This is a genomic window from Algimonas porphyrae (assembly GCF_041429795.1).
GTDB classification, from domain to species: domain Bacteria; phylum Pseudomonadota; class Alphaproteobacteria; order Caulobacterales; family Maricaulaceae; genus Litorimonas; species Litorimonas porphyrae.
Genome location: NZ_CP163424.1, coordinates 172,537 through 286,342, shown reverse-complemented (window position 1 = coordinate 286,342; position 113,806 = coordinate 172,537). Strand labels below are relative to the sequence as shown.

The 113,806-nt window shown below is 58.8% G+C and carries 108 protein-coding genes and 1 pseudogene (2 of these 109 running past the window's edge); 61 read left to right on the top strand and 48 right to left on the bottom strand.

Features of this window, described 5'->3' with window-relative positions; all coding sequences use genetic code 11:
* Together AB6B39_RS01360 and AB6B39_RS01355 are read right to left on the bottom strand one after the other, a co-directional pair.
* A protein-coding gene (locus AB6B39_RS01360; protein ID WP_284371081.1) for a Crp/Fnr family transcriptional regulator crosses the window boundary here: on the bottom strand, positions 1–357 show its 5' end (the start). The gene continues 387 nt to the left of window position 1, outside the view; the window shows 357 of its 744 coding nt (coding positions 1–357); the start codon lies at positions 355–357; its stop codon lies off the left edge, out of view.
* A gap of 153 nt (positions 358–510) precedes the next feature.
* Positions 511–948, bottom strand: a complete 438-nt coding sequence (locus AB6B39_RS01355; protein ID WP_371398677.1) for a response regulator — start codon at positions 946–948, stop codon at positions 511–513.
* 167 nt (positions 949–1,115) lie between these two features.
* Between AB6B39_RS01355 and AB6B39_RS01350 the strand changes: the two genes are divergently transcribed.
* From AB6B39_RS01350 to AB6B39_RS01340, 3 genes are all read left to right on the top strand, one after another.
* Positions 1,116–1,397 (top strand): DUF5710 domain-containing protein, encoded by a 282-nt coding sequence (locus AB6B39_RS01350; RefSeq protein WP_284371077.1) that lies wholly within the window; start codon positions 1,116–1,118, stop codon positions 1,395–1,397.
* 112 nt (positions 1,398–1,509) lie between these two features.
* Positions 1,510–1,704: a hypothetical protein gene (locus AB6B39_RS01345; protein WP_284371075.1), complete on the top strand. Its 195-nt coding sequence runs from the start codon at positions 1,510–1,512 to the stop codon at positions 1,702–1,704.
* Between the two features lie 210 nt (positions 1,705–1,914).
* Entirely contained in the window at positions 1,915–2,628 is a 714-nt protein-coding gene (locus AB6B39_RS01340; RefSeq protein WP_284371073.1) for a Crp/Fnr family transcriptional regulator, read from the top strand.
* Between the two features lie 39 nt (positions 2,629–2,667).
* On the opposite strand, the gene AB6B39_RS01335 is transcribed toward AB6B39_RS01340, so the two are convergent.
* From AB6B39_RS01335 to AB6B39_RS01320, 4 genes are all read right to left on the bottom strand, one after another.
* On the bottom strand, positions 2,668–3,711 hold the full coding sequence (locus AB6B39_RS01335; RefSeq protein WP_284371071.1) for a PAS domain-containing protein: 1,044 nt from the start codon (positions 3,709–3,711) through the stop codon (positions 2,668–2,670).
* Positions 3,712–3,720: 9 nt separating this feature from the next.
* The gene (locus tag AB6B39_RS01330; protein WP_284371069.1) at positions 3,721–4,488 is read right to left on the bottom strand and encodes a Crp/Fnr family transcriptional regulator; all 768 of its coding nucleotides are present in this window, start codon (positions 4,486–4,488) and stop codon (positions 3,721–3,723) included.
* 213 nt (positions 4,489–4,701) lie between these two features.
* Positions 4,702–5,475, bottom strand: a complete 774-nt coding sequence (locus AB6B39_RS01325) for a Crp/Fnr family transcriptional regulator (RefSeq protein ID WP_284371067.1) — start codon at positions 5,473–5,475, stop codon at positions 4,702–4,704.
* A 471-nt stretch (positions 5,476–5,946) separates the two neighbouring features.
* Entirely contained in the window at positions 5,947–6,711 is a 765-nt protein-coding gene (locus AB6B39_RS01320) for an endonuclease/exonuclease/phosphatase family protein (protein ID WP_284371065.1), read from the bottom strand.
* A gap of 135 nt (positions 6,712–6,846) precedes the next feature.
* Here AB6B39_RS01320 and cls point away from each other — a divergent pair, with 135 nt between their 5' ends.
* From cls to AB6B39_RS01305, 3 genes are read left to right on the top strand one after another with little or no spacing between them, the layout of a single operon-like run.
* On the top strand, positions 6,847–8,310 hold the full coding sequence (gene cls, locus AB6B39_RS01315; RefSeq protein WP_284371063.1) for a cardiolipin synthase: 1,464 nt from the start codon (positions 6,847–6,849) through the stop codon (positions 8,308–8,310).
* Complete coding sequence (locus AB6B39_RS01310; RefSeq protein WP_284371061.1) at positions 8,307–9,230, top strand: diacylglycerol/lipid kinase family protein; 924 nt, start codon at positions 8,307–8,309, stop codon at positions 9,228–9,230. The genes cls and AB6B39_RS01310 overlap by 4 nt, the downstream gene beginning before the upstream one ends.
* Positions 9,231–9,253: 23 nt before the next feature.
* Positions 9,254–10,117: a metallophosphoesterase family protein gene (locus AB6B39_RS01305; RefSeq protein ID WP_284371058.1), complete on the top strand. Its 864-nt coding sequence runs from the start codon at positions 9,254–9,256 to the stop codon at positions 10,115–10,117.
* A 118-nt stretch (positions 10,118–10,235) separates the two neighbouring features.
* On the opposite strand, the gene rpmE is transcribed toward AB6B39_RS01305, so the two are convergent.
* The gene (gene rpmE / locus AB6B39_RS01300) at positions 10,236–10,451 is read right to left on the bottom strand and encodes a 50S ribosomal protein L31 (protein ID WP_284371056.1); all 216 of its coding nucleotides are present in this window, start codon (positions 10,449–10,451) and stop codon (positions 10,236–10,238) included.
* 146 nt (positions 10,452–10,597) lie between these two features.
* Here rpmE and AB6B39_RS01295 point away from each other — a divergent pair, with 146 nt between their 5' ends.
* Positions 10,598–11,125 carry a GNAT family N-acetyltransferase gene (locus AB6B39_RS01295; RefSeq protein ID WP_284371054.1) on the top strand — a complete coding sequence of 176 codons (528 nt, stop codon included), beginning with the start codon at positions 10,598–10,600 and terminating at the stop codon, positions 11,123–11,125.
* A gap of 7 nt (positions 11,126–11,132) precedes the next feature.
* Here AB6B39_RS01295 and AB6B39_RS01290 read toward each other — a convergent pair whose 3' ends face one another.
* From AB6B39_RS01290 to AB6B39_RS01265, 6 genes are all read right to left on the bottom strand, one after another.
* On the bottom strand, positions 11,133–11,951 hold the full coding sequence (locus AB6B39_RS01290) for an inositol monophosphatase family protein (RefSeq protein ID WP_284371051.1): 819 nt from the start codon (positions 11,949–11,951) through the stop codon (positions 11,133–11,135).
* A gap of 98 nt (positions 11,952–12,049) precedes the next feature.
* Entirely contained in the window at positions 12,050–12,235 is a 186-nt protein-coding gene (locus AB6B39_RS01285; RefSeq protein WP_284371049.1) for a hypothetical protein, read from the bottom strand.
* 12 nt (positions 12,236–12,247) lie between these two features.
* Complete coding sequence (locus tag AB6B39_RS01280; protein ID WP_284371047.1) at positions 12,248–12,424, bottom strand: hypothetical protein; 177 nt, start codon at positions 12,422–12,424, stop codon at positions 12,248–12,250.
* An 8-nt stretch (positions 12,425–12,432) separates the two neighbouring features.
* Positions 12,433–12,999, bottom strand: a complete 567-nt coding sequence (gene efp, locus AB6B39_RS01275; RefSeq protein ID WP_284371045.1) for an elongation factor P — start codon at positions 12,997–12,999, stop codon at positions 12,433–12,435.
* A gap of 90 nt (positions 13,000–13,089) precedes the next feature.
* On the bottom strand, positions 13,090–14,262 hold the full coding sequence (locus AB6B39_RS01270) for a low temperature requirement protein A (RefSeq protein ID WP_284371043.1): 1,173 nt from the start codon (positions 14,260–14,262) through the stop codon (positions 13,090–13,092).
* A 73-nt stretch (positions 14,263–14,335) separates the two neighbouring features.
* Complete coding sequence (locus AB6B39_RS01265) at positions 14,336–15,109, bottom strand: SDR family oxidoreductase (RefSeq protein ID WP_348520172.1); 774 nt, start codon at positions 15,107–15,109, stop codon at positions 14,336–14,338.
* Positions 15,110–15,225: 116 nt separating this feature from the next.
* On the opposite strand from AB6B39_RS01265, the gene AB6B39_RS01260 reads away from it, so the two are divergent.
* The gene (locus AB6B39_RS01260; RefSeq protein WP_284371039.1) at positions 15,226–15,933 is read left to right on the top strand and encodes a helix-turn-helix domain-containing protein; all 708 of its coding nucleotides are present in this window, start codon (positions 15,226–15,228) and stop codon (positions 15,931–15,933) included.
* Positions 15,934–15,947: 14 nt separating this feature from the next.
* Here AB6B39_RS01260 and AB6B39_RS01255 read toward each other — a convergent pair whose 3' ends face one another.
* Positions 15,948–17,711 carry an acyclic terpene utilization AtuA family protein gene (locus AB6B39_RS01255; RefSeq protein WP_284371037.1) on the bottom strand — a complete coding sequence of 588 codons (1,764 nt, stop codon included), beginning with the start codon at positions 17,709–17,711 and terminating at the stop codon, positions 15,948–15,950.
* 127 nt (positions 17,712–17,838) lie between these two features.
* On the opposite strand from AB6B39_RS01255, the gene AB6B39_RS01250 reads away from it, so the two are divergent.
* The 3 genes from AB6B39_RS01250 to AB6B39_RS01240 all read left to right on the top strand — a co-directional run bounded on the left by AB6B39_RS01250 (position 17,839) and on the right by AB6B39_RS01240 (position 21,213).
* Positions 17,839–19,209, top strand: a complete 1,371-nt coding sequence (locus AB6B39_RS01250) for an O-antigen ligase family protein (protein WP_284371035.1) — start codon at positions 17,839–17,841, stop codon at positions 19,207–19,209.
* 70 nt (positions 19,210–19,279) lie between these two features.
* Positions 19,280–20,365 (top strand): DUF2855 family protein, encoded by a 1,086-nt coding sequence (locus AB6B39_RS01245; protein WP_284371033.1) that lies wholly within the window; start codon positions 19,280–19,282, stop codon positions 20,363–20,365.
* Between the two features lie 2 nt (positions 20,366–20,367).
* Positions 20,368–21,213 carry an enoyl-CoA hydratase-related protein gene (locus AB6B39_RS01240; RefSeq protein WP_284371031.1) on the top strand — a complete coding sequence of 282 codons (846 nt, stop codon included), beginning with the start codon at positions 20,368–20,370 and terminating at the stop codon, positions 21,211–21,213.
* On the opposite strand, the gene AB6B39_RS01235 is transcribed toward AB6B39_RS01240, so the two are convergent.
* From AB6B39_RS01235 to AB6B39_RS01210, 6 genes are all read right to left on the bottom strand, one after another.
* Entirely contained in the window at positions 21,210–21,692 is a 483-nt protein-coding gene (locus tag AB6B39_RS01235; protein WP_284371029.1) for a hypothetical protein, read from the bottom strand. The two genes, AB6B39_RS01240 and AB6B39_RS01235, sit on opposite strands and share 4 nt — an antisense overlap.
* A 76-nt stretch (positions 21,693–21,768) precedes the next feature.
* The gene (locus tag AB6B39_RS01230) at positions 21,769–22,266 is read right to left on the bottom strand and encodes a hypothetical protein (RefSeq protein ID WP_284371027.1); all 498 of its coding nucleotides are present in this window, start codon (positions 22,264–22,266) and stop codon (positions 21,769–21,771) included.
* The gene (locus AB6B39_RS01225) at positions 22,263–22,883 is read right to left on the bottom strand and encodes a class I SAM-dependent methyltransferase (RefSeq protein ID WP_284371024.1); all 621 of its coding nucleotides are present in this window, start codon (positions 22,881–22,883) and stop codon (positions 22,263–22,265) included. Before AB6B39_RS01225 ends, AB6B39_RS01230 begins: the two co-directional genes overlap by 4 nt.
* Positions 22,884–22,996: 113 nt before the next feature.
* Positions 22,997–24,394 carry a vWA domain-containing protein gene (locus AB6B39_RS01220; RefSeq protein ID WP_284371022.1) on the bottom strand — a complete coding sequence of 466 codons (1,398 nt, stop codon included), beginning with the start codon at positions 24,392–24,394 and terminating at the stop codon, positions 22,997–22,999.
* 37 nt (positions 24,395–24,431) lie between these two features.
* Positions 24,432–25,847: a TadE/TadG family type IV pilus assembly protein gene (locus tag AB6B39_RS01215; protein WP_284371020.1), complete on the bottom strand. Its 1,416-nt coding sequence runs from the start codon at positions 25,845–25,847 to the stop codon at positions 24,432–24,434.
* 121 nt (positions 25,848–25,968) lie between these two features.
* Entirely contained in the window at positions 25,969–27,270 is a 1,302-nt protein-coding gene (locus tag AB6B39_RS01210; protein ID WP_284371018.1) for a vWA domain-containing protein, read from the bottom strand.
* Between the two features lie 69 nt (positions 27,271–27,339).
* Between AB6B39_RS01210 and AB6B39_RS01205 the strand changes: the two genes are divergently transcribed.
* Entirely contained in the window at positions 27,340–28,344 is a 1,005-nt protein-coding gene (locus AB6B39_RS01205; RefSeq protein WP_284371016.1) for a carbon-nitrogen hydrolase family protein, read from the top strand.
* A gap of 112 nt (positions 28,345–28,456) precedes the next feature.
* The gene (locus AB6B39_RS01200) at positions 28,457–28,801 is read left to right on the top strand and encodes a DUF2853 family protein (RefSeq protein ID WP_284371014.1); all 345 of its coding nucleotides are present in this window, start codon (positions 28,457–28,459) and stop codon (positions 28,799–28,801) included.
* On the opposite strand, the gene AB6B39_RS01195 is transcribed toward AB6B39_RS01200, so the two are convergent.
* A complete protein-coding gene (locus AB6B39_RS01195; RefSeq protein ID WP_284371012.1) occupies positions 28,798–30,477 on the bottom strand; it encodes a carboxylesterase/lipase family protein in 1,680 nt (559 codons plus the stop codon). The two genes, AB6B39_RS01200 and AB6B39_RS01195, sit on opposite strands and share 4 nt — an antisense overlap.
* Before the next feature lie 64 nt (positions 30,478–30,541).
* Positions 30,542–30,991: an Lrp/AsnC family transcriptional regulator gene (locus tag AB6B39_RS01190; protein ID WP_284371008.1), complete on the bottom strand. Its 450-nt coding sequence runs from the start codon at positions 30,989–30,991 to the stop codon at positions 30,542–30,544.
* Positions 30,992–31,111: 120 nt separating this feature from the next.
* On the opposite strand from AB6B39_RS01190, the gene AB6B39_RS01185 reads away from it, so the two are divergent.
* Positions 31,112–31,750, top strand: a complete 639-nt coding sequence (locus AB6B39_RS01185; RefSeq protein ID WP_284371006.1) for a hypothetical protein — start codon at positions 31,112–31,114, stop codon at positions 31,748–31,750.
* 62 nt (positions 31,751–31,812) lie between these two features.
* Here the strand turns inward: AB6B39_RS01185 and AB6B39_RS01180 are convergent, their stop codons facing one another.
* Positions 31,813–32,451, bottom strand: a complete 639-nt coding sequence (locus AB6B39_RS01180; protein WP_284371004.1) for a MarC family protein — start codon at positions 32,449–32,451, stop codon at positions 31,813–31,815.
* 91 nt (positions 32,452–32,542) lie between these two features.
* On the opposite strand from AB6B39_RS01180, the gene AB6B39_RS01175 reads away from it, so the two are divergent.
* From AB6B39_RS01175 to AB6B39_RS01145, 7 genes and pseudogenes are all read left to right on the top strand, one after another.
* Positions 32,543–34,474 (top strand): alpha/beta fold hydrolase, encoded by a 1,932-nt coding sequence (locus AB6B39_RS01175; RefSeq protein ID WP_284371001.1) that lies wholly within the window; start codon positions 32,543–32,545, stop codon positions 34,472–34,474.
* Positions 34,475–34,754: 280 nt separating this feature from the next.
* A pseudogene (locus AB6B39_RS01170) lies at positions 34,755–35,462 on the top strand (SPFH domain-containing protein); the annotation flags it as partial.
* A gap of 6 nt (positions 35,463–35,468) precedes the next feature.
* Positions 35,469–35,645 (top strand): hypothetical protein, encoded by a 177-nt coding sequence (locus AB6B39_RS01165; protein WP_284370995.1) that lies wholly within the window; start codon positions 35,469–35,471, stop codon positions 35,643–35,645.
* Entirely contained in the window at positions 35,642–35,815 is a 174-nt protein-coding gene (locus AB6B39_RS01160; protein ID WP_284370993.1) for a DUF4177 domain-containing protein, read from the top strand. Before AB6B39_RS01165 ends, AB6B39_RS01160 begins: the two co-directional genes overlap by 4 nt.
* A gap of 9 nt (positions 35,816–35,824) precedes the next feature.
* Positions 35,825–36,001: a hypothetical protein gene (locus AB6B39_RS01155; protein ID WP_284370991.1), complete on the top strand. Its 177-nt coding sequence runs from the start codon at positions 35,825–35,827 to the stop codon at positions 35,999–36,001.
* A 78-nt stretch (positions 36,002–36,079) separates the two neighbouring features.
* Positions 36,080–37,015, top strand: coding sequence for an ABC transporter ATP-binding protein (locus AB6B39_RS01150; RefSeq protein WP_284370989.1), 936 nt, complete (start codon positions 36,080–36,082; stop codon positions 37,013–37,015).
* On the top strand, positions 37,012–37,749 hold the full coding sequence (locus AB6B39_RS01145) for an ABC transporter permease (protein WP_284370987.1): 738 nt from the start codon (positions 37,012–37,014) through the stop codon (positions 37,747–37,749). Before AB6B39_RS01150 ends, AB6B39_RS01145 begins: the two co-directional genes overlap by 4 nt.
* 33 nt (positions 37,750–37,782) lie before the next feature.
* On the opposite strand, the gene AB6B39_RS01140 is transcribed toward AB6B39_RS01145, so the two are convergent.
* Both AB6B39_RS01140 and AB6B39_RS01135 read right to left on the bottom strand, forming a co-directional pair.
* Complete coding sequence (locus tag AB6B39_RS01140; protein ID WP_284370985.1) at positions 37,783–39,000, bottom strand: glycosyltransferase family 4 protein; 1,218 nt, start codon at positions 38,998–39,000, stop codon at positions 37,783–37,785.
* Between the two features lie 65 nt (positions 39,001–39,065).
* On the bottom strand, positions 39,066–40,682 hold the full coding sequence (locus tag AB6B39_RS01135) for a tetratricopeptide repeat-containing sulfotransferase family protein (protein ID WP_284370983.1): 1,617 nt from the start codon (positions 40,680–40,682) through the stop codon (positions 39,066–39,068).
* A 224-nt stretch (positions 40,683–40,906) separates the two neighbouring features.
* On the opposite strand from AB6B39_RS01135, the gene AB6B39_RS01130 reads away from it, so the two are divergent.
* From AB6B39_RS01130 to AB6B39_RS01120, 3 genes are all read left to right on the top strand, one after another.
* Positions 40,907–43,414: a TonB-dependent receptor gene (locus AB6B39_RS01130; protein ID WP_284370981.1), complete on the top strand. Its 2,508-nt coding sequence runs from the start codon at positions 40,907–40,909 to the stop codon at positions 43,412–43,414.
* A 172-nt stretch (positions 43,415–43,586) separates the two neighbouring features.
* Positions 43,587–44,084: a Panacea domain-containing protein gene (locus tag AB6B39_RS01125; RefSeq protein ID WP_284374438.1), complete on the top strand. Its 498-nt coding sequence runs from the start codon at positions 43,587–43,589 to the stop codon at positions 44,082–44,084.
* Entirely contained in the window at positions 44,081–44,470 is a 390-nt protein-coding gene (locus AB6B39_RS01120; protein ID WP_371398676.1) for a hypothetical protein, read from the top strand. Before AB6B39_RS01125 ends, AB6B39_RS01120 begins: the two co-directional genes overlap by 4 nt.
* Before the next feature lie 13 nt (positions 44,471–44,483).
* Here AB6B39_RS01120 and AB6B39_RS01115 read toward each other — a convergent pair whose 3' ends face one another.
* Both AB6B39_RS01115 and AB6B39_RS01110 read right to left on the bottom strand, forming a co-directional pair.
* The gene (locus tag AB6B39_RS01115; protein ID WP_284374166.1) at positions 44,484–45,503 is read right to left on the bottom strand and encodes a P63C domain-containing protein; all 1,020 of its coding nucleotides are present in this window, start codon (positions 45,501–45,503) and stop codon (positions 44,484–44,486) included.
* Positions 45,496–46,416, bottom strand: a complete 921-nt coding sequence (locus tag AB6B39_RS01110) for an IS1595 family transposase (RefSeq protein WP_284374164.1) — start codon at positions 46,414–46,416, stop codon at positions 45,496–45,498. Before AB6B39_RS01110 ends, AB6B39_RS01115 begins: the two co-directional genes overlap by 8 nt.
* 650 nt (positions 46,417–47,066) lie before the next feature.
* Here AB6B39_RS01110 and AB6B39_RS01105 point away from each other — a divergent pair.
* The 4 genes from AB6B39_RS01105 (at position 47,067) to AB6B39_RS01090 (ending at position 52,041) form a co-directional block, all read left to right on the top strand.
* Positions 47,067–48,950, top strand: a complete 1,884-nt coding sequence (locus AB6B39_RS01105) for a ribonucleoside-diphosphate reductase subunit alpha (protein ID WP_348520208.1) — start codon at positions 47,067–47,069, stop codon at positions 48,948–48,950.
* Between the two features lie 294 nt (positions 48,951–49,244).
* Complete coding sequence (locus AB6B39_RS01100) at positions 49,245–50,024, top strand: hypothetical protein (RefSeq protein WP_284374161.1); 780 nt, start codon at positions 49,245–49,247, stop codon at positions 50,022–50,024.
* Positions 50,025–50,926: 902 nt separating this feature from the next.
* Positions 50,927–51,724, top strand: a complete 798-nt coding sequence (locus tag AB6B39_RS01095) for a cation:dicarboxylate symporter family transporter (protein ID WP_284374159.1) — start codon at positions 50,927–50,929, stop codon at positions 51,722–51,724.
* Between the two features lie 80 nt (positions 51,725–51,804).
* Positions 51,805–52,041: a hypothetical protein gene (locus tag AB6B39_RS01090; RefSeq protein WP_284374157.1), complete on the top strand. Its 237-nt coding sequence runs from the start codon at positions 51,805–51,807 to the stop codon at positions 52,039–52,041.
* A gap of 49 nt (positions 52,042–52,090) precedes the next feature.
* On the opposite strand, the gene pheT is transcribed toward AB6B39_RS01090, so the two are convergent.
* From pheT to AB6B39_RS01035, 11 genes are all read right to left on the bottom strand, one after another.
* Entirely contained in the window at positions 52,091–54,490 is a 2,400-nt protein-coding gene (pheT, locus tag AB6B39_RS01085) for a phenylalanine--tRNA ligase subunit beta (protein WP_284374155.1), read from the bottom strand.
* A complete protein-coding gene (locus tag AB6B39_RS01080; protein WP_284374153.1) occupies positions 54,487–55,134 on the bottom strand; it encodes a hypothetical protein in 648 nt (215 codons plus the stop codon). Before AB6B39_RS01080 ends, pheT begins: the two co-directional genes overlap by 4 nt.
* Positions 55,131–56,231 (bottom strand): phenylalanine--tRNA ligase subunit alpha, encoded by a 1,101-nt coding sequence (gene pheS, locus AB6B39_RS01075; RefSeq protein ID WP_348520207.1) that lies wholly within the window; start codon positions 56,229–56,231, stop codon positions 55,131–55,133. The genes AB6B39_RS01080 and pheS overlap by 4 nt, the downstream gene beginning before the upstream one ends.
* 198 nt (positions 56,232–56,429) lie before the next feature.
* Positions 56,430–57,353 (bottom strand): CheR family methyltransferase, encoded by a 924-nt coding sequence (locus tag AB6B39_RS01070; protein ID WP_284374151.1) that lies wholly within the window; start codon positions 57,351–57,353, stop codon positions 56,430–56,432.
* A 4-nt stretch (positions 57,354–57,357) separates the two neighbouring features.
* Positions 57,358–57,744 carry a response regulator gene (locus tag AB6B39_RS01065; RefSeq protein WP_284374149.1) on the bottom strand — a complete coding sequence of 129 codons (387 nt, stop codon included), beginning with the start codon at positions 57,742–57,744 and terminating at the stop codon, positions 57,358–57,360.
* Positions 57,741–58,841, bottom strand: a complete 1,101-nt coding sequence (locus tag AB6B39_RS01060; RefSeq protein ID WP_284374148.1) for a hypothetical protein — start codon at positions 58,839–58,841, stop codon at positions 57,741–57,743. Before AB6B39_RS01060 ends, AB6B39_RS01065 begins: the two co-directional genes overlap by 4 nt.
* Before the next feature lie 164 nt (positions 58,842–59,005).
* Positions 59,006–59,641 carry a histidine phosphotransferase family protein gene (locus AB6B39_RS01055; RefSeq protein WP_284374145.1) on the bottom strand — a complete coding sequence of 212 codons (636 nt, stop codon included), beginning with the start codon at positions 59,639–59,641 and terminating at the stop codon, positions 59,006–59,008.
* Between the two features lie 105 nt (positions 59,642–59,746).
* Positions 59,747–61,297, bottom strand: a complete 1,551-nt coding sequence (locus AB6B39_RS01050) for a S41 family peptidase (protein WP_284374144.1) — start codon at positions 61,295–61,297, stop codon at positions 59,747–59,749.
* 102 nt (positions 61,298–61,399) lie between these two features.
* Entirely contained in the window at positions 61,400–62,569 is a 1,170-nt protein-coding gene (locus tag AB6B39_RS01045; protein WP_284374142.1) for a helix-turn-helix domain-containing protein, read from the bottom strand.
* Positions 62,570–62,655: 86 nt separating this feature from the next.
* Positions 62,656–63,033 carry a YdbL family protein gene (locus tag AB6B39_RS01040; RefSeq protein ID WP_284374140.1) on the bottom strand — a complete coding sequence of 126 codons (378 nt, stop codon included), beginning with the start codon at positions 63,031–63,033 and terminating at the stop codon, positions 62,656–62,658.
* Between the two features lie 27 nt (positions 63,034–63,060).
* On the bottom strand, positions 63,061–63,267 hold the full coding sequence (locus AB6B39_RS01035) for a YnbE family lipoprotein (RefSeq protein WP_284374139.1): 207 nt from the start codon (positions 63,265–63,267) through the stop codon (positions 63,061–63,063).
* A 179-nt stretch (positions 63,268–63,446) separates the two neighbouring features.
* Between AB6B39_RS01035 and AB6B39_RS01030 the strand changes: the two genes are divergently transcribed.
* Complete coding sequence (locus tag AB6B39_RS01030) at positions 63,447–64,448, top strand: TerC family protein (RefSeq protein WP_284374138.1); 1,002 nt, start codon at positions 63,447–63,449, stop codon at positions 64,446–64,448.
* 75 nt (positions 64,449–64,523) lie between these two features.
* Here AB6B39_RS01030 and AB6B39_RS01025 read toward each other — a convergent pair whose 3' ends face one another.
* The 4 genes from AB6B39_RS01025 to ald form a co-directional block, all read right to left on the bottom strand.
* Positions 64,524–65,606, bottom strand: a complete 1,083-nt coding sequence (locus AB6B39_RS01025; protein WP_284374137.1) for an energy transducer TonB — start codon at positions 65,604–65,606, stop codon at positions 64,524–64,526.
* Positions 65,607–65,695: 89 nt separating this feature from the next.
* Positions 65,696–66,550 (bottom strand): DMT family transporter, encoded by an 855-nt coding sequence (locus AB6B39_RS01020; protein ID WP_284374136.1) that lies wholly within the window; start codon positions 66,548–66,550, stop codon positions 65,696–65,698.
* A complete protein-coding gene (locus AB6B39_RS01015; RefSeq protein WP_371398675.1) occupies positions 66,547–67,638 on the bottom strand; it encodes a dihydrofolate reductase family protein in 1,092 nt (363 codons plus the stop codon). Before AB6B39_RS01015 ends, AB6B39_RS01020 begins: the two co-directional genes overlap by 4 nt.
* A 6-nt stretch (positions 67,639–67,644) precedes the next feature.
* Complete coding sequence (gene ald, locus AB6B39_RS01010) at positions 67,645–68,757, bottom strand: alanine dehydrogenase (RefSeq protein WP_284374134.1); 1,113 nt, start codon at positions 68,755–68,757, stop codon at positions 67,645–67,647.
* Between the two features lie 136 nt (positions 68,758–68,893).
* Here ald and AB6B39_RS01005 point away from each other — a divergent pair, with 136 nt between their 5' ends.
* Both AB6B39_RS01005 and AB6B39_RS01000 read left to right on the top strand, forming a co-directional pair.
* Positions 68,894–69,352, top strand: coding sequence for an Lrp/AsnC family transcriptional regulator (locus AB6B39_RS01005; RefSeq protein ID WP_284374133.1), 459 nt, complete (start codon positions 68,894–68,896; stop codon positions 69,350–69,352).
* Between the two features lie 76 nt (positions 69,353–69,428).
* The gene (locus tag AB6B39_RS01000) at positions 69,429–70,316 is read left to right on the top strand and encodes a hypothetical protein (protein ID WP_284374132.1); all 888 of its coding nucleotides are present in this window, start codon (positions 69,429–69,431) and stop codon (positions 70,314–70,316) included.
* Here the strand turns inward: AB6B39_RS01000 and AB6B39_RS00995 are convergent.
* Positions 70,287–72,896, bottom strand: coding sequence for an ATP-binding protein (locus tag AB6B39_RS00995; protein WP_284374131.1), 2,610 nt, complete (start codon positions 72,894–72,896; stop codon positions 70,287–70,289). The two genes, AB6B39_RS01000 and AB6B39_RS00995, sit on opposite strands and share 30 nt — an antisense overlap.
* Positions 72,893–74,050, bottom strand: coding sequence for a metallophosphoesterase family protein (locus AB6B39_RS00990; RefSeq protein ID WP_284374130.1), 1,158 nt, complete (start codon positions 74,048–74,050; stop codon positions 72,893–72,895). The genes AB6B39_RS00995 and AB6B39_RS00990 overlap by 4 nt, the downstream gene beginning before the upstream one ends.
* A 200-nt stretch (positions 74,051–74,250) precedes the next feature.
* On the opposite strand from AB6B39_RS00990, the gene AB6B39_RS00985 reads away from it, so the two are divergent.
* The 9 genes from AB6B39_RS00985 (at position 74,251) to AB6B39_RS00945 (ending at position 84,329) form a co-directional block, all read left to right on the top strand.
* Positions 74,251–74,688, top strand: a complete 438-nt coding sequence (locus AB6B39_RS00985; RefSeq protein ID WP_371398674.1) for a hypothetical protein — start codon at positions 74,251–74,253, stop codon at positions 74,686–74,688.
* A 109-nt stretch (positions 74,689–74,797) separates the two neighbouring features.
* Complete coding sequence (locus tag AB6B39_RS00980; RefSeq protein ID WP_371398673.1) at positions 74,798–76,258, top strand: sensor histidine kinase; 1,461 nt, start codon at positions 74,798–74,800, stop codon at positions 76,256–76,258.
* Positions 76,255–76,662, top strand: a complete 408-nt coding sequence (locus AB6B39_RS00975) for a response regulator (protein WP_284374127.1) — start codon at positions 76,255–76,257, stop codon at positions 76,660–76,662. Before AB6B39_RS00980 ends, AB6B39_RS00975 begins: the two co-directional genes overlap by 4 nt.
* A 688-nt stretch (positions 76,663–77,350) precedes the next feature.
* Positions 77,351–78,304: a Gfo/Idh/MocA family protein gene (locus AB6B39_RS00970; protein ID WP_284374125.1), complete on the top strand. Its 954-nt coding sequence runs from the start codon at positions 77,351–77,353 to the stop codon at positions 78,302–78,304.
* Between the two features lie 129 nt (positions 78,305–78,433).
* A complete protein-coding gene (locus tag AB6B39_RS00965; RefSeq protein ID WP_284374124.1) occupies positions 78,434–79,552 on the top strand; it encodes a DegT/DnrJ/EryC1/StrS family aminotransferase in 1,119 nt (372 codons plus the stop codon).
* 64 nt (positions 79,553–79,616) lie between these two features.
* A complete protein-coding gene (locus AB6B39_RS00960; protein WP_284374123.1) occupies positions 79,617–80,219 on the top strand; it encodes a YqaA family protein in 603 nt (200 codons plus the stop codon).
* 154 nt (positions 80,220–80,373) lie between these two features.
* The gene (locus tag AB6B39_RS00955; RefSeq protein ID WP_371398672.1) at positions 80,374–81,687 is read left to right on the top strand and encodes a nucleotide sugar dehydrogenase; all 1,314 of its coding nucleotides are present in this window, start codon (positions 80,374–80,376) and stop codon (positions 81,685–81,687) included.
* Between the two features lie 10 nt (positions 81,688–81,697).
* The gene (locus tag AB6B39_RS00950; RefSeq protein ID WP_284374119.1) at positions 81,698–82,291 is read left to right on the top strand and encodes an acyltransferase; all 594 of its coding nucleotides are present in this window, start codon (positions 81,698–81,700) and stop codon (positions 82,289–82,291) included.
* Between the two features lie 79 nt (positions 82,292–82,370).
* On the top strand, positions 82,371–84,329 hold the full coding sequence (locus tag AB6B39_RS00945; RefSeq protein ID WP_284374118.1) for an acyltransferase family protein: 1,959 nt from the start codon (positions 82,371–82,373) through the stop codon (positions 84,327–84,329).
* 63 nt (positions 84,330–84,392) lie between these two features.
* Here AB6B39_RS00945 and AB6B39_RS00940 read toward each other — a convergent pair whose 3' ends face one another.
* Positions 84,393–84,515 (bottom strand): hypothetical protein, encoded by a 123-nt coding sequence (locus AB6B39_RS00940; RefSeq protein ID WP_284374117.1) that lies wholly within the window; start codon positions 84,513–84,515, stop codon positions 84,393–84,395.
* An 11-nt stretch (positions 84,516–84,526) separates the two neighbouring features.
* On the opposite strand from AB6B39_RS00940, the gene AB6B39_RS00935 reads away from it, so the two are divergent.
* The 3 genes from AB6B39_RS00935 (at position 84,527) to AB6B39_RS00925 (ending at position 88,032) form a co-directional block, all read left to right on the top strand.
* Positions 84,527–86,257: a hypothetical protein gene (locus tag AB6B39_RS00935; protein ID WP_284374114.1), complete on the top strand. Its 1,731-nt coding sequence runs from the start codon at positions 84,527–84,529 to the stop codon at positions 86,255–86,257.
* A gap of 155 nt (positions 86,258–86,412) precedes the next feature.
* A complete protein-coding gene (locus AB6B39_RS00930) occupies positions 86,413–87,279 on the top strand; it encodes an ABC transporter permease (protein ID WP_284374112.1) in 867 nt (288 codons plus the stop codon).
* A gap of 66 nt (positions 87,280–87,345) precedes the next feature.
* Positions 87,346–88,032, top strand: coding sequence for an ABC transporter ATP-binding protein (locus tag AB6B39_RS00925; protein ID WP_371398671.1), 687 nt, complete (start codon positions 87,346–87,348; stop codon positions 88,030–88,032).
* A gap of 18 nt (positions 88,033–88,050) precedes the next feature.
* Here AB6B39_RS00925 and AB6B39_RS00920 read toward each other — a convergent pair whose 3' ends face one another.
* Positions 88,051–89,337, bottom strand: coding sequence for a DUF2793 domain-containing protein (locus tag AB6B39_RS00920; protein WP_284374109.1), 1,287 nt, complete (start codon positions 89,335–89,337; stop codon positions 88,051–88,053).
* A 261-nt stretch (positions 89,338–89,598) separates the two neighbouring features.
* Here AB6B39_RS00920 and AB6B39_RS00915 point away from each other — a divergent pair, with 261 nt between their 5' ends.
* From AB6B39_RS00915 to AB6B39_RS00840, 16 genes are all read left to right on the top strand, one after another.
* Entirely contained in the window at positions 89,599–89,859 is a 261-nt protein-coding gene (locus tag AB6B39_RS00915) for an acyl carrier protein (RefSeq protein WP_284374106.1), read from the top strand.
* Between the two features lie 18 nt (positions 89,860–89,877).
* Positions 89,878–90,033, top strand: a complete 156-nt coding sequence (locus AB6B39_RS00910) for a hypothetical protein (RefSeq protein WP_284374105.1) — start codon at positions 89,878–89,880, stop codon at positions 90,031–90,033.
* The gene (locus tag AB6B39_RS00905; RefSeq protein WP_284374104.1) at positions 90,033–91,205 is read left to right on the top strand and encodes an MBOAT family O-acyltransferase; all 1,173 of its coding nucleotides are present in this window, start codon (positions 90,033–90,035) and stop codon (positions 91,203–91,205) included. The genes AB6B39_RS00910 and AB6B39_RS00905 overlap by 1 nt, the downstream gene beginning before the upstream one ends.
* Positions 91,206–91,339: 134 nt before the next feature.
* Positions 91,340–92,512: a hypothetical protein gene (locus tag AB6B39_RS00900; protein ID WP_284374103.1), complete on the top strand. Its 1,173-nt coding sequence runs from the start codon at positions 91,340–91,342 to the stop codon at positions 92,510–92,512.
* Between the two features lie 10 nt (positions 92,513–92,522).
* On the top strand, positions 92,523–93,107 hold the full coding sequence (locus AB6B39_RS00895) for a GNAT family N-acetyltransferase (protein ID WP_284374101.1): 585 nt from the start codon (positions 92,523–92,525) through the stop codon (positions 93,105–93,107).
* On the top strand, positions 93,104–94,618 hold the full coding sequence (locus AB6B39_RS00890; protein ID WP_371398670.1) for a hypothetical protein: 1,515 nt from the start codon (positions 93,104–93,106) through the stop codon (positions 94,616–94,618). The genes AB6B39_RS00895 and AB6B39_RS00890 overlap by 4 nt, the downstream gene beginning before the upstream one ends.
* A gap of 8 nt (positions 94,619–94,626) precedes the next feature.
* Positions 94,627–95,244 (top strand): hypothetical protein, encoded by a 618-nt coding sequence (locus tag AB6B39_RS00885; protein WP_284374097.1) that lies wholly within the window; start codon positions 94,627–94,629, stop codon positions 95,242–95,244.
* Between the two features lie 9 nt (positions 95,245–95,253).
* Complete coding sequence (locus tag AB6B39_RS00880) at positions 95,254–97,671, top strand: N,N-dimethylformamidase beta subunit family domain-containing protein (protein ID WP_284374095.1); 2,418 nt, start codon at positions 95,254–95,256, stop codon at positions 97,669–97,671.
* Positions 97,672–97,733: 62 nt separating this feature from the next.
* Positions 97,734–98,951: an LL-diaminopimelate aminotransferase gene (locus AB6B39_RS00875; protein ID WP_284374093.1), complete on the top strand. Its 1,218-nt coding sequence runs from the start codon at positions 97,734–97,736 to the stop codon at positions 98,949–98,951.
* A gap of 120 nt (positions 98,952–99,071) precedes the next feature.
* Positions 99,072–99,692: an imidazole glycerol phosphate synthase subunit HisH gene (hisH, locus tag AB6B39_RS00870; protein WP_284374090.1), complete on the top strand. Its 621-nt coding sequence runs from the start codon at positions 99,072–99,074 to the stop codon at positions 99,690–99,692.
* Between the two features lie 4 nt (positions 99,693–99,696).
* Positions 99,697–100,500 carry a HisA/HisF-related TIM barrel protein gene (locus AB6B39_RS00865; protein WP_284374088.1) on the top strand — a complete coding sequence of 268 codons (804 nt, stop codon included), beginning with the start codon at positions 99,697–99,699 and terminating at the stop codon, positions 100,498–100,500.
* A 5-nt stretch (positions 100,501–100,505) separates the two neighbouring features.
* Entirely contained in the window at positions 100,506–101,657 is a 1,152-nt protein-coding gene (locus tag AB6B39_RS00860; RefSeq protein ID WP_284374086.1) for an N-acetyl sugar amidotransferase, read from the top strand.
* Positions 101,658–101,687: 30 nt separating this feature from the next.
* Positions 101,688–103,259, top strand: a complete 1,572-nt coding sequence (locus AB6B39_RS00855) for a hypothetical protein (RefSeq protein WP_284374084.1) — start codon at positions 101,688–101,690, stop codon at positions 103,257–103,259.
* Complete coding sequence (locus AB6B39_RS00850) at positions 103,201–105,123, top strand: hypothetical protein (RefSeq protein ID WP_371398669.1); 1,923 nt, start codon at positions 103,201–103,203, stop codon at positions 105,121–105,123. Before AB6B39_RS00855 ends, AB6B39_RS00850 begins: the two co-directional genes overlap by 59 nt.
* A complete protein-coding gene (locus tag AB6B39_RS00845) occupies positions 105,120–106,088 on the top strand; it encodes a lysylphosphatidylglycerol synthase transmembrane domain-containing protein (RefSeq protein WP_284374080.1) in 969 nt (322 codons plus the stop codon). Before AB6B39_RS00850 ends, AB6B39_RS00845 begins: the two co-directional genes overlap by 4 nt.
* Before the next feature lie 119 nt (positions 106,089–106,207).
* Complete coding sequence (locus AB6B39_RS00840; RefSeq protein WP_284374078.1) at positions 106,208–107,158, top strand: glycosyltransferase family 2 protein; 951 nt, start codon at positions 106,208–106,210, stop codon at positions 107,156–107,158.
* A gap of 354 nt (positions 107,159–107,512) precedes the next feature.
* Here the strand turns inward: AB6B39_RS00840 and AB6B39_RS00835 are convergent, their stop codons facing one another.
* Both AB6B39_RS00835 and AB6B39_RS00830 read right to left on the bottom strand, forming a co-directional pair.
* A complete protein-coding gene (locus tag AB6B39_RS00835; RefSeq protein WP_284374076.1) occupies positions 107,513–107,701 on the bottom strand; it encodes a hypothetical protein in 189 nt (62 codons plus the stop codon).
* 260 nt (positions 107,702–107,961) lie between these two features.
* The gene (locus AB6B39_RS00830) at positions 107,962–110,913 is read right to left on the bottom strand and encodes a TonB-dependent receptor plug domain-containing protein (protein ID WP_371398668.1); all 2,952 of its coding nucleotides are present in this window, start codon (positions 110,911–110,913) and stop codon (positions 107,962–107,964) included.
* A 215-nt stretch (positions 110,914–111,128) separates the two neighbouring features.
* Here AB6B39_RS00830 and AB6B39_RS00825 point away from each other — a divergent pair, with 215 nt between their 5' ends.
* Both AB6B39_RS00825 and AB6B39_RS00820 read left to right on the top strand, forming a co-directional pair.
* Entirely contained in the window at positions 111,129–112,046 is a 918-nt protein-coding gene (locus AB6B39_RS00825; RefSeq protein WP_284374072.1) for a LysR family transcriptional regulator, read from the top strand.
* 317 nt (positions 112,047–112,363) lie between these two features.
* Positions 112,364–113,806 carry the 5' portion of a tetratricopeptide repeat protein gene (locus AB6B39_RS00820; RefSeq protein WP_284374071.1) on the top strand. The gene runs 639 nt beyond the window's last position, so 1,443 of the gene's 2,082 nt are visible here — the first part of the coding sequence; its start codon is at positions 112,364–112,366; its stop codon lies off the right edge, out of view.

Genomic DNA, 113,806 nt, shown 5'->3' with positions numbered 1-113,806 from the left:
AAGAACGGTATCCCGGCTGAGCCAGTCACGGAATTCCGCCATCGGGACACTGATCAGTTCGGCGGGCGTCAGTGTCGAAACGTCTTCGACCGGATTAGGGGCGGACAGCCAGGTCAGGCCGATCGTGTCACCGCGAATATGCAGGCTGCTGATCGGACGGAGTTTTTGCGACAATAGGGTCGAGCCACTCAACCATCCCTTGGCGACGAAATAGAGCCTTTGTGGCGATCCACCAGCCCGGATCAGGGCCTGATGGCCATCAATTTCATGTGCGCGCAGGGAAACGGAATCGATCCAGGGCCGATGACGGATGGCTGTCGGCAAAAGAGCTTGCAGCTGTAATTTCGCATCGTCCATCTGGGCACACTCGCATTTTTGCGACCAGACGGTGATGTCTGGACCGTGTCAGTCTGCTCCCCTGAGACGCGCTAAATATTATCTGATGTTAAAATATCAAGCGGAATACGGCCGGTTTAGGCGATTCAGATCAAGATTTCACTGGAATCGCGCCTACCCCGTGACCGCCCGCGAAATCGCCTTGTCCAGAGCGTCATCGCGATAGGGTTTGCGAATAAGCGCAACGGGATCGATTTCATGCCACTGTTCGGGCGCGACGCGGTCCAGTGTCGCCGAAACGAAAATACAGCCAATGCCGAACCGTGTGCGAATTTCGCGAGCTGCATCCAGCCCGTCTGCCTGACCCATCAGGCCGATATCCATGACGATGATGTCGGGCTTGAGTGTCTCGGCCAGGGATATGGCCTTGGCCGCCGTCGCGCATTGGCCGACGACGTCGTGATTGCCGGATTCGATTTCCGATATCAGATCGAACGCGATCAGCGGTTCGTCTTCGACAACGAGAACCCGTATGCGTTTATTGCCTAAATCTGCCGCGTCTTCAGTCATGATGATATCGCCGGTGGCCAGTGGTGACCATACACGGGCCAAGGATCGATAGATAGCTGAATTATAAATAGATCAAAGACCGGAAGTGGTCTCGTCGCCCTTAGCTCAGCCAGTTTCAGGGGGTTCACATTGGCAGAGCTTAAGAATTTATTCCTTGTAACGGACAGATGTTCTTATTATGTTCTGTTCCTGTCTTGAAAGGAATGGCTGTGACAAAACGATATATCAATGTGGCCTATAAAGACCGCGAGATGGCAAAACGGCTCGGTGCGCGTTGGGACGCGTCTGTCAAACGCTGGTATTGTCCGCCCGGCTCGGCTCTGGCCAAGGTCTATAGCTGGCGTCAGGCCTCGACTGCATCGTCGCGAACGCTGGTTATGCCGTCGGCGCTGATGGCGGGATCGCACCCCGGATCACACACGGGTTCGCAGACTGGACCGCACATGGACGCGTCCCAGACGTCGCAGGGACAATTATCCCTGCTGGCCTAGACCCTTTTGGGCCGCAGGCGCGCACCGGAGTTGAGAGTATGCCTTGGGCTGACGGGAACAAGTTCTGCCGGGCAGGCGTAGAGTTGGAGACGTTCAACGAGAGGCTATGACCATGTGTGCCAGTAAGACCGACCCCGATCTGACGAAAAAGACGACGGACAAATCGACCGAAGCCGATGCCAAGGCGATGCGGGATGAAGCCAATGCCGCTGACATGACCAGCTCCCCCGCGCTCAACGACGATAGCGAAACCGATAGTGGTGGAGCCGGCGAACAGGACCTGCCCGAAGGGAACCGCTTCGCCTAAGGCTCTTTATCGACCGCAACCATCGATCGGACACTCTGTTTCCTGGCTTCAGGCGTCCTTGCAACTCGGTATGGTTGCCACCCCGCGTGTTCGGGGCTCAAGGCGCTCATGGAACGGAACCGGCGATTAGGACGTTGTGATCATGAAACAGACTTTTTACAAAAATCTGTCCGATCGATTTCGCAGCATTCTACCTGAGCGCTATTTTATATGACACTCGCATACGACACCCATCAAACGGACCCTGTTCTATCAACCCTGCCTGAAGAACTGGTCGCCGGCCTGCCCCTTTCGCGGCACAGACTGGCGACGATCGATCGCGGTCGGTCCATCATTGCGAGTGGCCAGACGCTGGATGCCGTCTATCTGATCGCCGAGGGTTGGGCCGTTTCGAAACTGTCGATCGAAACTGGCGATACGCAGATTCTGGATATACTCGGGCCGGGCAGCATCGCCGGAATCACGCGCCTGACAAGCTTGAACCAGGACGATTATGCAGCGATCGCACTCCAAAATGTGCGCGCCTATCGGATCGAGATCGACCAGCTACAAGCCCTGTGCGCGCAGGACGAAAAGCTCTCGCAATGGCTTAACCGTGCGCTCTCGCATCAGTCACAACGCATGCAGCGCCACATTACGGCCTTGGGCCAGCTACCTGCACGAGGCCGACTGGCCTTCGCCATGCTGCGCATCGTCGAAGTCGCGCGTCAGGCTGGTGTCAGCGGCGTGGACGAGACAATCCGCCTGCCTATGACGCAGGAAGAAATCGGCAATATGCTGGGACTAACGAATGTATCGATTTCCAAGCTGATGAGCGCATTCCGAAAGGAAGGTCTGATCGACTATGGCCGCAACCGCATCATTGTCAGAGATATCGACGCTTTGTCGGAGATTTGCGGCATGTCGCTGGATCCGGTCGACTAATCCGCTTTCGCGCAGGCCAAGGCCTGTCCCGCAATCTGCCTATGGCCGCATGTCACGCGGTCCGAGTGGAACGGAGACAATAATTTCGCGACCCTGATCAACGGCTGGCGCACGGATGGTGGCGTGCAAATCATCGAGAAGCCGCCGGATGACCCGCAACGTCAAGTCTCCGCTTTCAAGCCACTCAGAAGCACTCGGATCCCCGTGACCATCATCGAAAACGGTTAGTTCCAGCCGGTCATCGAGATTGGCGAGCGACACTTCCAGATTTCCGGAATCCATGCCTGAAAAGGAGGTTTCCAGAGACGATTCCAACAACTCGGCCAAGACGACCCCCAGACGTACGGCAATATCCAGTGGAACGATCGCGGGCTCGGTGGAGATATTGATACGGATGCCGGCCTGCGGTCTTTTGGCGACGAGTTTCGCCGCGATCTGGCTGACATAGGCCCCGGCATCGAGCAATTCCTTGCGCAGCGAACTCTCATTCAAATTGGCATAAAGAAGATCGAGGATTTCCAGTCGGCGCAGCAGGCTGACGAAATCAACTGGGCCATCGTCACGCTCGTCATCGGCATGAAGCCGGGATAACTCCATGACGACGGAGAGGTGGATCTGCACCTGCTGCCGGACAATATCGATCGTCTTGCTTCTCAATTCATCCTGAAGGCCATTATCGTTGGGCTGCAATTCGCGCTGCACGCCGACGAAATAAGCCAGTTTCCCGTCGGCATCGTGGATCGGCGTGATGACCAGATCATTGATGAAGGATGAGCCGTCCGCCCGGTAGTTGAGCAGTTTCTGGCGCACGCCTTCGCCGCGTGACAGGGCGATGGCAATATTCTTGACAGCGTCAGGGTCCGTATCCGGTCCCTGAAGAAAACGGCAATTGCGACCCACCACGTAACGGTAGGAATAACCCGTCGTCAGCTCAAAGGCGCGATTGACGTAGACAATAGGGGTATCGGGCAGATTCGGGTCGGCCACGACGAACGAAATGGATGTCGTGCGGAAGAAGCCCGACATATCCATACGAAGATCGGGCGGATCGGCATCCAACACGATATCTCGTGTCGTGCTCATCGGCCTTGTCTATTCGCTCTGTCCATGATGCCCCGCCAGTGCCCGTCCGAGCTCGCGTTCGAAGCGGTGACGATCAAGATTGGCATAGCGGTCCTGATAATCACTGATCTTGCGAAGACGGTCTTCATCCAGAATCTGGATAGAGGAGCGCGAAAGCCGCCGCAACAGCTTGTTCTCGATCAGCTTGTTGAATTGCCGGGAGACATGAACGGCACTCAGGCCGAGGCAGTCGGCGATGAATTTCTGTGACAAAGGCAAGTAGAGTTCAGACGGGTAGTCGGCGGAAATCATGCGTCGCCGCGCCGTCGCGTCTGACAGGAAATAGGCCAGGCTTTCATAGGCCCCAAGCCGGGCAATCGCCGTGATCCGGTCCAGCAACTGAACATTCGTCAGCATGTGAAGGCTGTAGAAGATCGCGGAGAGATGGGGATTGCGGAACATGACACGCCGGGCAGGTGTCAGTGGGGCGGCTGCGAGGCGGCCATCTGACGCGGCTGAGACGGAGATCGTCGATCGGGACCAGGATAGATGATCGAGGCCGATCACGTCACCGGCATGGTAGACATCGTGAATTTGACGCGCGCCGTCCGGCAGGATTGAAAAGGAATAGAACCACCCCTCCAAAACAACGAAGAAGGTCGACTGCTCTGTATCGGCCGAGAAGACTGCATCACCGTCGGCATAAGCCTGTTCATGGCTGAACAGCCCAAGAAGCATATCGGCTTCGTCAGCCGAAATATCGGCGAAATGAGAAATTTTACGAATAAGCGGATGCATGGTCTGGTACTGTCGTCTCCCGAAGCAGTTTCCGTCCAAACTGCGCTGCATTCGGCTCCCATGATGTAAAATCAGGCGAGTGTCATTATAACACGTTAAGTCTCGCAGATTGCCTGCAGTCAACAATTGCAATGGTTTAATCGATAATAAGATTTCAGAGGCGCCGCAGGATCAAAAAGCAATGCGGCGTGAGCTCTGCAGCCGATGGTCGTGTCAATTCATGCGTGTAATGGTCTCGTAGCGGTTCTTGAAGCCGCTCATATCTAGCAGACGCTGTTCATCATGCACTTCGAAAATATGGCGTGCCGGGCGTGAGATCAGACCGTCCTCGACAAACCAGGACAGTGTGCGGGAGACATGAACAGCGCTCATCCCGGCACAATCGGCAATCAGACCCTGGCGCATTGGCAGGTTGAAAACCATGGACCGGCCCCGGCGACCATTATGGAAATCGGACGTTACCCGCGTCCGGCTCATCAGTTCTAGCAGGAAGTGCGCCATGCGTGGCTTGGGCTCGAGCCGAGCAATCGCCTGCATGCGGTCCATCAGGACAACCTGATTGAGGTTGCTCATCGCATAGAGATAGGATGACAGTCGGACATTGCGTGACAGAAAGGACCGCATCTGGTCCGTTCTGATATTGGCAAGCCGGCAATTCGTGATGGCCGTCACCGGAAAGACGTTCCGGCTGAACATCAGATCCTCGAAGCCGATCAAATCGCCTTCCTGATAGATGTGAAAGACTTGGCGCCGCCCATTGGGCATGACCGCAAAGGAATAGGCCCAGCCCGTCGCAACGACGAAACATTTAAGCGGATCGTTGAGCGGATCGATCAGGGAGCGATTACGCCCCACCGCAATGTCGGTATAGGGCATGGAAGAGAGGGCTTGAAGATCCTCCCGCGAGATGTCGGACAGAGCGGCAAGCTTGCGGAATGACGCAGGCTCTACAAGCGAATTGGCGAGGCTTTGGCGTGTCGTGCCCATGATAAAATCTTAGTCTCGCTGCGCGACCTCGCACTGCGCTCCAGCAGTGCCCGTTCAGAGGTTAGGTGCGAAAATGTTCCCGTTTGATGACGTCAAAACCGACGCATCTTTCTTATTCTATAACAGGAAAAGCGCGAATCGCTCTTAACTAATGATAATTCGCAGGCCTCCAACCTGTAATTTCCAGCAAAATTGGACGAAAACTTCTTTATCTAGGATAAAAACAGATGTGTTGACGGACATTCACGCGGTCTGAGCCGCAAAGCCGTATCTGTGGTTATCGTATGCGGCGCCGTAATCCCGTAGGTAAAAATCCATCAGTCCGGTCGAAAGTGGCGACATGCACTGATACGAGATCCGTTATGGCCTTCCCCGTTCCCTTGCGGATCTCACCCATAACCGGGCCTGGTCATATGACCGGGCCCGGTCTCGTTTGGGTGATCCATGCTTCGCACCGACATCGCATATGCCTTACGTTGGCAGGCTTGAGGCCTGAAACCGGGCAGACACGGGAAGATGATCCGAAAAGCTGGCCGCTTCCACCGTGACTTGGTGATCGATCGTCGTGTCGTCGGTCAGAATATGGTCTAGCCCCAGTCGCGGTGTCCAAGACGGGTAGGTCTTATGCGGGGCTCCCGTGATCGGACGTAATCCGCTGACTTCCGAGAAGCGGGATAGCGGGCCGGATCGGGCCGCACAATTCATGTCACCGCAGACGATCTTCCGCGCCCGGCCATAGCGGGGCTTGTCCATCTCATCGGCCAGATATTCGAGTTGTTCGCGCTGATCGTCAGGCCCTAGCGAGAGGTGGACGCAGGCCAGTATCGTCGCAGGTTCCATATCGAATTCGACCAGCAGCGCGCCGCGCCCGCCAATACGTCCAGGCAGTTTCAGATCCTCGCAACTGACGATTGGGACGCGGGACAGAATGGCATTGCCATGACGGGAAATCGCCCGGACGGCCCGGTTTTCCTGATAGACATGATGCGGATGGCCGCTGGCTTCGCTCAGAATATCGCCCTGATTGCTGAAACCCGCCCGGCGCCCCCCCGGATCGACTTCCTGCAGGCAGGCAATGTCGAACCCGGCAATGAATTTGCCGATCGATCGCAACCGTTCGCGCTTGGCCTTCGTGCTGATCACCTGATGATGGGCCCGCGTGACATAATGATGGGCGCGCTGCGTCCCGATACCGGCTTGTATATTGTAGGACAGTACGGTGAAGGATTGGCGCATATCGGTCCTGTCGTCCTCCTTGTCTGTTCTGCCAACACAATTCGACGAAAACAGGAACCCGCAGCCCCGCTAGCCGTTCCCGTACAAGGCTGACTGTGTCAGTTGTTAGTACGACCGTCACAGGGGACAAGGAAAATGCTGCCAACCAGCCCGCTTTTTCTGCTTGCGCACATCATTGTGACTGTGACCCTGTCGCTGATCATCATCAGCCGACGGATCAATGTCGCCACGACCCTGTCTTGGATCGTGCTGCTATCCGTTCTGCCTGTGGTCGGTGCCGGTCTCTACTTCCTGTTTGGCAGCCAATCACTGGGCCGCAAACGCATGCAGACGGGCTGGGACATTCGACAACATTATCAGCGCGACTTCGGAATCGGCAAACGACGTGTCAGCCGTGAAGATCTACCCGTCGACAATTATCTGCAGGACCTGTCCTGGATGCTCTCGATCCAGACCGGTTTCTTCCCGACGGCTGGCAATCGCTACAAACTGTTCACCGAAGCGCCGCCTCTCGTCGCGGCCATGATCGCAGATATCGATGCCGCACAGGAGAGCGTCTATCTGGAATTCTACATCGTCGATCCCGACGGATTGATCATCGGTATTCTGGAAGCGCTGGAACGCGCGGCAGAGCGCGGGATCGATACGCGCCTCATGGTCGATGATTTTGGCGGTCGTCCCTTCTTCAAGTCAGACTGGGATGAGCGGCTGTGTCGCGCCGGGGTCGACGTTGTTCATTCCCTCTCCGTCAATCCGATCAAGGCGCTGTCCAAGCGGACGGATCTTCGCAACCATCGCAAGTTGATCGTGATCGATCAGGAGATCGGCTATACGGGCAGTTTCAATCTGACCGATCCCGTTAAATTTAAACAGGGGCAGGGATATGGCCAGTGGGTCGATGTCATGATGCGCCTGGAAGGCCATATTGTGTCGTCCCTGTCCTGCGTGTTCAACACGGACTATATTTTCGACAGTCAGGGCATGGATTATACGAAGGACGACCTGCGGGAGCTCTCAGACGATGGCGACGCTGCGCCGCATTTCGAGGGTGGACCCGTCATGCAGCTCGTTCCTTCCGGTCCGGAAATGCAGCGATCCGTCATTCATGAACTCATGGTATCGTCGATCTATGCGGCGAGCGATACGATCACGCTGGTCACGCCCTATTTCGTCCCTGATGATACCATACAGTTGGCCCTGATCAACGCCGCCCACCGCGGCGTCAATGTCCGTCTGATCGTTCCGCGCCGGGTCGACTCGATCATGGCCCGTCACGCCGGGGAGGCGACCTTTGACAGTCTGATCCAGGCTGGAATCGAAATTCACAGATTTACGGGCGGCATGCTGCACACCAAGCTGGTTCAGGTCGATAACCAGATGACCCTGATCGGCACTGCCAATGTCGATATGCGAAGCTTCTATCTTAATCTGGAAATGACGCTGTGTGTCTATGATGAGGATTTCGCGGCTGAAACCGGGCGTCTGATCGAAACCTATATCAGCGAGTCCGAGATGCTGGATCCGCAGAAATGGGAAACGCGCGGTCCCTTCCTTCGCTGGAAAGAAAATATTCTCCGCCTTGCGAGCCCGCTCTTATGACCTTTCGAACTGCCCCGTCACGACCCGTATTGCTGATCAATCTGTCATCATCCTCATCGGAAGATATTTCCGGGCAGATTACGACATTGCTGGAACGTTACGGATATGGTCGCCCGAAAATCTTCATGGGGCAGTCCGCCGACATGGCTGACATGATGCAGAACATGCGCGACGCTGGCGGCGACCTTCTGATCAGCTTTGGCGGGGACGGCACGGCAGCTGCCGTGGCTTCGATCGCTCGCGATCAGGACGTCCCGTTTATCGCCTTGCCCGGCGGCACGATGAACATGCTGATGCTGGGTCTTTACGGATCCGATGTCTGGCAGGACTGTTTGCTGGGCGGACTTGCGGCAGCCCAGCCCCGTCCCATGACGGCCGGGGTCGTCAGCGATGATCGCGGCGAGGTCGGCACTTTCATGGTCGGGGCCATGTTCGGAAAGCCGACGCGCATGAACGATGCGCGCGAGGAGCTGCGGGACGGTCATGTTGTCGAAGCGGCGCGTGATGCGATCAAGACGATGAGAACCACATCGGAAGCGGCGCCGATCACGATCGCAACGGATGATGCGCCCTTCGGGTCGCTGCAGCTGGAGCTGGTCAATGTGACATGCCCTTTCATGGACGGCGAGGCACTGGACCCGGACGTGCTGGATCTGACCCTGTTCGAAACGGTGACGGGCGGAAGCACGCTGTCGCTCGGCCTGTCGGCGCTGCTTGGGAATATTCGTCAGAGCGAGTCCGTCGAACATGTCAGGACGCAGCGTTTCCGGCTGCGATCCGATGATCCGATCGAAGGCTTGCTGGACGGCGAGTCCATGACTTTCGAAGGCGATGTTAGCGTTCGTATCGACAGGCAACGCGGCCTCGTCATGGCACCTTGGCCGGCCATGAGCTTTCCAACGCAGCGCCAAACCGATTAACCGACCCACAAGACGGAGCCCCCATGACATCCATTCTGCACTTTGCGGATATTCACTTCGGCGTCGAAGACCAGAGCGCGCTGGCCAAATTGGGGGCGACGATCGACAAGCTGGAGCCGGATATATCGGTCATCTCCGGCGACATTACCCAGACCGGCTCGGAAGAGGAATTCGCTCGGGCTGCCGAATGGATTGCGGGGCTGGCAGGACCCAAGGTCATCACGGCGGGCAATCACGATACTCCCATGTACGGCATTATCGACCGGATGATGAAACCGTTCGATCGCTATGCGGACTATATCGATCCGCTGGATATCGGCCTCTTCGAAGACGAAAATGTGATCATTCAGTCGATGAATACGGCGCGCGGCGTGCAAATGAAGCTCGACTGGTCGGTCGGGGTTGTCGATCTCGACAGGCTCGACACGGTGATTGCGCGCTTTCATGAGAGTGACTGGAACAAGCTGCGCTTGCTCAATGTCCACCATCCCTTCATCTATCCGCCGGAATCGCCCCTGCAGAAAACGACGGATAATGGACCCGAAGCCTTGAAGCGCCTGGCCGACGGGAATTGCGACATGGTTCTGTCCGGCCACGTCCATGTGCCCTTTGTCGTCGAGCGCAAGCCGGGGGGGAGCGAGTTGCTATCCGTTTCGTCGGGCACGCTCTCGACGCGTCGGCGGGACAACAACCCAGCCTTCAATCATATTGCCGTTACGGCGGATGAACTGGTCATCACCATGATCGAATTTGACGGTGAGGGCTTTGTGCGATCCGAAGCCTTTCGCAAGCCGCGTCACGAGCTGTCGGCTTGGCGGCGGGACGGCTATGAGACGATGCGAAAGAAGGCCAAAATACTGGATACGCAGCCGCTTCGCGAACCCTGAGTCTGCGCCCAATCCAGCCATAAGATCAAAAAAGCCGCCCGGTTGGGGCGGCTTTGTTTTTTCGACTTTTGGGGAAGGGCCTAAATCATCTCTAGGGATGGTCCCCGCGCGACAGGGCTTATGCGAAGCCCTTGAATTTGTCCTTGAACTTCGACACGCGACCGCGATCGGAAATGCGGGCTTCGCCGCCGGTCCAGGCGGGGTGTGTCTTGGGGTCGATATCAAGGACGAGCGTGTCGCCTTCCTTGCCCCAGGTGGAGCGCGTTTCATAAGTGCTGCCATCCACCATCTTCACGGTGATGGTATGGTAGTCGGGATGTCCGTCGGTCTTCATTATTCAATCTCTATGTTGGGTACGGCTTTGCTTTGGTCGGTCCACCGCGTGGCGGGGCCTATATGGGCAGCCGCCCGGAGAATCAAGCGTAGGCGACAGATGTCGTGAGATTGACCGGGCCTTTCCGCTCTTATAGTCGCAGCCAAATGCAGCTCCCCGTTCTGGTCGGCCCTCTCACGAAATTGCGCCCATTGCGGGACGATGACTGGGTCGCGCTTCACAGAGCAGCATCAGACCCACACATCTGGGCCAATCACTTCGAGCCTGACCGATATAAGGAATCCGCGTTTCGTCGCTTTTTTGACGGTGCGTTGGTGAATGGCGCCCTTGTCATCGAGGACAGGGCGACGAAAGCCGTCATCGGAAGCAGCCGCTACTATGATCTTAGTTCAGACAGTTCAGAGGTCAAAATCGGCTATACGTTTCTGGCACGGCCATATTGGGGCGGCCAATATAATTCTGAAGTCAAGCATCTCATGCTCGAGCATATTTTCGATCATGTGAAAACGGTCACGTTCGATGTCGCGCAATCAAACCGTCGCTCGATATCAGCAATGAGGCGCCTTGGCGCGCAACAGCGCGACGGCGAATTCACAAAGGTCTGGAACGGACAAACGCATCCTTATTATGTCTTCGAAATAACCCGTGAGGATTACGAAAACAGGGGTGCCTGAGTAGAAGCTATCGGACCCGCTCTTCCAGCATGGGAAAGATCGTTTCGTTAGCAACGATGATGTCGCCGGTCTCTTCGGGGTTGCCGCCGGACAGGCTTTCGACCTGCAATCCGGCTTCGCGCGCAATCACGATGCCCGCAGCGACATCCCACGGGGCCAGCCCGCGTTCCCAGAAGCCGTCATAGCGGCCCGCAGCCGTCCAGGCGAGATCCAGCGACGCCGCGCCGAAGCGGCGCACGCCCGCTGACGTGCCCATGACCTTGTGCAGTTCCTTGAGGAATTTTGCATGACCCGGGCGGCCCTTGAACGGCACACCCGTAGCGAAAATGCAGTCGGAAAAATCCGTACGCTGCGCGGGGCGCAGGCGACGATCCGCGCCGCCGCGTGTGCCGTCATTGATGTAAGCCCCACGACCTTTCTCGGCGAACCACATATCATCCGTGACGGGATTATAGACCATCCCGGCGACAAGCTCGCGCGGGTTTCCGTCGATTTCGCGCTCTAGTGCGATCGAAATGGCAAAGTGCGGAATGCCGTGCAGGAAGTTGGTCGTGCCGTCGAGCGGATCGACGATGAAACGGTGCGACTTGTCGGACCCTTCGATCTCGCCCGCCTCTTCCATCAGGAAGCCATAGCCGGGGCGGGCCCGCGACAATTCTTCGTGGATCGTCCGTTCGGCCTTGCGGTCGGCACGACTGACGAAATCCGCCGGTCCCTTGCGACTGACCTGCAGCGTCTCGACTTCGCCGAAATCGCGCAGCAGGTTGCGCGACGCCTTGCGGGCTGCCGATTGCATCACGCCCATAATGGCTGACATTCCGCTCATCGCGTTTGTTCCAGTCGAAGTCAGAAGATTGATGTAAAGACGCTGCTATAACAGGCGGCCCAGTAGACGCGAGCGCAATCTTCAGAGAGGGGGCAGCGCTAGGTGTCCTTGTCGCCCTTATAACCGAACCAGCCGCCGGCGAAACCGCCCAGCGGAGCCAAGGCCATCAGCAGCGCATTATCCATGCGTCCGGCTTCGGGATCCCGGAAAAAGAAGAAGATGAAGACAGCGATGATCAACCCCGCCACGGCGCCCATCAGTCCGGTCTTGTAACGGTCGCTCATACCGGCTCGCCCTTACGTCCATATCCGCACGAGGATCAGCCGCGCTGCGATCGCCACGACCAGCGCAATGCCGACGGACAAGACCTTGTCCACGCCCAGCCCGTAATCCAGCCCGAACGCGACGATGATCAGCAGGATGATCGGGATCAGCCGCAAGATAGCCAGTTGCTTTCCGAGGTTTCTGGACATGGCGGGCCCTAATCCGAGGCACGGGTCACGTAGCTGCCATCTTCCGTGTTGATGACGAGCCGTTCGCCGGTGCCGACAAAGGGCGGCACGGCGGTGCGCACACCATTGGTCAGAATGGCCGGCTTGAAACTGTTGGCCGCCGTCTGCCCTTTGACGACGGGTTCCGTCTCGGCGACTTCCAGCGTCACCTGATCTGGCAGGGAGACGCCGATGGCTTTCTCTTCGTAGAATTCCACATTCACTTCCATGCCGTCATTCAGATAGACGGCGCGCTCGCCGATGAAATCACGCTCCAGCATAATCTGCTCATAGGTCTCGGAGTTCATGAAGACGGCCATATCGCCTTCATCATAGAGATAGGTATGGGGCTTTTGCTCGAGCCGGACCCGCTCGACCGTTTCCGAAGCGCGGAAGCGTTCATTGAGCTTGCGACCGTCCATCAGGTTTTTAAGTTCGACCTGATTGAAGGCGCCGCCCTTGCCGGGTTTCACATGGGAGCATTTCACCGCCACCCAGAGCGTATCCTGATGCTTGATGATATTGCCGGGCTTGATCTCGTTGCCGTTCATTTTCATGGGGCGTGCGGTCCTTGTCTATCGTTTGCGCGCGCCTAACAGAGGCAGGGGGACCGGGGCAACTCCGCGCTGCGGCTTAAAGTGCCAGGATCATGAGGCGTCCCCCAAATCCGCTAGACCCTGCGCACGGGCCAGCGCGTTGCGAATGACGACGCAGGCGATGCTCAGCACGGTCAGCCAGCCAAACCCGACAGGAACAAAGACTGTCACGAGCACAAGCCCGGCAAAAATAAGGGGGATGAAAGAGGCGAGACCCCGCAAGATCACCCTGTCCCGGATAAGCCAGAGACTGAACATGTAGAGCGCGAGCGGAATGGCGACGGACTGGACGGCGGTCTGCATGTCGATCCTGGCGTGATCCGTCACGACGTCGACCATGACGGCAAATCCCGCGCCGACAGCCGCAGCAGAGCCGAAGACCAGAAAATGTCCGTAACCCCAGGACAGAGCACGCCCCAGATTTGTATCGTCCAGATGATCTTCATCGGAGAAGTAGAGCCACCACATCGCAGCCATCACCGTCACGGCATAAACGGCGACCCGGATGAGGCTCATATCTGTCGTTTCGCCAAAGACGCTTTGCAGCGCAATATAGGCGGCCAGCAGCACTTCACCGAGGACAATGATCGTCAGCAGCCCATAACGTTCGATTATGTGATGACGATGCCAGCTCGTGTTAACGCTGCGTTCCGCAAGGGCCGGGACGGCGAGTTCGATCAGAACGCCGAGCAGGAAAACCCCCAGGAAAAGCGTCATTGAGACGTCCGGCATAAAGAGGAGTGAGATCCAGAAAATCTGGGCCACCGCGATACCGACCGCGTAGCGCAGACAGGTCTGTCTCCGCGTTGCATCCGCCATGGCCGCCCGGAGCCAGAGGAAGATCAGCGGCACACGCGTGATCACATAGCCCAGGATCACGGTCGTCAGATCGAGTGACTTGAACAACGGATCGATCCCGGCGGCAATCACGATAGAGCCACCAATCATCACCATGGACAGAACCCGGAAGAGCGCGTCCTCATTATCATAGGCCGAAGCGAACCACGTATAGTTCATCCACGCCCACCAGATGGCAAAGAAGGCCATCACGAAACGAATAACTCCGTCGAGTGCGTGTGCATCGGCGATAGCATGGTGCAAGCCGACGGACGCCGCGGCAATCGCTACGACAGATGCCAGATCAAATAACAATTCCAGCGGCGTTGCCGCGCGGTGGCCTTCATCCGGATCCCGTGCCAACATCGGTCGAATATAGGCTTTCATAAATATCCCCTTAGCCCCACGCAGATGCGTCCCGACGGATCGGGCCGCATCATTGTCCGGATCGGCTTGCGATCTATTTCGTCGTATAGCCACCATTGACCAGAATGGTCTGGCCGGTCATCCACCAGCCTTCCGTTACCATCATGCGGATATAGGGCACAATGTCTTCAATGTCGGTCAGGCCGGTTGTCGAATAGGCCGAGAGGGCCGTATTGTTCTTGTGATATTGCGTCGTCTCCTCGGTTTCCTGACCGTAAAAGAAGGACGTATCCATCGGGCCCGGGCCGATGGCATTGACCGAAATGCCGCGCTCGGCGAATTCCTTCGAAGCGGCCCGGGTGAAATGCTCGACCGGTGCCTTGGCCCCGCCGTAGCTGGAATAGCCCGGCGCGAACGCCCCCAGCAGCGAGGTGACAATGGTGACGATCCGGCCCTTATCGTTCATGCGCTGGCCGCACTCCTTCAGAAAGAAGAAGGCTGCTTTGCTGTTGACGTCGAACATGTGGTCATAATCGTCTTCTGAAATCTCGACGATCGGCTTTCTCAGAACCATGCCGACCGTGTTGATGCCGATATCGATTTTGCCGAACTGGGCTTCGACATCATCGAAGAGTTTCGTCATCGCGTCGGCGGGGCGCAGATCGCCCTGGAAGATCGCGGCTTTCGCGCCTGCGGCTTCGACGGCGGTCGCCGTTTCTTTTGCGGCTTCGGCGCTCTTGTCGCTATTATAGTGAATGGCCACGGCTTTAGCGCCGTGGGCCGCAAAATCGCGCGCCAGAAGACCACCAAGATTGTTTGCGCCGCCTGTGATGAGAACGGTCTTTCCGTCGAGAGCTGTATGCATGATCGTTACCTTTCGGGTTGGAGGGACCTACAAATTAGGGACCGCCCAGCCGCAAGACTTTCAAATTCTCCGCCGACCTTCTATGATCTCCGCATGATGCCTCCCCTGCCGGTCTGCGCGTGACGCGCCCCACACAGACTTTACCCGGCGCGCCGGTCGCGCTGATCGAACGCAGCTGGCCCGGTCTCGTCTTCGGGCGTTACCGCGAGAATATCCGCGACGGGGTCGAATGGCCGATGCAGGACGACCGGCACACCATCATTCTGCATGAGGGCGGACGCATGAACCGACTGGAATCGGAACTGGACGGCAGCGGACATATTGTCGGCGGCGCGATGGCGGGCGAAGTCTGGTCGGTTCCGCAGGGACGACGCTACGCCACATCGGCGCAAGGCGGTGTCGTCACTTATGCCGTCATGAAGCTCGACGAAGCCCGGCTGCGCGAGGCGATGGGCAGTCGGTCCGGCCCGATCGAGCTGATCGGCTGTCTGGGGCGGTATGACCCCTTTCTCTTACGCGCCGTCGAGCGACTGGGCGATTATATTGCGGACAATCTCAGCCAGACGATCCGGCTGGAGGATATGGCCACGGTCGCCGGGATGAGCGAACATCAGCTGCTGGACGGATTCGCCCTGCATTTCGGAACCACGCCCGCCCAATATGTCCTGCGCCAGCGTCTGCGCTGGGTGCGCTCACTTCTCGCCGAGACGGTTCTCAGCATTACCGACATCGCCTTCCGCACCGGCTTTGCCAGCCACAGCCATCTTACAACGCGTTTTCGTACCGAATATGGGCTGACCCCAAGCGCGTTCCGCAAAGGCATCTAGGACAGGCCTGGTCTTTACAGCAACGCGCTGGGGACCGGGATCGGCATAACGGCGAGGATCTGACCGAAGCTCTTACCCTGACTGTCATTGCGCAAACTGGCCATGCCGCCACCGCCCAGCGCTTCGTCCATCAGAATATTCATCGATTCTGATCCCGGAAGATACCAGCGCTCGACATCGCCTTCGACAAAATGCGCAAACCGCTCGCGTACAGCCGCTTCGCTCAGCGCGGCCCAGATATAGGGCATGAATTCAGGCTTGCGCGCGATTACGCCGATATTGCTCTTGTCGCCCTTGTCGCCGGAGCGCAGCCAAGCGAGCTCGACGAGTGGGACGTTCGTGTCGGCAGGCTGGGACGGCGCATCCGGCACCATGCGGTCGGGCGTCTGCAGGGCGACCGGCGCAGCGGGTGTGAACGGGGCGTCGTCGATCCGCACATTCGGAACCGACTTGTCGATCAGTGTCGAATAGAGCCGGACGACCGCCTGCGGCTTGGGCCGCGCGCCCGCAAACAGGGCAAAGCCCGGCGGCATGGCGAGGGCGAAGCCGGAAGCCTCCTTCAGCATCAGCGTGCAAGCTGACGCCTCTTCATGACGGACGGATATCCGGAATGCGACTTCGAGCGGATCGCGGTCCCGCGCGAAGGCCCCGTAATGAAAATCATTGCCAGTCAGTTCCAGCTCGACATGAGTATAATCCGCCATGTTGCGGTCGCGCAGCTTGCGCCGGGCGCGGGTCATGCTGGCTTTAAAGAAAAGCTGCGCCTTTTCGGCCGCGTCTTCGCCGACCATGAAGAAGATGGCGGAGAGGCGGTGGCCGTCTGCCACTGTCACGCTGGCCTTGTATGTGTCCGGCACACCGAGGCCGCGCGCGCCCGACGCCAGAACCCGATCCGGTCCGACCTGTTCGATTGTGACTTGGGTAAAATCGCAGACCACGTCGGGTAGATAATAGGCAGCCGGATCACCGATCTCGTAAACCATCTGCTCGCAGACCGTGCCGCGATTGACGATGCCGCCCGTGCCGTCCGGCTTGGTGATGATGCAGCTGCCATCGTCAGACACTTCGGCGATGGGGTAGCCGACATCGACGAGCGTGTCGGCGACCTGTTTCCAGTCCGTGAAGTTTCCGCCCGTCACCTGTGGGCCGCATTCGATCAGATGCCCGACAAGGGAGCCTTGGGCGAGCTTATCCAGATCGTCCGGCTGCCAGCCAAATTCATGGATCAGCGCGCCCAGCGTGACCGCACTATCGACGCAGCGCCCAGTAATGACGATGTCCGCTCCATTCGCGAGGGCCTTGGCGACCGGAAAGGCCCCGAGATAGGCATTTGCCGAGACCACAGTTTTCGGGTCCGGGAACTGCTCGCCGGTAAACATTTCGGTTGCGTCTTCAAGCGCATCGAGACGGTGCAGGAAATCATCGCCGGTGATGACGGCGACTTTGAGGTCGAGCCCGGCCATGGCCACTGCCTCGCGCACGGCGGCGGCGCAGCCTTCCGGATTGACGCCGCCCGCATTGGAGCAGACCTTGACGCCTTGCCGCGCAATCTCTGGCAGATGTTTGGCCAGATTAGCCACAAAGTCCGGCGCATAGCCCCGGTTCGGATCGGATTTGCGCATCTTGGCCATGATGCTCATTGTGATCTCGGCCAGATAGTCGAACACGATATAGTCGAGCTTTTGCCCGGTCTTTTCCGCCGCGAGGAGCTGCCCCCACGCCATATCGCTTTCGCCCCAATATCCAGACGCACCACCCAGTTTGACAATCTTGCTCATGGGCAGGGAGATGACGGGTCCAGCGCGCGAGGTAAAGGGGCGGATTTGCCATGTTTGCGGTTAGCTTTGCCCGTTGACGGCCCTATGGTTAACGGCGCGATAACCCCTTTTGCGGCATGGCAGGGCGATGATGTCGGCCACCTATCAGACGGGTTATGCGCACACGCAGCTGCAGCAGCGCAATTATGCGCTGTTCGGACTGTTGCGCGGTGCGGAAAGCGCGCTCTGGGTGCTGATCATCCTGTTCTTTTCAGGCGCCATTATCGGGCTGACATTTGCCAGTGCCGAAGCGCTGGATCAGGGCGATAGCCCGTTTGCGCGCATGCTCTGGTATCCGATCTACGCCATCGTGGCGGGTTTCATGCTGTTGCAACTGCCCAAGACGCTGCGCCTGATCGCGCGAAACCCGCTTATCATCATCTGCGTCCTGTGGCTGGGTCTGACCTTCCTCTGGTCGATCGATCCGGGCGTGAGCCTGCGCCGTTCCATAGCTCTGATGATGACCACGCTGGCCGGGCTTGTCTTCGCGGCGCGATATGACTGGGGCGAAATGCTGCAACGCATCGGTGTCGCCGTGCTGATCCTCTGCCTGATCACACTGGTCGTTGCGCTGGCCAATCCGACGCGCGGGATCATGCAGGAAATACACCCCGGTGCATGGCGCGGACCGTGGGCAGAAAAGAACTATCTCGGTGGGATCATGGCCAAGGGGTTTGCCGTATCGCTCTGCGCCTTTGCCATGCGGCCCGGCCGCTTCTGGGTCTGGATCCCAACAGGGATGCTCTGCTTTCTCATCATGTTGTTGTCGACGTCGAAGACGGCGCTGCTGGCGGCCATGGGGTGTTTCGCCCTCTTCCTGATTGTCCGTGTGTTCCGGCGTTTTCCCTTCCTGCGCGTTCCGGTCATCTGGGCCGTGATCGTCGGGACGGCGGGCCTGGTTCTGCTGCTGACGGTCGGGTTCGAATGGGCGCTGTCGCTGATCGGCAAGGACCCGACTCTGACCGGGCGAACTGACATCTGGATCCTGCTCGGTCGCGCGATCGAACAGAAATTCTGGCTCGGCTATGGTTATGGCGTGTTCTGGCAGGACCCGCTGGGGCCCAGCTACGAGACGCGGACCGTGCTGCAATGGGACGTCCCGACCGCGCATAATGGCTGGCTGGATAGTTGGCTTTCCGGCGGGGTGGTGATCATTGCCCTGTTCGGTTCGCTGCTGCTGGCGACCGTGATCAAGAGCCTGACGCGGATCAAGACGGGCGGGGTCGAAACCTACTGGCTGGTGCTGAGCGTGTTCTTCTTCATTCTCTTTTCTCTGTCGGAGTCGGCCATTCTGCAGCAGAACGACATTAGCTGGTTCCTCTTCGTTGCGACCACGGCCAAGCTCTGGGCCAATGACCCGGCCTGGTGGCGACGGGGCTCACGCGGGGAAAAGCTGGGCTCTGTCGCGCGCGTCGGAATTCACCGGCCGTCGCACAACCGATACACCCTCAGCCTCTGATCCGGTTTCGCATAGACGTTATTCGCGCCAATGGATGACGCAGGCAGATCAACCATGCTAGGCGGTTGCCATGCAAACTCTACTCGTGAACCGGACGGACCCGTCCGACATTACCTTGCTGAAGACGGATTCGGCGGCTCTCGACGACGGCGAGGTTCGGCTGTCGATCGACAGTTTCGCCCTGACCGCCAATAATGTCACCTATATGATCTTTGGCGATCAAATCGGTTACTGGCACTATTTCAACCCCAAGGCTTACGGCTTCGGTGAAGACCATCAGGGCCGGATGCCGGTCTGGGGTTTTGCGACTGTGACGGAATCGCGCTGCGATGAGGTGGCGGTCGGGACGGAAGTCTATGGTTTCCTGCCCGTCGCGGACGAGCTTGTCGTTCGGCCAGGCAAGATCACGCCGCAGGGCTTTCAGGACGTGGCCGATCATCGCGCACCCTTGCACCCTGTCTATAATGGCTACTCCTATACATACGCAGATCCGTCCTACGGTGTTCAGAAAGCGATCCAGCCTGTGCTGCGTCCGCTTTTCCTGACCAGCTTCCTGATCGATGATTTCGTCGCCAGTGAAGACGCGTTCGGCGCGGGCCGCGTTGTCATCACCAGCGCGTCCTCCAAGACATCGCTCGGCACAGCCTATTGCATGAAGCAGCGCGGCAAGGTCGAGGTGATCGGCCTGACCTCACTGCGCAACAGGGACTTCGTCGAAAGCACGGGTTACTACGACACGGTTGTCACTTACGATATGATCGAAGGGCTCGATAAAGCGCCAACCGTCATCGTCGATATGGCCGGCAATGGCGCGCTGCTCCGGCGGCTTTACGATCACTTACGCGACAATGTGAAATATGGCTGCGCCGTCGGGAAGTCCCATTATGAAGGCGACGCCGCACCCAAGCCGGATGAAGGCGCGCCGATGAAAATGTTCTTCGCGCCGGATTATGCCAAGATGCGCATTGGCGAATGGGGCGGGGCGGGTTTCGCGCAACGCCTGTCCGAACGCTGGATTCCATTCCTGAATGATGCAGCCGAGTGGATGAGTGTCGGCGAACCGGCGGGCGTCGAAGCCATGCTGTCGGCCTATAAGGACCTGCTGAACGATACGGCGGATCCGACGCAGGCCGCCCTCTTCACGCTGAAAGGCTGATCATGTCGTATGAGTGTTTCACGGTCTCGATCGAAGACCAGGTCGCCCATATCCGACTAAGCCGTCCGGAAAAGCGCAACGCCATGAGCGAGAGCTTCTGGAGCGATCTGCCAAAAATCATTCGTGACATTGACGACAATGCCCAAGCGCGCTGCATCGTGATCTCTGCCGATACGATTGGGGAAAAGCCGATCTTCTCCGCCGGGATCGATGTCGGCATGTTCGGTTCCGGCGGAACCGGCGGGGCGGATAAGAACAAACCGCAGCATGGCGCGGATTTCTACAACACTGTCCGGCGCCTGCAGGACAGTTTTACCGCGATTGAGGATTGCCGCATCCCGGTCATCGTGGCCATTCATGGCGGCTGTATCGGCGGCGGCGTGGACCTCATCACGGCGTGCGATATCCGGCTCGGCACGACCGATAGCTATATCACGATCTATGAAATCAATGTCGGCATGACGGCGGATGTCGGCACGTTTCCGCGCATCCTCAATCACATGCCCGAAGGGGTCGTGCGCGAACTGGCCTATACGGGCCGCCGCATGAACGGACGCGAGTGCGAACGGCGCGGCCTGTTCAACACGACTTACGATTCGGAAGCGGAGATGATGGATGCGGCCATGGCGATGGCGCGCGACATCGCGTCAAAGCCGCCGCTCGCCGTCTATGGCTGCAAGCGCATCATCACCTATTCGCGCGATCACGACACGGCCGAAGCGCTGGACCAGATCGCCGTCTGGAACATGTCCATGCTGATTCCGTCGGAAATGATGGAAGCCTTGATGGCGAAAGGCCAGAAACGCCCCGGCAATTATGCGGACCTGCCCAGAGTCAGGCGGGACTAGTCGCGCGTGTAGCGGATTTCACCGCCCGAAGCCTCGTCCCGCAGAACCAGCGTATCTGTGTCGATCGATAGGATGGTAGAGCGGCTTTCCGGGCCAGCGGCCATCATCGTGGCCATCTGCGAGGCCATCTGGCGGGCCTGTTCATCCGATCCGACCGGATCAACGTCCACGCTCGTTATTTGCGAGATGATGACGTCGCCGTCCAGGCGGTATGTGCCGTTCGCATCAAGACGATAGCTGGCCAGCGCTTCGGGCATGCCGGATATCGTCATCATGGTTTCGCCTTCGGATGTGCCGTCATGCTTATACTCGACTTCGCCGTCGCTGAGCGTGATGGTCTGGCCGCCCTCGTTGATGGTGACAGGCGCGACCTGATCCCATTCACCGACGAGCAGTTCGGCCTGGGTCTTGGGGGTGTCGCCCGCACAAGCGATCAGGAATGGCGTTGTAAGAAGAAGGGTTGCAGCAAAGCGGCGCATGAAGGATCCTATCGTAAAGTATGGCTGTTCTAATTATTCCTGTCGCAGTGTTTCGTTCCCGCTTGTGTGTTCGTCCTTATCTGCCTTGCTTTCTCAAATACCGCATCATCGCGCTAGTATCCGGGTCGAGGAAGACGAGTTCATTGGCATCGGCATATTGTACGATCAGCCGCCCGGGGGGGCTGGCGCGATAGGCCGCTTCGAGTTGTCGTGCAAACGCGTTCGTTTCCGGGCCGGGTTCGCGCGGTGTGACCGTCACGTTATCGAGGCTCCGGGTGACGATGGTTTCGTCCAGGGTCCAATTCACATCGACGCGAATATCGAACAGGATCGGCGCCGTTTCCGGCAAGGTCAGGGTCATCAACGCATCGAATGTCGACGTTCCGTCCGGACGATATTCGACGACTGCCTGATCGACGACCATGTCGGGATCGGCCTGCGCCAAACCGTCCTGCGCCCATGTCCCGTACAGCAGGGACGGGTTCGGCCCGACCCCTGTCTCAGCATTGCCGCAGGCGACCAGGAGACAGCCGAACAAGAGGGCCAGCCAGAAACGGATCTTATGCATCATCATGTTCCGCGCGTTGCCGCGCCCCAGTAATTATAGCTCAACGGTTTCGGTCCTGGTATGTACATTTGCTGCAGCCGTGCAAGGTGCAGACCAGCCTGCGTGAACAGGGCGGGAATATCCCGTCCCGAATGACATCCGCCCGCAATCCGCTTCCAGACCGGATCGATCCGGTCCTGCCAACGCGCCACGGACGGATCGGGCGCGCGGCCATGCTCGCAGAACAGGATTTCGCCGTCAGGTTTGAGGATGCGCCCCATTTCGCGCAGAGCGGCAACCGGATCGGGAATGGTGCAGAGCGCGTAGGTCACAAGGACCGTATCCGCGCAACAATCATCGAGCGGCAGCGATTCACCGGACAGACCCAGCCGCTCAACGGGGAAATCACAGCGCGCTGCGCGCGTGGCCGCTTTGGCCCAGAGCGCTTCGTCAGGGTCGATCCCGGTGACGCGATCGACGCTGCCCGCATCATAGTGGGACAGGTTCAGTCCGGATCCGATGCCGATTTCGACGACATGACCGCGCGCGTACGGGACGACCTTCTCGCGCTGACGCGCAATCGGCTTTGTGCCGCATGCCGCGTTCAGAAGACACGGCAGGATAACGGAATCATAAAGGCCCATCCGCCTCGCCTAGACCGGCGCGTCGCGAAGGACCAGATCGGAGATTGGCAGATCGAGCGGACCGGACGGGTCTGCAACTGGATTGGGTGGGGCTTATTGCGGGCGGCTCGGCCTCAGAAAACAAGTCGCGGGGAGTCCAGCATGGTCGCGATTTCCCGGAAGTCGCGCAGCAGCTGCGCCGCATTGTCCGGTTCGAAGAAATGAGCCTTGGTCGTCGCACAATCTGATAGAACGTCTGCCGTCCGGCTCGATCCGGGTAGTTGATAGGCGACGACGAAAATCTCGATCTCGTCATCATTGATGTTCTGGCAAAGCGAGCGTGTCAGGGCGAGCCCATCAGCGCCGCCGTCGCTGGTGCGGCGGTGCTTGACGCCGGATGCGTTACTGGACCCGTCGCCTCGCGACAGATTGTTGAGCCCGTCCGTCATGAACAGCATGGCGCGTTTGGGACTCTCGGCCCGGGTCGCGACCGCCTGCGTGTAGGGTGCGGCAGGCGTGAGTGTCCGCCAGCCCCAGACCAGTCCGCTCGGCAGATAGGTCGATCCCTTGGTCGAAAGGGACGTCACCTTTGTCCGCATCTGATTGAAACTGGACGAAAGCGGCATCAGCTCTGACCCGCAATGTTCGTCAATGGCGGCAGGCAGTCGCGTGCCGTTGACCGCCGCCTGTGCGGCTTTGGCATCGCTGGTTCGGGTGCCCATACAGCCATGCCAGTCGCGCGTTTTCGTCACGCATTGCTCGGGTTCGGTTCGCCATTCCCCGCCGCTGCATTCCTTCTTGTCACGCGTGCGCGTGCCCATATTCCGGCCATCCCGCCAGACCGTGTAGGTTTCCGTACCGACCTTGCGACAGGTCGGCGCCTTGATTTGCGTGCGCGGACGCCAGCAATGCTGATAGCTCTCGCCGTAATTACGCATGTCGATCCAGCTGCGGGACCCCGGTTTGCCATGCGAGGTGCCGATATTCACATATTGCCCGAATGGCACGACGGAGACGCGGACATCGGACTCGCTGTCCTGCAGGTCGGTCAGCATGGCATTCGCCGCGACGCGCATGGCGTTCATGTTCGCACCGGCCATGGAATCGGTTGTGTCCAGAACCAGCGCCAGTTCGATCGGCGTGTCGCCGGCCAGCGGCGAAGCGGTCGTGACGCTCAGTGCGTGATTGTCTTTGCCCATCATTCCCATGATGAAAGGGTCATACTGGTTGGTGATATCGACGACGAGCAGATCGTCCTCCAACCGCACATCGACGCTGAGCGACCAGCCCTCCTTGTTATGAGTCCTGATGACCTCGCGCGCGATCTGTGACAGATCGGCGTGCTTGTCCTCGCCCGACGCTGCGGCGGCGAGAACGGCGGCATCGGCCATGTTCTGCAGGTTGCTGCTGCGTTCATTCATGGATCCGTAATCGATCGCCGCGCCAACGCCGAGCATGACGACCAGCATCGAAACTGCCGTCATCATCGCCATATTGCCGCGCTGACACTTCCGGAATGAGTCCCACATCATTGTCCTGTTTCCTCGTGAGGGGCGTTTGCGACCCGGATTAGCTGTCGGTCTCGTGATAGATCAGCCGCGTCTGGTTCAGCATTTTGGCGATGTCCCGGAAGGAGGAGACGAGCTGCTGCGCATTTTCGGGCTCGAAAAAGGTCGAAGAATCGGTGGCGCAGTCAGAAAGGACCTGTGCTGTCGAGTTCTTCCCCGGCATTTGATAGGCCACAACAAAGACATGAATTCCATCGTCCTTTATAGCTTCACAAAGATCTTTGGTCAGTTTCAGACCTGCCGCTCCACCATCCTTTTTATACTCATGATCCGTTCCCGAAGAGTTGCCTGAACTTTTGCCACGGGAGCGCGTGTTGGCACCATCCGTCATGAATAGCATCGCTGTCATTAATTCTGGGTCTCTGGTGGAGGCCGCCTCGGTATAAGGCAATTCAGGATCAAGCGTGCGCCAACCCCAGATAAGCCCGCTCGGCAGATAGGTTTCGCCTCTGGTCGACAGAGATTGTACCCGGGTGCGCATTTCAGCGAAGTTGCTCGACAGAGGCATGATCGGCGTCCCGCACGTTTGGTTGATAGCAACCGGTAGTTTGACGCCATCATAATCTGCTTGTTGAGCTCTTTTGTCGTTCTCCCGCGTGCCCATGCAGCCATGCCATTTTTTAGTATGCGTACCGCAGACGCGTTCTATTGTCTTAGAACCGCCGGTGCAGCTCCATTTATCACGAGTCTGGTTTCCCATGAATTTCCCATCTTTGTAGACAGGATGAGTTGTCTTACCGACCTTCTTGCAAGTCCGGCCTTTCCAGTTGGTCCTGTCCCAACAGGACTTCCAACTATGACCTTCGTCTTTCCTATCGATCCAATGGCGGTTATCCTTCGCCTTTTCTTTATAACCAATATTCACATAGTCCGAGAAGGGTACAATCGAAACGCGGGTCTCGGATTCCACATTCTCCATTTCCGTCAGAAGCGCTGATGACGCGAGTTTCAGTGCGGCTATATTGGCCCCATGCATTGAATCGGTCGTGTCCAGAACAAGTGCGAGATTGATCGGAGTTGTGGACGGGCGGGGCGATGCGGATGTTACGGAAACGCGTTTGGGTTCGTCGCCCATACCCGGGATCAGCAATTCGTGTTCACTGGTGATGTCGACGACGACGATGTCGCCGTCCAGCCGGGCTTTGACCGTCAGCTTGGGCCCGTCCACATTGTGACTGTTGACCACGGCTTGGGCAATTTTCTGCAACTTTGCAGGATCGTCTTCACCGGACCGTGCGGCGGCCAGGACCGCCGCATCGGCCATATTCTGCAGGTCGCTCGACTGGTTGTTCATCAGCGTATAGTCGAGCGCAGCGCCGACGCCGAGAATGACCACGCCCATCATGAGCGCTGTCATCATCGCCATATTGCCTTTCACATCCCGTGCGAAAGAACGAAGTGTCGGTCGGTTGAACATGACCCGGATTTACCCCAGAAAGGCTGCGATTTGCTTTCCGAACAGGGTTAATCCGACACCAACGGGGCGCAGCGTCCAGACAGGCTAGGGTTTAGGCCAACGTCGGGCGGCTGGCCGCCGATCAGGAATCGCCGTTATAATATACCAGTCGCGCCTCATTCAGGTTGCGGGCAATACCTTTGAACGTATCGATCAGCTCGGCCGCGCTTTCCGGTTCATAGAATGTGTCCTGAGAGGAGGCACATTCGGACAGGACGTCGGCAGTGCTTTTGGCGTTGGGCAACTTGTAGGCCACGACATAGACTTTCACGCCGGACGCCTTGATGTTCTTGCAGAGTTCCTTGGTCAGGTCGAGACCCGCCTTGCCACCATCGCTGCCGCGATTATGCTTCACGCCACTGGATGACCAGTAACTGTCGCCGCGCGAACGGTTATTGGCCCCGTCCGTCATGAAGACCATCGCGCTCATCAGGTTCGGATCGGTCGAAGCGGCGGCTTCCGTATAGGGGGCCGACTTGTCGAGCGTGCGCCAGCCCCAGGCCAGACCGCCCGCCAGATAGGTCGTGCCGCCCGTCGTCAGGCTGTTGATCTTTGTCTTCATGGCAGTGAAATTGGTCGATAAAGGCATGACTTCCGACCCGCAATATGCATCGATTGCTGCTGGAAATTTCGCGGACCCCGCACTGGCACCTGCGGCGGTCTTCGTGTCTGTATGCGTGCCCATGCACCCGCGCCACTTATGAACGCCGTTAGAGCAGACGGTCTGACCGCCATGGTTTATCCAGCAGGATTTCCAGCTTTGTCCTTCCTTGCCCCGATTGATCCAGCCGCGCTTATCCTTGCTTTTTTCCTCGAACCCGATGTTCACATATTGACCGAATGGGACGATCGAGACTTTTGTTTCGGCTTCCGCACTTTCCATTTCGGTGAGCAGCGCATTGGAGGCGAGCTTCAACGCGGCTATATTCGATCCGGCCATGGAACCCGTCGTATCCAGCACAAGCGCCAGATTGACAGGGGTCGATGTCGGCAGGGGCGATGCGGAGGTGACGGAAATTGTTTGCGGCTCCGTTCCCAGCATGCCGGGCACGATCATCTCGTGTTTGGATGTGATGTCGACCACGACGATGTCGCCGTCCAGTCGGGCTGTAACCGTCAGCTCTGCGCCGGTCGTATTATGATTGTCGACGACGGCCTGAGCGATCTTCTGCAGCGTCTCATCATCCTCTTCACCGGAGCGTGCAGCGGCCAAGACTGCGGCGTCCGCCATATTCTGCAGGTCGCTGGACTGATTGGTCATGAGGGTGAAGTCGAGCGCCGCGCCAACGCCCAGAATGACGACGCCCATCATGAGCGCGGTCATCATGGCCATATTGCCTCTCACGTCGCGCGCGAAGCTGTGAATGGATGAATGTTTCAGCATAGGGTAGCAGTATGACGGGAAAGTCCTGCCAAGAGCTTTGCAGACAGTCTTAATGAAAGATGATTATCCATGACCTCTCGTCCGATGAGCACCCGTCCCACGACCACGCATTCAGTGACCGATACTGAAATCTTGTCTGTCGCCGTGGCGCAGCTATCCCCGGCCCTGCTGGACCGCGCGGAGAGCACGCGGCGTGTCATCGGTGCGATTGGCGATGCCGCCGCGCAAGGGGCGGACCTGATCTGCTTTCCGGAAAGCTATCTGCCGGGCTATCCGTTCTGGTTGTCCGGCGGCGATGGGGCGCGGTTCGACGATGATCGCAACAAGCGGCTGTTTGCACATTATTCCGATCAATCCGTGACCATCGAAGACGGACATCTGGACGGGATTTGCGAAGCGTTGCGGGAGGCAGGAATGGCGGCCTGGCTCGGCATTGTCGAACGTCCGCGCGACCGGTCCGGTCATTCGCTCTATTGCTCCTATGTCTATATCGATCAGTCCGGAACGGTCCGGTCCGTACACCGCAAGCTACAACCGACTTATGAAGAACGGCTGGTCTGGAGCCCGGGCGACGGGCACGGGCTTGTCGTCCATTCGCTCGGAGCCTTCACGACGGGCGGCCTGAACTGCTGGGAAAACTGGATGCCGCTGCCACGCGCGGCCCTCTACGCACAGGGCGAAGATCTGCATGTTGCAGGTTGGCCGGGCAATGATCGCAATACGGAAGATCTGACGCCGGTTCTGGCCAAGGAAGGCCGCTCCTTCGTGATCAGCGCCTGCGCCGTGATGCGGCGCGAGGATGTGCGCGACGACATGCCGGATGCGGATTTTGTGCGCGATGCGATCGGTGACATGCCAGCCAATGGCGGATCGTGCATCTGCGCCCCGGACGGCACGTTCCTGCTGGCGCCCTGGGTCGGCGAGACAGGCGTGAAAGTCGTGAAAATCGATGCCGCCCGCGTCCGCGAAGCACGTCAGAATTTCGATCCTTCGGGTCATTATTCGCGCCCGGATGTGACGCAGCTGCGCGTGGATCGGACGCGTCAGACCATCGCGACATTCAACGATGGCTAGCAGACGCGGCTAGAGGGGCAACCCGAGTGACGGCACACGTTCAGGAGCCATTCACGCCGCGATGCGTTACGACTGTTAAGCCCGAAAACGGGCGCAACAATCGGAGGATTCCATGAGCAAACTCGACGAAAAGGTCGGTCAGTATATCGATGAAATCAGAGGCACGCTGGGTCTTGAGCCCGATGTGGACCTGATCCGCAAAGTCGCCAAAGGCCTCGGCCCGGCCATCTACAATAATGATGCGTCCAAGGTCGCCGCGACAGACCCGAAGGAAGTCGAAACGGTCAAACGCAATTTCCTGATGGGCAAACTCGGGCTGGACGATAGCGACGATCTGGATGCGCGGCTGAAATCCGTCATGGATATGTATGCGGAAAAATCCCGCACCAAATACCGCGCCGTCGTCTATTATCTGCTGACCAAGGAATTCGGCAAGGACAGCGTCTACGACAGCTAGTCGATTGTCGCCCGCAGCGTGTCGAGCTTGACGCGCAAACCTTCTTCCAGCGCGTCGAGCTTTTCCTGTCGCACGCCGGTCTCGACCCGTGCGGCGGGCAAACCCGTATTGGCCGAGAAATGCATCCACGCATCATCCGCATGTTGCGGCCAGTCCGGCAGGCCCGGACCGTTCGGATCCCCATCCGCCGCAAAGCTGGCCCAGTAGCCGACCATCAGATCGGTCAGGGCCGCATCATCGTCCGACAAACCCAGAATGGGTTCTTGGCTGCCGAAGACAAAGGGAATTTCTGCCGCATGAAACGCTCCGACGGTCTGTTTGTCCGAGGGCGGAACGCGGGAGAAGAAATAAGTCCAGGCGGGCGCGCCTGCGGCGACGGCTTGCCGGGCTGCGAAGCGCACATTCACACCGAATATCTCGTCACCCATCATCTGCGTGCCGCCTGTCACATAGTCCGTATCGAGGTCGTAGAGATCGACGATTTTGGTAGCCTGAGTCGGGAATGGGTCCGACAGGCGGTTTTTCAGTTGCGCGACATCGCCCGGCTCAAGATCGTTGAGCCAGACGGTTGGCTGCGGATCATCGGGAAAGAACAACGTGCCTTCGTCGGCGTTGAAACCGGCCAGGATCGGCACGGCTTCGATCTCGCCGCTGAGGAAGGCCAGGCCGACATTCTTCGGAAAGACCACCCCGTCGCGAACATGGTGGAAGCCTTCCGACATATCGTTCGTGATCACGGCCTGAATGGCGTCAGCCGGAAGGGCGCGTAACTCTTCCGCGGTCGGATCGGTGAGGCCGAGCGCGTCCGCAACCTGCACGCCCGTCTCATGCCCGGACGGCCAGCCGAGCCCGCCGCCGTCCAGCTGACCCAGATGATAGGTCGATGCTCCGGACTGCAGGATCGCGCGATCAAACAGGCCGGATGCCAGTGGCGTGCTCATCAGTTCCGTGACGGACCAGGCGCCCGCACTTTCACCGAAAATCGTCACGCGCTCCGGATCGCCGCCATAGGCCGCAATGTTGTTCTGTACCCATTGCAAGGCCGCGATCTGATCAAGCGTGCCATAATTGCCGGACACGCCGCGCGGATCATCGGCGGACAGGGCCGGGTGAGCCATATAGCCAAACGCTCCGAGACGGTAATTGAGTGTGACCAGAACCACACCCTGTTCCGGCAGGGCATTGCCCTGATAATAATCGAAATCGCTCGAGCCGAACTGATGCCCTCCGCCGTGGATCCAGACCATGACGGGTGCGTCGGTCGCGTCCTTGGGTGCGCGCACGTTCAGATAGAGGCAGTCCTCGCTGACTGGCGGCGGGTCCATCGCGCCGACAACCCGCTTGATAGCAAAGCGCTTGAACCAGCCCAGACCATGCCCGTCGATCAGACGGTTGAAGAACCCTCCCTCCACATCTGTCGCCTGCATGCAGCGCGTGCCGAAGGCGGATGCGTCGCGGACCTCGGTCCAGCGCGGAGCCGGGGCGGGCGGGGCCCAGCGAAGCGCACCGACTGGCGGGGCAGCGAACGGAATGCCCTGATAGGAGACGATGTCCGGATTGTCCGACACGATGCCCTGCACCGGGCCTTGCGGGGTCTGCAGAATGTCCGAACGGTCGGGTACGCTGGAACAGGCGATCAGGAAAAGACAGGCAGAGCCGAGCAACAGATGACGCATGAGCCGCGCCATGGGGCAAGTCGAGCGGCGCGTCAAATCGCGACGAGACGCATCCGGGATCTGATCAGACCGGACGGTATCTTGCGGGCAGATCGTCCAGCACGATGGCGGAACTGGCATCGACCACGCCAGGCAGCGCCAGAACGCGCCGATCGAGAAAATCCGACAAGGCCGGAATGTCCGCCACATGCACATGGGCCAGATAGTCAATATTGCCGGACAGTTTGTAAAAGCCCGACACTTCCGGATAGCTGGAAATGCGGTCACGAAAGGCCATCGCCGTGTCCGTGTCCTGCCGCTCCACCTTGATCTGGATGAGCGCATGGATCGTCGCGCCGATCGCCAGCGGATCGAGATCGACCGTAAACCGCCGGATGATCCCGGATGCCTGAAGCGCTTCGACGCGTCGTTGACAGGCGGATGGCGACAGATTGACCAGCGCGGAGAGCTGCACCCACGATAATCGCCCATCATCCCTCAGCGCGCGAATAATGCGTTTATCGGCGATATCCATATGAATTCCTGCACGATCATCGATAATCAGACGGGAAATAGCAGCGAAACCGCGCGCAGGCTACACTATAATGCGCGTGACGAATTTCTGTACATTGTCATCACACGAATGGAGAGCCCCATGAGCTACCTCAAAAATGTCGACCATATTTCCTATGCCTGTGAAAAAGGCACGATCGAGCAGTGGGCCTGGTTCCACATCGAGGTCGAGGGCGGCACGCTGATCAAGCGCATCGACGATGTCGATCCAAACGGAAAATCCTCCATGAAGATCTGGTGCATCGATTACGGTAATTTCGGTATCGCCCTGATCGAAGGCATTGACCGTGAAGAGAAGAGCCAGGTCACCAACTTCGTCGAGAAGCATGGCGATCATAGCTGCCAGCACGTTGCCTATAACTGCTACTCGCTCGATAACTTCATCGATCACATGAAATCGCTGGGTGGTCACCCGCGCGGCGACGTCATCATTCAGGATGACGGCTTCGGCATTCTCAAGCAGATGTTCGCCAAGGGCTATGCGACCGGTCATGCCGGCGAAGCGACCTTCCCGGAATATTGCGAGCGCCCCGAAACACAGGGCGAAGTTCGCGACATGGAAATCACCTTTTCCGAAATGGCGGGTGAAGGCTTCTACGCACAGGTCCAGAAGGCGATCGACGAAGGCGACGACCAGCCCTTCTTCGACTTCTCCCGCATGCCGAGCGACTGGGAAGTGCCAGAGGTTCAGGAAAAGCTGGGGAACAAGGAAGCCGCTTAACCCTTCAGGACGGTCACCAGATGAGAAAAAGCCCGGTCCAAGAACCGGGCTTTTTTATGGCACTAGAACAGTGCGCCCTGGATGCCGTCGAGGACGAATTGGGAGGCGAGGGTGGCCAGCAGGACGCCAAGGACGCGGGTCAGCACATTGGTGAAGGTCTTGCCCATCAGCCGAAGGAGCGGCGCGGCGAGCAGGAAGCTGACCAGCGTGATAAGCAGGACGGCAATCAGCGCGGTCATCACGGCGATTTCGCCGGAACGGTCGTTCTGATCGCCCATCATCAGCAGGAGCGAGGCCATCGTGCCGGGCCCGGCGATCATTGGAATACCCATCGGAAAGACGGAGATATCTTCAGGATCTTCAATATCTTCCAGCAGGTCCTCGGCCCGGTCTTCGCGCTTTTCCGTGCGCTTTTCGAATACCATGTTCAGACCGATGATGAACAGCATCACACCGCCTGCGATGCGCAATGCATCCAGACTGATGCCGAGCTTGCCGAACAGCCATTCGCCGACAAAGGCAAAGCCGATCAGGATGACGGAGGCGACCCCGACGGCCTTGAAGGCCATGGTGCGCTGATGCGCTTTCGACGTGCCCTGCGTCAGCGTCGCAAAGATCGGCGCACAACCGGGCGGGTCGATGATCACGAACAGCGTCGCAAAAGCGGACGCAAATACAGCCATGTCGAACCAGACGTCCATTCGCGCCCCATAATCGCGTGATTTCCGGCGAGCAAGCCTTGTGAGCCGCCCATCCTTGCATGGCAGCCCTCCTTGTGGTGCAAGCCTGCCCATGAAACAGAGCCTGACTCTTTTGCTTGCTGCCTCGCTTCTGAGGGCCTGTTCCCCGGATACGACCCTTGAACCTGAACCCGCCGCGACGGTTGAAACGCCGCTCTCATTCATGGAGCCGGATGGCAGCTATGACGATCTCGACAGTCCGGTCGCGCCTTATGTGCTCGCCTATGGGGCCGGGCCGTCACGCCTGTCGCCGGATGGACAGACGATTGCAACGCGACTATCCCTGACGGGAACGCGCCAGATCTACGTCATGGATGCACGCGCAGATGACCCGCAGGCGACGCTGGAGCAAGTCAGTCAAGGCTCTGGCATTACCTTCTTTGAATTTTCGCCCACGGGTGCGCTGATCTACGGGGCTGACAATAATGGTGATGAGCGAGAAAATTACTGGCTGATCGAACCGACGCGGGACGGTTGGTCAGACCCGCGCCTGCTCCTGCCCGCAACAGATCAGGGCTTCCGCCAATTCGGCGACTTTACGGGCGATGGCGGGACGATCGTCTACGCTTCGACGGAACGCAACGGGCTCGACTATGACATTTACACGGCTGATGTCAGCACAGGCGAAACGCGCCGTGTCTTTAAAGGGCAGTTTGGCAATTATGTTCAAGCCGTCGCGCCGGACGGCTCCACTGCGATTATTTCAGAAGCTGTCGGCCAAGACAGCGACAAGCTGTTCGTGCTTGATCTTGAAACGGGCGAACGCACCGTCCTGAGCGCCCCGAGCCCGCGCGCCAACCATACGGACGCCGGGGTCACTTATACGCGCTCTCGCGCCCTCATCCTTGCAACCAATCGACATCATGAATTTTCCGCGCTGGAGCGGATCGGCCTTTCAGGCGAATATGAACAGCGTTTGCGCCGTTCAGTCGATATCGATCAGGTCGGTGTCTGCGGAGAACAGATTCTGTTTACTGAAAATCGGGACGGTTTTTCGAGCCTGTTCACCGCGCCTCTGAGGCGCGGCCCAGGAACACCCGTCAATGGGCTGCCCAAAGGCGTTTACGCGATCGATTGCATCGACGGAACCGGCCTGATCCGCATATCGGGTGCCGATACGCCCGGGGACCTCTATTCGGTCGATCTCGAAACGCTGAAAGCCCGCCGCGTCTTCGCCTCCAACTATGACGGCCTCGAACCACGCGATCTGATTCAGCCAAAATCTGTCCACATGCCGGCCCGCGACGGGGTCGACCTTCAGGGCCTGCTCTACCTGCCGGACGGGGTTTCAAACCCGCCTGTGCTGTTCATGGTGCATGGCGGGCCGACGGCGCAGGCGCGCCCGAACTGGAACGGGACGGTCCAATATCTGCTGTCGCGCGGCATCGCCGTGTTCCGCCCCAATGTGCGCGGCTCGACCGGGTTCGGGCGGACCTATGTAACACTGGATGACCGCCGCAAGCGCTTGAATAGCGTGCGCGATCTGGTCGACATGCTGGACTGGCTTGAATCCGATGGCCGGGTCGATACCTCCCGTGCCGCCGTGCAGGGCGGATCCTATGGCGGCTATATGGTCAATGCGGTGCTGGTCGATTATCCCGATGCATTCGATGCGGGTGTCAGCCTGTTCGGCGTCGGCGACTGGGTCACGGCGCTGGAAATCGCCAGCCCCGGCCTGAAAGCCAGCGACCGGATCGAATATGGCGACATTACCAACCCGCAGTGGCGTGACTTCTATACGGAGATTTCCCCCATCGCGAAAGCCGACCAGATTCGTGTGCCCGTGCTCTATTCGCATGGGGCCATGGATCCACGCATCGATCTGCACGAAACCGAAGTCATGGTGCGTGCCTTGCGGGATAATGGGATCCGTGCGGACTATGTCCGCTTTGCCGATGAAGGCCATGGTTGGCGCAAGCTTCGCAACCGACTTTACTATGCGCGGGTTCAGGCGGACTTCATCGAAGATGTTCTGGGCGATTAAAGATCCAGAAAATTATCAAGTAAATCAGTTTCCTACGACTTCAGCAGTCCGATTCATCTCGACAAACGATAAAAAGATATCATATTGATATCATAACGAATGAAAGGAGAGATTCATGGTTGAGATCAGGGAAAAGGATACGAAGTCGATGAACGGCATCATGATGCTGCTGCTCGGCGTCACGATGATGACGGTGGGAACGGTCAGCATCGTCGCTGCGGCGCGCGCCGATATGGGCGCCGGCATCGCTCTGGCCGTTCTGGTGATCGGTGTCGGTGCCGTCCTTATGGCCGGCCTCTATACGGTCGCCCCGAACCAGTCCGCCGTGCTGAGCCTGTTCGGGAAATATGTCGGCACGGTGGATGAGCAGGGGCTGCGCTGGAACAATATCTTCTTTTCCAAGAAGAAAGTGTCCAAGCGGGTCCGCAACTTCGAGTCCGGCAAATTGAAGGTCAACGAACTGGACGGCTCGCCCATCGAGATCGCCGCTATCGTCGTCTGGGAAGTCTCGGACTCGGCCGAAGCCGTCTTCAATGTCGATGACTATGAAAGCTTCGTGCAGATCCAGTCGGAAGCCGCCATCCGGGCCATGGCGACCAGCTATCCCTATGATCAGCACAGCGAAGGCGAGATCAGCCTGCGCTCCCATCCGGACGAGATTTCCGAACGGCTGAAAACGGAGATTCAGGACCGTTTGGCCAAAGCTGGGATCAATGTGATCGAAAGTCGCATTTCCCATCTGGCCTATTCGCCGGAAATTGCCGGTGCGATGCTGCAGCGTCAGCAGGCAGGCGCCATCATTGCCGCGCGCAAGAAGATCGTCGAAGGCGCGGTCGGCATGGTCGAAGATGCGCTGGCCGAATTGCAGGCCAAGGACATCGTCGAACTCGATCCGGAACGCCGCGCGGTCATGGTGTCCAACCTGCTGGTCGTGCTCTGCTCCGACAAGGCGACACAGCCAGTCGTGAATACGGGCAGCCTCTACTAACGGGTCATGGCTGACAAGAAGTCATACCCTTTGCGGATCAGCGCTCCGATTCTCGATGCCATGAAGCGCTGGTCCGATGACGAGTTGCGCTCGCTGAATGCGCAGATCGAATATGTGCTGCGCGATGCGCTGCGAAAACAGGGTCGCCTTAAACGCGATCACAACGATGGAGAGGATGAATGAAACAGAGATGGGAATATAAGATCGTGGAAGGCGGCTCCGGCATGAGCGGCGCGAAAATCCGCGACAATAGTACGGACATACTGAACCGCCTCGGCCTGGAGGGCTGGGAAGCCTACGCGATCAATTGCAATACGGCTCCGACGGTCTTCTACCTCAAACGCCCCCGCTAGGAGGGTCGCATGCGCTTCGAATACAAGGTCATTACGCTCAAGGCGAGCGTGTGGAAAAGCAAGCCCGATCAGGTCGATCACGACTTTCAGGGCCAGCTCAATCAGCAGGGGTTGCTCGGATGGTCACTGGTCGGGGTGACGCCCTATGGGGCCAGTGTGAAGGCCTTCATGAAACGGGAGAAATAGGACGCCGTTCGATTAGGTCTTGATTCAACCCCAGTCCTGCGGCTACATCCTTATTGATAATCGATAAGGATAATGCAGATGGATACAGCCATCGCAACCACCGGCTTGCGGCGTCATTTTGGTCAGGTCAAAGCCGTTGATGGGGTGGCGCTCCATGTTCCGGCAGGCAGCGTGTTCGGTTTTCTCGGCCCGAATGGTTCGGGTAAGACGACAACCATCCGTCTGCTGCTCGGCCTCATCCGGGCCGATGCCGGGCAGGTCAGGATTAACGGCGTCGATCTGGCGCAGGACCGCCGCGCCGCCCTGTCCGGGGTCGGCGCGATCGTCGAAACGCCGGCCCTCTATCCCAATCTGACGGGCCGGGAATTGCTGCGTGTCGCGGCCTTGCTATTGAACCCGTCCGAAGGTGAAATTGACCGCGTGCTCGACATTGTCGGCTTACGCGATGCCGCCGCGCGCCGCATCGGGGACTACTCTCTCGGCATGCGACAGCGGCTGGCGCTGGCCCGAGCGCTGATGGGGCGCCCCCGCCTGCTTGTGCTGGACGAACCGACCAACGGGCTCGACCCTGCCGGTATCGCTGATATGCGGAAACTGATTACCGAGCTGCCGACGCGTTCCGGCACGACCGTTTTCATCTCCAGCCACCAGCTGTCCGAAATCCAGCAGATATGCACCGATTGTGCCCTGATCAAATCCGGCCAGCTTGTATCCCAAGGCCCTCTGGGCGCCTTGATGGCTCAGGCGCCGTCCCGGCTCGAGATCGAGACGGACAGCCCGGCAAAGGCGCAGGAGATCGCGCGCCAGCAGATGCTTGACGCCCTCGGCACGGATAATGGCTTGGTCGTCCAGTCGCCGCTCGATCAGGGGGCGCGGGCCCGGCTGGTAAAAGCGCTGGTCGAGGCCGGATGCGCCGTCAGCCAGGTCACACAGCGCGAAACAAGTCTGGAGCAGCTTTTTCTGACACTGACCACAGACGGTCCGGACGGCAATGCCCGGAGGGCCGCATCATGATCGGAGATTTTGCACGGCTGTTACAGGCGGAATGGCTGAAACTGCGCCGTTCGCTGATCTGGCTGCTGATCCTGGCGGTCCCTCTGATGGTCTTCCTGCTCGGTGTGGCGATCATCGCGACGGGGAACAGTACGGACCAATGGGACATGCTCGCCATGAGCGGCGCAGCGATCTGGAGCTTCTTCCTGCTGCCGATGACGGCGACGGCGCTCACGGCGCTGGTCGCGCAACTGGAACATGGCGCGCGGGGTTGGTCTTACATGCTGGCCCTGCCGCACCGCAAGACTGCCGTCTTCGCCGCCAAGGCCGTGATCGTGCTGGCCGTCATGGCCCTGATCAGCGCACTGGTCGCGCTGGCCAATCTCGGCAGCGGTCTGGTCGCAGGCTGGATCGCACCGGACCAGGCCATGCAGGGCGCGCTACCGCTCGCACTGTCGAGCGGGATCATGGGAAAGATGTGGCTGACGGGCCTGCTCGTGGTCGCGATTCAGTTCGCCGTCGCCATGCGCTACCGCAGTTTCGCCGTGCCCGTCGTGGTCGGTATTGCCGGGACCTTCGTCGCCGTCGTCGCGACCAGCGCGCAGCAGGGTCTTTATTTTCCCTGGCTGATGGCAACCAACATATTGAACACAGATCCCTCTAAGGCCACGCAAGCCCTTCTGATGGGCAGCCTTGGCGGGCTTATCGTCTTTGCACTGTCAATTATCTGGCTCTCCCGCCGCGACTGGCACTAGCCGTTCCGTCCCGACCCTGCGTCAGGGTGCGTATCAGGACTCTATGTCAGGTCCCTGTGTGAGTGTCGGCTCGAAATGCGTGTCGGGCACGCTCTTACCGCGCAGAATACGCCAGATGCGGCGGGTTTCGCGGCGCAGTATATGCGCCGGCGAACTGGCGATCTTGGCCAGTCGGCGAACGCGCCGCCAGCGTTTGCGCGCAAGCGGTTCATATTCCGGGGTCAGGTGCCCGAAGAAGATATCGGTCGCCTTGTCCCAGCCATAATTTTCTGCGTGGGCGCGGGTGTCGTCGCGTGACAGATCCAGCGCCGCCAGACAGGCGGTCCGCAAATCATCGTCAAGCACACCTGCCCCGGAACCGGGCACAATATCGATCGGGCCGCTGACCGGATAGGCGGCGACCGGCGTGCCCGTCGCCATGGCTTCGATGATGACAAGGCCGAACGTATCGGTCTTGGACGGGAAGACAAAAACATCGGCATCGGCGAAATGACGCGCCAGATCGTCTCCGAACTTCGCGCCGGTAAAGCGGATGTCGGGATAGCGTTTTTTCAGAGCGTCCATTTGCGGACCGTCGCCAACCACGACTTTCGACCCGGGCAAGTCGAGATCGAGGAAGGCTTCGATATTCTTCTCGACGGCGACACGTCCGACATTGACGAAGATGGGGCGCGCCAGATCGTGATAGACATCGGTCTCACGGCCCTGCCCGTCTTCGCCAGAACAGGCCCGCTTGTCGGGGTGGAAGGTGGTCGTATCCACACCGCGCGCCCAGACGCCCAAGCCGGTAAAGCCCTTTGTTTCCAGAAATTCGGCCATGCTCGGCGTCGTGACCATGGTGCGGCCGCCCGAATTGTGGAAATCCCGTACGAATTTATAGGTCAGCGCCATCGGAATGAACGGGACGCGCGCCTTGATATATTCCGGAAACTTGGTGTGGTAGCTGGTGGTGAATGGCATGCCCCAGCGCAGACAGAGCGCACGTGCCGCCTGCCCCAGCGGGCCTTCAGTGGCGATATGCACGGCTTCGGGGCCGAACCGGACCATACGCCGCTCGACATCGCGTTTTGCAAAGGGGGCGAGGCGGATATCCGGATAGGTCGGCAGCGGCATGGTCCAGTAGCCATCGGATGGGGCGATAACTTCGACCTTGTGGCCCCGGTCGCGCAGAATCGTGACTGTCGTGTCCAGCGTGCGGACAACACCGTTCATCTGCGGGTGCCAGGCATCGGTGATGAGCAGGATCTTCATGGCGCGATGCCCCTGAGATTAGCCTTGGAGGGATGAGCCTCGACGACATTCAGTCTTGGGGCCGTTCAGCGTTCGGCCAGCGCCCCAAGCGCAGTTCGGAGCCCTTCTACACGGTCTCCATAGCGCGTCCACCGTCCGATCGACCCGGAATAAAGCGGCTGGCGCACCTGAACAGAGCTGGCTGTCGAGACCGGCGCGTCATTTTCGTGAAAACGCAAGCACCGATCATCCCAATCCAGCCCGCAAAAGTCGAGCAGGCGACGGGTCTGAGCCTCTTGGTCGAAGACAATCTCCTCATAACGGATCTGCAGGAATCTGTCGGTTGGTAAATGGGCGGCCCAGTGCTGGACCAGATCGTCGAAGGCTTGAAAATAGCGCGCCGTGTCGAGCAGATCGAAGCTGTAATTATAATAGGAATGACCCGTGGAGAAGAGCTGCCGATAATTAGACAGGCAGCTATCCATCGCGCCGCGCCGCAGAACGATGATGCGCGCATCCGGCAAAGCACGATGAATAAGACCAGCATTCAGAATGTTGAGCGGCATCTTGTCGACTGAGCGCTTTCCCGCTTCGCCCATCGCCTCCAGCAATCCCTCGACAAATGACCGGTAATCCTGGCCGATCTGACTCAGATCCTGCCGGGCCAGCGCATTGAATGTCGGTGGGTCCAGCACGTAGCGGGTTGCTGTCCCGGCCTGGCGCTTGACCAAATCGGCAAAACTGTTGAGCTCCCCGACAGAGCGCACATCGGGATGGGACGATAGGATCCGGTCCACCAATGTCGTGCCCGTCCGGGGGAGGCCCGTGACAAAGATGGGCGCGGTAGCGTTCGCGACGTTCGGGCACGGTCGGTCTTCGGCGACAGACGTTCGTGCCGCAGAGGCTTGGGCGGTAGACGCGGCAATGGTCCGCTTGGCGGCGTCGATCAGGGCCATGTCCCATGCAATATCATGGCCGACGGCGGCTTTCTTTCCGGCCTTGGCCTTGGCGAGCCAGTCGAGGCTCTCCGGATAGCGGTTCATATCCTCGAGCGTCTTGGCGATGGCGTGACCGATATGCAGGGCGGCATCAGCATCATGCGACAGGCGATCAAAGGATGCTTCAAGCGCGCTCAGCCTGTTCTCATCATCGGTCTGTCGGCGGAGTGCCACGAGCGCGGACATGGCGCGGTAATTGTCCGGGTCGCGAACAAGCGCGGCTTCGTAAGCGTTTTCGGCCGCGTCGAATGCACCGGAGAATTGCAGGGACGCGGCAAGATTATAATGTGGATTGGGCTGGGATGGGTCAGCGGCAACGACACGTTCGAAAAAGGGCACGGCGCGCTCATGCAATCCGACACGGGACAGGACCACCCCGATCATGTCGTTGACGGATGCGCGCCGATCATTTTGCTCGATCTGGGTCTCTGCTGCGCGCTCGGCGGCTATGCGCGCGTCCATCTGCCGACCGCATAGCGTATAGGCCCGGGCCAGCTGGGCCTGAAGGTAGGCGTCGTTTGGGTCGAGCTGCACAGCCTTGCCCAGCAACTCGATCGCCTTGGCGTGATTATCGTGATCGAGCGCAATCAGACCCAACGCGCACACGGCTTCAGCATCGCGACCATTCTGTCTGAGACGGGTCAGGGCCGCAGCATGTGCGTCACGGTAGTTTTTCAATCCGATCAGAGTGAACAGGGACGTCAAAATATGCCTCTCATAGCTTCATCTGGCCGATCTGAAGGGCGCATGATGTACAGATTGCATCATTGGAAGGCAAAAACGCCCAAAAATGTGACCTTTCTGCATCACTTGGCGGAAAACAGGGCGTTTGTGATGCTTTTATGAACTTTGGTCTCTGCCAGATAAGGGTTTGGACGCTAGGCAGGCGTGCGAAGGGACAATTTCAAAAAGATAAAGGGGTTAAAACCATGCTTCCATCCATCACACGGCGACGATCGGCGCTCTGCGCATCGGCGAGTCTTGTCGGCCTGTTGGCGAGCGGCTCGCTCGCCGCGCCCGCTCTGGCGCAAAGCGCCAGTGCAGATGACGAAATCATCGTCACCGCGACGCGTCGCGCAGAGTCCATCCAGGACATTCCATTCAATATTGCGGCGGTCGGTGCCGCCCAGATCGAAGAACAGGGTTTTGGCGACATTGCGCAACTGATCGAATTCGTTCCGGGCATCAATATCGTCGATCAGGGCGGACGCGACGGGAACCGGATCGTTGTGCGCGGTCTGAATGCCGACCCGATCTCGGGCGGCGGCGGCGGTGCCGGATCGGACGGAGGCGGAACCGTATCCCCTTACATCGGAGAAATCCCGCTTTTTGTCGATTTGCGTCTGAACGATCTGGAGCGGGTCGAAGTTCTGCTCGGCCCACAGGGGACGCTCTATGGTGCCGGTACGATGGGCGGTGCGATCCGCTACATTCCGAAGCGGCCACAATTTGACGACTATAGCGTCGAAGCCCGCGCCGATGCCTATAGCTATAAGGAAGGCGACGGTATCTCGACGGATATTGGCTTTACCGTCAATGTGCCGCTCGGCGAACGTCTGGCTCTGCGGGGCAATGTCGATGTTCTCGACGATAAGGGCTTCATCGACTACCCATTCGTCAGCCGTCTGCCGGGCTTCTTCAATCCCGACCCGGACTTTACCAATCAGGCGGATGTCGACGCCAATCTGCTCCGTGTCGAAGACGCCAACTATGAAAAGGTACAGACCTATCGTCTGGGCCTGCGGGCTCAGCCGACGGATTGGCTCGATGTCAATCTGACTTATTACGGCCAGGTCGCCAAGAATGGGGGTCGAACGACTTCCGGCCTGCGCGGCCCCGTACCGGCGGGCGAATATGAAGCGCCGCTGCGCGTGGTCGAACCGGCCAAGCTCGATACGGAGTTATGGGCCGTTGAAGTGACGGCGGATCTCGGTTTTGCCGAGCTGACCTCGGCCACAGGCATTTCGGAAGAAAATTTCTACGGTCAGCGCGATCAGACCGATCTTCTGATCAGTCTGGAATATTCCTATGAAACCTTCCCGACCTTTACCGGCTTTACACTGGAAGAAGAGAAGTCGGAGCGGATCAATCAGGAACTCCGTCTCGTCTCCCAGAATGAAGGCCCGCTCGACTGGATCGTCGGCTATTTCTACAATCAGGCGAATAATGTCGGCATCAGCTCCGAATTCACGCCGGGCTTTGGCGACTTCGCCTTCGGGCCCGGAACGTCGGCGCAGCTCAATGATCTGGAATATTATGCGGTCGGGCGCTCCGAACTGGTCGAACAGGCCGTATTCGGCGAGATCGGCTATCAGCTGACGGATCGCTGGGACGTCACGGGCGGTATTCGAGTCTATAACTATACGCTGGATACGGCGGACGCATTCCCCGATCCGGTCAACCCGCAGACGACCGTCTTCTTCCCCTATTTCGGCTGTCCATCCGGGCAGTGCGGCCTCTCGCTGGAGGCAGCCGATCGGGATTCGACCTATCCGCTGGGGCTCAATCAGGAGTTTTCGGGCGAGCTGTTCAAGCTCAACACCTCCTATGAAGTGTCCGACGCCGCCACCCTCTATGCGACCTTCAGTCAGGGCTACCGCATTGGTGCGTCTAACGGCCTTGCGCCCTGTCCGGATGTATTCGTGCCGGGGCCACAGGGTCAGTGCGGCCTGACGCCGGGACAGCAATTCGGCCCGAATGCTGGAGATATTGCGCAGATCAATGAGCGGGAGTTCTTCCCCGACACGGTCGACAATTTCGAGATCGGGGCCAAGACGCAGTGGCTCGACGGCGATCTGACGCTGAATGTCGTGGCCTATTTCATTGACTGGAAAGACCCGCAGGTAGCGTCAGCCTCTGTCAACGCCAACCTGCCGATCACGGTGAATGCGGGTGCTGCCGAGTCCAAAGGTCTCGAAGTGCTGGGCTCTTGGGCCGTGACCGACCGGTTCAATCTGCGGGGCAACTACTCCTATGTGGATAGTGAGCTCTCAGAAGCCGTGCCGTCACTGGTTCGAACCATCACACCGCCGGGCTTTGGCACGGCGTTCGAAGATGGTCAGGTGGGTGACCGCCTGCCGGGTTCGCCCAAGCATCAGTTCTCCGTCTTCGGAGATTATGAGCAGCCCTTCTGGAATGGCGACTGGTTTGCCAACGCCGCGCTGACTTATCAGTCCTCCGTCCTGTCGCGCACGGGCGGCAGGGGCAGCTCGCTCACCCTGCCCAGCTATGCGCGCGTCAATGTCGCGACGGGCTATGGTGAGGATAACTGGCGCCTGACCGTCTATGTCGACAATCTGTTCGACGACTATTCCGAGACGTCCGTGACTGGCACAAGCCTGTCCAGTCAGGCGCCCAGCGGCCTGACGGTGCGGTCGTTCCGGACGAACGTGCTGCCGCCGCGTTCGGTCGGCGCAAGGCTGCGAATCACCTATTAAGCGCGCAGGATCGATTTGCGCACGTTTGAGGCTCTCCCGAGAGGGGGAGCCTTTTTTTGGGGGCCTATATACCTAGCTAGCCAACTTCCGGGCGCAGCGATTGGCTAGCTATTGGAGTTGACACGAGTCGGGGCAGGACTCATGTCCTGCGCGTAGTGGATGTGAGCAAACGATGGCACAATCAGTAGCGATAGCCAATGAGTTCCTCAAACGACGCCCTTTCTCGCAAATGCAGTTGCAGAAGCTGGCGTTCATTGCCAACGGCTTCAATCTTGCAATCAACGGAGAGCGGCTTGTCGATGAGACCTATAAGGCGTGGGACCTAGGCCCGGTCGAGACGTATCTTCGCGATCATATCTCGCGATGGGGCTCGCAAAACATTCCGCGTCTTATCAGCGAGCGCGATCGTGGAAGTCAGTGGCTTTTTGAAAAGGATAAGCCGACTGGCGAGCCTTATCGCGCAAGATTGAGCGTTGATGAAAATGCCGTCGTAGAGCAGGTGTTTCGCAGATACGGTAGGTTGAGTGCCTTCAAACTTTCCGAACTGACCCACTTGCCGGACACACCATGGTACCGTGCGTATCAAAAAGGTCGCAACACAGACATTAGCGACGATGATATTATAGAACATTACACAGATTTGCTTCGGAGTTCTAAAGCCACGGCATGAGCGGATTCCGTCCTGAAGACATCGGCGGTGTATCCAACGAGCCGCCCGAAACTGATTTCGACGAGTCTCAGAGCGAGTTTTATGCTGAACTGGTTGCTCAGCTTCAAACTGATCTCAGCAACGCGCAAGGCGAGAATAAGCGTTTACGCGATGAAAACCTGCTTGTTGAGGCTCGGGCGCGACTTATGGAGCCTTACGCGAAAAACGTGTTCGCTTTCGTCTGTGTCTACTGCATAGGGGTTTTTGTCCTATTGCTCCTTCAGGGAGCGTGCGAGAGTTTCGATCTCTCTGACACGGTTCTGGGTATTATCGCAGGGAGCACGGCTGTCGCAACACTTGGTCTGGTTGGGATTGTGCTGAAAGGGCTCTTTGGTCCTGACGGATAGTAGGGCTAAGCGGCTAGCCGTCCTCGTTCAATACCAGATGCAGTTGCTGCCCCTTTTTCGGGAAAGCCCGATCAAGCATCGCTTTGAACTGATCCCAAGTCGCAGATGCGCGCATCAAGCCGATGACTGCGTGAAGATGCTGCGCGAGCGCTGGGTGACCAATATCATCGGTAAGGTATTGATGATGGCGTTGCCGCCGGACACCTGTTTCGGTGGTAGGATTACGTTTCTGGAGCTCTTCAAGAATACCCGGTGCTAGACGTTCATAAACAATATCGTTCGTGTATTTACCTACGACACCTGGCCGCGCTACCGACATGGCATTCCAGTTCCATCCGCGCAGCCGGAATATCTCTCGATAAAATGCGTCCGGGAATCTCTTAGCCCATGCCGCGAACTCTTTCTGCAAATACTTATCTAGGATCGCTTGCAGGGCGTCCTTGTCGCGAACGGATTGATAGCCCGTTGCCTCGTCAACGAGCGCGACAATACCTAGTTCAGCAAGACCACGCATCACAATTTCGGCTGCTTGGGCCCTGTCTGCTTGTTGCGGATTCAGCAGGCCGTCCTGACGCGCCTGTAGCCAGATATTACAAATTTCTGGCAGAGCTTCCGCAGGGTAGCCTGTAACTTCACGCTCCTTTTCGCCATGGCGATAAGTGATCGGCTTGAGGGGCCCGTCAAGTAACTCCTTGGTTATAAAAGGAAGAAGGCTTCGAGAGGCGAGAAATACAGGCATATGGGCCCCGCCGCTCTCGAACTCTGTTTTCAGGCGCTTTGCTGCGCCGCTTCGGCCGCCTAGCGACTCTGCAATACCATTTTCTGATAAGACCCGGCGGCCATCCTTAAGCACTGCGCATGGAATCGATACTTCGCCGATGCGCAGCGTCCCTTTATGAGTGGCAACATTATCGGGTATTGCCCCTGCTTCTTTCTCAAGGCGCTCTTCCTCAAGGGGCGGATTGCTGCCGTTTGTCACAGCTTTAGCCAGGGCGTCGAAATCGACATTCAGCGGCTCGATCTCTCTAGGCATTGATTAGGTCCTTGTAAGTCAACCGCTTCCCTGCAGCGTTGGCGATAGTTCCGGCGATGAAGTCTAGAGTAGAAAGGCAGCGCGTGTTGTGGCGGTGCGAGAACTCCGTCACATAGCGATGCAGGTGCTTGGTGCTCATGTAGTGGTAAATGCCGTAATGGCCGCGCTTGAGCAGCGCCCAAAAGCTCTCAATGCCGTTCGTGTGGGCTTGGTCCCGCACATACTCGCCAGCGCTATGGCGAACGAAAGCGTGAGTGTAGCCGTGGCGCTCTAGGCCGACATAGGACGCGGCTTCGTCTGTAGTGACGCGAGCGCCCTCCGGGGCATTGGCGCGGACGAAACCTTGAAGGGTGTGCTTGCGCGTGTTGGCGACGTGCTGGGCGCGAACCTGGCCGTCCTGATCACGCATCCCGACCACGACAGACTTGCCGACCGTACCGCGCCCCGCATTCAGCTTCTTGGATGCGTGCTTGGACTTCTCTTTGCCGCCCATGAAGGTCTCATCGACTTGCACGTCGTCATTCATCGGGCCTTGGTCGCCGTTGGCCATCCACGTCTCGCGGATGCGCTGGGCAAGAAACCACGCGGTCTTCTGCGTGACGCCAAGCTCCTTGGCCATCTGGACGCTGGAGATACCCTTGCGGGCCGTGGTCATCATGTACATGGCCATGAGCCACTTCTGGAGAGGAAGGCGGCTCTCTGCCAATACCGTGCCTGTGCGGACGGAGAAGTGCTTGCGGCACGACTTGCAACGGTAGGGCATGGGCTTGTGGTTTTTGCACTCGGAAACATCTTCGCTTCCGCAGTGGCCGCAAGTGGGCTTGCCGGCCCAGCGCTGGTTCTCGAAATAAAGGCGGGACGCCTCTTCGTTTGGGAAGCGCTCGAAAAACTGGAAGAGGCTAAGGTCGGACATGCCGCCTTAGAACATAACTAGCCAAGCATGGCAAGGTAAATCTGGCTAGTTAGGTATATAGGTCCCTTTTTTTTTGCTTGTTTCCGGTGCCGATGCGCTGTGGCTGCGACATCGCCGCGCAGCCTTGCCGTCATACATGACCACCTGTGGAGAATCGTTGCGCAGGCGGGATGGTTATACACCCTCGTTCACACAGAGGTGGACAGCGACCGCTTTCGTTTCGGTTTCGATTCTTGCAATAGGTTCAAAGGGTTAGAGTGGGTCCCGTTTTTTAACCCATGACAATTCTGTGACGGCGGGGCGAAATCTTTGTCGCGAATCCAAGACCTTAACGAGTTGTTAGCCTTGTGATGTCCATGGGAACCACACAAGGTGTTGACGTATTGAGGGAGCGCGACACTATATGTAGTCAGAAGCTCCCTGCTTCGTCTCACCACGAAAAACAGAGGCGAGCCCGTGTCAAAACCGGGTTGCGGGGATGTTTCGGACGAAAAAGGGACGATTTGATCGGCAACGATCTGGGAATCTGGGGGACTGAGAGCATAATGAGCATGAGCGAAGACGAGTTTGGCAAGGATCTGGACGTGGCCGAGATGGAGGCCCAGGAAAGCGCACAGCATGCCGTCGATGCGCTGATGGCCCGCGCCGCCATGCCCAATCCGAATCAGATGGGCAGCCCGCCTCTGGGCGGCGGCAGCGGCAAGACTGCGCGACAAAAGCCCAAGGCCGCCAGCAGCAAGCCGCGCGCTCGTGCCCCGAAACAGGACCGCACGCGCGATGCGCTGCTGACGGATTTCGGCAAGAAAACCCTCGTCGACCGCTATCTCCTGCCCGATGAGTCCTATCAGGACATGTTTGCGCGCGTCGCCGCCGTCTATGCCGATGACGACGCCCACGCGCAGCGTCTCTATGATTATATGAGCCAACTCTGGTTCATGCCCGCCACGCCAGTGCTGTCCAATGGCGGTGCCGGTCGCGGCCTGCCGATTTCCTGTTTCCTCAACAGCGTCGACGATAGCCTTGAGAGCATTGTCGGCACTTGGAACGAGAATGTCTGGCTGGCGTCCAACGGTGGCGGCATCGGCACCTATTGGGGCGGCGTGCGCTCGATCGGCGAGAAGATCGGCCGGGCCGGCAAGACGTCTGGCATCATTCCCTTCATTCGGGTCATGGACAGCCTGACACTGGCCATCAGCCAGGGCTCCCTGCGACGCGGCTCGGCGGCGGTCTATCTCGACATCCACCATCCGGAGATCGAGGAATTCCTGGAAATCCGCAAGCCATCCGGCGATTTCAATCGCAAGTCCTTGAACCTGCATCACGGTCTGAACATCACGGATGAGTTCATGGAGGCCGTGCGCGACGGTGAGGAATTCGCTCTGCGCAGCCCGGCAACGGATGAGGTCATCAAGACCGTCAGTGCCCGCGCCCTGTGGCAGAAGATCATCGAGATGCGCCTGCAGACGGGCGAGCCCTATCTGATCTTTTCCGACACGGTGAACCGCCAGCTGGCCGAACATCAGCGCGATGTCGGGCTGAAAGTGCAGCAATCCAATCTCTGTGCTGAGATCATGCTGGCCACAGGTCAGGACCAGTTCGGTCGCGACCGTACCGCTGTCTGCTGCCTGTCATCGATCAATGCTGAAACCTATGATGAGTGGAAAGACCAGCCGGGTTTCATCGAAGATGTCATGCGCATGCTCGATAATGTGCTGCAGGACTTTATCGACCGGGCGCCGGACGGCATGAGTGATGCGGTCTACTCCGCCATGCGCGAACGCTCCGTCGGTCTCGGCCTGATGGGCTTCCACTCGCTGCTGCAGAAGAAGGGCGTGGCATTTGAGAGCGCCATGGCCAAGTCGCTCAACATGCGTCTGTTCAACCATATTCGCAGCCAGGCCGATGCCGCCAGCGTCAAGCTGGCCCATGAGCGCGGTGCTTGTCCGGATGCTGCCGACGCCGGCAAGATGGAGCGCTTCTCGCACAAGATGGCCGTCGCGCCGACCGCGTCCATTTCCATTATCTGCGGCGGTACGTCCGCGGGCATCGAGCCGATCCCGGCCAATATCTACACCCATAAGACGCTGTCTGGCTCATTCACCGTGCGCAACAAGTTTCTCGAAGAGGTTCTGGAACGTCACGGCAGAAATACGGATGGCATCTGGGCCAATATTCTAGAAGCCGAAGGCTCAGTCCAGCATCTGGATTTCCTGGAGGATCACGAAAAGGACACCTTCAAGACCGCGTTCGAAATCGATCAGCGCTGGGTGATCGAACATGCAGCCGACCGCGCGCCGCTGATCTGTCAGGCGCAGTCGCTCAATATCTTCCTGCCAGGCAATATCGATAAGTGGGATCTCCACATGCTGCACTGGCAGGCTTGGGAAAAAGGCGTCAAATCGCTCTATTACTGCCGTTCCAAATCGGTACAGCGGGCCGGGTTCGCCGGTTCCGAATCACCAAAATCGGATATGGAGGCCGCCATGGAGGCGGCTGCACCGACCGATTATGAGGAATGTATTGCCTGTCAGTAGGCGGCCAATCGGGACGTGATCGTTCCGTAACAATGACCCTTATCAAGGCCCGGACCGCGTGTTCGGGCTTTTTTTACGATGATTATGCGCCTTCGGTTAAGTAAAGCGTGTCATCATTGCCACAATTCCGTACCAAATGCTCGCTATACGGGTTCGGCACGAAACTTGCTCTTGCTAAATGATGGCACCATCCGCTTAATTTGCAGGAGACGGAACCAGAACGGCCCAAATGGATTGGGCAGCTATCGCCAGGCTATCCGCCGACGGCGATATGAACAGGGTAAAGGACCCGACATGTTGGTTGGAACCAGCACGCGCAGGACGGCAGGACCGATCCACACCGCCGCGATTATCGCGGGCGCGGCGTTGCTCATCCTCATGTCTGCCGCTCCGACCTTCGCGCAGGACGACAAGATCACTGCCGACCTGCAATCGATCCCGCAACCCGTCCAGCCATCCGCATCCGATGGTCTGACATTGAATCTGGCCAGTGGCTCGGTCGATCCGATGGGGCGCTTTGACCTCGATATTCCGAATCTCGACATGCCCAACCTCAATCTGCCGGTTGATGCGGTGGGATCGACGCTCTTTCGTCTCGATCTGTCCAATCCGGCCTGTCTGAGCGGGACCAGCACATGCGATCGCCGCACGGATAGTATCGATTTGGGCCTGTCACCTTACATCACGGCGAAGAAGGATAGCGGCATCGATCTGGTGCTGCGACCGCGCGCCAGTTTCCGTTTCGACGACAATAGCAGCTCCGCACTTGTCGGCGCCGTCGTCGAGATCGGTGAAGATCTGCGCCGCGGGTCGGATTTCAAGACCAACACCTGGTATCTGTTCGCCGGAGCCGATGCCGAAGCGCTGACCTTCTCGCCGGACGGCATCAGCCAGCTTTCATCCGGCCAGTTCCACTTGCAGGACCGGATTATCGTCGGCGATGCGCAGGCGGGTCTGGGGTACCGGATCGGCGACGCGGATGTGTCCCTGTCCTATCTGCGCCGCGAAGCCCAAGCCGAAGGGTTCAGCTACAATGAAGACGCGGCTGCCCTGTCCTTTACCTGGAAACGCTAGGCACGACCCCAGCGGGACCGCCTCAGCAGTCTCTAAATTCGTAAAATTCAAGCGTGCGATCCTCGGCGCCGTTCTACGGATGATGAACAGGCGCACTGTTCAGAACGATGCCTTCTCCTTCATTCCGCTCTCGCCGACTTGACCGGCGAGCCATCACCCAACCCTCTCTGCTAGTCGCGACAACAGGCGATTGGCGGGTCGGTCGAGCCGTCCTGAGCTGAGGAATTGGAATGGGTTAGACAGATCAACCCCAAGCTCTGCCGCGGAGTCCGCTTTTTCTTTCAACGCCCTACCACCGATCTGTCTAACCCAATCCACCCCCTCATAGTTCCATGTTGTTTTACCCTAACCTGCTTCTGACAGGTGAGCGTATCGGTCTATGTTCCGTCGCGGCTAGATGGATGCTTGCGGGTTGACGACAAGCCGCTAAAGCTGGGCTGAAATCATCAGGGACGGCTCGCACATGCGCTCAATACATGAAATTCCGCTATTACTGCTTGTCGTCGTTGCCGCCGCAGCCGCCTTCGGTTTCTGGGCCATGGGCGCATCGGAACTCGCCGCGCCGATCAAACTGGGCGATGTCTATATTGCCAAATCGATTGCAGGGCTGGCCAAGGATGCCCTGTTCGTCCCGCTCAAGCCCCTCATGTATGCGCTGATCATCCTGTCGATCGGCAGTTCGATCGCGATTTCGACCGGCGGTCTCGGGGCCAAGTTCGTCCGTGTTCTGCTCTTCTTCGTCAGCTTTTCCCTGATCGGTATGGCATTGGCGATCACCGCCTTCTTCCTCTTTTCCGACCTGCCGATCTTGCCGGATCCGGCCTCGATCGGGGCGGGTTCGGGCGGAACTGACCCAGTCGCCCTTCGCAGCCAAGATCTACGGCGTTCTGACCAGCGCATTGATGATCTGTATCTATACGGGCCTGATCTTCGGCGCGGCCCTGAAGCGGCTCGGCCTGGGCCGGGAAGCGGATGCGATCAGCGACATGTTTATCGCCGGGTTCCGCAAGTTCCTGCAATATACCATCCCGCTGGCCGTGTTCGGGTCGATCACACTGGCACTGAATAGCCCCGGCGGGGTGCAGACACTGGGCAATCTCGTGCCGCTGCTCATGCCCTATATGTTGGCGATGGTGCTGGTCTGGATCGTCATGATTCTGGTCACGTCGGCCATTCAGGGGCGCGGTATTGGCTTCATCCTGCGGGCCGTTCTACCACAGGCGCTGGTCGCCTTTTCGACCTCGTCATCCATCGCCACGCTGGTCGCGACCAAGAAAGCCTGTAACGATATGGGCGCGAATGGCGATGAGAGTACGCCCTTCTTCACCATCGGCGCGACGATCAACATGGTCGGCACGGTCATCGGCCTGCTGTTGATGAGCCTCTATGCGATGAAAGCCTTCGGCATCGACGTGAATATGACGGACGCGCTAGTCGTCGGTTTCCAGTCGCTGGTCTTCGCGACGGCTGCCGCCGGTACGCCGTCTGCCTCCGTCGTGCTGTTGCAGGATATTCTGGTCAGTCAGGGCGTATCAGCTGAATATGCGACCTATGTGACCGCGCTGATCATCACGATCGACACGCTCATTCTCGATCGTCTGCGCACCGTCATGAACACGCAGTCCGATAGCATGAGCACGGTCAACGGGCTGAAGCTCTACTACCGCAAGCCGCGTGTCCTGATAGATGATGCGGGCTAGGGCGCGATCACGACTATGCGGTCTTATGTAGGGAACCTGAAGGGCTGTTTGCGCGTCATTTCCGCAAAGGAGTGACCGCCATGATGACAGAGCAAAGCGCGAAAGCGGATGCCCGGCGCAGTGCCCAGACGGCGCCGCAACCCGATCCGGAGGCCGCACAGCGCGCCCTCCATGATGCGGCCGCCCATCCGCGCCGCATGCCGGCGCAGCGTGTCAGCCAGACACAGACAAGCGAAATTGCAGGGCGGAATGTCCACCGCGCGATCGATCAGGTTATCAGCGAATTTGACGATCCCGACGCACACAAGGTCGAATAATCCGATCCCGCAACCGCGCAGCGTTCGACCAATCCTGGACCGATAACGATCAGGCGCGCAAGCTTGCGCCCAGCTTCTCCGCGGCCTTGATGATCTTGTTGCTGACGGCTTCGATCTGGGCGTCGGTCATGGTGTCGTCAGTCGGTGACAGCATCACATCGATGGCAAGGCTCTTATAGCCGTCATCAATGCCGGGGCCGGCATAGACATCGAACAGGGTAACATCGCCGATCAGGGTCCGATCCGCGCCTTTTGCGGCCTTGATCAGCTCGCCGGCGGCCAGGCTGTCCGGCACGATGAAAGCGAAATCGCGATGCACCGGCATCAGATCGGACAGGGTGAGAGCGCCTTTGCTCTTGCCCTTGTTCTTGCCGCGGGGTGCGGGAAGATTTTCCGGCCAGATTTCGAAGGCGACGACACGCCCTTCAACCCCCAGACGCTTCAACACGCGCGGATGCAATTCGCCAAAATCTGCGAGCACGTTCTTCGGACCCATCTGCAGGCGGCCCGACCGCCCCGGATGCCAATAGTCCCCGGTTGGCTTGGATAGCTGCAGATTGGCGATATTCGCCCCCATCGCGCTCAGTGCAGCCAGCACATCGGCCTTGGCGCTCAAAGCTGTGATCGGGTCCGCTCCGGCCCAGTCGCGGGCGGGTTCAACCCGGCGCAACCCGGCTAGCGTCAGGGCTTGATCATCCGGTTCCGTGCCGCGGTAAACGGGCCCCAGCTCGAACAGGCTGGCCCCGGGATAGCCCCGATCGGCGGCCGTCTGCCCGGACAGTAGCAGATGGATCAGCGCGCTCGGGCGCATCACGTTCAGCTCGCGGCTGATCGGATTGTCGAGGTGGAGCGCATCCTCACCGCCGCCAAAGGCTCTGGCGTGATCGTCCAGCACGAAGGACCAGCTGACGGTCTCGCTCAGACCCTGAAGGGCCAGCGCCCGCCGCGCCAGCCTGGTGCGGCTTTGCGTTAATGTGGCGGTCGCTTCGCGTCGTCCCGGCAGGGGCGGCAAAGGCGTGGAGGGCAGACGCGCGAACCCGGCAATGCGGGCAACCTCTTCGACAAGATCGGCCTGCAAGGTCACGTCCCGGCGCCAGGTCGGGACGGATACGGTCCAAGGCGTACCACTGCCCTGCCTTTGAAAGCCGAGCGCAGCGAGGATCGCTTCGATCTCGGTGTCGCCAGGTGTAAATCCGAGGAGTTGCTCGACGCGGGCCGGGTCGAAGCTGACACTATCCGGTGCGGCGGGGATATCCCCGGCAATGTCGACCGTGCTGGCCTCGCCGCCACACAGATCCAGCACCAGACGCGTCGCCATTTCCATGCCGTCGCGCATAAAGCCCGTATCGATGCCGCGTTCGAACCGGTATTTGGCGTCGGAATTCACACCGAGCCGCTTGGCCGAGCGACGGATGGTCAGCGGGTCGAACACCGCACACTCGATCAGAATATCGGTTGTATCGTCGGACACGCCGGAACTTTCACCGCCGACGATCCCGCCCAGTCCGAGAATGCCGCGCTCGTCACAGATGGCGACATCATCCGCAGTCGCGACATAGCTCCGGTCATCGAGCGCGTCGAATTGCTCATTTTCGCCCATCCGCACGATGATCGAGCCGCCGGACCCTCCATTGACCCTGGCCAGATCATAGACGTGAAGCGGACGGGCGCGGTCGACCGTCATATAGTTGGTGATGTCGACCAGCGCCGAAATCGGGCGCAAGCCGATAGCCTTCAGCTTGGTCTGCAGCCATTCGGGCGACGGCCCGTTCTTCACACCGCGCACGACACGGCCGACAAAGGCCGGGCAGGCCTCAGGTGCTTCGATCAGGACAGTCTGTGCATTGTCAAAATCCGGAGATACGGGACCGATCGTGTCGGGTTTCAGCGTCCCGATACCGGTCGCGGCCAGATCCCGCGCAATGCCGCGCACGCCCAGCCAATCGGGACGATTGGGGGTAACTTCAAAGTCGATGACGGGGTCGTTCTGGCCCACCACATCGGCGACAGGGGTGCCCACGGCGACTTCGGGCAATTCGATGATGCCATCGCTATCCTCGCCAAGGCCGAGCTCATTGGCGGAGCAGAGCATGCCGAAGCTCTCCACGCCCCGGATTTTGCGCGGCTTCTTATCGAGGCTGAAATCAGCACCCGGAATATAGGTGCCGAGCCCGGCATAGGCGACATAAATCCCCGTGCGCGCATTCGGCGCGCCGCAGACAATGGTCTTCTCCCCGTCCCGGGTCGCGACCTGACAGACTTGCAGCTTGTCGGCGTCGGGATGTTTCTCGGTGGACAGGATGTGAGCGACCGTAAAGTCTGAGAGGGCCGCTGCCGGGTCGACAACGTCTTCGACCTCGAGCCCCGCCATGGTCATGGCGTCGACGATCTGCTCAAGCGTGGCCTCGGTCTCGAGGTGCTCTTTCAGCCAGGAGAGGGTGAATTTCATGATTCTAGTGCTTTTGCCTTAATCGTGTCGGCCATAGCGGAGAACTTTTCTGCCATTTCTTGATCCATCGACTTTTTATAAGTGTCGGTATAGCCGTGATATCCCCTGCCAGAAGATTGGATATCGAAAACAGCTATCTTTCCATCGTTCATTTCAATTATTTGGTGTTCCGATAGAATGAGCTTCACCTTACTCAAGGTTTTTGGATCGTCCGATCCAGCTAGTCGGCAGAGAAGCTCTATTTCTATCTCTCCTTGGCTAAACTGAAAGGATGTTTCCCCATGTGGGGGGTAAAAAAGATTGTTAAGGCTCAAACCATTTCTATCGACTTTTATTCCAGCAAACTTATTTCTAACGTGAGTTGTTCCAGCATACCATGTTGTGAAATTTTGGATTTTCTCACTCTGCCGGGCTGTGATGTAGAGGTGTTCAATTAAACGGCCAGCATTCCCAGTGGAATATAAGAAGACGCTTACGCTAAGCGTGGGCTTTGAGCTATCATCTTCCGAATAGGCTATAAAGAATTGGGAAGGTCGTGAAGCCTTAACCGTTCCGCGCCAAAAATTTGTCGCATAAACAGCAAAGATTGAAGCTCCCAGCGCCAGCGCAGAGATCAGTATGCTCAAATGGGCAGCTTCAATCACGACAACCCACTCTCCAGACTTGCCTGCAGCAATGGGCTGAAGCCGTAATGTCCGAGCCAGCGCGGGTCGCCGGCGAACATGTCGCGCAGGTCGGGCATGCCGTATTTCAGCATGGCGAGGCGATCGACGCCCATGCCGAAGGCGAAGCCCTGATACTGGTCCGGGTCGAGGCCGCAGGCGCTCAGCACATGCGGGTGAACCATGCCGCAGCCGAGAATTTCCATCCAGTCATTGCCTTGGCCGATCTTGATCGACGCGCCGTCACGCTCATAGCGCACATCCATCTCGGCGGACGGTTCGGTGAAGGGAAAGTGGTGCGGACGGAAACGGACATCCACGTCGGTTTCGAAAAAGGCGCTGACGAAATCCATCAGGCAGCCTTTCAGATGGCCCATATGAATGTCCTCGCCGATGACCAGGCCTTCGACTTGGTGAAACATGGGCGTGTGGGTCTGGTCACTGTCGCAGCGATAGGTCCGGCCCGGCGCAATGATGCGGATCGGCGGCTTCTGGTTCATCATGGTGCGGATCTGCACGGGGGAGGTGTGCGTGCGAAGCACTTTCTGGCCCACAGCGGCATCGGACCCGCTGGAATTTTGGCTTGGCTCTGGCACCATGAAGAACGTGTCGTGCATGTCGCGCGCCGGATGGCTGGGCGGGAAGTTCAGAGCCGTGAAATTGTGAAAGTCGTCCTCAATGTCCGGCCCTTCAGCGACCGAAAACCCCATATCGGAGAAGATGACGGCCATTTCTTCCATCACCTGCTGAACCGGATGAAGCGTCCCCTGGGGTCGCCCGACTGGTAGCGACATGTCGAGCGTCTCAGACGCCAGAGCCGCGTCGAGGGCGGCGTCTTCCAGTGCGGCCTTGCGCGCTTCGATCAGCGCCGCAACATCGGTCTTCAAACCGTTTAGCGCCGGACCCATCACGGTCTTCTCTTCAGGGCTCATTCGACCGAGACCGCGCATCAGCAGGGAAATCTCGCCCTTCTTGCCCAAGGCTGCGACCCGGACATCATCAAGGGCGCGCAGGTCTGCGGCCTGATCGATCCGGGCGGCAAAGTCGGTCCGCAATGTATCGAGATCGGTGGGAGACATGTGGCTCATGGACTAACTCTTGAGGCCCGCAATGAGGCTGAAGGCGGCGGCGCTATGGATGGCGCTCCCTAATGGGACGGCGCGTTCTGCGCAACCACTCGGGGGCAGTCATGAGAGGCGGTGATGTGGCGGGAGTCATGGGCGGCAATCGATTCCTCGAGCGCTGATCTTAGGCGGGCCGCACTGGACTGGAATGGATCAGGCGTGACGGACGCGCCGCTTGGCACCCTCGAACGTGGTGCGGTTGGTCGGCTGTTTTCCGACAGGGGCGACGGCTACTTCTGGCTTGCGGTACAGGCCGGGCGCGCCGTCTACGGTTTCGAGACCGAAGGCTTCGCCGCCGACTTCTTCGTCCGCGCCGAGGACAAGATAGCCATAGGGTTTCAGGCAAAGCGACAGGCCGCGCATCAGCCGGATGCGAGCCGGGCTCGTATACTGGCTGAGGGCGCCACGGAACAGGACGATGTGAAAGCGTTCCTTTTCCATCCGGTCGGACATTAGGTGCATATCCTGAAAACGGACGCGTTCGCGCAGCGCGTCGGATGCGATCCAGTCGGTTGAATTGGGCGACGGGTCCGGGGTAAAATGACTGACCATGTCGCGCGCGGACAGGCCACGCTGGACTTCGAAATGAGTATAGCGACCGGCCCGGGCACGCTCCAGCGCCTGGCTCGGATAGTCGACGCCTGTCAGATAGAGCTCCGCCTGACCGAGTATGTCGCGACCTTGGGGGCTCTGCGCCCGCATCGCGACGGAGTAGACGTCCTGCCCCGAGCCGCAGCCATGACAGAGAAGATCAAGTCGGCCCCCGCCCCGGGTCTGGGCGAGATCGCGCAGCGCAACATCGAACAGCGTGTTCAGAGAGGCTGGATCGCGGTTGAAATGGGTGTCCCGTTCGACCAGCGCGGACACGACCTGCACTGCCAGCCGGGCCTGTCCGGATGAAAACAGTTCCTGAACCATCGCATCAAGCGAGGCGTAGCCTTCGCGCCGGGCCAGATTGGCAAGCCGTGTCTCGACCAGAAACGCATGGTCGGACCCCATACGCACCCCGGCCAGCTGCAGGGTCAGTCGCCGCAGGGCTTCGTAATAACTCGGACGGAGACTGAGCGCACCTCGCATCGGATCAGCGATGCTCCAGCAAGCCCGCCATGGCGAACTTGGATTCGATAATGTCAGAATCGAACGGCTTCATGATGTATTCGTCCGCGCCAGCCCGTAAAGCTGTCACGATCTGTTCGACGCTACGTTCCCCGGTACAGAAGAGGATGGTTGGCATCGGTTCTCCGAGCTGATCGGCGACATCGCGCAGGGCGCCGATAAACTCCGCCCCCGCCACATCCGGTGTCTTCCAGTCGAGCATCACCACGGCGGGCAGGGCGTTGCGGCACAGATCCAGCGCTTCGAGTCCGGACTTGGCCTCGATCACCTCATAGCCCAGTTCGCGAATGATGCGCGCAGCGACACGCCGGACCATCGGGGATTGATCGACGATGAGACATTGCGGGCTCATGACGGGGCATCCCCGGGCTTGCACATCAAACCGCCATCCATCAGCGCGGCCAGCTGTGCGCGCAGATCCCCTTCCGTTTCCGCCGTGATCATCGGCGGTGGTGGCGGGGTTTCGGTCAGCGGATCAGGAGCTGCATGATCGCCCGGCGTTGCGAGCGCGCCCTCAGGCAGCAACAGGGTGAAGGTATCGAAGCCGGAACCGGAAATCTCGAACCCTTTTGCGGCGGTGCCGATGTCCAGGCGTCCCACGCCCTGCAGCGGCAGAGACCCGGCAATCAGCTCTGAGAGTCGGTCGAACAGGCAGGCTTCGACGTCGGATTGTCCGGATTTCGCAATCCAGACATCATCGAGCGAATGGGACAGGGACAGGACCTTGCCATATTGCTGTCCAACCTCCAGCAGACGCTGCATCAGAGCCGGGAGCATGAAGTCGATGGGTTCCGTGTGATAAGGCCCTGTCGGAGCAACCGGGTTCGGGCCGGACGGGGCGTCCATCGGTTCGGTCTCGATCGTGGGATCGATCGCGATCAACCGCGATAGAGCGGCGCGTTCGTCCGGCGTCGCATGCGGCAAGACGCTGCTCAGCGTATTTCTGGCGATCGCCATCTGCGTATCGGTGGCGGGGCGGGGCGTGTTCGCGCACGCAGCGTTGGCCATTGGCTGCGGCAGAAGCTCGTCCAGTCCGGCTTCATACTGGCTGAGCAGTTTGTTGAGGACGAACAGGCGTCCATCGACGCGTGTCCAGTCGATCGGCAGATGAGCGTTACAGCGTTCGATCAGGGCCATCACATCCTGCGCACTGCGGTAGATGGCGCGCGCCCGCGCCCGCTTGGCGTGACGCTGGATCGTATCGAGCCGCTCGCAGATCCAGACGGGATCACGACCCCGCGCCGGGCGGTCGCCGCCCGGGCTGCGATCAGCGTCGATGATGGCAGACATTTCCGATCCTGCCGCCAGACAGAACAGGCGCGCCCGCGTCAGATCATCACCATCCCGCCCGGAGGACGCACGGTGAAGCGTCGCGGTTGGACGGGCAAGCTCGGTCGACGGATCGCCGGCCTGCGCGTCCGGGGCGGCGCTGTGAGAGGTCACGCTCATGCCGTGGAGCCGAAGGGAGTGAAAATGGGTCGCATCATGGTGGCGACCCTCTTGTCCGAAAAGGGTTAACTCCGCGCTAAATGAAAGCGGCTGGATCGGGGCAATTTTATGACAATCCTGTCAGTCCGGTCGACTGTATCAGGCCGGAAAATCAGGCCAGAAAATCAGGCAGGGAAATCAGCCCGGAAAACGACTTTTTCGTCCTCGGCAGAGGCGGTCACATGGCCGCCGCCTTCGCGGGCCATCATGCTGGCATAGAATGGCTGGATGGAGCGCCCATCGAAACCGTGGTCTGGCGAGCGGCCATTCAGCGCGCGCTCGACCGTTTCGTCCAGCCGGGCCCGCGGCCCGACCGCCACGACACTGAGCGCGTCCGGTGTGCTCGACAGGGTAACGGAGCCGCCGCGCGGCACGGCCTGCACGCCCAGCATGGCAAGGTTCAGTAGCAGTCGCGCCCGCGATTTCTCGACGCCGTCAGCATGGAAGTCATAGACGATGTCAGCCTTGGCATCGTCGAACATGTCATCGACCAGTGCGGTGATTTCGCCCGTCCCCAGCACGCCGGGCGCTGACCCCGCCGCTCCGAAGGCCAGACGCAGAAACTTCAACTTGGCCGAAGCCCGTCTCGAACTGGATTTTATCAGCGCCAGCGCATCGTCATGCATGTCCGCATTGCTGTCATCATCGAGGATTTCGATGGCTGTGCCCAAGGCCCCGACGGGGCTGACAAGATCATGACAGATACGGGCGCACAGCAAGGCGGCGAGGCTGGACGGGGTCAATTTCGGAGGCGTACTCATAATAGCGCTCATAACCGCCGTCGGGCACATGGCAATAGGGGACAGATGGCGCAATAGGGGACAGGCGGCACGCCTGGCCCGCTCTTGTTCAGCACAAATTGTGGTTCAATCGTCCTGATCAGAGATCAGGGCGATGGCGGCCTCCAGAGCGGGATCACGTCCCTCGCGCAGGCTGTCGATCGTATCCGGCGCGGCGATGTCGGGTTCAAGACCGATGCCGTCCTCCACCGGGCCGCTATTATTCTCGAACCGGAAAACCGGAACCCTCAGACGGATGTTTGATTCCGGCAGGGTAAGGAAGAAGATTGTTCCGGCGGTCGGCCCAGCAGGGTTTCCTCCCGTTTTCTCGCCGATCAGCGTCACATCCCGTGCCGCGCGCAGCGTTGCGATCAGATTGGTGCTGCCGGAGCTGTTATTGCGGCTCGTCAGGATCGTGAGCTTGCCATCGAAGCGGGAGGAAGCTGGCTCGATCCTGTCGGTCTCATCGGAGAACATGCCGCGCAGCCTATATTCGCCCTGATCCGTTTTGCGGAACGCGAAGCGGGGTGGATTGATGGCGCGTTGTTCCCAGGTGCTGATATAATCGACATAGGCATCATGATCGATCGTCTTCATGATGTCCGCCGTTTTCATGCGCCGTTTTTCACTGATCAGATAGGAAAAGAGACCTTGGCTGGCCTCGGTCGAGCCGCCGCCATTGCGGCGCAGGTCCAGGATCAGATGGTCCCGGCCTTCTGACTTGAGCGCCTCGAAAACAGGGCCGTAAATCGTATCGACATCCACAGGCTCGCGGTAATTGACGAATGTGTCGACGCGTAAAACCGCGCCATTGTCACCGATCCGAGTCAGGCTGACCGCATCCTTGAAATTGCGGCGACCGGCATTCGCATTCAGGGCCGACCAGGCTTTGAACCCGACGCGGTCGAGCTGAATGGTCCATTGTTCTCCATCCGGGCTTTCCAGATCCAGTGTCGCCGTCGCAGGGACGTCCCAGAGAAGCGCGCCGAAATGATCGACGGCGCCGCCCTTGAACTCGCCCGATGCGCCCATTTCCGTGTCTCGCACGTGATCATTATAGCCATCGACCGGGAGATAAGGGTGCAGCGCGGTGCGCAATTCGTCAATGCTGCGCCCATCAATGCTGAGGATTTCGTCACCCGCCCTTACCGGGCTCCCTTCCGGTGCGCTCCGGATGAGAGCGCGCTCATCCACAATAGTCCAGGACAGCGGCAGATAGGCCGCGTCCGTATCGCGGGCCTTGGCCAGGTCCCGGGGCAGTTCCGCCTTGGTATGGTCGCAGCGGATCTGCGCCAGTACGGCAGAGATCTCCAGATAGAAGTCGCCGACGGAAAGCCCCGCTTCCCGCTGATTGCGCTCCAGGATCGCCTGCCAGGCCGCATCCAGCGTCGCGACATCCGTGAAGCGCGTATAGCCGGGATGGATATCAGCATAGGCATTGCGAGCCAGGGCGACATTCTCGCGAACGATCTTTTCCGACAGGCGGCGCTCCTGAGGGTGCTCTGCATGGATCGCCGTGGCGGCAGCTCCGGCGGGCGGGCTCTGAGTTGTGCTTTGAGGTGTCAGTTGCGCTGCGCAGAGTGAGGCATTGCCCAGAAGGGTGGTCGTCAGAATCAGGGATTTGAATGTCGGTGACATGTGAGAGCTCCATCAAGTGCGATGGATCTTCTCTGACGGCGGTCGCTCCGAGCTGCGCCTCAATACGGGTTTCGAGACCGCATTTTCTGGATATGCGACGGATTACGGGCTTTGAGACGCTTCTGACTGTAGGTCCGAGGCCCGGCGACGGTTGCGAAATTGCGTCGGCGTCTCATGGGTGAATGTCTTGAACACCCGGTTGAAGGTCGCCTTGGAATTGAAACCGCTATCCATGGCCATGGACAGGATCGAGCCCTCACCGGTTTCGAGGAGGGCCTTGGCATGGTCGATCCGGGCGCGATTGACGAAGCGATTGAAGCTGTCTCCCAGCGACTGGTTCAGGGCCCGGCTGACATAGCTTTCATTGGTGCCGAGCCGCCGCGCAACGTCGCTGATCGTCAGGCGCGGCTCGAGATACCAGCGCTGATCGATAATGGCTGAGCGCACCCGCGCGCTGAGATCATCAGGCAAGGCATGGTTGTCGCTGACCGTCATGCGTGGGGCTGGCGCAGCGATATCCATCTTCGGGAAAGGGGCGGTCAGTCGCCAGGCCGCGTCAAGCCCGACCCAGGTCAGGACCGATGTCAGAAGCAGGAGTGCCGGGAAAGTTGCCGGATAGCTGAGCGCCACTGCAAGCGACAGGATTTCCAACCCGGCATAGATAGTCAGACCGATACTCATGGCGACGATCAGATTGCGCAGCCAGACAGGATCGAAGTCGCGTGCCGCCGACTGGGTCTGATCCAGAAAAGTCAGGTAGCGCCCCCGCCCCCGCCAGATCAGGACGATGGAGAAGCCGAACAGGCCAATCCCCAACAGGCTCTCCATGGGAATGATATAGGGTAAGTGAAACGCATCGTTGAACGCCCATTTGGCCGGCGTATCGAACAGGCCGTCACCCGGCAGCAGGAAAGCCCCCGTATAATAGGCAGTCTGCAGCAGGCCGGGCAACAACAACCAGCGCCGCCATCCAAGCGGGCCGCCCCGCATCAGATTATGGGCATGAATGACCAGGAGCGGGCCAAGCCACAGATCGACGAAGAAAAGTGGACAGAAGGTCAGCCAGGGCCAGATTTGATAGGCCCCGGCAAAACCGATGATCTGTGGGCCCATGGACAGGCCGCCCAGGATTAGAAACAGACCCAGCGGACGCGCGGCGCGGGCTTCCACCCGACGCAGCAAGAGAATGAGCCCGCAGAGAAGTAAGGGCAGCACGACCATGACCATCATGGCGGATCGCCAGTTCATGATGAGGTCGGGCGCATCGTTCACACACACGCCGTAACAGGCCGTGCGCCGCGCTGGCAAAGAAAAAGCCGCCCAGAGGCGGCTTCATGAAAAGACTTGGGGTAAGGACGCTATTTGCGGGTCCACTGCCCGTCTTCGCCGAGCACCATTTCGCCGGGTCCGGCCTTAGCAATCTGTTTTTCGCCAGTCAGCCGGGCCACAACTTCGATTCGAACGTTTTGTTCGCGGGCCAGACGGGTATAGACCTGCTTACGGCCAATATTGATTTCATTGACGGCGGCCCGCACTTCGCGGGAAGCGTCGGCAGCGATTATACCCAGATAGCCATCGATCTGTTCACCGACTTCGCCCCGTGCCTTGGCGGCGTCGACAATGGATTTCGCATTCATACGGGCCTCGGCGACATTCGTGCCTGTGCCGTGCAAGGCAACAGCCCCGCCGACGAGCAATCCACTTGCGGCCAGTCCGGCAATTATCAGCTTTTTCATACCTGCCTCCATGTTATGCAGGGGACCCTAAAACAGGTCCGGATTTTCGTTGATCAGTTCTTCGACGTCGTCATCGAGACGGACGCGGACTTCCTGATCGATCTTGATGGCAAGTTCGACCCGAATAGGTTCTTTTGGCGCTTCGACCTTGTGCGTGACCGTACAGCCCGCGACAAATACGGTCGACGCCATCGTCAATAGAGCAAAAGTCAAACGGGTTTTTGCACGCATCATGATCTGATCCTAGTCGTTCCGATCTGAACCTCGCATGAAGGATAGGTTCAAGCAAGCCGTCGACGCGCCGCAATGAGGCGAAAAATAGCTTTCCCGGGAACCGTGTGCCCGTCCTGCCGTTGCAGCATCGGCGCATCGCCGTTAAAGCGGCGCAAATTCTACCTTTTGCGGAACCTCACATGGCCGAACTCTTCACGATGAGCTCCCTTTTCACGCTGGGAGCGCTCATTCTGCTTCAGGCCGTGTTGGGCTTTGATAATCTCCTTTATATTGCGATCGAAAGTAACAAGGTCGGCGATCCGGTCGCGGCGAAGAAGGTCCGGACATGGGGCATCGGCATTGCCGTTGCGCTGCGGATCATCCTGCTCTTTGTCATTGTGTCGCTATTCGGATTGCTGGCTGAACCGCTCTTTGCTTTCAGTACCGCTGTGATTGAGGGCGAATTCACCCTGCAGGCGCTAGTGACGATCCTGGGTGGAGCGTTCATCATCTATACGGCGGTAAAGGAAATTCACCACCTGCTGCAAGTCGATCATATCGAGCATTCCGAAGGATCCGGTGCGCGCTCAGTACTCAAAGCGGTCGTCTTGATCGTGGCGATGAACCTCGTCTTCTCATTCGATTCCATCCTGTCCGCCATGGCCATTGCCAATGTCGAAGCCGCCAATATCGTCAATGCGGCGGGAGCGACCCTGCAGGAATTTGCTGGTCCGACTGAAGAATGCAAACGCTTCCTGATCAGCAATCCGGTTGCCGGCGCAGTCAGCTGTGAGCCGACAAAATCGTATCAGGTCCCGCTGATGGTGATCGCCATCGTGCTGTCAGGTGTCGCCATGATCGTTCTGGCCGACCGGGTCACCAACTTCCTGAAGAAGAACCGCATGTATCAGGTGCTGGGTCTGTTCATCCTGTTCCTCGTCGGTGTACTGCTTGTGACCGAGGGCGCGCATCTCGCCCATCTGAAACTGTTCGGCTATGAGCTGAGCGCGATGAGCAAGTCGAGCTTCTATCTCGTCGTCGGCGTGCTGATCGTTACCGACATTATCTCGAACCGCTATCAGAAGCGCCTCTGGGCGCAGAAGCAGGCGGAAATGATGGGCGCCGATTCCGAGATGGCGGGCATTGCCGCTGTCGATGAGTTCAAGAGCGGAAACAGAAAAGCGCCGTCGCACTCGGCCTGACACTCCGCTTCAGATTGCGCTTCACCCGGTCACTTTCAGGGTGAAGCCCTCAGCAGCACCCATGCAAAAGCGCGTTCAGCGCCGGACAAAGAACACGGTTGAATATTCGAACGCAGGTAGCTCTTCGGGGTTCACACCCTGTGGCGGGATGAACGTCCAGCTTTCGATCGCCGTCTGCATCGCGTCGCCGAACTCATGGGACGGCCTACTGTCCACAACCGTCACCGTTTCGACAGCCCCGTCGCTGTCCAGTGTAATTGCGACACTGGCTCGCGCGCCATCGACAATCTGATTGTCGTTGATCCGCGGAGACCGGATCCGTTTCCGTTTCTTGATGGACAGGGTCACAATCCGGCCATCTTGGTCGACAACGTCGATCGCGTCCTTTCGGGGTGAGCTTTTGCCACCCGCGCGAGCAATGCTGAGACGGGCTTGGAGGCTTTGAAGCTCATCGTCGTTCGAGTCGGGCAGACTCCGGTAAAGTGAAACCGCACTTTCATACGCCTCGACCGCCTCAGGATATTCTTCGGCATCTTCAAGGGCCAAGCCTTTCAGATAGAGAGTGGCGGCGTAAGTCTGGGATTTATCCTGATCGGAGGCGCGTAATGCAATGAGCGCCTTATCGGCATAGGCTGCCGCGTCCCGGCGCTCCCTTTGGGCGGCGCTGCCTCGTTTCGTCTTGGCCGGGAGCGTCTGTTTGGCCAGTGTCAGATAGACCTGTGAAGCCAGCATGGATTTTTCCTGACCGATGCGTTCCAGCTGTTTGGCAATCCCGCGGAGCTTGCTGACGGCCTGGCCTTTGCGCGAAGCCTCCAGATAGGCTTGGGCCGACTGATAATCGCACTGGATGGACTGTGCGAGACTGTCGTCGGCGGCATAATGTTTTGCGCAATCTTCATAGGTTTCTGCAACCGCCAGCCTGTCGTCTGTCTGATTCAGAAGACCCGCCATGACATAGGCTGCGTAGCCGGCACGCTCATGATCATCGCTCTGATCGCTTTGCTGGTAGAGCGCCGTGGCGATCTTCATGGCCCGGTCCATGTCGTTCTGACGGAGTGCGGTCTGCAGCGATTCCATATGCGCGCTTGGGGTCTGCGCGGCTCCGCTGTGCGCCCACAACAGGACGACGGACGATGATAGGGCGAGCAACTGTCTCATGACGCACCTTTAGAATGTGTTCTTCGGGTTGTTCAAGACGATCTGGCACGTCAGGTTGCAGATACGGCGCGGTTCGCCTTTGTGCTGGTTCACAGGTTCATCAGCGCCAGTCCAGCGGCAACGATCAGCGCGAAAAAGAGCCGTCGCGGACCGAACCCTTCTTTCAGGAACAGCCAGCCGAACAGCGCACCAAAGATGACGGCGCTTTCGCGTAGCGCGCTGACCCGCGCCACTTCGGTCAGATCCATGGCAAACAGAATCGCGCCGAAAGAGAGCACCGAGCCGATGGCTGCAACCACGCCGTAGCGCCAGATCTTCAATCCGTCGGCGATCAGGCGTCGCCCGCGGATTGCCCATCCGGCCAGACCCAGCTGAATCCCGTCCAGCACGAACAGCCAGACTACATAGGTCACGGCCTGATCTGCGAGACGGACACCGCGCGCATCAAGGACAGAGTAGGCGGCAATTCCACAGGCGGTGAGGCATGCGAAGCCAAGCGCGGCCTGCCCGACCTTGCGCGTCGCATCGGTGAAGCCGGGGCGGAACACGAAGCCAAGCGTTCCAGCTGTCGCGATCATCAAGCCGGCCCATTCAATTGGTTCCAGGCGCTCACCCAGAAACAGCAGAGCGGCGATGGCAACCAGAATGGGAGCACCGCCACGCATGACCGGAAAAACAAGCGACAGATCACCGCGTGACAGCGCATTGATCAACCCGAACTGATAGAGGCCGTGCGCCAGAACGCTGAACAACAAAGCCAGCCAGAGCGGCCCCGTGGGTAGCGGCACGACGAAGATGAAGGGCAGCAGGATGAGCGTTGACGTGACGGCCAGTACGACGCGCGCCATCAGAATGTCCCGGCCTGCCTTGACCACGGCATTCACGGCTGCCAGCGTCACCGCACTGAAAAGGCCGAGGCCGATCGCGATCAGATCAGCGTTCACGAAGCATCGTAGATAGAGGCGTTGGCCGCCCGGAACTCTGCCTCGAAACCGGGCAGGTGCAGCACCTCGATGCCGTGCGATGCCAGATGTGCGAGTCCTGTCTGCCGCGTGAAGGTTGCGTCTTCGGCGACGGCGTAGATGACACGTTTCACGCCGGCGCGCACCAGCCACTGCGCGCAGCCGGTCGGTTTCGAGGCGCGGGTCAGGCAGGGTTCCAGCGTCACGATGACGGTGTGAATGGGCTCAGAGGTCTTTGTGAGCATTGCCTCTTCGGCGTGATCTTGCGGACCTGTTTCACGGCTATAGCCGGTTGCCAGAACGTTCAGGGCCGCGTCGCAGCCCAGACAGCCGACGGCAAAGGCGGTCTCGCTGGCGGGGCAGCGTGCGGATAGGCGTAAGGCGGTCGCCATATGCGGCCTGGCCCGGCTCAGCAGCAGATCAATATGGTATATCCGTGTATCGCCGAGCTTTTCGGTCTGCGTCACATGCAGGTTCGCAAGAAAGCGATTCAGATCGTCGAACAGGCGTGCGTGCCCCCCGTCGCCGAGTCGGCGCGGACTAACGGCCAGACGCAGGTAGCGCGACTTTGACAGAGCCAGGCGCAGGATCTGCGCACCGCCTTCGATCAGAACCTGTCCGAAGTGGCGCGCTTCGGCGAGTTGCACGACCGCGTCGATCGGGTCGCCTGTAAAAGGTTCGACCGTTCCGGGCGCGCGGGTTGGGTTGCGCGACAGGACGATCTTTTCGCCCATGCCATCCCGGAAAAAGGCCCGGTCATGGGGAATATCCCCTGAGCGTGTCACGACCAGTTTGACCGGATCCGGCGACAGGCCTGCCGCCGCACGGCTGGCCCTGTGCCTCTCTCCGCGCGTGGCGAGCGACGGATCGTCCCGGCGCAGGGTTTCCGCGCCAATCACGATCATGTCCATCTGGGCGCGCAGCGCGAGGACGGCCGCCAGATCCTCTGGCGACGACAGGACAACGCGTTCGGACGAGCGGTCGTCGAGATAGCCGTCGGCAGAAACGGCGCAGGACAGGGTCAGCGTGACCATGCCCGCGCCTGTGACGGGTTCGCCCAAGATGCGCAAGTGATGCTAGATCAGGCTGTCTGCGCGAACCCAGTCGAGGCCCTGCGCTTCGGCGACGGCTTCGATGGTCAGTTTGCCTTCGCAGACATTCAGGCCGTTCAGCAGATGTGGGTCCTCGCGCATCGCATCTTTCCAGCCCATGCGGGCGATGCGCTTGGCGTGATGGACCGTCGCGGCGTTCAGGGCATAGGTGGATGTTCGCGCTACGGCGCCCGGCATGTTGGCGACACAATAATGGACGATGCCGTCGACAATATAGATCGGGTCGTCATGCGTCGTCGGACGGGAGGTCTCGAAGCATCCACCCTGATCGATGGCGACGTCGACCAGCACCGCCCCATCCTTCATCAGGCTCAGCATGTCGCGGGTCACGATTTTGGGAGCCGCCGCGCCGGGGATCAGCACAGCGCCGATAACGAGATCGGCTTCGGCCAGACGTTTCTCCAGAACGGCGGGGGTCGAGCGCTCGACCTGAGCGCGCACGCCAAATTCATAGGCCAGCTTTTCCATGACCAGATTGGACCGTTCCAGGATCGTTACATCGGCTTGCATCCCGACAGCCATCAGCGCGGCATTATAGCCGACATCGCCGCCACCAATGACCAGAACCTTGCCTGAATTGACGCCCGGGACGCCGCCGAGGAGCACGCCGCGCCCGCCATTTTCCTTTTGCAGCGCATTGGCTCCGGCCTGAATGGACAGGCGGCCTGCAACCTGGCTCATCGGTTTGAGCAGGGGCAGCCCGCCCTTGTCGGACGTCACCGTTTCGTAGGCGATGCAGACGGCGCCGCTGTCGATCAGCTCGCGCGTCTGTTCGGGGTCGGGTGCCAGATGAAGATAGGTGTAGAGAATCTGCCCCGGGCGCAGCATGGCGCGTTCGACCGCTTGCGGCTCTTTGACCTTCACGATCATGTCGCATGCGGCGAAGACGCTCGCCGCATCGGGCTGGATGGTCGCGCCTGCCGCTTCATATTCTGCGTCGTCGGCCCCGATGCCGCAGCCTGCCTGGGTTTCGACCCAGACGTCATGGCCGTCCGAAATCAGTTCGGCGACCGCTTCGGAGGTCAGCCCGACGCGATATTCATGGTTCTTGATTTCTTTGGGTACACCGATGCGCATGACAGCCTCCAGCCGGATCACGAATATGCGCGGCGATTAAGGGCTTCGCAGGGAGAAAACTGACGATATAATCTACCCATCTGGACGAATTGCGCATAATTATCCGAACATTGCGCCGAAAGAGTGGACGAAATCGATGATTGAAGCGACAGACCGCAAGATTTTGAGCGCACTGCAAATGGATAGCCGACGGTCGGCAGCGTCCATCGGCGAGACTGTCGGTCTGTCCGCATCGGCCTGTCATCGCCGGATCAGGCTGCTGGAAGATCGGGGGGTGATCGAAGGCTATGGCGCGCGCCTCAATGCGGAAGCACTGGGTTACACAGTGACATTCTTTGTCGAAGTCTCGCTCGAAGGGCAGAGCGAGGCCATTTTGGGTGCTTTCGAAGGCGCCGCAGATGCCCGTCCGGAAGTGCTCGAATGCTATCTGACGACCGGGAATGCCGATTATGTTCTGAAAGTGGCCGCTCTGGACACGGAAGATTTCGAACGAATCCATCGCCGGGTGATTTCCGGTCTTCCGCATGTGACGCGGATCCAAAGCAGTCTGGTGATGAAGACGGTCAAGCGATGGCGTGGCTACCCGGTACGCTAGCGTGCCTGTCATGCTCCGGATTTTATCGAGAGGCCGTGACTCGACCGTGATCGATCATCGCTTTAGGGGCGGCTGAATGAATCGCTGGTGGGATTATTGGCGCGCTGTCGGGGGGCGCATCAGCTGGGATCGTAGCTTGCTGCGCGGCCTGTGGGTCGTGCCGTGGCTTTACGGTCGTAGCGAGCGCCGCCCGTCGGCTCGACCCGGTTCGATCGCCTTTTACCCGCAACCAGGCCTGCCTTGGTACACGCTGCCGCTCGCCATGCGGCGGACCGCAATCCGGCAGACGCGCGATCTTAAATCTGCTGATGCGGTCATGATGTTCGATGACCGGACCCGGTCGGATCTGACCCCGCCGGACGTGTCCGGGCGGCTGCTGAATCTGCGCGCGACCGACATTTCTAAACAGCATGTCGGCGACGTTTTCAGACGCGTTTTCGGCTATGATGTCTCTGTCGATCCCTGTGTCCATATTGGTCCGATGGTCGAAAAGGCAGACGTCAACGGGGTGCATGATGGTCGCATCGTGACAGGTCCACTCGAAACCGCCCAGCCTGGACAATCCTATCAGCGGCTGGTCGAGAGTGTGATCAGGCCCGGTGTGACGGAAGATCTGCGTTGCGTCTGCGTCGGTGGCAAGGTTGCCGTGATCTTTCGTAAGGAAAAGGCGGCGCATCAGCGCTTCAGCACCGTCTATCTGGAAACCACCTTGTGCGAGGCGAACACGGTCCTCAGCGCGCAAGAGCAGGCGCAAGTTGCGGCCTTCTGTCATGCGATGGGGCTTGATTTCGGCTCCATCGATATTTTGCGCGATCATGCCGGGGACGGGCGGATCTATATTGTCGATGTCAACAAGACCTGCATGCCGGTTCTTAGCATGGCTGTGGGTGAGCTCGACCGGGCGCTCGGTCTGATCGGCGCGGCGGTGGAAGACCTAGTTCTCGGGCCAGCTGTCGAAGCGTAGCCTGTGTCCGCCCAGTTCGCGTGCGGCACGCTCGTGACAGGACAGATAGAGCAGTTGCAAGGGGTCCTCGCCGCTACCGACATAGGTCAGCACGTCGAACATGCGGGCGCGGCGGTCATCATCGGCATGGACCAGCGCATCGTCCAGAATGACCGGGCAAGGCTGCCCGCCCCGTGCCAGCAGCCGCGCAAAGGCCAGACGCGTCAATATGGCAATCTGTTCGCGCGTCCCACCAGACAGCCGGTCCAGCGTATCATCGCGCCCATTCCGCAACAGGCCTTGTGGGCCGAGTGTCTCCGACAGGCTCAGATCGGCCCCATCGATCACACGCGCCAGCAACGGGGCCAGTTCGCGGCGGACAGGAGCCGTATATTCAGCCTGGAGGCGTAGTTGTGCCTCTGTAAGCGTATCGCGCAGCAAGCTCAGCGCCCCGGCCCGCTGACGATGACGTTTGATCGTCTCGCGCAGCGTGTCGCGCTGTTCCATCAGCGCGTTTGCCTCGGTATCAGGGTCGCTGCGGTCCAGCACACCGCTGCGGCGGGCTTGCAGCTCTACGACCCGGCGTTGCAGCTCTTCCAACTCCGCTGCCCTGTTGTCCCGCACCTGAATGAGGCGGTTCAAGCTGGCCTTCAAAATATCGGGATCGGTCCGAACGCTGTCCGTCAGCCGTTCCAGATCCGACTGTGCCGTTTCCAGTCGGGCCTGAGCCGTCGCGGCACTTGCAGCCAGTTCGGACTGACGCGCGCCGCGTGCGTCCAGCGCGACGTCTGCGGGCAGAGCGGCCATTGCGCGGCGATGCGCATCCAGACGCGCCCTTGCTCCTTCCAGCTTTCCGGAAACATCCTGCAAGGCCTCTTCGGTGACGATGCGCTGCGCCGATTGCTGCGCGATGTCAGTAGCAACCCGGTCCGGATCTGTCGCGCAATCGTCCGGCTCGGCGTCGTTCAGTTTGGTTTCCAAGGCGGCAATATCACGCTCCAGAACCTGCTGATGATCAATCAGCCTGTCGCGTCCCTGCGGTGCGATACGGGCAATTTCGCGCTCAAGGGATTCAAGGTCGGACGCAATGTCGACGCGGCGCCGGACGGCGTCGGCGGCAGCGGCATAATCGGCGACACCGATGGTATGAAGCCGCGCTTCGATGTCACTTCGCGCCGTCTCGCGTTGTATTTTCAGCGCGTCCGCCTCCGGCGCATCGAGCCGGATGTAGCCCGCACCCGGCAGGGTCAGGACCGTCGTCGCGTCCAATGTCACCGACCCTGAAATGATAGGTTTTCCGTCGATCTCGGCCTGCGCTCCCGGAAGCAGGTCCAGACGCAGCGTCACCTCGACGCCTGAAAGGGCACGGTCCAGACGATCGATGGTCGCTTCCAGCGCGCCGAGCTGATCCAGTCCGTCGCGATCGATCTCGGGCAAGGCGTCGCGGGCCTGAATCTGTTCTGTGCGGGCGGCGAGTGTCGTATCCAGTGACGACAGACGCGCCTGCAATTGTTCCAGCGCGATCTGCCGCTCTTGCAGACGATTCGCGCGGGCCTTGGCGGCTTCCCGTTCGACCTGTCTGGCCTGCTCCTGTCGCAATTCACGCAGATCGGCATCGATCCGTGATTGCTGCGCTTTCAGTTCGTTGCGGCGGGCTTCGTGGCTTGCGATCGCAGCGTTTTCGTCCGCCATCCCAGCAGCAGCGTCGTCATAGGCCCTGACGTGATCCAGATGTCGCGTCAGGCGGTCATTGGCGCGCTCGGTTTCAGCCTGAAGACGCTGCTGGACAGCTTTTGCCGTCTCCCAGTGCGCCCGGGCGGTCAAGGCGGCATCCAGCTCGTCCCGCACTGCGGCGATCCGGACGTCAGCATCAGTGTCGTCCTGCGCTTGCAATGCGGCCAAGGCGGATCGGGCGCGGTCCAGCTCGCGTCCGATCTGCCGGGTCTGATCCCGCCGTCGCTCTGCGTCCAATAAATCTGCTTCGATCCGCACCAGCGCGTCTTCGGCGGCTTTCAACGGACCGCCAACACGGGGTCGTCCCGTCGCGGTCAGCAACTCCCCCAGCGCGGCTTCGGTCCGGGCGAGATAGTCCCGTGCCCGGTCACCGCCGACCAGAACCGACATTTCCGTTTCGACCTTGGATGCGACCAGGCGATCGTCATCCTGCACGGCATCCATGGACTGGCCCTGTTCAATCCAGAGCAGGCCGGACGGGCCACGCGCCTTATCGATCGTTCCCATAATAGCGGCCATGCGTTCGTCGGCTTCGCCTTTCTTGGCAAGCACCGCGCCTGTACTCCGGTCGATCAGCTGCGCATCCTTGCCGCGCTGATAGGTCTTGATCAGGCGGTAAGCCGTGCCGTCATGGGTAAAATCGATTTCCCCCGTCGTGGCACCGTCATCGCGTTTGACCGGATGGCCGCGTTTGCCCCAGCTCGTATGCCCCTGCAGCAGGAAGAGCTGCAATCCCCGCAGCAGGCTCGATTTGCCTCTTTCATTATGGTCGGCAAGGACGTTCAGGCCCGGAACGAGGCCCTCGACCGCGACCCCCTCGGACCCGAATGGGCCGAGATACCGGAAACGAAACCCGTCCAGCCTCATGACGCGGCATCCGTGGCGGCAAATGCGAAAAGCTGTCGCAGCGCGTCCGTCGCCTCAATTCGCTGCGCTTGAGACAATGTCGGGTCCTGACGCATCCCGTCCAGCGTTTCAGCGGCGGCCCGGACGGACCCTTGCGCGTCCAGAGCGTCCAGATCCTCTGCCACGATCCGCAGGTCGACGTCGTCTTGGCCGCGCATCTCCAGATGGGCGCAGCGTTCTGACAGCTCGCGGACAAACTGTTCGAACCGGGCCCATTCCGCCACACTGGCGCTGCCGCTCACTCGAATATTCACCAAAGTGTCGCGTGCAGCCTGGCCTGCATCGACACGCTCGCGGATCGCGGCAATGGCTTCGTCGATTTCGCCCGTCCGGAGCGGGGTTGTCAGGACCGGCCAGTCGAATCGGGCGGTTGCAATGTCGGTAACGATGGGGTTGCGACCGGCCGAAGCGATCTCGACACAGAGTATCTGCCCGCGATCGCCGACCTTGTGTCGATCCGGCTCCGGCGTTCCAGAATAATGGGTGCGCTGATTGATCGAGCTGCGTCCATGCCAGTCACCCAGCGCGAGATAATCCAGCTGCGCTGTGCTGGCCCGGTCCGGCGGTATGATCTCATCGGTTTCGCCACTATTTTTTCCCGCATCATTTGTGCCGAAACTGCGAATGCCGCCATGCGCCAGGCCGATACGGATGGCCCCATCCGGCGTTTGCGCACCGTCCATCCAGCGGGTCAGATCTTCGCCGTGGTGCAGCCTCTGCCACGGGGCGGGCAACAACCACACGCCGGGTTCCATCTCGACTGGTTCGGCGCGTCTCTGCGGGCGGATATGATCATGTCCGCAGGCTTCGACGCGGTCCCACAGACCGTCCGCATCGTCGCGGTCATGATTGCCCGGAAGCAGCCACCAGATCAGCTCACCGAATTCCGCCATGATGTCGAGCGGCTGGCGCAGAACATCATGCCCCGGCAAGGTCGTATCCCAGACATCGCCGGCGACAAGAATGTGCCGGCAATCCGCGTCACGGGCCGCTGTTCCGATCCGTGCGATCACATCCTGACGCTCCGCCCGCAACCGCCCGGACAGGGCCGGGTCAAACCGCGCAAAGGCCTTGCCCAGTTGCCAGTCGGCTGTGTGAATGAAACGAATTCCCATTGCCGTTCTGTTTAGCAGGGCGGACGCCGGAAGAAAGGCGTCAGGACCGCCTTAAGCGCAGTCCTGCGAAAGCAGGGAACGGGGCCGGAGCTGTGGACAGAAATCATAAAATATGTTATACAAGACGGGCTTCGCGATTGAATTAAAATGGTTTATTTTCAAGCGCGGCAGCGGACGGGTCGGTTATCATGCTTCCGTCAATGAAAGTCATGCCTGTGACGGTAACAAAACGATCCCTTGATGGAGACGTCGCCATTGGCGATGTCGTGACATTGCAGGACCGAATCGAGCTCATGACGGTCGAGGCCGTCCGGAGCGAAACCTTCGGACTGGTCATTGATTGCTGCTGGTTCGATCGCAAGGACTGTCTTCGCTTCCGCCGTTTTCCCGTCAGTACGATCGACATTTTCCCGCGCGCCGCGCGCGAACGCGATCTTGAGACCGGGATGGAAGTGCGCCTGCGCTCGCGCGGGCCCGTTATGACAATCCGCCGAATTTGTGAACGGGAATCCCGGACCTTTGCCGAATGTGTCTGGACCGGTCCCATGGGCCGCGAGCGGCGCCGTCTTTTTCCGCGGTCCGCGCTTGTTCTGACGATGATCGAGCGGTTTGAAGGCTTGGGCGGTCAGGAAATCTAGACTTGCCGGGTGTGCATGACGCGACCTGCTTCGCTTGAGCGCGTCTTTAAGATCATTTTAAGGTTGGCGACCGAACCTGAGGATATCTAATTTCAGGCGGCGCGACGTCATGTCCGACATGTTCCAATCCATTCTGGACACGCATCCGGATTATATCTGCCGTTTCGATGCGGACCGTGTGTTCACCTATGCCAATCAGGCAGCGGTCGATTTCTTTCGAATGGACCGCGATGCGCTGATCGGAAGTCGGCTCCTCGACCGTGTGCCGCCGGATCAGCGCTCCGAAGTCGATTCCCGGCTGACGCTGCTCTCCGAACGCTCCCCTGCCAGCACGACGTTGCACAAGGTGATGCGCGATCAACGGCCGGTTCACATTCTCTGGACCAATATCGCGGTCTATGATGAAGGCCGGCTCGTCGGATATCAGTCGGTCGGGCGTGATGTCAGCGCCGAGACGGCGCTGCGCCGCGAAATCCGTGAACAGGCCAAGACGCTGGACCGGGTTCAGCGCGAGCTCCGCATGGTGTTGGACGCTGTGCCATCTCGCATCTGGTACAAGGATGACAAGAACACGATTTTGCGGCTGAATGCGGCGGCTGCCGACAGTATGGGCCTGAGCGTCGAGGAGACGGAAGGTCAGAACACCTATGATCTGTTCGGAGAGGCTGCCAAGGCCTATCATGACGATGATCTGGCCGTGATCAATTCGGGCGTGGCCCTGCGCGGCAAGATCGAGCCCTATACGCCCAATGAAGGCGATCCGGGCTGGGTTCAGACTGATAAAATTCCGCTGGAGCTGAACGGTCCAGAGGACCGGCGCATTCTGGTCGTTTCGACCGACATAACGGATCTTAAGGAGAAAGAGACGCTGCTGGCTTCGATCAATCGCAATCTGGACGACTTCGCCTCTCTGACATCACACGATCTGCAGGCCCCGTTGCGTAAGATCGGGATTTCCGCCGAACTGCTGACGCTCGAACATGGCGAGGCTTTGCCGGATGGAGCGAGCGAGCATCTCGAAGAAATCGAAAGAGGGGTCCGGCATATGCGCGGCCTCATTCGCAGCTTCCTGAAATTCATGCGCGCCTCCCCGCACGAAGTCGACTTCGATACGGTCGATCTCGGTCAGATTCTGGAAGACTTTGCGGCGCGGGAGCGGGACGCCATCAGCGATGCAGGCGGCACGGTAATACTCCCGGACGGACCTATCAGCGTCAGCGGCAATGCCGACTTGCTCGGCCAGGTGTTCGGAAATCTTTTCCAGAACGCCCTGAAATATCGCAGCCCGGACAGACCCCTTCGGGTTGAGGTTACGGCCCAGCGCGCACTTCAGAACTGGGTCGTCGACGTGATTGACAATGGCCGTGGGATCGATTCAGATGAGCATGACAAGGTGTTCGATCTGTTTGGCCGGTCCCAGCCGCAAAAAGGCGTCAAGGGATCGGGGATAGGTCTGGCTCTGTGTCGGCGGATTATCGCGCTGCATGGCGGGTCGATCGATCTGGTGGAACGCGACGGCCCCGGCGCAACGTTCCGTATCCATTTGAATGCCCGCAGGAGGAATGAATGACAGCTCGCATTCTCATCGTCGACGACAGCACATTTGACCGGCGCATGATCCGTCGCGCCATCACGGCGACCGGCAATGACCTCGAAGTTGCAGAGCTGAGCCACGGCGCGCAAGCGGTCGAAATGATCAGACGGGACAAGCCGTGCATGACCTTGCTGGATATTCGCATGCCCGGGACAGACGGGTTTTCGGTTCTGTCTGACATCCGGTCCACAGCCGCCATTTCCGGAAGCGTCGTCGTTATGCTGTCAGGGTCCGATCAGCCGCTGGATCACAATATGGCGCAGGAACTCGGTGCGGACGCCTATTACGTAAAGCCCGAGTCCGCCGCGGACTATATGGAACTGGGCCGCAATATCTGCGACACCCACCTCCCCTGCCTCAACGGCACCGTCGAACCTTGAGCGCAAGGCAATAACTGCCTTTTGGCAAGGCCAAGCACGGCAATCCGGCGAGCTGGGCTGTTCTGGTTAAGCTTATCCAATTCTATCGCGATCGAGAAGCCGCAGACACCATCACGTCCGAAATTTAGTACGCCAGCACCCTGCAACCCTGTCAGCGTTACGAGCTGGGCTTGCTTGCTCTGCGGCGGAGGGACCATAACGGGGCGACTGACGTGAAACTCGCGATATCAGTCGCATCTGGCCTGCACCGTATCTTAATCAATCGGCCTCCGATTATTCAGGCGCTTCGATCACTCTGCTTTGAGCGTCGAAGCAAACGGTACATCCAAGGCCGCTTTCTCAAAACAGGGAAGAGCATCACCATCAGAGTCGCCACCCGATCAGATCCATTTGTCCCATGGGTCGCTCCTGGAGCGGCACATAGCCTTCTCTGCGTCTTTCCCGGTGCGGCCTCACCAACATGGCCTGCGCGCCCATATTTTTGTGATGCAAATCGTCCGCCGTAGCGTGTCGGGCTGGCCAGTGCGTGTTTGGTGGCGCTGTGTCGGTTCCATGATTTTATCTTCGCTAGACTATGTCTCAAAAACCCGAAGGCGAGCAAATATAGCGCGTTGCCATCGGCGTTTGTGGGGCTTAAGCTGGTGGACTAGTCGCGTGAATCTAGCCTTTTTTAGAGTTGTTTTTAGATATGCCACAGGTAGCAGTGTTTGGTGTCGGTCACTGGGGGAAAAACCTCACGCGTATATTCGCGGAACTCGGCGCGTTGAGAATCATCGTTGATCACGACGAGAAGACTGCTGCCAAGTACGCCGAAATGTACGGTGCCGTCGCTATGACGAAGGAAGAGGCACTTGCCAGTGATATCGACGGCGTGGTGATCGCGGCACCGGCCGAATATCACGCACAACTAGCCATTGAAGCTGCGACTGCCGGCAAGCACGTCTATGTCGAAAAGCCTATCGCGCTCAATGAAGATGACGCGCTGGCCATGATCAAGGCCACGAAAGATGCGGACCGCATTCTGATGGTCGGCCACCTGCTGCAATATCATCCCGTCTTTGTCGCCTTGCGAGAGAAGGTCCGGGCCGGCGATCTGGGCAAGCTTCGCTATGCTTACAGCCACCGCCTGTCGACCGGCAAGTTCCGGGTCGAGGAAGATGCTTTCTGGTCGCTCGCCCCGCACGATGTGTCCATGCTGCTGGCCCTCTTTGACGAAGCACCGAGCCACGTTCGTCAGAGCGGTCTTGATTTCGTGACGGACGGTATCGCCGATGAAACCCGTCTCGACATGGTGTTCCCCTCAGGGGGGCGCGCCCATGTCTTTGCCAGCTGGCTGCACCCGTTCAAGGAACAGCGCTTGGTCGTCGTGGGCGAAAACGCCATGGCAGTCTTTGACGACGTCAAGCCCTGGGACGAAAAGCTGGCGCTTTACAGGCACGTCATCGATACGTCCGGCCCGGTTCCGGTGCCGCACAAGGCCGATGTCGAGTATGTTTCTGTCCCGCCAGGAGAACCGCTCAAGTCAGAATGCCAGCATTTCCTTGATTGCATCGCCAATGGCGACACGCCGTTCACGGATGGTGAGGAGGCCTTGCGCGTCCTGCGCGTCATGGCATCGGACACTTTGCCGAAACCGATCTGATCGCAATCCTGAAACGGATGGTCATGCGGTGTGCACTGCAGAGGCGTGCGAAATCGCGTAAGTGACCACTCAGACCCAGTCATTCTTCCTGCCTCAACGCTGACGCAGATATCATACGGAGCCACTCCCATGCAGTTTATCGACCTCCACGCCCAGCAGGCTCGTCTCAAGGACGAGATCGAAGGGGGCATTGCCGATGTCCTTAAAAGCGGACGTTACATTCTGGGTCCGCAGGTCACGGAATTCGAGGGCAAGCTGGCCGCCTTCGGCGAGGCGAAACATGCCGTTGGCTGCGCAAACGGTACGGATGCGATCCTGTTGCCGCTGTTGGCTTGGAGTGTCGGGCCGGGTGATGCGGTTTTCTGTCCGTCCTTCACCTATTGCGCGACAGCCGAAGTGGTCGCGCTGGCGGGGGCCACGCCGGTCTTCGTCGACATCGACCGCGACACCTACAATATGGACGTGAACAGCCTGAAGCAGGCCGTCACTGACGTAAAAGCCAAGGGCGAGCTGACCCCGAAAGCCGTTATCGCCGTGGATCTGTTCGGCCAGTCCGCCGATTACGAGGCCCTAGCCCCGGTGGTGCGCGAGAACGGGATGAAGTTCATCTCCGACTCTGCACAGGGATTCGGCACGACGTTGACGGGCAAGCACCCGCTGCATTGGACCGACTGCCAGACGACGAGCTTCTTTCCGGCGAAACCGCTCGGCTGCTACGGCGATGGCGGCGCGACGCTGACCAATGATGACGATCTGGAATTCAAGCTCCGCAGCCTACGGGTTCACGGCAAGGGTAAGGACAAGTATGACAATGTCCGGATCGGCATGAATTCGCGGCTGGACACGTTGCAGGCTGCGATCCTGCTGCCCAAGCTGGCCGTGTTCGCCGACGAGATCGAAAAACGCAATGTGGTGGCCGCGCGATACAAGGACGGCCTGTCCGGCGTTGCGGATCGCATCCCTGTCGTGATGGATGGGGTGGTGTCCACCTGGGCGCAATACACGATCGAGGTTCCGGACCCGTTCGCCTTCGCCGACGCGCTGAAGGCCGAGGGTGTGCCCACGGCTCGCTACTATCCCAAACCCGTGCACATCCAGACGGCTTATGAGCATTATCCCGTTGCGGGTAATGGCCTGCCCAACACGATGGACTGTATCGATCACATCATTAGCCTGCCCATGCACCCCTACCTGTCCGAAGAGGACCAGGCGAAAGTGATCAGCGCGGCCAAGACCGCACTGGCGTAAATCGCGCCGCATGGTTGCCGGGTCGCAACAGCGGCCCGTCGGCCCATCCCATGGGGGCAAGGTCATGAAAGGTCGTCTCGCATTTCTCGAGCGATGGTATGAGGGGGTCAAGGCCGCCGCACGGCACAAGAATGCCGAAAGGACATTTGCCGGCGTCTGTTTCGTCGAAAGCTCCTTTTTCCCGATCCCGCCGGACGTCATGCTGATCCCGATGGTCCAGGCCGCGCCGGACAAGGCGTGGCGCTACGCAACCATCGCGACGATATTCTCGGTGCTGGGCGGAGCTTTCGGCTATCTGCTCGGCATGCTGTTCTTCGATGCGCTCGCGCTGCCTGTGCTTAATGCGCTCGGCAAAGCGGACAGCGTCGCGGACTTCTCGGCCCGGGTCGAGCAATATGGCGCAATCGCCGTGTTCGGCGCGGGACTGACGCCCTTTCCCTACAAGGTCATCACCATCATGAGCGGCGCGCTGAAGATCAATTTCGCCATATTCATGGCGGCCTCGGTCATGGCGCGGGCCATGCGCTTCTTCCTCGTCGCCTGGATCGTGAAAACATTCGGTCCGCGCGCTGAAGCCATCATGAAAGAGCATTTCGGCTGGTTTACCGTCGGACTGTTCATCCTGCTGGCCGCGCTCTACTGGCTCTATATCACCCTCATGCATTGACGGTGGCACGTTGAGCGTCGGGCGGGTTGAATAGGGCGGCGCTTTGCCTTACTGGCCCCGCGACGGACGTTCCCTCGGGTTCCCGGACGGCCATATTCTTCACGACATCCACACACGCAGCCGCGCCCGGCGGCAGTATCGGGGCATTACGATTATGAAACAGGAATTTCTCGCAAAGGCCGAGACGGGCGACCTCGTCATCGGCATCGTCGGGCTGGGCTATGTCGGCCTGCCGCTGGCAGAAGCCTATGTGGCCCAGAATACGCGGGTCATCGGTTACGACATCAGTGAAAAGCGCGCCGCACAGCTCAATGCGGGCGAATCCGGCATGAAGCACATTGCAGACAGCCGTGTTCAGGAAATGCTGGACAAGGCGCTGTTCAAAGCGACCGCCGACCCGGCCGATCTGAAGGAGGCTGATGCCATTCTGATTGCGGTTCCGACTCCGCTCGATATCCATCACCAGCCCGATCTGTCCTATGTGGTCTCCACATGCGAGACATTGGCCAAGGTCCTGCGTAAGGGCCAGCTGGTCGTGCTGGAATCCACCACCTATCCCGGCACGACCGAAGAGGTGATGAAACCGATCCTGGAGACGTCCGGATTGAAAGGGGGCGAGGATTTCGCATTGGCCTATTCGCCGGAGCGCGAGGATCCAGGCAACAAGAATTTCGAAACCGCGACCATTCCCAAGGTCGTCGGCGCGGATAGCGAGGATGGCCGGGCCATGGCCAAGGCAACCTACGATATCATTGTCGATACGGTGATGGTGTCCAATGCACGGACTGCCGAAGCGACCAAGCTGGTCGAGAACATCTACCGCTGGATCAACATCGCCGCCGTTAACGAGATGAAGGTCATCTTCGAGGCGATGGACATTGATATCTGGGAAGTGATCGACGCGGCCAAAACCAAACCGTTCGGTTTCCAAGCCTTCTATCCGGGTCCGGGCGTGGGTGGCCACTGCATCCGCATCGACCCCTACTACCTGTCCTACAAGGCGCGTGAACACGGCCTGTCGACCCACTTCATCGAGTTGGCGGGTGACATTAACACCAACATGCCGCGTCGCATCGTCCGTCGCCTGCTGGAGGAAATGAGTCTGAAACAGAAAAAGGCGCTGGCGGGCTCGAAAATTCTGCTCGTTGGACTGGCCTATAAAGCGGATATTGACGACATGCGCGAGTCGCCTTCGCTGGAACTTATCGACATTCTGAAGGAACATGGCGCGCATGTGTCCTATTACGACCCCATGATTCCGGAAATCCCGACCACGCGCGAACATCCGGAATTTGCCGGCATGACATCTGTTGACGACTTCTCCGGTTTCGACGCGGCCGTTATCGCCACCGCTCATACGGGCGTGGATTACACCGCGCTTTGCAAGGCGATCCCACTCGTCGTTGATACGCGGAATGCCACATCGGACATCATTGCCGATTTCCCTGACACGATCGTCAAAGCTTAAGGAGCCGCCCATGTCCCAAGTCAAGAAAATGGATGGCGGCTGGTCTGTTCACGAAAGCGCCTATGTCGACGATAATGTCGAGATCGGCGAAGGGACATCGATCTGGCATTTCGTCCACGTCCTGTCCGGAACACGGATCGGCAAGAACTGCTCGCTCGGGCAGAATGTGATGGCAGGCCCCGACGTGACCATCGGCGATGGCTGCAAGATCCAGAATAATGTCGCGCTCTACAAGGGCGTGGTCCTGGAAGACGGCGTTTTTTGTGGTCCATCCATGGTGTTCACCAATGTCACCACACCGCGCTCAGAGGTCAATCGTCGCAATGAATATGCTACGACCCTGGTTCGCAAGGGCGCAACCATCGGCGCCAATGCCACGATCGTCTGCGGTCATGAGCTCGGCGAATATTGCTTCATCGCCGCTGGCGCCGTCGTGACCCGGGATGTGACACCGCATGCCGTGATGGCGGGTGTGCCGGCCAAGCGCATCGGCTGGGCCAGTCATGCTGGTGAAATGCTCAAGACGGATGATAAAGGCGATCTGGTCTGTCCGCGCACAGGCGACCGCTATGAGGAACGCGACGGTTCGCTGCATCGCCTTTGAGCGGTTCGCAGTTGCCGGTCTGCGGTCTTGCGGAGCGATATTTCCCCGTTAAGCGTCGAGCCATGATCGGGTTCGCACTATGACCGCGCCAGCTGTCGCGGCATCTCCCTATTCCAGGCGGTATAGCCGGACACTGGAAGGTCTGCGCGCGATCGCGGTCCTGTTCGTCCTGTTCCACCATCTGGGATTTGAGTGGGCGCAGGGCGGGTTCATCGGGGTCGATATCTTCTTCGTCCTGTCGGGCTATCTGATTTTCGGACTTCTGTTCCGCGAATGGCAACGGTCCGAGCGGATCGATCTGGCTGATTTCTGGGCCCGGCGCATGCGGCGGCTACTGCCGCAGATGATACTGGCAACAGTGGCCATTGCAGTCCTGGCCACGCTGTTCTGGCCGACCGATTATGCCCCGTCGGTTCGCAGGGATGCGCTGGCATCGCTATTCTATGTCGGCAATATCCGGTTTGCTCTGACGGCGCAGGACTATTTCCTGATGGACGGTCCGCCCAGCCCGGCCTTGCATCTCTGGTCTCTGGGTGTTGAGGAACAGGTTTATCTGCTGCTGCCATTGATAGCGGTCGGACTGGGTCTGCTCGCTCGGCGTTGGGGCGGACGGGTGTTTGTCGCGGGTCTGGTGCTGCTCGGAATTCTGTCGTTCTTGCTGGCCTTGTGGGCCTCCTACGACCGTCCGGTGGCAGCCTTCTACTTTCCGCACTACCGTCTCTGGGAATTTGTCGCAGGCGCTCTGGTTGCCGTCCTGTTCGGGGCCGGGAGCGTCCACCTGACGAAACGTCGCCGCCAACTGGCGGGGTGGACCGGCCTGGTTCTCGTCCTGGGCGCGGGATGTCTGACCCGCGACGGTAGCGGCTTTCCCGCGCCTTATGCGATACCGGCCATTATCGGCAGTGTGCTGGTCATACTATCGACACACGGGGAGGGCGAAAATCCCGTGCTGGCCCATCCGGTCATGGAATGGATCGGGCGCCGCTCCTACGCGCTCTATATCTGGCACTGGCCCGTCATTCTTTTCCTGCGGCCCTTGTTCAGCGGCTGGGTCGGGGAGCAATGGATATTGCTGGCGATCTCGGTCGGGGTTGCGGCCATGACCTACAGCCTGATCGAAAATCCGATCCGCAAGGCGGCAAGATTGACGGCGCGTCCACGCCGCGCGCTCAGCGGTTTCACGGTCGCGATCATTGCCGCGGCAGGCCTTGTTCACACAGTGTCGGCCCTGGACAGTTTCAGGACACCTTTATCGGATGCGGAGATCGCGCGCCTGCAGGCCATGCGGGATATTTTACCGGACAGTTATGATACGGGTTGCCATCTCGACAATGGGCAATGGGAGCTCAGGGAATGCTGGTTCGGACCGGTCGAGGGGAAGGCGGTCTGGCTGGTCGGAGACAGTCATGCAGCGCAGTGGTTACCCGCCTTGCTGGCCGCGGGATACAGGGTCCGCAATCTGACGAAGTCCTCCTGTCCGCCGGTTCTGACCCTGATGCATCATCCCGGCACCCAGCTGGATTTCACCGATTGCCTGCAATTCAACCAAGCGATCCTGGAAAGTCTGTCCCGACAGAAGGGGAACCCGCTGGTCCTGACCTCCGGGCTGACGGATTACATTGGCTGGATCAAGACTGAACAGGGACCGCCAGCGGTTGACGTGGCGACCGCTCGGCGCGGTCAGGCGCAGGGATATCGCGCCATGCTTGGTGCCATTCAAGCAGCTGGCGCCCGACCGGTCATGCTGGCGGACACGCCGGTCGCGGTCGATGGCTGGTGGGATTGTGTCATCAGCGGTGCCGCAACCTGTGCCAGGCCCGCCGCTCAGGCGCTCGCGACATCGCAATGGGAAATCGCGCTGGCGGACGAATTGGGTATCGCACGGGTCGATCTGAACGCTCTGATCTGTCCGGGAGGGTCCTGCCCGGTCCGTCGCGGAGCGGATCTGGTCTATCGTGATCGGCACCATCTGTCCGACCGTTTTGTTAGGGGCCTGAGTGACCCTCTGGCTGCCGAACTTGAAGGTCTTGAGAACTGATGGCCACTATCCTGACGCTTGGCGCTGCGTATCAGTTTGGGCGCCGCTGGTCATGATCTGAGATCAGGGCGCGCGCGTCACGGCGAAGAAGATGGCCAGTGACGGAAATTCATGCTCGCCATTTGCGTGCAAGAAGCTTATCAGCACCGTCATCGAGCCGCGCGACGCGACCTGAACTTCAATCATATGGATGGGACATGGCGGATCATTCGCCTCTATCGGCGGTCGAAATGTCCGAAACTCGGTCTGCGCAGGTGCGGTCCAATCTGCGCAGCGCCCTGCGCAAACCTCGGCTCTGGTTCTATCTGGCGTGGCATTACGGCCCTTCGACGTTACAACGGATACAATCGCGCGCAAACGCTTTGCGTCAGGGTGCGATTTGCGCGGCGCTCGCTGTGCTCGTCTCAGCCTGTGCAGACCCTGGCTTTGATCAGACACCGCGCACAGCTGAAATACCGCTGAGTCAGGCCACTCATGCGCCGCAGATATTCTATGCCGATACCACTCGTGAATGCGGTTTCAACATCATCGAAACCGTGCACACGCGCACCTATGCCAATCAGGGCGATATAGAACTGTGGTGCCGCGACCCCGCCGATCGTAGCCTGATCGACGATCTTGATTTCAAGCGCCTCCCCACAACTCATGCGACGACGGCGCGCTCGCGCATACGCAATGTGGAAGGTTACTTATACGACACGCTGTCCAAGCGTGTCTTTAACGGTCGAAAATGGGTACTTGTCGAAGATGGCGCTTTCGCTCCGATCCCGGATTACCCCACACAGCTTGTCTGGCATCAGGTCATGGAGCCCGGATCGGATTATGACTACATACAGATCGGGCGCTATTATAAGGGATATATGGGCTATTCCGTGTTCACGGATCGCGGCTATCACGGTAGCTTCGACGGCTATTTTTCCGCGATCACCGCCTTCGAGGACGACGTCATCGTCAATTTCGACCGGCAGGTGAAACGCTACGACATTCCCATGCAGACCCATGACGATATTCATATTCTGAATGGTGAAACCGTCGATGCCGAGGATAATTGGATCTACGGTTTTTTCCCTTACGACGATGTGCTGATTTATGGGTCCGCCGTTCGAGGGAGCGTCAATCCTAACGGTCCGTTGACGATCTATGACGGCGAGACGCTGGACACGCATATTCTGCCGTCGGCTAATGCCGCTCGCGGTGAAGCCCGCGAATATTACAGCTATCTGCGTTATGGTGATGATGTGCTGATCGGCACCTACCCGTCCGGCTATCTCGTCAACTATTCTCCGGATCGCGGGTTCACTCTGACCGATAGCCCCGAGAACACCTATGATTACGCCTACCGCGAAGCGCAGTCACTGACCCTGCTGAAAGGCAACCCCTTGGTGGGCATGTATCCGTGGGGCGAAATCTTCGAACGTGTGGACGGGGCATGGACCGTGAAAACCCTGTTCGACGGAATCCGGGATACGGGACGTCTCGTTCCGTTCGACAAGGCCTATCGCGAACGCTTTGATTTGAGCGAAGAGGAATTTGGCGGTGCGGGCATTTTCGAACGCTACGCCGATATATTTGCCTCTCTGCCGCCCGAACACCAACCCGCGGATCTGACCGATGCCAATCAAGTCGCGCTTGCCAAGGCGGCGGGCATCGATACCACCAGCTGGGGCCTGCGGATCACCCATATGGTCGTTATGTCGGGGGAGCTCTGCGTGGGAACTGGCAACATGGCGGGCGCTCTGTATGACGCCGATGTTCATGACTGGATACCGAAACGCTCTGCCGACTGGTATGGAAACGTTTTCTGCGCCGATGTCCCTGGACACATTCTCGTGAAAAAGAGCCAGAGCCGGGGTGCGACCGTGCAGTTATTGGGTGACCGGATCGTTATCCGAAAAGATGGCGAGATCGTTCAATGGGCCGACTGGTAGGCGGCTGAGAGGACCAATCGCCGATATCGTTTGCGTTCAGAGAAGTCCCGCATTTACCGAAATTCTCGCTCGCCATCTGCAGGCAAGATGCCTATCACCGCCAAAATTCGACCCGGGTCCGTGCGACCGCATTTATCAGGACTGATGGATAGAAGATGACGGAGCTTTCGCCTGCCAGTTCCCAATCTGCGCCAGATAGCCCTGCGCCGGAGCGCGCCTGCGTCTTGTCGGCTCCGGATCTCAGGGCTCTTGCCCGCGCCGATATTCGTGATGCGCTCCGCAAGCCTCGGCTCTGGCTCTATCTGGCCTGGCATGACATTCGCGTACAGTTCGAGCGCTCTATTTTGGGGCCGCTCTGGATGAGCTTGCAGGCTGCGGCCTGGATCGTGGCGATCATTTTCGTATTCGGCGGCATCATGGGTCCCTACCGGGAATATGCCGTCTATGTCGCGATTGGCATCGTCCTTTACAACTTCATCACGGCGGTCGTGACGGATTCCAGCGATATCTTCATCCGCAACCGGATCGTGATCCATTCCTATGCCAACCCCTACAGTGCCTATGTGATGAAGCAGGTGACGACGGCTCTGATTCAGCTTGCCCTGCAGTCCGGCATCGTCGTCATCGTTTTCATCGCCGCCGGTTACCCGGTCGGCCCGCTGGCATTGCTGGCCGTTCCGGGACTGGCGCTCGGCGTGATGATGGCAATGGGGCTCGCCCTGTGTTTCAGCCTGCTCGGATTGCGGTATGGCGATTTCCGCTTCGCCATGCTGGCCATCATGCGGCTGGGACTGTTCATCACGCCGATCCTGTGGACACAGGACGGTGGCGGTTGGGCCAAGCAGCTGGCCGCGACAGTCAATCCGATGGCCCATTTCATCAACATCGTCCGCATGCCCTTGATGGGACAGATGCCCGATCCGATCAGTTACGTTATCGCGGTCGGGTGTATCATCGTCGCCGCTATTCTGGGCTGGTGGTTGTTCGTGCGCTTGCGTCCGACCATTCCAATGTGGGTCTGAGCCGTGCTTGAATGTGAACAGGTCAGTGTGCATTTTCCGTTGCGCCGGGCGCGATTGCGGCGGAAGATGCTGTCCGGCAGCGCTCAGACGGGCGGGCGGATCATCACGATCGACGGCGCGCCCTATGTGGCGGCTCTGCAATCCATCGACTGCCGTTTCGGCAAAGGGGATTGTGTTGCGCTGGTCGGCCATAATGGCTCTGGCAAGACCACATTGCTACGGACATTGGCCGGCATTTATCAGCCCGTGACCGGACGGGTCACGGCGCGAGGGCGCATTTCCACCATGTTCTCCTCAACCCTGTCGCTGAGTGACATGGAAACGGGTCGTCAGAATATCGGCGTATCGGCTGTCTTGCACGGCATCTCGCCAGAGCGCCTCGCGGAATCGATGGGCGACATCGTAGATCTGTGTGGTCTTGGCGATTTTATCGATATTCCGGTCGCACTTTATTCCGACGGCATGCGGGCGCGGCTGGGTCTGGCCATGGCTATTGTCGGCGATCCGGATATCCTGCTTGTCGATGAGGCGATGACGACGACGGACGCCAGATTCCTCGCCTCGATCCGGGCGCGGACGCGTTATTTCGGTGGCGCGGAGACCGTCACCGTGATCGCAACCCATTCCCATGACATCACCGATACACTCTGCAATCGGGCTGTCTGGCTGGAACATGGTCATCTGAAAGGCTTTGGCGACTATGATGTCATCATGCAGCAATATCGCGACAGTCGCGACGCCGGGGATGGCTGACGGGTCTGAAGTGTTCGTCTAGAAGGCCGTCATATTGCTAGGCGAACCCCAGCCCGCATTCGGGTCCGCGCCCGCGCCGACGCCATCGAATATGAAACCGGACGCTGACATGTCGATTGTCAGATTGTCGTGAAAACTGGCCACGAAGCTGCGCGACGGACCGAACAGACAGGCGGACCCGGACCCGGTGCGGGTCACGGTCATGTTGTAGGTTTTCAGATATCCGATCGTCGAATCGAAGAACAGGAAGGGGAAGCTGCCCGCACTATCGAGCTGTATATCGATATTGACGAATTCCAGACTGGTAGAGGCACGTAATTGCAGCCCCCCGGAATAACCGGGTGCGTTCTGGGCGTCCCGGACGCGAATTGTCCGGGTCACGTAAGCCGAGCCATCGCTGGAAAGCCCCCGGAACTCCAACTTGGCGAGGGGATAGGCCAGGCTGATCATCCAGTCCCACTCGATGTCCCCCAGAAGAAAGACGACCGCCCAGCGACCCACGGGCAAAACCGTCGCAAGACCTTGAACGCTCTGTACCGCCTCACTGATCGACCGGCCCGTGGCGGTGTCGTCTCCGTTACTGGGATCAAGGTAGAGCGTGTCATAATGCCCGAGCCCGCCATTGGGACGACCATGCAGGACCGGCGGGAGATCCACGCCCCCCGGAAAGCTCACCGAGCCGCTATCCGAAATCCGGATCGCGTCATGAAACTGCGCCCCGTCCGGGCTCGTGCTGATCGCGAAATCGGCCTGGGAGCCAAGCTGCATCGCAACCCGCCCCGAATAGCCGGACTGGAACAGGATGCCTGCGACATTGTTATCGCTGGCACGGTTGAGGCTCAGACGCACATCCCCAGATCCGGGTGTAATGTCGTCATGGCTCAACAGGATGGCGTCAGACTTGACTGCGAGCCTGTTCGTGGAATCCGCCTGCGTATTGACACCGAAGCGGCTCGCTTCGGTCTGTGCGGCGTCGCCGGACTGCCAGTCTCCCTCGTGATGTGTCAGGAACAGTGCTTCATCGTCGCACCAGACACGCTGTCCGGTTTCGGGGCTCATCGCCCACCAGGACCCGCCAATCAGGGCCGCAATCTGTCCGACCGCCGCGTCACCGAAGCTACCATTGTCAGGAACGATGAACCTGTCGCCCTCCGCGGCGTCGGGTGGGGGCTGTGTCAATGTGCGGGACCGGACCGAATGACGGTTTGCGCTTTCCAGACGCAAGACGGCCTCATTGACCGTAACATGCTTCTGCGCTTGCGCCGGCGCCAGCAGGGGTAGGGATAGGTGAGGGCTCTGCGTCATGGATCGGGGTCTCCGTTCGTTGGAGCCCCAAAACTAAACCACGCTCTGAATTGGGGGATCTGTTTTCCGAAAACCGGTCCTGTTCAATGCTTTGCCGCCATCCTGCCCGGGGGTCTGTCTGCGCGGGATGGGTCGTTAACGGTGCTGGCGGTATGAAAGCGCGTCCCTGCAGCCACGCAGATTCGCCGCTTGAAAGCTTTTGGGCCGGGGTCTATAAGATGACATTCAAATTACGACCTGCACCGCTTCGGGCTTTCCGCTATGACAATTATTACGCAAGACGCCGTTCGCGCGGTGATCATCGACTTTGCGGCACATGAGAACCGCAAGATTGACGGCGAGGTCACGAACGACCGCAAATTGCTGGATGATCGCATTATCGACTCGCTATCGTTTCTAAACCTGATCATGTTCATGGAAGAGCGTTTCGGTATCGAGCTTGATCTGTCAGACTTCGAGGCGGTCGACTTTGAAACCGTCAGCGATCTGGCCGATGCCTTGTCAGATATTGCGAAAGCATAAGCGGGTCCGGACCAGACCGTGCCAGAGCCCGAACGCTACTCTCTTGGTGAAGTGATCCTGACGCTCGTTTTGGGCATCATCGCTTTTGTGGCCATTGCCGGTCTGGAAGCCCTTGGCATGCTGTCCGGTGAATCGATAAAGGCTGCGTTCGCAGCTCTGGAAAATACGTTCTGATGTTTGCCGATCCGCAGGCCTATCTGCTTGTCTTGCTGGTGAGCGTCGCGCTTTACTGGATTATCCCGTCGAGCCTGCCAAAGCTGCGCGCTTTTGTTCTGATCATTATCTCCGCAGTGTTTCTCTTCACTGTGTCGCCGCTTGCGCTTCTGGCCCTTGGCGTCATTACCCTAACCGCGATCATAACACTGCGATTGACGTTGCAGAAAGGGAGTGCGCGCATTGCCTGGCTGGGTGTGCTCGCGATCGTCGTCGAGTTCTTCATTTTCCAGTACTATAATGCCCGCTCGGCCAATATCGTCGTGACCTTCCTGGTCGTCTACGGCATGTCCTATGTGGCGTTCCGATCGATTGCGGCCATGCTGGACTGGAAACTATACAAGCGTCGGCCCGAGCGCGCGCCGTCGGCTCTGGATTTCACACTCCTCAATACGTTTTTCCCGATCGTGCCGTCAGGTCCGATCGAAAAGCTTGATCGCCTGCGGGTTTCCGCGCTGGGGCGCAAAGCGGAGCCGGGGCTGATCGGTTATGGCGTCTTGCGTCTGTTTGTCGGCCTGTTCATGGTCGGTTTTGTCGGTGACAGGATCATCCTGGCCAATCTGACCCCCATGCAGGAGATCTATTATGGTGAGGGCGCAGGGGTCTCGATATTGGGAACCTGGTGGTTCTGCATTCTGTCGCTGCTCTACCTCTATGCCAATTTTTCGGGTTTCATGAGTATCGCCATCGGTTCGGGCGCGCTGTTCAATCTGAAGATATCTGAGAACTTCAACTGGCCCTTCATGTCGACGAACATCCAGGATTTCTGGAAGCGCTGGCATGTCACACTCGGTGAATTTGCCAATCGTTACATGTACTTTCCGATGCTCAAAGTGTTCAAGGGCAACCCCTATATTTCCATTTTTATCACTTTCGTCCTGGTGGGTGTCTGGCATGCCATCAACATGCAGTTCCTGCTCTGGGGCGTGTTCCACGGTATTGCGCTGGCGCTTTACGCCTTCCTGTCGCGAAAAATCTTCTCTCCGGACATGGGCGCAGGGTCAGTTCGCCTCGTGCGGGCCTTCGGTTGGTTGGCGACGATGCTGTTTGTGTGCTGGGCGTGGACGTTCGCGGCATCTCCGACTATCGAGGGTAGTTGGCGCATGACCGGTCGCCTGTTCGGTCTGGGTTAAGCGGCAGATTGTCGAGGCGATTATGAAAAATGTGAAGAAATGGGCCTGGGTCGCGCTGTGTGTGATCTCGATCATCTATGTCCTAGCACACTTCCCGCTCGGTGCCGCCGCCCCCGTCTACGGAGATTTCTGATATGTCCGTCGACGCACTGATTGTTGATCTGGCTAAGCCTTTCAATGAAGAGGGTCGCAAGGCCTTCCTTGAAAACATTTACTACGCATCCTCGGCCATCGTTCAGGCGGAGGTCAGCGACACGGCGGTCACGCTGCACCTATCTGAAGCGGTTGATCGTCAGGCGTTGCACGCCGACGTATCGGAACTCGCCACCCGTACGGCCAAGAGTTCCCCCAAGAAGGGGTTCAAAGTCGTGCGGGATCATGACGGGGCCATCCATTTCGACAAGGACCCTTACGAGACGCTTGTCGAGCGCCGTGAAGTCGTCCCGACCGATGCAGGTGTATTCGTGTTTCAGGGCGAATTTCTAAACCGACTTAAGGCCATGGACAGTGTGTTTCGATCCTACGCGCTCGGCGAAGGCTCGACAGAGCAGTTCCTGCCGGTCACGGTTCCGGTCAGCAGTCTGCAGAAGGCGGGCTATCTGAAGTCCTTTCCGCAGCATGCCTACTTTAGTGCGCCCGTTGATCGGGATTTCCAGAAACTCAAACATGTCTCCGATGTTGCGGATGAAGGCGCCGTGGCGGCGAACAATCTGGCTGGATCGGACCGCATCCTGTCGCCCACGGTTTGTTATCACTGTTTCGAAAGTCTTCGCGATGTGGATCTGGACGGTGATGTCACCATCACGGCGGTCAATCAGTGTCACCGTCACGAGCTGAAAAATGCGCAGTCTCTGACCCGGTTGCAGACCTACACGATGCGCGAGCTCGTCTTTTACGGAAGCGCGGATTATGTCGAGGAGCGCCGCCAGGCTGTACTCGAACATCTCATCGCCCTGCTGAGCGCATGGGATATGCGCTACAAGGTCGTTGTGGCCTCGGACCCGTTCTTCGCCAGCGGCGCGGAAGTGAAGAAGGCCTTTCAGCTACTGACCGCTTCCAAGCTCGAAGTGCAGGCTTATCTGCCCTATGATGATCGCTGGATCGCCATTGGCAGCTTCAATAATCATCAGCAGACATTGACGGAACCCTACAATATTCGCCGGCAGGGCGAGGCGACCCATTCGGGTTGCGTCGGCTACGGTTATGAACGGCTCCTGTTCAGTCTCTATTGCCAGAAGGGATTTGACGCGTCCAACTGGCCCGCCGATCTATCAGGGGCACCTGCACCTGACGGGCCGGCAATCTAGGGCCGCGATCATGAAGATCGTTCCACTGGCCGAGGCTGACCTGGATTGTACGGCGCGCCTGACGCTTGGTCGCCTGAACGTGCTGGCCTATCCGGAATTCTATAACGGTCTGGGTCTCGAAGGCGAGGCGCTGGACCGGCTGAGTGCGGACATGTTCGACGTGTCTGAGGGCGAGCTGTCCGACACGATCGTCGCAATTTCGGATGAGGATACGCTTTGCGGTTATCTGTCGGCCTTGCCTAGCGACGACTTCCGGGCCGCTGCCTCACGCACGGCGTTCGCTGTTCTGAAGGGCGTCGCGCGCGATCAGCGCAAGCCGGTCATGGCGCATATGCAGGCGATCGGGGCAGGCCAGGACGCCCTGCCGGCGAACACCCATTATCTGGCGCGCATTGCCGTAAGCCCAGACTGGCAGGGCAAGGGTATCGCGGCGGAATTGATGGACATATTTGAAGCGCAGGGTGGCGGGTGCGACCATGTGCTGCACGTCGCGGCTGACAATGCTCGCGCAATCCGCTTTTATGAAAAGCGGGGTTATGAAACGGAGAGTGGAAGTGACTCCACTCTCCTCATGCGCAGGAGGGCGTCATCATGATTATTGTCAGATTCCTTGCTGCGCTGATCGTTATCGCCGGTCTGATCTGGAGCCTGGCTTTCTCGCAGAGCGCGACGGCCCGGTATCAATATTATGAAAACTGGTTCTCGCCAACGTTCCTGAACGAGGATCCGGTCGATGTCGTGATCATCGGGCGGAGCGGCCTGCAAACCGCGATCAATGCCGACAAGTTTTCAGCCGAGCTGGAGGCCGTGTCGGGCAACCCGCAAAAGGTGATCGACCTCTCGAAAAGCTGGTCAGGTGCAGATACGCAACTTGTTCAGGCGCGGGACATCCTGGACAATGCCGATGTCGAGACCTTGGTCGTGCAAATGTATCCAGATGTGGCGCGGGAGCATGAAATGTTCTTCGAGCTGGCGACCTATTCGGATATTTTCCGCGGCAGCTTCGCCTATGCCGACATGAATGCGGTCGAGAAATTGCAGCGTGCGCTGAGCCTGTCCTTGCGCAAATGGTCTTCGAGCCTGTCAAAGCTCGTTGCCGGTGAGTTCGAGGCGCGGCGCAGCCTGCCGCCGACACGCGGTAGTGCAGACCCGACGCCAGCCCCCGATGCCCAGAACGATCAGGCGCAATCCGATTGGGCGGCAGCCGTGGGAGCGGACTGGCAAACCAAGCCGTCGGATGTCTGGGATATAACGGCGAACTATGATGCACGGAACCGTTTCTTCTATCAGGAGATCGTCGATCTGGCCGAAGAACGCGATGTCCGCCTCGTATTCCTGTTTTTACCGGAGCTCTACAATGCGCCCATGAATCCCGATTTCGTGACGAAGTTGCGGGATAGGTACGGGGCAATCGATATTCTGGCTCCGACGGTCGACGATATCATCAATATCTATCCGGACGCCTATGCCGATCACGGTCACGCCAACGAACAGGGGCAGGACTATTTCAACCGGATGTATGCGCAGCAACTCGATGCCTTGCTGAAGGGCGTTGCGCCGTCATTCTATACGGTCGACGGCCTGGCTGACGGGGGACAATCCGCCACGGAGGCACTGATCGAGCGTGCCGCCGAAGATTTGCCCAATGTGATCGACGGTATCGACCTTTCGCCTGTCGCCGACGGCCTGATCCGGGACGGGGATTTGACCCTGATTGTGCAGGGCCGGGCCGATTATGGCTTGAACGCGGAATTGCTGATTGTTCGTTTCTACGACTCCGCAGCGCTGATTCAGGTCTATAATGATATTTCACCCAGGCGCGCCGAAACCTACGAACTGGTTCAGCCCATTGAGCAGGTCGGGGGAACTGTCGCGGCGCAAGTCCGGGCTATCTTTTCGCGCGAATGCTCTGCAGCTGGAGAGGATTTCGGACAGATCATCGAAACGCTCGATGCCGAGCGGGCTCGCACGACCTTACGGGTTTCGCACCAGTTCATTTATGACCACAATTGTGCCAAGCTTGTGTTCCAGGTGCTTAACGCATCACCATCAATCCCTATAACACTTCGATTCGACAGAAACGTCGCATCAATTCAGGAAGGCTAGACAGCGCCATGATAAACAGAGCTCATAAGGGCATTACTGCTGCCGTATTGACCGGTATCTTGCTGGCAGGGTGTTCGGATGCGCAGGATCCGGGCGGAAGCGTCGCCGTTACGCCCGTCAAAGAGACACCCGTCGAACAAACACCAGCTTCACAGGACGTTAGTCTGGATCTGGATACTGCGCTCGTGCCTGTTAACGACCGTCAGATCCGGACGGGTGGCGTGTCTGTCCTGCTTGATGGTCGTGCCGACTATGTCGTCGAGCCGGATGCCTTATATATCCGCTTCTATGATAGTCTGCCCATGGTTCAGGTTTTCATGGACGCGAAACCGGAGGCAGGTGACGCCTATGAGCTGTCCCTCGATGTGGAACAGGTCGCAGGCGACTATGCGGCCAGGGTCAGAGCAATTTTCTCCCGGGATTGCTCGACATCCGGCGATGACTTCAATCAAGTGGAACAACAGCTCGGCCAGGATGCCGGTGAGGTGACGATCAGTGTCCCGCACAGTTTCGCCTATCCGCATGACTGCACGAAGATGGTGTTCCAGGTGCTCAATGCCTATCCCGAAACACCGCTGACACTGCGTTTCGATCCCAATGTTGCGACCGTAACAGCCGATCAATAAGGGTTAGGTATGACCTTTATGGCTAAGTCCCTGCTACCCTGCTTTGCGGGCTTAGCCATCATAATTTCGGGGTGTACGGATTCAGGGCCGTCCTCAGCCGATGTCGGTCAATCCAACAACGGCGACCTCGCCGTGGCGGTCAATGCGAACTCGCTGACGGACTTCTGGAATGCGGATGTCGTTTCAGGGGCGGACTTGTGCAACGGCATTCGAGAGGCCGTGTGGCGTTCACAACCCCTCTCTTTGCTGGAAGTCCACAATAGCCGCGAAACGGCACAAGACCCGTCTTGCCTGGCAGCCTTGTCCTATATGAAACTGAATGACCGGATTCCGACTGTCGAGGCGGACATCCAGTTGATTGGCGATCTTGTTCACGCCCACACGGCTGGTTTCAAGGCGGCTGCGGATATTATTGCCCTGACAGAGCCCGGCACGGGGTCATGGATGACCGGTCTGGTCGATCCTCAGCGTCTGGCTGATCGAGGGCCGTTCATGGACCAGTTCCGGACCGCGACGGCCTCGACAGAGGTGCGCGTTCTGGAAGCGCGGGATAATGGCGATATGGCGGCAGAGCGCGACGCGTTGTTGCCCTATGCCCATGCCGGTCATGCGCGGGCCATGATGGATTTGGGCATGATTCATTATCTGGAAGCGGGTCATCTTGGTCGCGACGCCATTGCCTCATACAGGGCGGCGGCTTTTCTCGGCGAGGACAGGGCGTTCTGGTCCCTCGGTGCTCTCGCATTGCGAGAATATGCGGCCGGGCGTGACATGATTGCACCTGAGGGTACGCTGGAGCCAGGCGCTATTCTGGCTTTCGCCAAGGACAATTTCAGTGCGGCTCATATGGCCGGGCGATCAGACGCACTGGACTATCTGAGTCGCATTGCTCAAGTCGAACAGGCTGGAGGTGTGCTGGATGCAGACATGCTGGACCTTTTCAGCAATGTGCAGCCCGTTGGCCGGACCTTCTGGCAGGCTGACGACGTATTCCGGATTTCGACTTCCGTACTGGACCCGATCCTGAACCGGTCTTCCATGGTCGATACGTCCGCCTATCCGGATGTCCGCGTCCGGTTCGCCTATGATACGGACAAACGCGCCTCGGACCAGACCTATATTGCGGGGTATGAGATTTGGCATGTGGATGATGCCGTGCGCCGCCTGGATTCGGTCACCTTCGAGGATGGGTTGCAAACGGTTCCTGTCTCCGCCTGCGATAGCTGGTATGATATGGATGCGTGCGAATTTTCCGCCGGGCTTCGGCTGACGCTGTCCGACACGGTCGTGGAGGCAATGGATTCCGGCTTGGTCGTGCTTGAATTGCATGGCCCTGCCGGGCTGACCTATGCGCCCATTCCCCTGTTTCCTGATTCTGACCGGATTAGCCGGCGGGTCGAGGCGGTCGACAATGTGCTGGTCTATCCGGATCTGACCTTCCAAGCCTACAATGTCGCCTTCGGCGGATCACTCTACATCGAGCCACGCGGTAACGAAATCTATGCGGTCGACATCGATCGGCCGGAAGATCTCTCCGTCAAGAATTCGCATCATAATTACCGGTCGGCCCTGGTCATAGGTCAGAGACTGGCTGAACTGGGACAGACCGTCCTGCACGTTCCGCAATCCTACCTAATCGATCGTCCAGACCTGCTGGATGAGGCTGAAACGCTGACGATTGTCGGTCATGACGAATATTGGGATCCGAATATCAAGGCCGCCATGGAGCGCTATGTCGACACGGGCGGCGACATGCTGCTGCTTTCGGGCAATACGGCATGGTTCTATGCCAACATGCTGGACCGGACCATGGGGATCAACAAGGGATCGGAGCCTGTGAGTGACGATCCTTTCAACCTGGGCTTCGATTATGCGGGAAGTGGCGTCAACCTGTACTTCCCACGCGAAAACCGCATCGAGCATATGACGGGCATGTCTTATGAGACGGGCGGATATTCGCTGCGCTATTTCCTGTCTGATGACGCCGCGGCAGAGCGCGGCATCACGCAGGATCAGATAAGAGCGTCCGGCCCGCTTTACGCGCTGGCTCCGGATCATCCCGTTTTCGAGGGTCTGGACCTTCAGCCCGATGCCCCGTTCTGTCGCTCATTAAGCCTGCTTCAATGGGAAATCGATGCCCTGCCCTTGATCGGCCCGAACAAGGATTTGCATCTGCAATGGTCTGTCTCAGCCAACCGCGAAACCACACCTTTGGCGGCAGGCTATGGCTTCAACCCCAACTTCCCTGCGGTCAATGCGCGACCGTTTCCAGGGTTGCTCCACTATTCTGCCGTGCTTGGTGAAAGCCGTTATGGCGACGGGCGGATTCTGACGCTCGGCTCCATGGGTGCATATGGTCTGGTCCGTCACCCGGACACGAAATGCCGGGCGTTTGCGGATAATGTGCTGACTTACTTTCAAGACTAGATTAAGCCGCGCCCGGCAACGAGCTGCGGGATGCAGTCTCGCCAGTCGGATAGGGGCGTGTCATGAATTGGCCAGTACCGGATCGTGTATTCCGTGAAGAGTTTTACCGGATACAGCGTTTACCGCCTTATGTGTTTGCGGAGGTCAACACGCTGAAGGCGGAACTTCGGGGCGACGGGGCAGACATCATTGATTTCGGGTTCGGCAATCCGGACCGTCCGACCCCGCCCCACATCATCGACAAGCTGGTCGAGGCGGTGCGCAAGCCCGGCGTGACAGGCTATTCCGCCTCGCGCGGGATCCGGGGGCTGCGCGAGGCGTGCGCGCGCTATTACGACCGGCGCTTCGATGTGGCTCTGGATCCAGAAACGGAAATCATTGCCACTATCGGCTCCAAGGAAGGCTTCGCCAATCTGGCGCAGGCAATCACGGCGCCGGGCGATGTCATTTTTGCGCCTGATCCATCCTATCCTCTGCACGCATATGGTTTCATCATTGCCGGAGCGGTCATTCAGGGCATTCCGGCTATCACTGCCGAGGAGTATCTGCAGGGCGTGAAGGAGGCTCTAGCGAAAGCCGAAAAACCGCCCTTGGCGATCGTGATCTGTTTTCCTTCCAACCCGACGGGCCATACATGTGATCTGGCATTTCTGGAAGAAATCGTGGCGATCGCAAAAGCCAATGATATCATCATCTTGTCTGATCTGGCTTATTCGGAAATCTACTTCACTGATCCGCCGCATTCCATTTTTGAAGTGCCGGGTGCGCGCGATATTCTCGCCGTCGAGACGACATCGCTGTCCAAGACCTATTCGATGGCAGGCTGGCGCATGGGCTTTGCCGTTGGCCACGAGAGGCTGATTGCGGCACTGACGCGGGTCAAGTCCTATCTCGACTACGGGGCCTTCACACCCATTCAGGTCGCGGCCTGCGCGGCGCTCGACGGGCCGCAGGAACCGGTCGCGGAGGCGCGCGCGACCTACAAGGCGCGGCGCGATGTGATGGTGGAAAGCTTCGCGCGGGCGGGGTGGGAGGTTCCGTCGCCCGATGCCTCCATGTTCGCGTGGGTTCCGTTGCCGGACGCCTATAAGGAGATGGGATCACTGAAATTTTCTAAATATCTGATGCGCAATGCCTCGGTCGCGGTCTCTCCCGGCAATGGTTTCGGCGAGAATGGCGAGGGCTATGTGCGGATTGCGCTGGTCGAGAACGAGCAACGTATTCGCCAAGCGGCGCGCAACATCAAACAGATGATCAAACGGGACACAGAAGGAGCATGAATCGCGAATAAAGGGCGCGCTTATCCGGCTTGCAGTTGACGGTCGGCTGCTCTATGAGCCCCAAACGTTCGTCCTCGGGTGAGGCGACAACATTCACCGACATATTATCAGGTGCTTATCATGACGTCATTCGCCGTGATCAATTATGGCATAGGAAACCTCCGATCGCTGCAGCGGTCGCTGGACCGGGTTGGTGTCGATGCGCAGATGGTAACGGATCCATCCGGTATCGAGGCTGCAGAGCGTCTGCTTCTGCCCGGTGTCGGTCACTTCCGGGCCTGCATGAGCGCCTTCAATGCATCGGGGATGCGCGGCGCGCTGGAAAAGGCCGTCAAGGACGGCAAGCCCTTACTGGGTATTTGTGTCGGCATGCAGATGCTGTTCGACGGTTCCGAAGAAGGGGATTTCACGGACGGGCTAGGCTTTATCAAGGGTCGCGTGTCGCGATTCTCGTCTGAGTTCGAAGGGGCTCCTCTGCGTGTTCCACATGTCGGTTTTGCAGAAATCGAAACACGCGATTCGGTTCTGTTTGAGGGTATGGAGCCCAATCCGCGCTTCTACTTCACCCATTCTTTCCGGGCCGCGGACGCGGATCCCAAGGCGATTATCGGTGTCGGGAATTACGGTGGTAGCTTTGCCGCTGCGGTTCAGAAGAAACGCGTCTACGGGACGCAATTCCACCCTGAAAAAAGCCACCGTAACGGTCTCGCACTTCTCAAGAATTACGCCACCAAGGGCTGATACGATGCAACAGGTACGCGTTTTCCCAACTCTGCTCTATCGCGGGCGCGGCATCTACAAGGGTGTCGGGTTCGATGATCACACCTATCTGGGCGATGTCCTCAACGCGACACGCATCTATAATGATGCGGAGGTCGACGAACTCAGCCTGCTCGACATCGGCGCGCGTGCCGAAGGCCGGGCCATCTCGCCCAAGCTTGTCGACAAGGTGGCAACCGAATGCATGATGCCACTATCAGCCGGAGGCGGTATCGATCGTCTCGATCAGGCCAAGGCAGTTATGGATAATGGGGCGGAGAAGGTTGTTCTGAACACAGCGACATTCACCAATCCGGGCTTGGTGACGGATGTCGCCGATCAATATGGAAACCAGGCCGTCGTCGCCTCCGTTGATGCCAAATCCGACGGGCAGGGCGGATATTCGGTTTATTCGACCAATGCCAAGACGCCCGAGGCGGTCGATCTAATCGATCATGTGCGAGAAATGGAATCCCGCGGCGCGGGTGAGCTGCTGATCACCTCGATCGACCGCGAGGGTCGGCGCGAGGGTTACGATACCGACCTGATCAAGGCCGTCGCCGACGCCGTGTCCATTCCCGTTATCGCCAATGGCGGCGCTGGTGGGTTGGGCCATTTCAAGCCGGCGATCGATGCGGGCGCGCATGCGTTGACGGCGGGTAGCATGTTCGTTTTCTACGGTCGCCGCCGCGCGGTTCTGGTCAATTATCCAACGCGACTGCGCCTCAATGCAGCGCTGGACGGGGACATCCTTCCGGCGAACTCCGAAACCATGGTTCACGGGAACTAATCGTCATGGACATGATCAACCCAGACCGCCCGTATCAGATATGTACGCGCTGTATCATGGATACGACCGTGCCGACGATCCGGTTCGACCAGAACGGCGAGTGCAATTTCTGCGAAATGCACGACGTCATGGAGGCCCGCTATCCGCTTGATGAGCGTGGCAAGGCGGAACTGGACCGGCTTGTCGCTGACATTAAGAAGGCCGGCGAGGGCAAGAAATATGACGTGATTTGCGGCACGAGCGGCGGGCGCGACAGCACCTGGACGCTTCTCCTGGCCTGCAAGACGCTGGGTCTGCGCCCGCTGGCCGTTCACTTCGACAATGGCTGGAACTCCGCCATCGCCGTGTCCAATGTCCATAATGCCTGCGAAATTCTCGATATCGATCTCGAAACCTACGTCGCCGACTGGGACGAATTCCGCGATATTCAGCATGCCTTTCTGAAGGCCTCGACACCCGACGTCGAAGTGCCGACCGATGTCGCCATTCATACGGTGATGCACAAGCTCGCCGTCAAGGAAGGCGTGAAGTACATTTTCAACGGCCACTCCTTCCGCACGGAAGGCATTGCGCCCAAAGACTGGACCTATATGGACGGTCGCTACATTCGCGACGTGCAAGAAACCTTCGGCACGGTTCCGATCAAGGATTTCCAGAACTTCAACCTGTGGGACTATCTGAAATTCCACTTTATCCACCGCGTCAAAGTGGTGCCGATCCTCAACTACTTCCCCTACGACAAGCGCGTCGTGGACAAGAAGATCCAGGCCGAGTTGGGTTGGCGCAACTATGGTGGCCACCACCACGAATCGACCTATACCAAGTTCATCCAGTCCTATCTGCTGCCGCGCAAGTTCCATGTCGACAAGCGCCGCACGGAAAACTCCGCCATGATCCGTTCGGGTTACATGACCCGCGAAGAAGCGCTAGACGGGGTCAAGGACATCTATCCCTATGACCCGACATTGATCGGTTATGTAGCGGAGAAATTCAATCTGACCGTTGATCAGTTCAACGAACTGGTCGATCGTCCGGTCAAGAGCTTCCGGGACTACAAGTCCTACTACCCCTTGATCCGCCTGATGAAACTGCCGATCGACATTGCGTCGCGGCTCGGTATCATTCCCCGTCTTCTCTACCTGAAATTCCTCGGCTAGCATCGGCTCGACAGGGGAAGGGGGCGCGCTATGCCGATTGGATTGTCCATTGCCGGATTTCTGGGGTGTTACCTGCTCGCCGCGTTGTCGTTTGCGGCCGTCTTTCAGCGCTGGAAGTTTCCTTTCGCCACGGCCCGGGCCAATTTCGTCTGTGCGGCTCCGCTCGGCCCAATAGCGCTGGCCTGGATTCAATGGGTTTTATTGCGGTTCCTGCCGGGTATGAGCGCCCCGGCCTATATCGGCCTGTCCCTTCTGCCTCTTATGATCGTGATGATCCTGCACTGGAGGGGGCTGACCGAGATCGTCGCTGCTACGGTATCCAGGATACCGGCAGGTCTGTTCGGTTTTCCGAAGGATAGTTACGACCGACGGGCCTGGACCGTGGCCTTCATCTGGCTGGGTGGATCGATCCTGTTGCTGATCACGTCCATACATGCGCTGGGCATGCCGATGATGGCCAGCGACCCGCTTGAATATGCCTCTTTGGCGGAAGTCATCTATTACGACCGCTCGCTGGCGAATTATCCACTCGATCCGTCCAACGATCAGGGTTTCTACGCCCGGTCCGCTCACCCGCCCGCGCTGCACATGATGATCGTGTTCAGCTATTTCTGGCAAGGTGCTGCAGAATCGTCCCGGGTTCTGCGATTCATCAACTTCTACTACATGTTCGCATTTGTGGCCCTGATGGTCCTAGTCGCGCGCGAAGCGAGTCTCGTCATTGGTCGTACGCAGACGGGTCGCGACCGGGATGCGCGCGACATGGCGGGCGCACTCGCCCTGCTTCTGACCTTCGGCGTCCCCTTTTATGTATCCCTGATCGTGGCCTTTCACATCGACCCTATGCGGATCGCCCTCTTCGGTCTGGGCTTCGTTTTTGCCGCCCGCCTGCTGGTCTGGGAGCGCAGTCGCGGAGCGGAGCGGGACGACAGTAAAGGCGATGTGTTGCGCGATCCGGGACTGTTCGCCCCGCCCGTTCTATTGACGGGCATTGCGGTTGGTCTGGGGATGTTCGCTCATTCTATCGGCCTTCTTCTGCTACCTTTCACACAGTTCGCCTATTTCTTCACGACGCGGTCCAGCTTCTGGCGCCGCTGTGCGGTTTGCACCGTGTTCGGTGTGATCGCTTTGTTGCTGGGGGCCGGTCAGTATGTCCAGAATACGATCGATTACGGTGTTCCCTTGCACGATACCGAGCCGATCTGGGAGTTGCCTCAGGTCGATCACAAGACGGATGTCCGCTTCCGCCGCGACTTGGTCACGCTGGGGCAGCGGATTCAGAACGGCCTTCTGGTCTGGTTCTATGCGCCCACGCTTTACGGGTTCGTCCACTTCCTGGCCCTTTTTTCGCTGCTTGCATTCGCCAAGTCGATCTGGCGCAACGTGATGGGCCGCGTGATGATCATGGGGGCCGGTGTATTCTACGCGCTGGCGATTTTGACGATGTCCTTGGGCGTCGACATGATCATCAAGAATATTCGCTACATGCTGACGATCATGCCGTTTCTGGTCGTCATAGCCGCCGTCGGAGGAGGAAAGGTCTATGCTAAGATACTTGCATTTGCACGTCATCGTGCAGACGATCCGGCAGTGGACCGCTAAAGCGTTCACCTGGAGCCGAGGCATGGCCACGGCCTCCTATGGCCGTGTGTCGGAGCGCCGAAAGACGCAGCTGAAATGGCTCGCGCTCGTCCTGTTCGTATTCGCAGCCGCCCTGACGGCCAGACAGACATTCATGCAGGCTCTGGGGCGGACCTTCGTTAATATGGAGTTTGCGGCGATCTGGAGTGCGGATGAAAATGAAGCGCTCGACAACAATAATTTTCCGGGCGCGCTCGTCGTCGACTGGGTCAATCGGAACCTGTCGGATGATGACAAGGTCCTGGTCTATCGTCAGGCCGAATTCGCCTATTACGTCGATAATAACTGGGTTTATGATTTCGATCCCAAGATCATCGATCTCTATGAAACCGCGGAGACCAAGGCCGCCGCCTTCGACTATCTGAAAAGTCTGGGCATTACCCATATATTCGTGCCGAACTACATGCCGGCGACGCTCTATAATACACCTGTGGCAAGGGTCATCGGGGATCCGACCTATTCGCGCGAGCTTTATGTCCATTCGGCCATGCGCATCTACGAGCTGTATGAGACACCGCAGGACTGGCAGTGTGTGCCGCAGCCGCAGACGCAGAATTGGGCGCAGGGCATCATCGGGGCCCGCACGACATTCGAGACGGCAGGCGGTCTGTTCGAACCCGAGCTTGATACGGCAAATCTACAGACCTTTACCATCTTCGAAGACGAAATGTCGCTTCGCAATGGCCGTATAACGGAGCCGTTCGGCGCGGGTGCTCTGGACGATGGTACGCTGATTCTGGCTTGGACCGAGAACATGCTCGACCGTATCGGCTTGCTGTCCGGCTATGGCCCGTTGCATCTGGCGCCGGCAACGCAGATCGATCCCAACGCCATCGATAATGTGAAGATGACCTTTGACGTCGAAGGCGAAGGCTTTCTCGAAATCTGGCTTTACGAATATGATCGTCTCGGCGCTGTCTCTTCACGCCGGATCTGGGACGCCATCCTGTCGCCCGACAAGGGGACATTGAATGTCGAGGCACAGGCCTCCTTCCTGTCGACGACCCGCAGCTACCGCATCCTCGTCATGAACGGGGGAACGGCGTCAGGCTATGCGTCCGTCTTCGGTCTGGACTTGTGCGGATTCAAGACAGGCACGGCGCTGCGCATAGACAGTCCGCCCGTCGAGGGGTTCGAACGCTTTATGGCGTTCGACTTCAAGCCGCGTCTGGACCGTGATATCGATCAGGATGGCGGGACGATCATGATCGGTACGGATTGTCACGAGCTTGACTGGTTCTGCCGCAAGATCGATCTGGCGTCTCCGGGTAGCCGCCTGCTCATGCGCGATGGCGGCTCGGATGACAGTTTGCAGACACGCATGCCCATCGCGTCAGGTTTCACCGTAACGACGGGCGAACTGCACACGGGGTTCAGAACCCTGTTCCAGTGCCGGCTCGGGCGGTCCAAATGGTATCTGGAACGATCGCCTGCGCGGGATGGTTTCTTCGAACATTACATCATGCGGTTTCAGAAACATTTTCAGCCGGCCGGGAATGATGCGGATGATCGCATGGCGCGGTTGAGCATGGATTTCCAGGCTGCGCCGAACACGATCGTGGATGCGGCCATGCTCTGGATCGACGCCGACGGAAAGGAGAACTGCTACTTTCTCGGAGAGCAGGTTATCGAGGACGGGCAGGATGATCTGACCTGGACGTTTCCAATCCCCGTCGATGCATCCGGTTTCACCTATGCTTTTTCCGCCAGTCACGGACTTAAAACCTATATCAATATCGACGTCCGCAATGCGAGGCTGGATGCTGCACCGGAAGGGTCGGGCCTGTTGCCGCCGATCCGTCGTCTCAGGGACAGTGGAACATGACATCCGTTACACGTCAGCGTCTGACCTCCATCATCGGCTTTGTTGTCCTGATCGGACTGATCGGCTGGTATTTCGGCGATGCCGAACGGCGTGCGGGTGTGGTGACGAATATAGCCTCCGTCGGATGGGGCCCGTTCGGGGTCATGGTGGTCGGCATGTTTGCCTTCATCCTGTTCCAGGCCTTCGTCTTGATCCACTCCCTGACCCCATTCGGCAAGCGGGTCGGGTTCTGGGAAGCGTTCGGGATCATCGTCGTCACCTTCTTCACTAACTATCTGATCCCTTTTCTCGGATTCGGCATTCGCGGCGTCTATTTGAAGAAAAAGCATGATCTGAGCTATGCGGATTTCAGTCAGAGCCTGATCGCCATCCTGATCGTCGAATGGGCCATTTTCGCAAGCCTGGCCCTGATCGCCATGGCGGTTCTGTTTGCCAGTGGACATGTCGTCAGCCCCTTCATCCTGATCCTGATGGCCGGAATCGTGACAGGATTTTTCGTCCTGATGGCGGCGCGGCCGTCCTGGGTGCCGGGATTCCTGCCCCTGTCGGGTTTTGCCAAGACGGTCGTCGGGGACTGGCGCCAATATTCCAGTCATCGCGGCGCGCTGTTGCGTGTGGCCTTTTACACGCTCCTCGAGGCGATCGGTTTCATTTTGGCCTTCGTCATCGCCTATAAGACTCTGTTTCCCGCCGTGCCGGCAGCGGCCAGCGTGGTGGCCGGTGCCTTGTCCGATCTGGCGCTTATCATCCGGATTTTACCGGCCTCGGCGGGCAGTCTGGAAGGGGCATTACACCTGTCGATGCTGGAATATAATCTCAGTTTCGAAGATAATCTGTCCGTGGCCCTCGTCACCCGCGCGGCGCTGGCCGTGATCTTCGTTCCGCTAGGCCCCGTCTTCTTGTGGTGGCTGCTGACACGCAGCAAGGCCGCAGACGCAGGTGAAGAAACGGTTGATCATCAATGAATTTCGCATCATTGACACCGTGATCATTTCCTATCCCGGTTGGTCGTTCTGCTTTGCTCGTCATGACATGCAGAAACCATACCGTCCGACAAACCCCAACGAACTCTAAGGCGCTCGCCATGTATTCCGACAAGACGCTTGCTGCGGTCATCCCTTGCCACAATGAAGAAACCCAGATCGAGAAGGTGGTCGATACCATGCCGGATATGGTCGACCGCATCGTGATCGTGAACGACAAGTCGACGGACAAGACCGCCGATGTTCTCGATGCGCTCGCCAAGCGGGACAAGCGCGTGGTCGCGCTTCATCACTCGGTCAATCAGGGTGTCGGCGGTGCGATCGCGACCGGTTATGAATGGGCCCGTGACAATGACATGGACATGGCTGTGGTCATGGCCGGTGACGGGCAGATGAACCCGGACGATCTGCCGGCTCTGGTGGCTCCTGTCGCCGATGAAGGCGTCAACTATTCCAAGGCCAATCGCCTGATCGTTTCCCGGTCGATCGAGAAAATTCCGTTCCGCCGCTTCTTCGGTAATTCCGTCCTGTCCCTGCTCACGAAAATATCTTCGGGCTACTGGCACATTTCCGACAGTCAGACCGGCTACACCGTGGCCGACAAGGATGTGCTGCACACGATCGACTGGCAGGACATGTATAAGCGCTACGGCCAACCTAATGACCTTCTAATCAAGCTGAATGTTCACAAGTTCACTGTCCGCGATGTCCCGACGGAACCGGTCTATAATGTCGGTGAAAAGAGCGGGATCAAGATCCGCCGCGTCGTGTTCACCATTTCGAACATTCTGGTGAAGGGCTTCTTCTGGCGCATGAAGAACAAATACATCATCCGCGATTTCCACCCGCTGGTCCTGTTCTACATGCTGGGTATCTTCCTGATGATCATGTTCCTCCTGTTCGCGCTGCGCGTATTCTGGGTTCTGTTCACAACGGGTGATGTGCCGTTGATTTCGACGATCTCCATGTTCTTCGCCTTCACATCCGGCATACAGAGCCTGTTCTTCGGCATGCTGTTCGACATGCAGGATAATCGTCCGCTGCGGGGTTAATGGACCTCTGTAGGCTCGCGTGGCACCCACGAGCTTATAGCCAATGCGCTTCGTGCGATTTGTGCGCTTCTGTAGTCAGGCGCCGATCATATAAATTCCACGACCGTCCTGTTCTGGCCTCCGTCAATCTGCGCAGGCTTTTGGCGAACATAAGAAAAGGGACGGTTCCGGCATAAAGGGTGAATCTCTAGCCAGCATATCGGGGTATTTCGAACACTTGTGGTGTCAGTTTAAGTTCTGTGCGGAATGACACGATAAGGACGGAATATCTTCAAGCAGTACCTGCCTAAAGCGACCAAGCGTGCAACTCTATGCTTCGTCCATACCTGAGCCGGGACCGATATGTTGACGTTACTATTCCGTCTTCAGCCGGAGTCTGTTTGCTTGCTGAATTTGGCGGATCTCATCATCCGGAGGCCAGTAATTGATGGCTTCTGGCAATCTCGCCAACCCATAATCGTCCTGCAGCAACGACGTCGCTTCGATCATGGCGTAGGGGCTATGGGGTAGCTCGAACGTCTGCTTGACCGAACCATCGATCATCCGTCCGGCCTGCCAAGCTGCGCCGTCGCGTCGTGGAACCTGGCCTTCTTCAGCTCATAGCGGAAGCGGCTCAACGGCTCACATCCGCAGGCGCGATGTACCGGTCTTTATCACGGATGGCACAGCATCATGGATGGCACTGTGTTGATTGGTCGTAGGTCTATGTCACGGCGGGTTGCGGCACGGATGCGCATGCCACGAGCAGAGCCGTGGCATGCGCAGCGATCAGAATCCGCATCCCTGTCAAAAAGCGGCTGGACTTAGAACCGGACCCTGACACCAGCATAAAACTCCCGCCCGACAATGTCGCCTAAGTCGGATACGATATTATAGGAGCTACCATTATCCAGACCGCTCGGAAGGATTGGTCCGAAATTGTCGAAGATATTGTTGACCCCGCCATAGATGCGGTAGCGATCATCAGCCCCGAAGTCGTAGCGCGCGTAAATCCGGTGGAAGAACTCGTCGCCGGTCTTGAAGTAGCGTTCGAAGGATGGATCGGGATCGTTGATGGGGTCGTCCACGCCGCCTTCTTCGAACAAGAGCGTATAGCGCAGTCGGAACTTATCGAGATCGTAGGACATGGTCGCCCGGAACTCGTCATCGGCTGAGCCGATTTCTCCCAGCGACGTTGTCGTGATTTCCTCGCCGCCAATACCTTCGAAGACCACTTCGTCTTCAAGATAGTGGCTGTAATTGAGGCGCAGGTCGAACTCGCCGGGTATCTTTGGAAGCGCGAACTCGTAATTGAGCGTTACGTCAATCCCCTCAACATTTTCCTCGTTCAAGTTCTCCTGGAAGTTGATGACTTCCGTGATGAAGCCTGTCTCCGGATTCCGGGTGATGACGTCGCAGAAACGATTATTCGGAAAATCCGAGGCGGAGTAGCAGAGGCTGACCGTGTTCTGCGTGCTGATGGATGTGATGGCATCATCAATATTGATGCGGAAGTAATCCACGACCAGTGTCAGACCGTCGAACCATTCGGGACGGTAACCGACACCCAACGTAAGCGTGCTGGCCGTCTCCTCCCGAACATTCGGGTTTCCCGAGTTCGGACCGTTGACGGATCCGGGAGGATCGAAGTCCGGGTCCTGTTCCGGATCCGCGAAGTAAGCTTGAATTCCTGGCTCTGAGAGGCAGTTAGCCGTCACGATAGCGAGATCGGCATTCGCCGAGCCGTCACCGGAAATGCCGGTAATCCCGGTTCCATCCGCCAGAAGTCCCGAACACGGATCGTTCAGACCGTCACTATCGGTCCGCGCGGGCGAGAAGAACTCTGTCAGGCTCGGAGCACGCTGCGCCTTAGCGAGGTTGGCCCGGAAATTCAGATTTGGCGTCGGTCTCCAGGTACTTGCCAGGTTCCATGAATAGACCGTTCCAACCGTTGTATAATTGGCAATGCGTGCCGCTGCCTCGGCTGTGAAATTATCCGACAGAGGCAGTTTCAATTCTCCGAAGGCCTCGACCACATCATAGCTCGACTGGACCGATGGGAAAGTTGCAAGCGTGGTCTGGAAGACATCGTTCGTCGTCGGATCCCCGTCCAGCCCGCCAATACTATCGCCGTCGGGATCCCCCGTGGTACTCTGCTCTTCGCGGCGGAACTCGGCACCAAAAACGGCCTGCAATGCGTGCGGCCCGAACTGCGCCAGGTCTCCGGTGACATACCCACCGGCCGAGTACTGTGTCCGGCTTTGCTCACCAAACCCGTTATAGCGAATATAGTCGGCAGCATCTGCCGTGATCGAGTTCTCGCCGAAGATGTTGATCGGCACGCAGCCTTCTGCGCGGCGGTCTGCATCCGAACATTGGATATTGCCACTAACCGTTTCAACATCCAAGGCAGCGCTCAAGCGGGCGAGGTTGATCTCATTCGGGTTTTGCTGCTCCTGTTTGAAGTAGCCATAAGTCCCGTAGAGTTCGAAATCGAAGTTATCGCTCAGTGACCCTTTCAGGTCACTCATGAGGCGGATGGTGTCGCGCTCATTGATCCGCTGATTCTGCCCCACTTCCACAAAGCGGCGGGAGAACGATACGGAACCGGATCGGGTCTCTTCGACTTCCACCGGAATCAGTGGGTGGCTCGACGAGATGTTTCCGACACTATCGGCGTCCAACAAACCGTAACGTGTCGTGCCGGACACGTTCTGGAAACCGCCGATCGTATTGCTTTCGACGCTGGAATAGAGTGCTGTCAGCGACCCTGTCAGATCTGGTGTGAAGTCATAGCGAGCCGTGGCGCCGAGATTGAGGATCTCACGCGAGCCGGAAAGGGTGCGGTCAGGCCGGAAGTTGTAACCGTCCACATCCGAAAAAAAGTCCGAACTGCCTGTGCGATCGGACGGTTGCAGCGATCGGTCGTTGAACCAGACACCGCCGACATTCCAAGCATCACCGCCTTCGAAAACGCCGCCTGGCGTGAAGCTGGAGCGATTGCCCAGAAAACAATGGAAATCATTATTGGCAGGCTCGGGACGACACCCGGGCTGATTGGGTTGATCAGCGAAAGAATCATTGTTTGAGAAACTGGGATCATCGAAACTGATTGGCAGAATGGAATTTGGCCGTGTTGCATCGGCCATGATCATTTTCTCGTCGCGGTAGGTACCGCCGATCAGGAAGTAGGCCCGCCCGTCCATGGCTTCCGTACCATAGGTAGCGTTGAGGCGGAATTCCTCCCCGCCACTCGCTTCCGGCGTAGAGTAGCGCGCATCCGTTTCAAAACCGGTGAAGTCATCTTCGATCATGAAGTTTACGACGCCAGCAATTGCGTCCGAGCCGTAGATGGCGGACAGGCCGCCTGTCGTGATTTCGGTGCGCTCCACAAGGCCGGCCGGGATCGTGCTGACGCTGACACGGTCCGCATTGCCCGAATTCGACACGGCGCGTTTGCCGTTGATGAGAGCGAGGGTACGGTCGTCGCCGAGGCGTCGCAGTGAGATTGTCGAGAGGCCCGAAGTCTGGATGAAATTGTTCGAATTACGCTGCGAGATGCCTTCTTCGACACCCGGAAGCTCCGTCAGGGCTTCCGCAAGGTCGGTCGTGCCAATTTCGTCAAACTGATCGAAGTCGATGACGACAAGCGGCACCGTGCTTTCAACGGCGTCGCGCCGGATCCGCGAACCGGTCACGATGATCTCATCCGCACCCTCGACGGCATCTTGAACCGGTCCGGTGGTTTGAGCATAGGCGGGTTGGGTGCCGACCATCAATGCTATCGTCGCGACGCCAAGTCCCAACACGCGTAATGAAATTGGGCGTTGCCCGTTATTCCCGTTCGCTACGTTCCCGATACCCGTCATATGTCTCCCCTAGGGTGCTGATTTATACAGTGTCCTTAAGGGTGGCGCGCGGACTTGAACGCAAATTCAAAATATGGGAGACTTGATGCGAAAAACGCATGATGCTGATTTAAGGAGATTTTTTGGAGCTTAAGTGGCTAGAAGATTTTGTTGCTGTTGCAGAATTGGGACACTTTGCCCGTTCGGCCACGAATAGACGGATTACCCAGTCGGCCCTCAGCCGCCGCATTCAGTCGCTTGAGTCATGGGTCGGCGCAGAGCTGCTTGATCGTTCAAGCCATCCGATTCAGCTCACCGACATCGGTGAGGCGTTCATCAAGACTGCTCGCGAAATCATCTATGACGCTTATGAAGCCCAAGCAAATGCCCGCAACGATGTCCGTCTGTCCGAAGAATCATTGACGATCGCCTGTCTGCATACCCTCTCGCTGACATTTATCCCGACCATGGTGGGAAACTTGCAAAAGCGCATCGGGTCTTTCCCGACGTCGATTTCTGCAGATATGCGCAGCTTTGAAGACTATATTGAAAGCCTGAGAAATGGATCGAGCGACTTGTTCGTCTGCTACGATCATCCCGCTGTCCCCACTCCACTCGACCTGAACGGCTTCGTCCGGTTCGATCTCGCAAGCACTCAGATATTGCCCTATCAGAAACTGGGCCGCGATGCCCCCGATCTTGATGCCGCCAAAGGGCCCGACATTCCACTGCTCGCCTATTCGCCGACCACTTATATGTACCGGATCGTCGAACACTGCATCGAGGACATGCCGGCTCGAAAGCGGCTGAAGACGGTTTACAGGGCTTCTCTAGCCGAAAGCATTCTCACAGCGACCCAAGAGGGTCTGGGGCTGTCCTGGCTGCCGCGCAACGTCGCGCCCGGAACTGCCGAGGAAAATGGCCTGATGATGGTTTCCGATGCGGTCTCCACAAATGTCCGGATAACCGCCTTTATGGTCGCCGAGCCTATTTCCAAAATTCAGGAAAGATTATTTCAACAGCTTTCGCTCAATGCGGAAGACCTCGTGCATCAGGGCTAACCCGCATTCCGAAGAGAATCTGGCTCAAATGTCGAACGGACTTCAATGTCCCGCATTCGACAAATGATAATACGGCTTCGGCATCGCCATTCCCTGCTTGGCCTTATCGAGGACATTTCGTCACGAAAATCGCGTCGGACATGAGGTCTGTTGAAACCTTCGAAGGATTGTATCCTTCTCAAGGCCATGACCTCGATAGGTCTTCGTAGCAGAGGACAGCCGAAAAATTGTAACCCTTATTTGCGCTTCTCATCGGCGGATTGAAAAGCCGTCGATCAGTCCGTAGGGACTATCTGATATCATATTAGGGGCGATGCATGAACATGGAAGGGTCTGAACCGGATTGGCAGAAACTCCGTGTCAGTCTCTTTGGCGGCTTCAAGATTTTCCAACCAGACGGTCGCGTTCTTGAACTTTCGAATCGTCGTGGACGTGCCATTCTGGCCCTTCTCTGTCTTGCACCGGGCGAGCCCATATCGCGCGACCAGCTCGCCAGACTTCTCTGGCCAAGGCGGTTTCGCAAGCAGGCTTTGGCGAGTCTGCGACAATGTTTGTATGAGCTGACGCGGGAGTTGAGCCCGGTTGCGTCGGATCTGCTGGATGTCTCCCATAGCCAAGTGCGCATCAATCCGGACTGGGTCCATTCAGATCTGACCGGTCTGTTAGCGACACTCTCTGATGGTGATGCGCCGGCCATTATTGATGCGCTCAACAGTGTCTCCGGGGAAACACTGTTGAGTGACCTCACATTTAATGACGAACTCAAGGTTTGGATCGAGGCCAGACGTCTGCAGATCAATGGACGTCTACGTATTTTGGTCAATTCCCGATTGTCGGCATTCGCGGATGTTGGTGACAACACCTCTGCCACAGAGATCGTGCGTGCCTGGTCTGGATTTGATCGCGCAACGCAAAATCAACCCAAAGCCATTCTCGCTGTGCTGCCCTTCGAACAATATGATGATCAGATAGAAGACTTCTTCCTGGCAGATGGTGCCGTCGATGAACTCTGTTCCCGCCTCAATGATGTCGACGGCGTGGCACTCGTGGGCCGGACATCGATCAATGCCGTTTCGGAACAAGGGCTGACCCTGCCGGAAATGACACAACGACTGAACGTCTCGCATATCGTGGAAGGGTCAGTGCGGCGCCGTCAAAATATTGTCACCCTCGACATCCGCCTGGTCGATGGCAGTGGTGGGTATGAGGTCTGGTCGGACCGGATCGAGGGAACGGTTGATGACGTCGTCGGATCACGCCAGGTGATCGGAGCCAACGTGATAGCAGGGCTATGCAAGGCTCTTGGCGTCACCGCGGGTTCGAAACCAGCAAGACGGATGACGGCGAGCCGAAAGGCTTATGCGCTCTATCTCCAGGGCCGGTCTCTTACCCAGAAACCCATGATCGAGAACGCGCTTGAGACCGCGATCGACGTACTCGAACAGGCGCTGTCTATCGATCCGGACTTCGCCGAATGCTGGACGGCTCTGGCGGAGGCGGTGATCTCCACGATCGTTCACAGGCCCAGTCTGGACAAGGTCGAACGCTCGGCCTTGGCGGCTTCCCACGCTGGGCGCGCCTTGGCGTTAAACCCCGAGCAGGGATATGCCTTATCCATTCTGAGCATACACGAATGGACCCGGTATGATCCCGCGAAGGCGCTCGAATACGCTTTGAAGGCCTATGCGCTGGAACCCAACAATTCCGACGTCACCATGCGCCTGGGGTCCTGCCTTCTTTATCTCGGTCGCACGCGAGAG

What these genes read in the sequence shown, in the direction of transcription:
- AB6B39_RS00905 (WP_284374104.1), top strand. Translation starts at nt 90,033, where the DNA reads ATGTTTGCCGATCCGCAGGCCTATCTGCTTGTCTTGCTGGTGAGCGTC.
- AB6B39_RS00990 (WP_284374130.1), bottom strand. Translation starts at nt 74,050, where the DNA reads ATGGGAATTCGTTTCATTCACACAGCCGACTGGCAACTGGGCAAGGCC.
- AB6B39_RS01065 (WP_284374149.1), bottom strand. Translation starts at nt 57,744, where the DNA reads ATGAGCCCGCAATGTCTCATCGTCGATCAATCCCCGATGGTCCGGCGT.
- AB6B39_RS01175 (WP_284371001.1), top strand. Translation starts at nt 32,543, where the DNA reads ATGAAACAGAGCCTGACTCTTTTGCTTGCTGCCTCGCTTCTGAGGGCC.
- cls (WP_284371063.1), top strand. Translation starts at nt 6,847, where the DNA reads ATGCTGCCAACCAGCCCGCTTTTTCTGCTTGCGCACATCATTGTGACT.
- pheS (WP_348520207.1), bottom strand. Translation starts at nt 56,231, where the DNA reads ATGTCTCCCACCGATCTCGATACATTGCGGACCGACTTTGCCGCCCGG.
- AB6B39_RS00975 (WP_284374127.1), top strand. Translation starts at nt 76,255, where the DNA reads ATGACAGCTCGCATTCTCATCGTCGACGACAGCACATTTGACCGGCGC.
- AB6B39_RS01115 (WP_284374166.1), bottom strand. Translation starts at nt 45,503, where the DNA reads ATGCCTAGAGAGATCGAGCCGCTGAATGTCGATTTCGACGCCCTGGCT.
- AB6B39_RS01250 (WP_284371035.1), top strand. Translation starts at nt 17,839, where the DNA reads ATGATGTCGGCCACCTATCAGACGGGTTATGCGCACACGCAGCTGCAG.
- AB6B39_RS00970 (WP_284374125.1), top strand. Translation starts at nt 77,351, where the DNA reads ATGCCACAGGTAGCAGTGTTTGGTGTCGGTCACTGGGGGAAAAACCTC.
- AB6B39_RS00845 (WP_284374080.1), top strand. Translation starts at nt 105,120, where the DNA reads ATGACATCCGTTACACGTCAGCGTCTGACCTCCATCATCGGCTTTGTT.
- AB6B39_RS01150 (WP_284370989.1), top strand. Translation starts at nt 36,080, where the DNA reads ATGGATACAGCCATCGCAACCACCGGCTTGCGGCGTCATTTTGGTCAG.
- AB6B39_RS01310 (WP_284371061.1), top strand. Translation starts at nt 8,307, where the DNA reads ATGACCTTTCGAACTGCCCCGTCACGACCCGTATTGCTGATCAATCTG.
- AB6B39_RS00945 (WP_284374118.1), top strand. Translation starts at nt 82,371, where the DNA reads ATGACCGCGCCAGCTGTCGCGGCATCTCCCTATTCCAGGCGGTATAGC.
- efp (WP_284371045.1), bottom strand. Translation starts at nt 12,999, where the DNA reads ATGAAAATGAACGGCAACGAGATCAAGCCCGGCAATATCATCAAGCAT.
- AB6B39_RS00885 (WP_284374097.1), top strand. Translation starts at nt 94,627, where the DNA reads ATGATAAACAGAGCTCATAAGGGCATTACTGCTGCCGTATTGACCGGT.
- AB6B39_RS00860 (WP_284374086.1), top strand. Translation starts at nt 100,506, where the DNA reads ATGGACATGATCAACCCAGACCGCCCGTATCAGATATGTACGCGCTGT.
- AB6B39_RS01185 (WP_284371006.1), top strand. Translation starts at nt 31,112, where the DNA reads ATGAGCTACCTCAAAAATGTCGACCATATTTCCTATGCCTGTGAAAAA.
- AB6B39_RS00955 (WP_371398672.1), top strand. Translation starts at nt 80,374, where the DNA reads ATGAAACAGGAATTTCTCGCAAAGGCCGAGACGGGCGACCTCGTCATC.
- AB6B39_RS00985 (WP_371398674.1), top strand. Translation starts at nt 74,251, where the DNA reads ATGAAAGTCATGCCTGTGACGGTAACAAAACGATCCCTTGATGGAGAC.
- rpmE (WP_284371056.1), bottom strand. Translation starts at nt 10,451, where the DNA reads ATGAAGACCGACGGACATCCCGACTACCATACCATCACCGTGAAGATG.
- AB6B39_RS00930 (WP_284374112.1), top strand. Translation starts at nt 86,413, where the DNA reads ATGACGGAGCTTTCGCCTGCCAGTTCCCAATCTGCGCCAGATAGCCCT.
- AB6B39_RS01060 (WP_284374148.1), bottom strand. Translation starts at nt 58,841, where the DNA reads ATGAGCGTGACCTCTCACAGCGCCGCCCCGGACGCGCAGGCCGGCGAT.
- AB6B39_RS01205 (WP_284371016.1), top strand. Translation starts at nt 27,340, where the DNA reads ATGACCTCTCGTCCGATGAGCACCCGTCCCACGACCACGCATTCAGTG.
- AB6B39_RS00895 (WP_284374101.1), top strand. Translation starts at nt 92,523, where the DNA reads ATGAAGATCGTTCCACTGGCCGAGGCTGACCTGGATTGTACGGCGCGC.
- AB6B39_RS00865 (WP_284374088.1), top strand. Translation starts at nt 99,697, where the DNA reads ATGCAACAGGTACGCGTTTTCCCAACTCTGCTCTATCGCGGGCGCGGC.
- hisH (WP_284374090.1), top strand. Translation starts at nt 99,072, where the DNA reads ATGACGTCATTCGCCGTGATCAATTATGGCATAGGAAACCTCCGATCG.
- AB6B39_RS01105 (WP_348520208.1), top strand. Translation starts at nt 47,067, where the DNA reads ATGCCCAATCCGAATCAGATGGGCAGCCCGCCTCTGGGCGGCGGCAGC.
- AB6B39_RS01270 (WP_284371043.1), bottom strand. Translation starts at nt 14,262, where the DNA reads ATGAAAGCCTATATTCGACCGATGTTGGCACGGGATCCGGATGAAGGC.
- AB6B39_RS01225 (WP_284371024.1), bottom strand. Translation starts at nt 22,883, where the DNA reads ATGGGCCTTTATGATTCCGTTATCCTGCCGTGTCTTCTGAACGCGGCA.
- AB6B39_RS01095 (WP_284374159.1), top strand. Translation starts at nt 50,927, where the DNA reads ATGATCTGTATCTATACGGGCCTGATCTTCGGCGCGGCCCTGAAGCGG.
- AB6B39_RS01330 (WP_284371069.1), bottom strand. Translation starts at nt 4,488, where the DNA reads ATGCATCCGCTTATTCGTAAAATTTCTCATTTCGCCGATATTTCGGCT.
- AB6B39_RS01145 (WP_284370987.1), top strand. Translation starts at nt 37,012, where the DNA reads ATGATCGGAGATTTTGCACGGCTGTTACAGGCGGAATGGCTGAAACTG.
- AB6B39_RS00940 (WP_284374117.1), bottom strand. Translation starts at nt 84,515, where the DNA reads ATGATTGAAGTTCAGGTCGCGTCGCGCGGCTCGATGACGGTGCTGATA.
- AB6B39_RS01040 (WP_284374140.1), bottom strand. Translation starts at nt 63,033, where the DNA reads ATGAAAAAGCTGATAATTGCCGGACTGGCCGCAAGTGGATTGCTCGTC.
- AB6B39_RS00880 (WP_284374095.1), top strand. Translation starts at nt 95,254, where the DNA reads ATGACCTTTATGGCTAAGTCCCTGCTACCCTGCTTTGCGGGCTTAGCC.
- AB6B39_RS01140 (WP_284370985.1), bottom strand. Translation starts at nt 39,000, where the DNA reads ATGAAGATCCTGCTCATCACCGATGCCTGGCACCCGCAGATGAACGGT.
- AB6B39_RS01125 (WP_284374438.1), top strand. Translation starts at nt 43,587, where the DNA reads ATGGCACAATCAGTAGCGATAGCCAATGAGTTCCTCAAACGACGCCCT.
- AB6B39_RS00995 (WP_284374131.1), bottom strand. Translation starts at nt 72,896, where the DNA reads ATGAGGCTGGACGGGTTTCGTTTCCGGTATCTCGGCCCATTCGGGTCC.
- AB6B39_RS00950 (WP_284374119.1), top strand. Translation starts at nt 81,698, where the DNA reads ATGTCCCAAGTCAAGAAAATGGATGGCGGCTGGTCTGTTCACGAAAGC.
- AB6B39_RS01030 (WP_284374138.1), top strand. Translation starts at nt 63,447, where the DNA reads ATGGCCGAACTCTTCACGATGAGCTCCCTTTTCACGCTGGGAGCGCTC.
- AB6B39_RS00855 (WP_284374084.1), top strand. Translation starts at nt 101,688, where the DNA reads ATGCCGATTGGATTGTCCATTGCCGGATTTCTGGGGTGTTACCTGCTC.
- AB6B39_RS01090 (WP_284374157.1), top strand. Translation starts at nt 51,805, where the DNA reads ATGATGACAGAGCAAAGCGCGAAAGCGGATGCCCGGCGCAGTGCCCAG.
- AB6B39_RS00830 (WP_371398668.1), bottom strand. Translation starts at nt 110,913, where the DNA reads ATGGTCGGCACCCAACCCGCCTATGCTCAAACCACCGGACCGGTTCAA.
- AB6B39_RS01305 (WP_284371058.1), top strand. Translation starts at nt 9,254, where the DNA reads ATGACATCCATTCTGCACTTTGCGGATATTCACTTCGGCGTCGAAGAC.
- AB6B39_RS00875 (WP_284374093.1), top strand. Translation starts at nt 97,734, where the DNA reads ATGAATTGGCCAGTACCGGATCGTGTATTCCGTGAAGAGTTTTACCGG.
- AB6B39_RS01035 (WP_284374139.1), bottom strand. Translation starts at nt 63,267, where the DNA reads ATGATGCGTGCAAAAACCCGTTTGACTTTTGCTCTATTGACGATGGCG.
- AB6B39_RS01000 (WP_284374132.1), top strand. Translation starts at nt 69,429, where the DNA reads ATGAATCGCTGGTGGGATTATTGGCGCGCTGTCGGGGGGCGCATCAGC.
- AB6B39_RS01155 (WP_284370991.1), top strand. Translation starts at nt 35,825, where the DNA reads ATGCGCTTCGAATACAAGGTCATTACGCTCAAGGCGAGCGTGTGGAAA.
- AB6B39_RS01160 (WP_284370993.1), top strand. Translation starts at nt 35,642, where the DNA reads ATGAAACAGAGATGGGAATATAAGATCGTGGAAGGCGGCTCCGGCATG.
- AB6B39_RS01340 (WP_284371073.1), top strand. Translation starts at nt 1,915, where the DNA reads ATGACACTCGCATACGACACCCATCAAACGGACCCTGTTCTATCAACC.
- AB6B39_RS01210 (WP_284371018.1), bottom strand. Translation starts at nt 27,270, where the DNA reads ATGCTGAAACATTCATCCATTCACAGCTTCGCGCGCGACGTGAGAGGC.
- AB6B39_RS01235 (WP_284371029.1), bottom strand. Translation starts at nt 21,692, where the DNA reads ATGCGCCGCTTTGCTGCAACCCTTCTTCTTACAACGCCATTCCTGATC.
- AB6B39_RS01165 (WP_284370995.1), top strand. Translation starts at nt 35,469, where the DNA reads ATGGCTGACAAGAAGTCATACCCTTTGCGGATCAGCGCTCCGATTCTC.
- AB6B39_RS01245 (WP_284371033.1), top strand. Translation starts at nt 19,280, where the DNA reads ATGCAAACTCTACTCGTGAACCGGACGGACCCGTCCGACATTACCTTG.
- AB6B39_RS01280 (WP_284371047.1), bottom strand. Translation starts at nt 12,424, where the DNA reads ATGTCCAGAAACCTCGGAAAGCAACTGGCTATCTTGCGGCTGATCCCG.
- AB6B39_RS01025 (WP_284374137.1), bottom strand. Translation starts at nt 65,606, where the DNA reads ATGAGACAGTTGCTCGCCCTATCATCGTCCGTCGTCCTGTTGTGGGCG.
- AB6B39_RS00840 (WP_284374078.1), top strand. Translation starts at nt 106,208, where the DNA reads ATGTATTCCGACAAGACGCTTGCTGCGGTCATCCCTTGCCACAATGAA.
- AB6B39_RS01100 (WP_284374161.1), top strand. Translation starts at nt 49,245, where the DNA reads ATGTTGGTTGGAACCAGCACGCGCAGGACGGCAGGACCGATCCACACC.
- AB6B39_RS01320 (WP_284371065.1), bottom strand. Translation starts at nt 6,711, where the DNA reads ATGCGCCAATCCTTCACCGTACTGTCCTACAATATACAAGCCGGTATC.
- AB6B39_RS01290 (WP_284371051.1), bottom strand. Translation starts at nt 11,951, where the DNA reads ATGAGCGGAATGTCAGCCATTATGGGCGTGATGCAATCGGCAGCCCGC.
- AB6B39_RS00890 (WP_371398670.1), top strand. Translation starts at nt 93,104, where the DNA reads ATGATTATTGTCAGATTCCTTGCTGCGCTGATCGTTATCGCCGGTCTG.
- AB6B39_RS00935 (WP_284374114.1), top strand. Translation starts at nt 84,527, where the DNA reads ATGGCGGATCATTCGCCTCTATCGGCGGTCGAAATGTCCGAAACTCGG.
- AB6B39_RS01240 (WP_284371031.1), top strand. Translation starts at nt 20,368, where the DNA reads ATGTCGTATGAGTGTTTCACGGTCTCGATCGAAGACCAGGTCGCCCAT.
- AB6B39_RS01285 (WP_284371049.1), bottom strand. Translation starts at nt 12,235, where the DNA reads ATGAGCGACCGTTACAAGACCGGACTGATGGGCGCCGTGGCGGGGTTG.
- AB6B39_RS01005 (WP_284374133.1), top strand. Translation starts at nt 68,894, where the DNA reads ATGATTGAAGCGACAGACCGCAAGATTTTGAGCGCACTGCAAATGGAT.
- AB6B39_RS01180 (WP_284371004.1), bottom strand. Translation starts at nt 32,451, where the DNA reads ATGGACGTCTGGTTCGACATGGCTGTATTTGCGTCCGCTTTTGCGACG.
- AB6B39_RS01195 (WP_284371012.1), bottom strand. Translation starts at nt 30,477, where the DNA reads ATGCGTCATCTGTTGCTCGGCTCTGCCTGTCTTTTCCTGATCGCCTGT.
- AB6B39_RS01220 (WP_284371022.1), bottom strand. Translation starts at nt 24,394, where the DNA reads ATGATGTGGGACTCATTCCGGAAGTGTCAGCGCGGCAATATGGCGATG.
- AB6B39_RS01110 (WP_284374164.1), bottom strand. Translation starts at nt 46,416, where the DNA reads ATGTCCGACCTTAGCCTCTTCCAGTTTTTCGAGCGCTTCCCAAACGAA.
- AB6B39_RS01335 (WP_284371071.1), bottom strand. Translation starts at nt 3,711, where the DNA reads ATGAGCACGACACGAGATATCGTGTTGGATGCCGATCCGCCCGATCTT.
- ald (WP_284374134.1), bottom strand. Translation starts at nt 68,757, where the DNA reads ATGCGCATCGGTGTACCCAAAGAAATCAAGAACCATGAATATCGCGTC.
- AB6B39_RS01255 (WP_284371037.1), bottom strand. Translation starts at nt 17,711, where the DNA reads ATGAGCAAGATTGTCAAACTGGGTGGTGCGTCTGGATATTGGGGCGAA.
- AB6B39_RS00980 (WP_371398673.1), top strand. Translation starts at nt 74,798, where the DNA reads ATGTCCGACATGTTCCAATCCATTCTGGACACGCATCCGGATTATATC.
- AB6B39_RS01055 (WP_284374145.1), bottom strand. Translation starts at nt 59,641, where the DNA reads ATGAGTACGCCTCCGAAATTGACCCCGTCCAGCCTCGCCGCCTTGCTG.
- AB6B39_RS00835 (WP_284374076.1), bottom strand. Translation starts at nt 107,701, where the DNA reads ATGATCGATGGTTCGGTCAAGCAGACGTTCGAGCTACCCCATAGCCCC.
- AB6B39_RS01230 (WP_284371027.1), bottom strand. Translation starts at nt 22,266, where the DNA reads ATGATGATGCATAAGATCCGTTTCTGGCTGGCCCTCTTGTTCGGCTGT.
- AB6B39_RS01200 (WP_284371014.1), top strand. Translation starts at nt 28,457, where the DNA reads ATGAGCAAACTCGACGAAAAGGTCGGTCAGTATATCGATGAAATCAGA.
- AB6B39_RS01325 (WP_284371067.1), bottom strand. Translation starts at nt 5,475, where the DNA reads ATGGGCACGACACGCCAAAGCCTCGCCAATTCGCTTGTAGAGCCTGCG.
- AB6B39_RS01120 (WP_371398676.1), top strand. Translation starts at nt 44,081, where the DNA reads ATGAGCGGATTCCGTCCTGAAGACATCGGCGGTGTATCCAACGAGCCG.
- AB6B39_RS00900 (WP_284374103.1), top strand. Translation starts at nt 91,340, where the DNA reads ATGTCCGTCGACGCACTGATTGTTGATCTGGCTAAGCCTTTCAATGAA.
- AB6B39_RS01295 (WP_284371054.1), top strand. Translation starts at nt 10,598, where the DNA reads ATGCAGCTCCCCGTTCTGGTCGGCCCTCTCACGAAATTGCGCCCATTG.
- AB6B39_RS00965 (WP_284374124.1), top strand. Translation starts at nt 78,434, where the DNA reads ATGCAGTTTATCGACCTCCACGCCCAGCAGGCTCGTCTCAAGGACGAG.
- AB6B39_RS01190 (WP_284371008.1), bottom strand. Translation starts at nt 30,991, where the DNA reads ATGGATATCGCCGATAAACGCATTATTCGCGCGCTGAGGGATGATGGG.
- AB6B39_RS00920 (WP_284374109.1), bottom strand. Translation starts at nt 89,337, where the DNA reads ATGACGCAGAGCCCTCACCTATCCCTACCCCTGCTGGCGCCGGCGCAA.
- AB6B39_RS01215 (WP_284371020.1), bottom strand. Translation starts at nt 25,847, where the DNA reads ATGTTCAACCGACCGACACTTCGTTCTTTCGCACGGGATGTGAAAGGC.
- AB6B39_RS00925 (WP_371398671.1), top strand. Translation starts at nt 87,346, where the DNA reads ATGCTGTCCGGCAGCGCTCAGACGGGCGGGCGGATCATCACGATCGAC.
- pheT (WP_284374155.1), bottom strand. Translation starts at nt 54,490, where the DNA reads ATGAAATTCACCCTCTCCTGGCTGAAAGAGCACCTCGAGACCGAGGCC.
- AB6B39_RS00960 (WP_284374123.1), top strand. Translation starts at nt 79,617, where the DNA reads ATGAAAGGTCGTCTCGCATTTCTCGAGCGATGGTATGAGGGGGTCAAG.
- AB6B39_RS01345 (WP_284371075.1), top strand. Translation starts at nt 1,510, where the DNA reads ATGTGTGCCAGTAAGACCGACCCCGATCTGACGAAAAAGACGACGGAC.
- AB6B39_RS01130 (WP_284370981.1), top strand. Translation starts at nt 40,907, where the DNA reads ATGCTTCCATCCATCACACGGCGACGATCGGCGCTCTGCGCATCGGCG.
- AB6B39_RS00850 (WP_371398669.1), top strand. Translation starts at nt 103,201, where the DNA reads ATGCTAAGATACTTGCATTTGCACGTCATCGTGCAGACGATCCGGCAG.
- AB6B39_RS01050 (WP_284374144.1), bottom strand. Translation starts at nt 61,297, where the DNA reads ATGTCACCGACATTCAAATCCCTGATTCTGACGACCACCCTTCTGGGC.
- AB6B39_RS01070 (WP_284374151.1), bottom strand. Translation starts at nt 57,353, where the DNA reads ATGCGAGGTGCGCTCAGTCTCCGTCCGAGTTATTACGAAGCCCTGCGG.
- AB6B39_RS00915 (WP_284374106.1), top strand. Translation starts at nt 89,599, where the DNA reads ATGACAATTATTACGCAAGACGCCGTTCGCGCGGTGATCATCGACTTT.